Source organism: Paenibacillus sp. Pae15 (assembly GCF_024519685.1).
GTDB lineage: Bacteria > Bacillota > Bacilli > Paenibacillales > NBRC-103111 > Paenibacillus_G > Paenibacillus_G naphthalenovorans.
Genome location: NZ_JALJRM010000014.1, coordinates 1 through 115,343 on the forward strand (window position 1 = coordinate 1; position 115,343 = coordinate 115,343).

100 protein-coding genes and 1 other annotated feature (1 of these 101 running past the window's edge) are annotated in these 115,343 nt (G+C 50.0%); of the genes, 13 read left to right on the plus strand and 87 right to left on the minus strand.

Translation table 11 applies throughout. The annotated features are described in order from the left end of the window. Positions 1–62: 62 nt before the first annotated feature. Genes NR121_RS13235 through NR121_RS13250 form a run of 4 tightly spaced genes read left to right on the plus strand, consistent with a single transcriptional unit; the run spans position 63 to position 3,412 of the window. Entirely contained in the window at positions 63–923 is an 861-nt protein-coding gene (locus tag NR121_RS13235; protein ID WP_062409071.1) for an ABC transporter substrate-binding protein, read from the plus strand. A gap of 58 nt (positions 924–981) precedes the next feature. Beyond that, positions 982–1,611 carry an ABC transporter permease gene (locus tag NR121_RS13240; RefSeq protein ID WP_256831333.1) on the plus strand — a complete coding sequence of 210 codons (630 nt, stop codon included), beginning with the start codon at positions 982–984 and terminating at the stop codon, positions 1,609–1,611. Continuing rightward, on the plus strand, positions 1,608–2,348 hold the full coding sequence (locus tag NR121_RS13245; RefSeq protein ID WP_256831316.1) for an ATP-binding cassette domain-containing protein: 741 nt from the start codon (positions 1,608–1,610) through the stop codon (positions 2,346–2,348). The genes NR121_RS13240 and NR121_RS13245 overlap by 4 nt, the downstream gene beginning before the upstream one ends. A 26-nt stretch (positions 2,349–2,374) precedes the next feature. After that, positions 2,375–3,412 carry a ThiF family adenylyltransferase gene (locus tag NR121_RS13250; protein ID WP_062409074.1) on the plus strand — a complete coding sequence of 346 codons (1,038 nt, stop codon included), beginning with the start codon at positions 2,375–2,377 and terminating at the stop codon, positions 3,410–3,412. A gap of 57 nt (positions 3,413–3,469) precedes the next feature. On the opposite strand, the gene NR121_RS13255 is transcribed toward NR121_RS13250, so the two are convergent. The 19 genes from NR121_RS13255 to NR121_RS13345 form a co-directional block, all read right to left on the minus strand. Continuing rightward, positions 3,470–4,063: an MSMEG_1061 family FMN-dependent PPOX-type flavoprotein gene (locus NR121_RS13255; RefSeq protein ID WP_054817880.1), complete on the minus strand. Its 594-nt coding sequence runs from the start codon at positions 4,061–4,063 to the stop codon at positions 3,470–3,472. Positions 4,064–4,242: 179 nt separating this feature from the next. Beyond that, a complete protein-coding gene (locus NR121_RS13260) occupies positions 4,243–5,043 on the minus strand; it encodes a creatininase family protein (RefSeq protein ID WP_054817879.1) in 801 nt (266 codons plus the stop codon). Beyond that, positions 5,040–7,034: a hydantoinase B/oxoprolinase family protein gene (locus tag NR121_RS13265; RefSeq protein ID WP_256831317.1), complete on the minus strand. Its 1,995-nt coding sequence runs from the start codon at positions 7,032–7,034 to the stop codon at positions 5,040–5,042. The genes NR121_RS13260 and NR121_RS13265 overlap by 4 nt, the downstream gene beginning before the upstream one ends. A 1-nt stretch (position 7,035) precedes the next feature. Further along, a complete protein-coding gene (locus NR121_RS13270; protein WP_074727519.1) occupies positions 7,036–9,117 on the minus strand; it encodes a hydantoinase/oxoprolinase family protein in 2,082 nt (693 codons plus the stop codon). Between the two features lie 171 nt (positions 9,118–9,288). After that, entirely contained in the window at positions 9,289–9,963 is a 675-nt protein-coding gene (locus NR121_RS13275) for a Crp/Fnr family transcriptional regulator (protein WP_062409077.1), read from the minus strand. A 598-nt stretch (positions 9,964–10,561) separates the two neighbouring features. Beyond that, the gene (locus tag NR121_RS13280; RefSeq protein ID WP_062409078.1) at positions 10,562–11,566 is read right to left on the minus strand and encodes an AI-2E family transporter; all 1,005 of its coding nucleotides are present in this window, start codon (positions 11,564–11,566) and stop codon (positions 10,562–10,564) included. Between the two features lie 187 nt (positions 11,567–11,753). Further along, complete coding sequence (locus NR121_RS13285; RefSeq protein WP_054817872.1) at positions 11,754–12,629, minus strand: SMP-30/gluconolactonase/LRE family protein; 876 nt, start codon at positions 12,627–12,629, stop codon at positions 11,754–11,756. Between the two features lie 75 nt (positions 12,630–12,704). Further along, the gene (locus tag NR121_RS13290) at positions 12,705–13,937 is read right to left on the minus strand and encodes an ROK family transcriptional regulator (protein ID WP_062409080.1); all 1,233 of its coding nucleotides are present in this window, start codon (positions 13,935–13,937) and stop codon (positions 12,705–12,707) included. A gap of 36 nt (positions 13,938–13,973) precedes the next feature. Beyond that, a complete protein-coding gene (locus NR121_RS13295) occupies positions 13,974–14,636 on the minus strand; it encodes an RraA family protein (RefSeq protein ID WP_256831318.1) in 663 nt (220 codons plus the stop codon). 77 nt (positions 14,637–14,713) lie between these two features. Then, on the minus strand, positions 14,714–16,012 hold the full coding sequence (locus NR121_RS13300) for an ABC transporter substrate-binding protein (protein WP_062409082.1): 1,299 nt from the start codon (positions 16,010–16,012) through the stop codon (positions 14,714–14,716). Positions 16,013–16,074: 62 nt separating this feature from the next. Continuing rightward, positions 16,075–17,415 (minus strand): hypothetical protein, encoded by a 1,341-nt coding sequence (locus NR121_RS13305; RefSeq protein ID WP_062409083.1) that lies wholly within the window; start codon positions 17,413–17,415, stop codon positions 16,075–16,077. Beyond that, positions 17,412–18,488: a DUF4432 family protein gene (locus NR121_RS13310; protein WP_062409084.1), complete on the minus strand. Its 1,077-nt coding sequence runs from the start codon at positions 18,486–18,488 to the stop codon at positions 17,412–17,414. The genes NR121_RS13305 and NR121_RS13310 overlap by 4 nt, the downstream gene beginning before the upstream one ends. Next, entirely contained in the window at positions 18,485–19,597 is a 1,113-nt protein-coding gene (locus NR121_RS13315; RefSeq protein ID WP_074727518.1) for a D-TA family PLP-dependent enzyme, read from the minus strand. The genes NR121_RS13310 and NR121_RS13315 overlap by 4 nt, the downstream gene beginning before the upstream one ends. Next, positions 19,597–20,430 (minus strand): carbohydrate ABC transporter permease, encoded by an 834-nt coding sequence (locus NR121_RS13320; protein WP_235594315.1) that lies wholly within the window; start codon positions 20,428–20,430, stop codon positions 19,597–19,599. Before NR121_RS13320 ends, NR121_RS13315 begins: the two co-directional genes overlap by 1 nt. Positions 20,431–20,432: 2 nt before the next feature. Beyond that, entirely contained in the window at positions 20,433–21,368 is a 936-nt protein-coding gene (locus tag NR121_RS13325) for a carbohydrate ABC transporter permease (RefSeq protein WP_082660795.1), read from the minus strand. A gap of 75 nt (positions 21,369–21,443) precedes the next feature. Continuing rightward, positions 21,444–21,818: a RidA family protein gene (locus NR121_RS13330; protein WP_256831319.1), complete on the minus strand. Its 375-nt coding sequence runs from the start codon at positions 21,816–21,818 to the stop codon at positions 21,444–21,446. A gap of 38 nt (positions 21,819–21,856) precedes the next feature. Then, positions 21,857–23,146 (minus strand): M20/M25/M40 family metallo-hydrolase, encoded by a 1,290-nt coding sequence (locus NR121_RS13335; RefSeq protein ID WP_256831320.1) that lies wholly within the window; start codon positions 23,144–23,146, stop codon positions 21,857–21,859. A gap of 22 nt (positions 23,147–23,168) precedes the next feature. Next, positions 23,169–23,918: an SDR family NAD(P)-dependent oxidoreductase gene (locus NR121_RS13340; protein WP_062409088.1), complete on the minus strand. Its 750-nt coding sequence runs from the start codon at positions 23,916–23,918 to the stop codon at positions 23,169–23,171. Between the two features lie 303 nt (positions 23,919–24,221). Continuing rightward, a complete protein-coding gene (locus NR121_RS13345; protein WP_137670243.1) occupies positions 24,222–24,932 on the minus strand; it encodes a TerC family protein in 711 nt (236 codons plus the stop codon). A 430-nt stretch (positions 24,933–25,362) separates the two neighbouring features. Between NR121_RS13345 and NR121_RS13350 the strand changes: the two genes are divergently transcribed. The 6 genes from NR121_RS13350 to NR121_RS13375 all read left to right on the plus strand — a co-directional run bounded on the left by NR121_RS13350 (position 25,363) and on the right by NR121_RS13375 (position 33,243). Next, on the plus strand, positions 25,363–26,358 hold the full coding sequence (locus NR121_RS13350) for a thiamine pyrophosphate-dependent dehydrogenase E1 component subunit alpha (RefSeq protein ID WP_074727568.1): 996 nt from the start codon (positions 25,363–25,365) through the stop codon (positions 26,356–26,358). A 15-nt stretch (positions 26,359–26,373) separates the two neighbouring features. Beyond that, positions 26,374–27,408 carry an alpha-ketoacid dehydrogenase subunit beta gene (locus NR121_RS13355; RefSeq protein WP_054819504.1) on the plus strand — a complete coding sequence of 345 codons (1,035 nt, stop codon included), beginning with the start codon at positions 26,374–26,376 and terminating at the stop codon, positions 27,406–27,408. A gap of 26 nt (positions 27,409–27,434) precedes the next feature. Next, entirely contained in the window at positions 27,435–28,667 is a 1,233-nt protein-coding gene (locus NR121_RS13360) for a dihydrolipoamide acetyltransferase family protein (RefSeq protein ID WP_137670242.1), read from the plus strand. A 16-nt stretch (positions 28,668–28,683) separates the two neighbouring features. Beyond that, complete coding sequence (lpdA, locus tag NR121_RS13365; RefSeq protein ID WP_137670241.1) at positions 28,684–30,063, plus strand: dihydrolipoyl dehydrogenase; 1,380 nt, start codon at positions 28,684–28,686, stop codon at positions 30,061–30,063. Positions 30,064–30,100: 37 nt separating this feature from the next. Continuing rightward, positions 30,101–31,156 (plus strand): 2,3-butanediol dehydrogenase, encoded by a 1,056-nt coding sequence (locus tag NR121_RS13370; protein WP_054819503.1) that lies wholly within the window; start codon positions 30,101–30,103, stop codon positions 31,154–31,156. A 197-nt stretch (positions 31,157–31,353) separates the two neighbouring features. Next, positions 31,354–33,243, plus strand: coding sequence for a sigma-54-dependent Fis family transcriptional regulator (locus tag NR121_RS13375; protein ID WP_256831321.1), 1,890 nt, complete (start codon positions 31,354–31,356; stop codon positions 33,241–33,243). A 67-nt stretch (positions 33,244–33,310) separates the two neighbouring features. On the opposite strand, the gene NR121_RS13380 is transcribed toward NR121_RS13375, so the two are convergent. From NR121_RS13380 to NR121_RS13565, 38 genes are all read right to left on the minus strand, one after another. Continuing rightward, positions 33,311–34,186: an SMP-30/gluconolactonase/LRE family protein gene (locus NR121_RS13380; RefSeq protein WP_054819502.1), complete on the minus strand. Its 876-nt coding sequence runs from the start codon at positions 34,184–34,186 to the stop codon at positions 33,311–33,313. Positions 34,187–34,244: 58 nt separating this feature from the next. Continuing rightward, a complete protein-coding gene (locus tag NR121_RS13385) occupies positions 34,245–35,279 on the minus strand; it encodes a zinc-dependent alcohol dehydrogenase (RefSeq protein ID WP_062409094.1) in 1,035 nt (344 codons plus the stop codon). Positions 35,280–35,325: 46 nt separating this feature from the next. Next, positions 35,326–36,291: a Gfo/Idh/MocA family protein gene (locus NR121_RS13390; protein WP_074727512.1), complete on the minus strand. Its 966-nt coding sequence runs from the start codon at positions 36,289–36,291 to the stop codon at positions 35,326–35,328. Positions 36,292–36,304: 13 nt separating this feature from the next. Further along, on the minus strand, positions 36,305–37,336 hold the full coding sequence (locus NR121_RS13395) for an ABC transporter permease (RefSeq protein ID WP_062409096.1): 1,032 nt from the start codon (positions 37,334–37,336) through the stop codon (positions 36,305–36,307). A 20-nt stretch (positions 37,337–37,356) separates the two neighbouring features. Continuing rightward, on the minus strand, positions 37,357–38,877 hold the full coding sequence (locus tag NR121_RS13400; protein ID WP_256831322.1) for a sugar ABC transporter ATP-binding protein: 1,521 nt from the start codon (positions 38,875–38,877) through the stop codon (positions 37,357–37,359). 77 nt (positions 38,878–38,954) lie between these two features. Continuing rightward, complete coding sequence (locus tag NR121_RS13405; RefSeq protein ID WP_054819494.1) at positions 38,955–39,974, minus strand: D-ribose ABC transporter substrate-binding protein; 1,020 nt, start codon at positions 39,972–39,974, stop codon at positions 38,955–38,957. A gap of 171 nt (positions 39,975–40,145) precedes the next feature. Then, positions 40,146–41,534 (minus strand): sensor histidine kinase, encoded by a 1,389-nt coding sequence (locus NR121_RS13410; RefSeq protein ID WP_054819493.1) that lies wholly within the window; start codon positions 41,532–41,534, stop codon positions 40,146–40,148. Between the two features lie 36 nt (positions 41,535–41,570). Then, complete coding sequence (locus NR121_RS13415; RefSeq protein WP_256831323.1) at positions 41,571–42,566, minus strand: sugar-binding protein; 996 nt, start codon at positions 42,564–42,566, stop codon at positions 41,571–41,573. 11 nt (positions 42,567–42,577) lie between these two features. Continuing rightward, positions 42,578–43,717: a response regulator transcription factor gene (locus NR121_RS13420; RefSeq protein WP_062409101.1), complete on the minus strand. Its 1,140-nt coding sequence runs from the start codon at positions 43,715–43,717 to the stop codon at positions 42,578–42,580. 165 nt (positions 43,718–43,882) lie between these two features. Beyond that, positions 43,883–45,136 (minus strand): enolase C-terminal domain-like protein, encoded by a 1,254-nt coding sequence (locus NR121_RS13425; protein ID WP_256831324.1) that lies wholly within the window; start codon positions 45,134–45,136, stop codon positions 43,883–43,885. Positions 45,137–45,214: 78 nt separating this feature from the next. Further along, positions 45,215–45,976, minus strand: coding sequence for an SDR family oxidoreductase (locus NR121_RS13430; RefSeq protein ID WP_062409103.1), 762 nt, complete (start codon positions 45,974–45,976; stop codon positions 45,215–45,217). Positions 45,977–45,995: 19 nt separating this feature from the next. Then, on the minus strand, positions 45,996–47,006 hold the full coding sequence (locus tag NR121_RS13435) for a zinc-dependent alcohol dehydrogenase (RefSeq protein ID WP_062409104.1): 1,011 nt from the start codon (positions 47,004–47,006) through the stop codon (positions 45,996–45,998). A gap of 58 nt (positions 47,007–47,064) precedes the next feature. After that, positions 47,065–48,345 carry a TRAP transporter large permease gene (locus NR121_RS13440; protein ID WP_062409105.1) on the minus strand — a complete coding sequence of 427 codons (1,281 nt, stop codon included), beginning with the start codon at positions 48,343–48,345 and terminating at the stop codon, positions 47,065–47,067. Beyond that, a complete protein-coding gene (locus tag NR121_RS13445) occupies positions 48,342–48,857 on the minus strand; it encodes a TRAP transporter small permease (protein WP_256831334.1) in 516 nt (171 codons plus the stop codon). The genes NR121_RS13440 and NR121_RS13445 overlap by 4 nt, the downstream gene beginning before the upstream one ends. Positions 48,858–49,067: 210 nt before the next feature. Then, positions 49,068–50,135: a TRAP transporter substrate-binding protein gene (locus tag NR121_RS13450; protein WP_235594316.1), complete on the minus strand. Its 1,068-nt coding sequence runs from the start codon at positions 50,133–50,135 to the stop codon at positions 49,068–49,070. A gap of 446 nt (positions 50,136–50,581) precedes the next feature. Then, positions 50,582–51,235 carry a GntR family transcriptional regulator gene (locus NR121_RS13455; protein ID WP_062409108.1) on the minus strand — a complete coding sequence of 218 codons (654 nt, stop codon included), beginning with the start codon at positions 51,233–51,235 and terminating at the stop codon, positions 50,582–50,584. Positions 51,236–51,409: 174 nt separating this feature from the next. Continuing rightward, positions 51,410–52,168 carry an SDR family NAD(P)-dependent oxidoreductase gene (locus tag NR121_RS13460; RefSeq protein WP_062409109.1) on the minus strand — a complete coding sequence of 253 codons (759 nt, stop codon included), beginning with the start codon at positions 52,166–52,168 and terminating at the stop codon, positions 51,410–51,412. Between the two features lie 34 nt (positions 52,169–52,202). Further along, the gene (locus tag NR121_RS13465) at positions 52,203–53,486 is read right to left on the minus strand and encodes a TRAP transporter large permease (RefSeq protein ID WP_062409110.1); all 1,284 of its coding nucleotides are present in this window, start codon (positions 53,484–53,486) and stop codon (positions 52,203–52,205) included. A 28-nt stretch (positions 53,487–53,514) separates the two neighbouring features. Further along, on the minus strand, positions 53,515–54,021 hold the full coding sequence (locus NR121_RS13470) for a TRAP transporter small permease (RefSeq protein ID WP_074727508.1): 507 nt from the start codon (positions 54,019–54,021) through the stop codon (positions 53,515–53,517). Positions 54,022–54,109: 88 nt separating this feature from the next. Then, on the minus strand, positions 54,110–55,117 hold the full coding sequence (locus tag NR121_RS13475) for a C4-dicarboxylate TRAP transporter substrate-binding protein (RefSeq protein ID WP_137670237.1): 1,008 nt from the start codon (positions 55,115–55,117) through the stop codon (positions 54,110–54,112). Between the two features lie 107 nt (positions 55,118–55,224). Beyond that, a complete protein-coding gene (locus tag NR121_RS13480) occupies positions 55,225–56,160 on the minus strand; it encodes a phosphoglycerate dehydrogenase (RefSeq protein ID WP_249929586.1) in 936 nt (311 codons plus the stop codon). Between the two features lie 20 nt (positions 56,161–56,180). Beyond that, positions 56,181–57,617: a gluconokinase gene (locus NR121_RS13485; protein WP_256831325.1), complete on the minus strand. Its 1,437-nt coding sequence runs from the start codon at positions 57,615–57,617 to the stop codon at positions 56,181–56,183. A 52-nt stretch (positions 57,618–57,669) separates the two neighbouring features. Beyond that, positions 57,670–58,347, minus strand: coding sequence for a GntR family transcriptional regulator (locus tag NR121_RS13490; protein ID WP_256831335.1), 678 nt, complete (start codon positions 58,345–58,347; stop codon positions 57,670–57,672). Positions 58,348–58,579: 232 nt separating this feature from the next. Continuing rightward, positions 58,580–59,704: a HupE/UreJ family protein gene (locus NR121_RS13495; protein ID WP_054819868.1), complete on the minus strand. Its 1,125-nt coding sequence runs from the start codon at positions 59,702–59,704 to the stop codon at positions 58,580–58,582. After that, positions 59,701–65,298, minus strand: a complete 5,598-nt coding sequence (locus NR121_RS13500; protein WP_256831326.1) for an S-layer homology domain-containing protein — start codon at positions 65,296–65,298, stop codon at positions 59,701–59,703. The genes NR121_RS13495 and NR121_RS13500 overlap by 4 nt, the downstream gene beginning before the upstream one ends. A 285-nt stretch (positions 65,299–65,583) precedes the next feature. Continuing rightward, a complete protein-coding gene (locus NR121_RS13505) occupies positions 65,584–66,258 on the minus strand; it encodes a GntR family transcriptional regulator (protein ID WP_062409118.1) in 675 nt (224 codons plus the stop codon). Positions 66,259–66,407: 149 nt separating this feature from the next. Beyond that, positions 66,408–67,913, minus strand: coding sequence for a tripartite tricarboxylate transporter permease (locus NR121_RS13510; RefSeq protein WP_062409119.1), 1,506 nt, complete (start codon positions 67,911–67,913; stop codon positions 66,408–66,410). A 21-nt stretch (positions 67,914–67,934) separates the two neighbouring features. Next, complete coding sequence (locus NR121_RS13515) at positions 67,935–68,378, minus strand: tripartite tricarboxylate transporter TctB family protein (protein WP_249929589.1); 444 nt, start codon at positions 68,376–68,378, stop codon at positions 67,935–67,937. Between the two features lie 5 nt (positions 68,379–68,383). Then, positions 68,384–69,412 (minus strand): tripartite tricarboxylate transporter substrate binding protein, encoded by a 1,029-nt coding sequence (locus NR121_RS13520; protein ID WP_074727505.1) that lies wholly within the window; start codon positions 69,410–69,412, stop codon positions 68,384–68,386. 15 nt (positions 69,413–69,427) lie between these two features. Continuing rightward, positions 69,428–69,838 carry a PaaI family thioesterase gene (locus NR121_RS13525; protein ID WP_062409122.1) on the minus strand — a complete coding sequence of 137 codons (411 nt, stop codon included), beginning with the start codon at positions 69,836–69,838 and terminating at the stop codon, positions 69,428–69,430. A 16-nt stretch (positions 69,839–69,854) separates the two neighbouring features. Further along, positions 69,855–70,640 carry an enoyl-CoA hydratase-related protein gene (locus NR121_RS13530; RefSeq protein ID WP_256831327.1) on the minus strand — a complete coding sequence of 262 codons (786 nt, stop codon included), beginning with the start codon at positions 70,638–70,640 and terminating at the stop codon, positions 69,855–69,857. After that, positions 70,640–71,854, minus strand: a complete 1,215-nt coding sequence (locus NR121_RS13535; RefSeq protein ID WP_062409124.1) for a CaiB/BaiF CoA transferase family protein — start codon at positions 71,852–71,854, stop codon at positions 70,640–70,642. The genes NR121_RS13530 and NR121_RS13535 overlap by 1 nt, the downstream gene beginning before the upstream one ends. A gap of 273 nt (positions 71,855–72,127) precedes the next feature. Continuing rightward, positions 72,128–73,408 (minus strand): nickel pincer cofactor-dependent isomerase, group 22, encoded by a 1,281-nt coding sequence (locus tag NR121_RS13540; protein WP_256831328.1) that lies wholly within the window; start codon positions 73,406–73,408, stop codon positions 72,128–72,130. A gap of 26 nt (positions 73,409–73,434) precedes the next feature. Then, complete coding sequence (locus NR121_RS13545; protein ID WP_256831329.1) at positions 73,435–74,931, minus strand: tripartite tricarboxylate transporter permease; 1,497 nt, start codon at positions 74,929–74,931, stop codon at positions 73,435–73,437. 14 nt (positions 74,932–74,945) lie between these two features. Further along, complete coding sequence (locus NR121_RS13550; RefSeq protein ID WP_062409127.1) at positions 74,946–75,404, minus strand: tripartite tricarboxylate transporter TctB family protein; 459 nt, start codon at positions 75,402–75,404, stop codon at positions 74,946–74,948. Positions 75,405–75,477: 73 nt separating this feature from the next. After that, entirely contained in the window at positions 75,478–76,497 is a 1,020-nt protein-coding gene (locus NR121_RS13555) for a tripartite tricarboxylate transporter substrate binding protein (protein WP_062409128.1), read from the minus strand. 25 nt (positions 76,498–76,522) lie between these two features. Next, entirely contained in the window at positions 76,523–77,692 is a 1,170-nt protein-coding gene (locus NR121_RS13560; RefSeq protein ID WP_256831330.1) for a UxaA family hydrolase, read from the minus strand. Further along, the gene (locus NR121_RS13565) at positions 77,682–78,002 is read right to left on the minus strand and encodes a UxaA family hydrolase (protein WP_054818812.1); all 321 of its coding nucleotides are present in this window, start codon (positions 78,000–78,002) and stop codon (positions 77,682–77,684) included. The genes NR121_RS13560 and NR121_RS13565 overlap by 11 nt, the downstream gene beginning before the upstream one ends. A 124-nt stretch (positions 78,003–78,126) precedes the next feature. On the opposite strand from NR121_RS13565, the gene NR121_RS13570 reads away from it, so the two are divergent. After that, complete coding sequence (locus NR121_RS13570) at positions 78,127–78,750, plus strand: FadR/GntR family transcriptional regulator (RefSeq protein WP_074727500.1); 624 nt, start codon at positions 78,127–78,129, stop codon at positions 78,748–78,750. Positions 78,751–78,758: 8 nt separating this feature from the next. Here the strand turns inward: NR121_RS13570 and NR121_RS13575 are convergent, their stop codons facing one another. The 4 genes from NR121_RS13575 to NR121_RS13590 form a co-directional block, all read right to left on the minus strand. Then, the gene (locus NR121_RS13575) at positions 78,759–79,544 is read right to left on the minus strand and encodes an SDR family oxidoreductase (RefSeq protein ID WP_054818810.1); all 786 of its coding nucleotides are present in this window, start codon (positions 79,542–79,544) and stop codon (positions 78,759–78,761) included. Positions 79,545–79,560: 16 nt separating this feature from the next. After that, positions 79,561–80,439: a fumarylacetoacetate hydrolase family protein gene (locus NR121_RS13580; RefSeq protein WP_054818809.1), complete on the minus strand. Its 879-nt coding sequence runs from the start codon at positions 80,437–80,439 to the stop codon at positions 79,561–79,563. Positions 80,440–80,473: 34 nt separating this feature from the next. Continuing rightward, the gene (locus tag NR121_RS13585) at positions 80,474–81,457 is read right to left on the minus strand and encodes a 2-hydroxyacid dehydrogenase (RefSeq protein ID WP_171005894.1); all 984 of its coding nucleotides are present in this window, start codon (positions 81,455–81,457) and stop codon (positions 80,474–80,476) included. Positions 81,458–81,521: 64 nt separating this feature from the next. Then, on the minus strand, positions 81,522–82,256 hold the full coding sequence (locus tag NR121_RS13590; protein WP_062409132.1) for a FadR/GntR family transcriptional regulator: 735 nt from the start codon (positions 82,254–82,256) through the stop codon (positions 81,522–81,524). A 549-nt stretch (positions 82,257–82,805) separates the two neighbouring features. After that, positions 82,806–83,053: a binding site (T-box leader), on the plus strand. Between the two features lie 54 nt (positions 83,054–83,107). Between NR121_RS13590 and NR121_RS13595 the strand changes: the two genes are divergently transcribed. Further along, positions 83,108–84,178: a bifunctional 3-deoxy-7-phosphoheptulonate synthase/chorismate mutase gene (locus NR121_RS13595; protein ID WP_256831331.1), complete on the plus strand. Its 1,071-nt coding sequence runs from the start codon at positions 83,108–83,110 to the stop codon at positions 84,176–84,178. 208 nt (positions 84,179–84,386) lie between these two features. On the opposite strand, the gene NR121_RS13600 is transcribed toward NR121_RS13595, so the two are convergent. The 23 genes from NR121_RS13600 to NR121_RS25185 form a co-directional block, all read right to left on the minus strand. Next, positions 84,387–85,574: an acetyl-CoA C-acetyltransferase gene (locus NR121_RS13600; protein WP_062409134.1), complete on the minus strand. Its 1,188-nt coding sequence runs from the start codon at positions 85,572–85,574 to the stop codon at positions 84,387–84,389. A 72-nt stretch (positions 85,575–85,646) separates the two neighbouring features. Continuing rightward, entirely contained in the window at positions 85,647–87,677 is a 2,031-nt protein-coding gene (locus NR121_RS13605; RefSeq protein WP_054818818.1) for a heterodisulfide reductase-related iron-sulfur binding cluster, read from the minus strand. A gap of 72 nt (positions 87,678–87,749) precedes the next feature. After that, positions 87,750–88,724, minus strand: coding sequence for an electron transfer flavoprotein subunit alpha/FixB family protein (locus tag NR121_RS13610; protein ID WP_054818806.1), 975 nt, complete (start codon positions 88,722–88,724; stop codon positions 87,750–87,752). Positions 88,725–88,737: 13 nt separating this feature from the next. Beyond that, positions 88,738–89,505, minus strand: a complete 768-nt coding sequence (locus NR121_RS13615) for an electron transfer flavoprotein subunit beta/FixA family protein (protein ID WP_054818805.1) — start codon at positions 89,503–89,505, stop codon at positions 88,738–88,740. Positions 89,506–89,544: 39 nt separating this feature from the next. Beyond that, positions 89,545–90,717, minus strand: coding sequence for an acyl-CoA dehydrogenase family protein (locus NR121_RS13620; protein ID WP_062409137.1), 1,173 nt, complete (start codon positions 90,715–90,717; stop codon positions 89,545–89,547). Positions 90,718–90,734: 17 nt separating this feature from the next. Then, on the minus strand, positions 90,735–92,264 hold the full coding sequence (locus NR121_RS13625; RefSeq protein ID WP_062409138.1) for an acyl-CoA synthetase: 1,530 nt from the start codon (positions 92,262–92,264) through the stop codon (positions 90,735–90,737). Positions 92,265–92,284: 20 nt separating this feature from the next. After that, positions 92,285–93,070: an enoyl-CoA hydratase/isomerase family protein gene (locus NR121_RS13630; RefSeq protein ID WP_062409139.1), complete on the minus strand. Its 786-nt coding sequence runs from the start codon at positions 93,068–93,070 to the stop codon at positions 92,285–92,287. Positions 93,071–93,089: 19 nt separating this feature from the next. Next, on the minus strand, positions 93,090–94,766 hold the full coding sequence (gene lpdA / locus NR121_RS13635) for a dihydrolipoyl dehydrogenase (RefSeq protein WP_054818817.1): 1,677 nt from the start codon (positions 94,764–94,766) through the stop codon (positions 93,090–93,092). A gap of 11 nt (positions 94,767–94,777) precedes the next feature. Next, positions 94,778–95,815, minus strand: coding sequence for a 2-oxo acid dehydrogenase subunit E2 (locus tag NR121_RS13640; protein ID WP_062409140.1), 1,038 nt, complete (start codon positions 95,813–95,815; stop codon positions 94,778–94,780). 13 nt (positions 95,816–95,828) lie between these two features. Further along, the gene (locus NR121_RS13645; RefSeq protein ID WP_054818804.1) at positions 95,829–96,827 is read right to left on the minus strand and encodes an alpha-ketoacid dehydrogenase subunit beta; all 999 of its coding nucleotides are present in this window, start codon (positions 96,825–96,827) and stop codon (positions 95,829–95,831) included. Positions 96,828–96,844: 17 nt separating this feature from the next. Continuing rightward, positions 96,845–97,807 (minus strand): thiamine pyrophosphate-dependent dehydrogenase E1 component subunit alpha, encoded by a 963-nt coding sequence (locus NR121_RS13650; protein WP_054818803.1) that lies wholly within the window; start codon positions 97,805–97,807, stop codon positions 96,845–96,847. 21 nt (positions 97,808–97,828) lie between these two features. Beyond that, entirely contained in the window at positions 97,829–98,431 is a 603-nt protein-coding gene (locus NR121_RS13655) for a TetR/AcrR family transcriptional regulator (protein ID WP_054818802.1), read from the minus strand. 23 nt (positions 98,432–98,454) lie between these two features. Beyond that, positions 98,455–98,862 carry an acyl-CoA thioesterase gene (locus NR121_RS13660; protein ID WP_054818801.1) on the minus strand — a complete coding sequence of 136 codons (408 nt, stop codon included), beginning with the start codon at positions 98,860–98,862 and terminating at the stop codon, positions 98,455–98,457. Between the two features lie 149 nt (positions 98,863–99,011). Further along, on the minus strand, positions 99,012–99,812 hold the full coding sequence (locus NR121_RS13665) for an SDR family NAD(P)-dependent oxidoreductase (protein ID WP_062409141.1): 801 nt from the start codon (positions 99,810–99,812) through the stop codon (positions 99,012–99,014). 34 nt (positions 99,813–99,846) lie between these two features. After that, entirely contained in the window at positions 99,847–101,034 is a 1,188-nt protein-coding gene (locus NR121_RS13670) for an iron-containing alcohol dehydrogenase (protein ID WP_062409142.1), read from the minus strand. A gap of 13 nt (positions 101,035–101,047) precedes the next feature. Further along, entirely contained in the window at positions 101,048–101,779 is a 732-nt protein-coding gene (locus NR121_RS13675; RefSeq protein ID WP_062409143.1) for an ABC transporter ATP-binding protein, read from the minus strand. Further along, positions 101,772–103,601 carry a branched-chain amino acid ABC transporter ATP-binding protein/permease gene (locus tag NR121_RS13680; protein WP_062409144.1) on the minus strand — a complete coding sequence of 610 codons (1,830 nt, stop codon included), beginning with the start codon at positions 103,599–103,601 and terminating at the stop codon, positions 101,772–101,774. Before NR121_RS13680 ends, NR121_RS13675 begins: the two co-directional genes overlap by 8 nt. Further along, positions 103,598–104,491 (minus strand): branched-chain amino acid ABC transporter permease, encoded by an 894-nt coding sequence (locus NR121_RS13685; RefSeq protein ID WP_201023556.1) that lies wholly within the window; start codon positions 104,489–104,491, stop codon positions 103,598–103,600. The genes NR121_RS13680 and NR121_RS13685 overlap by 4 nt, the downstream gene beginning before the upstream one ends. A 62-nt stretch (positions 104,492–104,553) precedes the next feature. Further along, entirely contained in the window at positions 104,554–105,825 is a 1,272-nt protein-coding gene (locus NR121_RS13690) for an ABC transporter substrate-binding protein (RefSeq protein WP_201023558.1), read from the minus strand. 171 nt (positions 105,826–105,996) lie between these two features. Further along, the gene (locus NR121_RS13695; RefSeq protein ID WP_062409145.1) at positions 105,997–108,309 is read right to left on the minus strand and encodes a hydantoinase B/oxoprolinase family protein; all 2,313 of its coding nucleotides are present in this window, start codon (positions 108,307–108,309) and stop codon (positions 105,997–105,999) included. Positions 108,310–108,311: 2 nt separating this feature from the next. After that, on the minus strand, positions 108,312–110,456 hold the full coding sequence (locus NR121_RS13700; protein WP_062409146.1) for a hydantoinase/oxoprolinase family protein: 2,145 nt from the start codon (positions 110,454–110,456) through the stop codon (positions 108,312–108,314). Between the two features lie 124 nt (positions 110,457–110,580). Beyond that, positions 110,581–111,933 carry an MmgE/PrpD family protein gene (locus NR121_RS13705; RefSeq protein ID WP_062409147.1) on the minus strand — a complete coding sequence of 451 codons (1,353 nt, stop codon included), beginning with the start codon at positions 111,931–111,933 and terminating at the stop codon, positions 110,581–110,583. Positions 111,934–111,997: 64 nt separating this feature from the next. Continuing rightward, positions 111,998–112,171 (minus strand): hypothetical protein, encoded by a 174-nt coding sequence (locus NR121_RS25185; protein ID WP_160327381.1) that lies wholly within the window; start codon positions 112,169–112,171, stop codon positions 111,998–112,000. A 150-nt stretch (positions 112,172–112,321) separates the two neighbouring features. Between NR121_RS25185 and NR121_RS13715 the strand changes: the two genes are divergently transcribed. Next, positions 112,322–113,488 carry an iron-containing alcohol dehydrogenase gene (locus tag NR121_RS13715; protein ID WP_054818789.1) on the plus strand — a complete coding sequence of 389 codons (1,167 nt, stop codon included), beginning with the start codon at positions 112,322–112,324 and terminating at the stop codon, positions 113,486–113,488. A 152-nt stretch (positions 113,489–113,640) separates the two neighbouring features. On the opposite strand, the gene NR121_RS13720 is transcribed toward NR121_RS13715, so the two are convergent. The 3 genes from NR121_RS13720 to NR121_RS13730 all read right to left on the minus strand — a co-directional run. Next, entirely contained in the window at positions 113,641–113,859 is a 219-nt protein-coding gene (locus tag NR121_RS13720) for a tautomerase family protein (RefSeq protein ID WP_062409148.1), read from the minus strand. Between the two features lie 90 nt (positions 113,860–113,949). Next, positions 113,950–114,450, minus strand: a complete 501-nt coding sequence (locus tag NR121_RS13725; protein ID WP_062409149.1) for a (2Fe-2S)-binding protein — start codon at positions 114,448–114,450, stop codon at positions 113,950–113,952. Continuing rightward, positions 114,451–115,343, minus strand: partial view of an FAD binding domain-containing protein gene (locus NR121_RS13730; RefSeq protein WP_062409150.1) — the 3' portion only. 46 nt of this gene lie beyond the right edge of the window; only the last 893 of its 939 coding nucleotides appear in the window; the start codon falls outside the window, past its right edge; the stop codon is at positions 114,451–114,453.

The window sequence follows — 115,343 nt, forward strand, 5'->3', positions numbered from 1 at the left end:
TTTTTTTGCGCCTGCAGGTCACAAATTCTGGTTACACAAACTATTGTACATCATCGGGTAGCATGCTATCTAACAGAAAAATTCCGGCGTTTTCTTATTTCTTTATTTCCCTGCTCCTGTTGGGCGTAATTACAGGCTGCGGCAGCCCTGTACAAGAAGCAGCTACCACGACCGCATCCGAAGAAAAAAGATCCATTACACTGGCCACAACGACCAGCACTCAAGACTCAGGTCTATTGGATTCCCTTCTTCCGGCATTCGAGCAAAAATCCGGTATTCAGGTCAAGGTCGTCGCCGTAGGTACAGGACAAGCGATTCAATTAGGGAAGGACGGCAACGCCGACGTTCTCCTCGTTCATGCCAGACCTTCGGAGGATGAATTTGTAGCCTCGGGCTTCGGCATCAATGCTTATGATGTAATGGTGAACCAGTTTCTGATTGTCGGACCCCAAGACGACCCTGCGGGCATTAAAGGAATGGCGACGGCGCCCGAGGCGTTTAAAACGATAGCCGAGAAAAAAGCGGCCTTCATCTCTCGCGGAGATGATTCGGGAACCCACAAAAAGGAGCTGTCCATCTGGGAAGCCGCAGGTCTCAAGCCTGAAGGACCATGGTATTTATCGGCCGGCCAAGGCATGGGGGCGACGCTCCAAATGGCGGATGAAAAGAATGCTTATACACTGACGGATGAAGCGACTTACTTGTCCCGCAAAGGAGATCTTGATCTTGTCGTTTTGAAGGAAGGAGATGCTTCCCTTCTCAATCCTTATGGCGTGATCCAGGTCAAATCTACCGAAAAAGCCAAAGAGGCGGAACAGTTCATTCAATTTTTGACAGGCGATGAAGGCCAAAAGATGATTGAAGAGTTCGGGAAGGCCGAGTATGGGAAAGGATTGTTTGTCCCCGGCGCCAAAAAAAGATAAGAAAAAGGGAGTGTAGGGAATCTTTAGCTTACATGTTCTTGAAATTATAGGATTATCCATCCGGGTTTCCACCCTGGCCATCCTCATCGGGATGCTCATCGGCATCCCTTGCGGCGCTTTTCTGGGACTTTATTCCTTTCCCGGAAAACGCTTGATTGTCATTCTGGTTTTTACGTTCATGGGACTTCCTCCTGTTCTTACCGGCGTGATTGTGTATTTCTTGCTGTCCAAATACGGCCTGCTCGGTTTTCTTCAGCTGCTGTTCACTCCGGAGGCGATGGTCATCGCACAGAGCATCCTGGTTGCTCCGATCATTACGGGGTTGACCATGTCTGCCGTTCAGGCGCGGGAAAGAACGTATTGGGAAACGGCCAAAAGCCTCGGAGCCTCCCCTTTCCAGCTGGTATGGACGATCCTCAGGGAAGCCCGAAGCGGAATAGGGTCGGGAATATCCACGGCCTACGGCCGTGCGATATCGGAAGTCGGCGCGGTCATGCTTGTCGGCGGGAACATCGAGCATGAGACCCGGGTGATGACCACGGCCATTATTCTGGAGACCCGTAAGGGGAATTACGATGCCGCCTTGCAAATCGGTATGGTCCTTCTGCTGATCAGCTTTATTTTTAACAGCTTTCTCGTTGCAGGCGCGCTGCGGAACTTAAACGACAGGAGGGACCGGTCCCGATGAAGCCCATTGAAGTCGAGCATCTTACCGTTGCTGCCGGCGATCGGATGCTGTTGTCCATCCCCCATGCCGCCTTTGATGAAGGCGCCGTTTATGGCATTGTAGGTCCCAGCGGCGCAGGCAAGAGCACCTTTTTGCGCGTATTGAACTTTCTGGAGAAGCCTCAATCGGGCAGCTTATTTTTTTCCGGGCACCGGGTGGATTTAACTTCCCTTTCCCATTCGGGAGGGCTTCATTTGCAAAGGCAAATGGCGTTTGTCGCGCAAAAGCCCGTCATGTTTCAGACCACGGTTTTTGAGAATGTAGCGTTGGGGTTAAGCTATAGAGGCATTCCCCGCAGCGAGAAAGCGCGGCTGGTCATGGAAGCCTTGAGGCTGGTCGGTCTCGAAGCCGCGGAGGGACGTAAAGCGGCATCCCTGTCGGGAGGCGAAGCCCAGAGAATTGCACTGGCGCGGGCGCTTGTCCTGCAGCCCAAGCTCCTGCTTTTGGATGAGCCTACCTCCAATCTCGACCCGCCGAACGTATTGATCATTGAACAGATCATTACCCGGATTCGCCGGGAAAGCCCGATGACGATCCTCATGGTTACCCACCATTTGCAGCAGGCCAGACGCCTGTCCGACCGGTGCCTGTTCCTTTATCAGGGACGGATCGTGGAACAAAACGATACGCAAGCCTTTTTTGAATCCCCCCAAAGCGAAGCCCTTCAGGATTTTATCAGCGGCAAAATGATCTATTAACCCTTGCAGGGGTAGAGGAGGTACCTATGGAACCAAATCAGAACGCCCGCTACTCGCGGCAAATGCTTTTTCCCCCCATCGGCCCGTCGGGACAAGAGAAGCTGTCGGGCAGCAGGGTGGCGATCGTCGGGCTGGGGGCGCTCGGCACGGTGTTGGCCAACCATATGGTTCGCGGCGGGGTCGGGTATTTGCGCTGCATCGACCGCGATTTCGTAGAGACCAGCAATCTTCAAAGACAAATGCTCTATGACGAAGAGGATGCCAGGAATCATATGCCGAAAGCCGTTGCCGCCGCGGACAAATTAAAAAAAGTGAATTCGTCGGTTACCATTGAGCCCATCGTAGGGGACGTCCATGCCTATAATGCGGAAGAACTGCTCAGCGACGTGGACATCATCCTGGACGGAACCGATAACTTTCAGATACGGTACCTGCTGAATGATGTCGCCGTCAAGCACCGCATTCCATGGGTTTATGGCGGTGCGGTAAGCTCCAGAGGCATGTTTGCGGCGATCCGGCCCTACGTCACTCCATGCTACCGCTGCCTGTTCCCCGATCCCCCTGCCGGCCGAGGGGAAACCTGCGATACGGTAGGCGTGATCGGACCTATCGTTCATATTGTTGCCTCTTATCAAGCGGCGGAAGCTTTAAAGCTTATGGTTGGCGCAGAGCATCACCTTAACCCTTACCTGGAGCAATTCGAGCTGTGGACGAACCGGCATATGCAGATGGATATTCGTCAGGGAAAGCACCCGGATTGCCCGGCCTGCGGCAAAGGGGAATTCGAGTTTCTCTATCCGGCTGCGGACAGCCTGGAGGTGTTTACGGCCTTATGCGGCAGAGATACGGTCCAGATCACCCCGAGAGGCGGACGATCGGTTAACCTGGAAGAAGAGGAGAACGTATTTCGCAGGATCGGGAAGGTCGAGCGGAATCCCTTCCTTCTGCGCTTTCACGTCGGCGATTATGCGCTGGTGCTGTTCAAAGACGGCCGGGTGCTGGTGCAGGGAACGCAGGACATTGACATCGCCAAATCGTTGTACGCCAAGTATATTAGCCATTAAAACAACAAGCCGGTGCGGGGATCCTTTTCCTTTCACCAGCTTGTTCATTTCCGTATATTACTTTTGGATCGTGAACCCATTCATTTGCAGATGAGCATGGAACATGTCGTTGACCGAAGGCAAATCTTTCTTTGCAGGCCGGGACTCCGCTTCCCAGACCTTTGATTTCTTCAGTGCTCTCGGACAGTGAATAAAGCACTCCTCCACCTCTACAATGACACCCAATTGAGGCACTTCACTCCATTGCATCGCTGTTAAAATGTCCTCATTGCGCGTGATCCTTGTCCGGCCATTAATCCTTAACACTTCCTCCAGGCCCGGTATGATGAAAAGCATACCTGCATATGGGTTCTCAAGCATATTCAACAAGGAGTCGACACGCCGGTTTCCCGGCCGTTCGGGATAGATCAGATGCCGGTCGTCTATGACTTTGACGAAGCCCGGTTCATCTCCGCGGGGCGATACATCGCACCTCCCCTCTTGATTGGCTGTGGACAGAAAGAAAAGCGGCGACATCGACACATAATTTCGAACATGTGAATCGATTTGTGCAATGCTTTTTTTAAGTACGGCTTCGTGAGGAGAGCCTACCAAATCCCTCAGCTCATCCGCACGGGTAACGATCCCTTGCGACCATAATTCATGAATCATCCGTATAAAACCTCCTTATCCGAAGAATCCCATGCTGCTTTTCTCTTACTATCCATGTTTTCTCTCGATTTGTCCATACTGATTCTTAACGTGAACAGGGATTCCCCCAAAAAACGAACGACTTCACTCCCGGGATACAGGAATGAAGTCGTTTTTTGGAATGGAGGCTTCGCCGGGAATCAGCTGCGTTCGTGCAGCGGGGCGGATGAATTGAATTCTCTGAGCTTAAAGGCATCCTTCAGCCAAACCGCGACCTCTTCAGACAAAGCATTCAGGATCACTTTGCCGGCGGCAGCATTGGCGCCGCCCGGTGTCCCGAAAACGCCGCTGGGGCTAATGGCCTGCACACCCTTGGTCTCGATGGCTTCCAACCATCCTGCTTCTCCTGCCGTATAGCCTGTGACGGCTTCAAACGCGCGTACACGGTGCTCTCCCATGACATGAAGCGCCAGACTCGTCTCAATCGCGCCGGCATGACTGTCCGTAGACGCAAGCTTGAGCCCTGCCTTCACCCCGGCTTGAAACATGACATGCAGGAAACGCCTGAAATCGGTATAAGCGGCTACCTGCATTCCGGGCCATATACTGCTGCAACCGGCCGCATATTTGCCGAGAAACCGGAAATTCCCGCCATGGAAACTGAACAGACCGATACGGGTCAGCCCCATACGCCTCAATGCCGTGATGTATGCCTGAATTACGGCTCCGAGCGTTACGGGACCAAGGGTCACTGTGCCGGGAAAATCCGCGTGATGCTCCGATAGGCCGGCCATGATCGTGGGTGTTACAACGATGGGTTCTCTGCACCGTGCCGCAACCTCGGCCGCCAACACTTCAGCCAATGCCGAATCCGTCACCAGGGGCAAATGCGGCCCATGCTGCTCGAGCGCACCGATGGGGATCAGACCGACCGCGCCGCGGTCCTGCCCAACCGCCCTGGCCTCGGACGACGTCAAATATTTCAGCTCGACAAAACTCATAACAGCTGCGCTTCACCGGAGACTTCCTGATCCGCCATGCCAGAAGGGGGAAGAAACACATCATTGAACGTGATTTTGCCGGCTTTACGTTTCTCTTCAGCGTATGGACCGCGGTCGATCAGCTTCAGAGGAGCCCTCTTTTGATGAATTTCCCGCCTTTTCAGCCGAGTGGCTTCCTCGTCAACGACATACTCGGCGGTGAGTCCCTGCATGCGCTTATGAACCACCACACCGTAATCGCGCTCGGCGCTTTCGATGGAAACCAGCTGCCGCAGCACATCCATGCGTACGGCCTCCACATCCCGCTCCAGCGGGTCCCCCCAACCTCCGCCGCCAGGAGTTGTAACCCGGATGATATCGCCCGCTTTCACCGGGATTCCTTCCTGACAGAACTGGATCAGCCGTTCGTCAGCAGTACCGGGATTAATCCATGTTCCCCCGGGCTTGCCCGGCCCGCCGCCGTTAACGCCGTAACAACCGAACGCCGTGCGGTCGACATACGTAACGTAATACCCGTCGGCCAGCATACGAATGTCCTTCACGTAGCCCATCCCTCCGCGATATTTGCCGCATCCGCCTGAATCGGGATTGAGAGCAACCCGCTCGACAATAACAGGATAGCGCTGCTCGATAAATTCCGCCGGAAGGTTCTTGGCATCGTTCACCATGTCTACTGCATCGGTTCCATCCGCATAGGTCCGCGCTCCGGAGCCGCCGCCGAATACTTCGCGGTACAGCCAAGGCTTTCCTTCCTCGTCGTAACCGTAAACGCCATATACCTGAACGCAGTGCATATCCACCGACACGTTTCCTCCAAAAGCCTGGGCAAGGGCCGCTCCATAAACGCCGAAGCCGCGGAACCAGCACTGCATACGGTTGATCACAGGCGCCGGATACTCCGACGTGAGCACGGTTCCAGGCGGCAGCTCGCAGCGGAATACTCTGGTCACGCCTTCGTTGATCACCGTCCCCGGTGCAAATCCGGCCAGGAACGAGCCTACCCATTTGGACAAAAAGCGTCCGTCGTTGGGCGAGTTCAGAGGACCTTCGGTTTGCGGATTCGTCCCCGTCCAATCCAGAATGATCTTCTCGGGGTCCTTGCGCAGGGTGACCATGAGCTTGACAGGATCGTCCAGGTTGATTCCATCGTTATCGAGGAAATCCTCCCCCGTAAACTCTCCATTGGGGAACATAGGCAGGATCACATCCCGTACCGCCTCCGCGCAGCGATCCATCAGCTTGTACATGGCGGCCTCGACGATATCGGCTCCAAGACGGTCGCAAAGCTGCTTTACTTGACGCTCAATGAGACGGCAGGCGCCGATGAAAGCATCCAGATCTCCGCGCATCGTATCCGGGAAGCGGGTATTGCGGAGCACAATCTTATAGATATCGTCCTGTAACCTGCCTTGGTTGTACAGTTTGACCGGAGGGATCTGGATCCCCTCTTCAAATATACTTGTGGAAGTGGTCGGCCAACTGCCTACCGACCGGCCGCCCACATCCTCAGTGTGACCAAAGATCAAGGAGAAAGCAATAAGACGACCGCTGTGAAAAATAGGGACGCACACACAGTAGTCGGGCAAATGCGTAATCGTACCATGGGAGTCGTAAGGATCATTGTAGAGAAATACGTCCCCCTCGTGAATCTCCTCAAGAGGAAAGTGGGCGCGTATAGGGTCCGCACTGGCTCCCCAGGAAACCGATGTTACATTATTGCAGTCTACGGTACAAATCGAAGCCCGATAATCGTGCTGCTCACGAATGATGGTTGAGCGCCCGGCAAGCTCAACAGCCGCTTCACCCTCATCTACCGCAGCCTCCAAACCGCCCTCAACGACGTCCAGAGTAATAGGATCCACTTGGGCCTTGAAGCGTTCAATGCGCGCCCATTCCTCTTCCGAACGGGGCCACTCCTGCTGCCGGAACGGCTTATACAATGGCGGCTGGTAAATGGACGCGTCGAAAATCAAAGGTTTGTCGTTTGACATATTAAGATCCTCCTTTAGCGTATCGTGTGAGGAGCAAGTGCCCGAACTCGTTTACCGTAACGTACCACCCGGGTTCCACAACGGTAGTGGTATCGTACTGCTCAATGACCGCCGGCCCGGCAAGCGGCTCCGGGATGGGTTCTGTGGGGCGTGCGTACACCGGACAATCCACGAAATCTGACGCCTCGTTTACATACATCGGCTGTATAGACTTCAGCAAGTCGCTCCACCGGAGCTCCGAGCTTTGCTTTGCATACTGGCGAGGTGGTGCGAGCAGCCCGAAGCCGGTTACTCCGATATTTACGATTTCGACCAGCGTCTTGTTCTCGTAGGAGTACCCGTACTGGTCTTCATGAGCAGCATGGAAGCTTTTGATGGTACCGGCAAGCGATCCGGCAATGGAACCGTCAGGAACAGGCAGGGGTACACGAATTTCAAACGCCTGTCCGACATATCGCATGTCGAGAAACGCCTGCAGACGAATGCCGCTGCTGCTGTCAAACCCTTGACGGGCGAGATCCGCCGAGACCCGGTCGCGCAGCTGCAGGAACTCGTCGTTCAGCCGGTCCACATCGAGCGCGTCTTCGCGCTGCACATCGGTAATCACGTGATCCACACGCACATCCGAATAAAGCAGCCCGGCCGCAGCGGTGGCTCCAGGCGCCGTAGGGATCAGAATCCTGCTCATGTCCAGCGCATTCGCAACAGGGGAAGCCATGAGACCGCCTGCGCCGCCAAAGGCGAACAACGCATAATTGCGGGGATCGCGTCCACGGCGGACAGAGACGACGCGTATTCCTGCAGCAATGTTTTGCGTAGCGATCTCGAGAATGCCTGCGGCCGCTTTCTCGACGGAAAGCCCCAAGGGTTCGGCAATTTTGGCTTGTATGGCGTCATAGGCAGCCTGCCGATCCAATGGAATCGAGCCGCCAAGCAGGTAAGGCGGAATCCGGCCCAGCACCAGGTTCGCATCGGTAATTGTGGGCTCTTGGCCGCCCCTTCCATAGCACACAGGGCCCGGAAACGACCCCGCGCTCTGCGGTCCTACCCGCAGGGCTTTGCTGCCGCTCAGCCAGGCGATGGATCCGCCGCCCGCTCCCACGGTCGTCATATCGATCATTGGAGATTTGATGTCGTAGATATCGATCCTGCCTTCAGATAACAGACGGGGGATTCCGCCTTCAATCAAAGCCATATCCGTGCTGGTCCCACCCATATCCAGGGTCAGCACATCATGGATCCCGGCCGCGCCGGAAATGGCTGCGGCGGCGATGACGCCAGCCGCGGGCCCCGAGAGAGAAGCGGCAATAGGCCGTTTGATTAATTCATTGGCGGTGGCGACACCGCCGCTGGATTTCATCACATATAGCGGGGCTTCTATTCCCGCCCCTTGTGCCCGATCGCCCAGCCGGTCAAGATAAGTGGAAAGAAGAGGCATTAAGCCGGTATTCAAGCACGTGGTCAGTGTCCGTTCATACTCGCGATATTCCCGGATGACATCAGCGGAAATGGATACAAAGCATTCGGGATATTCCTCTTGAATGATCTCCCGGGCACGTTCTTCATGAACAGGATTCTGATAGGAATGAAGGAAGGATACGGCAATCGCTTGAACGCCCAGATCACGGTATTCGCGTGCAGCCAATCGAATCTGCAGCTCGTCCAGCGGACGCAGCTCCTCGCCTCGATAATTGAGCCGTCCCTCAACCTCGCGAACCAATTCCAACGGTACAACCCGGGGCGGTTTGATCCACCAGGTGATGGCGCCAAATTCTCCGGGCACGTTCTGGCGTGCAACCTCGAGCATATGACGGTACCCGTTCGTAACAATAAGTCCGAGGCGTGAATACTTTGCCTCCAATACGGCATTCGTGGCTACGGTGGTTCCGTGAAGCAGCATGGCAACGTCGGAAGCGGATGCGCCGATCTCTGCCAGAACACCTTCGATGCCGGCAAGGAAGGCGCGGGACGGATCATCGGGAATACTCGATGTCTTGAACACCTTCTCCTCACCAGTCACATCATTGAGAGCTACCACATCTGTAAACGTGCCGCCTGTGTCGATACCAATGCGCCAACTCATTCGGTCCTCCCCTTTCTGAATCTTCCTGATTGTGCATAACGCCACAAGGTTGAGATTCTACCTCATCTGCGTTTGCCTGAACCCAGTATAACAGGGAGGTGACCTGCCGATCTGTTCATTAGTTACATATCCATCATTTTGCCGGTACGGCCCGATTGCGCCGCGTCCCGCTCACCCAATCTCGAAGGCCGCCAACCGCTCCAGCTCCGGCATATTCGTGATGAACAGAACGCCCTTCCGGAGATCGACCAATCCACGCGCGCGCAATCCGTTGAGCACCCGGGTCACCATCACTCTGGAGGTACCCGCCAAAGCGGAAAGCTCCTGATGGGTCATGGACAGCGCCCGCGTACCCTCGGGTTTGCGGGCAAGGATCTCCACCAAAATCCGGGCCAGCCGAACCTCGGAGGGATCGAAGGTCAGGGTCATCATCTGGTTGCTCAGCATCCATACCTTATGGGCTATCGATTGCATCAATGTGAAGGCGAAGTCCGGACGGATGCGAATAATTTTCTCCATGGTTTCCCTGGAAAATGCACTGACCTTGGTAGATTCTACGGCTTCTCCCGTGTACCAGTGATTAGCGTGCTGAAAGAACGGAACATCCGCAAAAAACTGCCCGGGCTCCGCAAAGGCCAGCACTTTCTCCGTACCGTCCGGACGAACGATGGTAGCCCTTACATGGCCGGCATGCACATAGAAAAAATACTGTGCGGGTTCGCCTTGCCGGATGATAATGCTCCCTCGCGGGAAATACCGGGGAGTTGCAAGTTCACTGACCTCGGACGGCAGCGATCCAAACGCGCGGGGATGAAACGCTTCTTGAACGACGTGCTGCATTTGCATTAGGTTACTCCTTTCCTATAGGGCATGATTAAGCTGTGAGAAATACGTTAATATCTGAATAATCAAAAAATTTTATCAAATAAAAGTCTATGATGCCCGGCATGATAATCTTATTAACGCGCTGATCATGAAATGTTGAATTTTGGACAATGCTTCACGGATCTTAAGCCTTGTCAGGAAAGGGTATTTGCAAGAGTGATGGAGAAGGAAATTGCGGTGCTTTTGCTTTTGAGGTGAGACTGCACGTCGTACTGAAAATAGAATGATTCCTATAAAACGCTATGTATAGATAATAGCTTAATATTTGGGGAGGAACAAGAAAATTCTGTTACAACATATGCGGCTTTACTTTCATCCTGAATTGAACCATTTCAAAAAAAGTGATGGAAAATAAAAAGTATTTCCAACTTTGAGAAAGTCAGAAATACTTGTCCCAGATCATGAACCGCCTGCATAAAAGAATCTTCCGTTCTCTAACACTCCCTACTTCCACGTGGGGCTGCCCAAAATCCTCCCCCGTCCTTGAATCGCGCCGCCGCGGCTAACGTTTTGTCTGTAGACTGCAATGACTGCACCAGCAGCTTTCATAAATTTCGTGTTACGCCGACGTATCGACATCAAGCATGTCCAATAAAAAGATAAAGATCGGAATTCCCACGATCAGGCCCCATGTGCCCAGGTAATGCTCCGAAAAAATGAGAATAATAAACGTATAGAACATAGGAAGGTTCACTTTGGAAGACATCAGCTTCGGGTTCAGGAAATACCCTTCAAGAAAGTGAAGCACAGCAATCATAGATAACACATAGATGACCATCAGATAACCGCCTATCGCATATCCGATAATACTTAAAGGAATTAATGAAACCAAGAAACCTACTACGGGAACCAGACTAAGCAGGAAGATCATGATGGTTAGCGCAAAAAGGTAAGGATAGCCGAGAATCCATAGGCCGGTAACCGTAAAGATGGTATTGCATGTAGCAATAAGAAGTTGAGCCTCCAGCACTTTGCCAAAAGATAAAACGAATTTCTTCCCGAAATACTCAAGTTCTTCATATAACCAGGAAATTTTGCTGTTTTTCAATCTGGATGTAAAGGCGGCAATTCTGTTTTTTTCGAGGATAAAGACAAAGCTCAGCACGATTGCCAGTACGAACGTCGTCCCCCAATTGCTGATTTTAAGAATATATTCGAAGCCTTGTCTTACGTAGGATTGCAAATCCAGGTCTTTTATGGTTTTGTACACATATTGAGACAGCTCATCCTGAGGAACCGGCAAATGCGACAGCCCGATCAGAGTAGCTTTTAATTGTTTGATTTGAACATAAAGCTTCGGCAAATAATTAATGATACCGATGACGATGGTCGTAACTAAAATAAGATACAGCAATATGATAATGACCTTGCTGTTGACCGGGATGTATTTATTGATTTGCTTCGTTAAAAAATGCTGAAGACTGTTCATAATGTAGATGAATAAAAAGGTTAACAGAATGAGGTTCAGCATGTCCCTTATGCTAAACAACAGCAAACATATTACTAAGATGATCAGAAATCGTCTTACCGTCAGATTTAAAAAGAATCGCTTAATATTCTCCATCCATTCGTCTCCATTCACTAACCCTCGAGTTTGTCCTATTCCTCAGTCTACAACAATGAAAATAGTTAGGGCAATAAAATATACAATATTAACTTCATTTCCTTCCGGAAAAGAAAACAGGAAGCCGCAGCTTCCTGTCCATAATTTGTTCTATTCTATTACAAGACTGATGCCCGCAACCTTTTCATTACCCCTTGAACGAAAATGCCGGAAGCCCTTTAACCTGCGCGGCTACGCTGAATATTCCACCGGCCAACGGCTGTTTATCCAACTCCCGTTCATGGAGTCTATGGCGGGCCGTCGTAATATACAGGACATCGAGATCCTTTCCACCGAAAGCGCATGACGTCACCTGAGAGGCTGGAACCCTTATTTCGTCAAGCTGCTTCCCGTTATCCGGATTCCAGCGGGTAACCCGATATCCGCCCCAATGGGCGATCCAAATCATGCCTTCCGCATCGATGGTCATTCCGTCGGGGAGCGCATGATCTAAGGTCAAATCAATCATCACCCTTTGACGGCTCAGCGTTCCTGAGCTCATTTCGTAATCGAAGGCGACCACCTGCTTTGTCGGTGAATCGATGTAATACATGGTACGGCAATCCAGGCTCCAGACAATACCGTTGGAGATACCGATTCCCGTCAGCATCTTGCGGACGTTCAGATCCGTATCCAAACAATACAAGGCACCCGACCGCCCTGTTTCGTTCAAGTTCATGGTTCCTGCCCAGAATCTTCCGGCGGGGTCGCACTTACCGTCATTAAATCGATTCTCCGGCTGATTTTGTTCCGGATCCATGACAGGGGTCAGCACCTCCGTTTCCAAATCAAGCGAGTAAAACCCATTCTGCAGGGCCAGCATAACACCGCCCGCTTCTCTGGGCACAACGGTTCCAACGAATTGGCCAATGGGAATCGAACGGTCGGTATGGTGCTCCGGGTCGAACACATGCAGCGTTTTTCCCGTAATATCCACCCAGTAAAGCACCTGCTTTTCAGCATCCCATATCGCACCTTCACCAAGATCGGCTTTGGCATCCAATACAAGGCTGCATTCTGTCATGATAGTCCCTCCCCATACCCTTTTTTAACCATTCATCCGGCAGGCGGCATCGCGGCCTGCCGGATCAAGCCTTCCTTACAAATTAACCTGAAATAAAAGCTCCGGATTATCGAACAATTCTTTCAACACAAGAGCGCACGATCCGATAAGGTTGGCCTTCGGCCCCAGTTTGGAAAAAATGACCCGCACCCTTTCCTTCGGTACCGGCAGAGCTCTCTGCTGAATCTGCTTCTCAATTTCGGTGATCAGGCGTTCTCCCAAGTGAATCATTTCGCCATGGATAATGATCAGCTCCGGATTGATTGAATTGACAAGATTGGCGATACCGATCCCGAGATATTTGCCCAAATCCTCAATGGCCAGTTGGTATACGACGTCATCTCCCCGGCGGATCGCTTCCCCGATCAGTTCGAAGGTCAACTCGTCCCGCGTTTGCACCATGTCTTTCAGCAGTAACGTGCGCGATAAGTTTTCGTGAATTCTTGACATGAGGGAATTCGACGAAGCGTACATCTCCCAGCAGCCGTCATTTCCGCATCGGCACTTCAAGCCGTCCATTTGAATGGTCGTATGCCCAATTTCTCCAAAGCTGTCGTCTTTGCCCCTCATAATCCGGTTATCGATAATGATCCCCGCCCCGATGCCAACGTCCGTCATGAGGCTGACAAAGGTATCCACGTCTTGGCCTTCGCCAAACATTTTTTCGGCCAGCACCTGGTTGCGGCATTCGTTATCCACCCAAACCGGCAGATGAAAGGCCGAAGACAGGCTTTCTCCCAGTGAACAACCGTTTAACACTTCTAAATGGGTTGATGTCAGAATCGTTCCGGTGCTTGTCTCGACCAGTCCCGGGCAGCCTACTCCGATTCCTTTGACGGGAATCCCCAACTCCTTCGCCTTTAGAAGCAAAGCACCCGCCAAATCCTTCACCTTGGCAAGCATCGTTTCCGTCGTATCCTTCGGGGTGATCGATACGCGAAGCTCGTGCAGAAGGTTTGCCGAAAGATCCATGAGCGCCGCCTTTATGGTATTCACGGTAAAATACAAGGCAAGAATGCCTCCGCCCCTGGCATGAAAGGCGATTAATTTGGGGCGCTTGCCTCCCTGGTCCGTGGAACTGCCCATTCCGCTCACTTTGATATATCCTTCCAAAATTAATTCTTCCACCAAAGCGGAAACCGTAGGGCGGCTCAGCCCCAATTCCTTGCTGATTTCCGGCTGGGTCGTTTCGCCCGAATTACGGACCCACTGCAAAATACTGAGTTTATTCGATTGTTTGATATCTGTTTTTCTTGAAATGATAAGCAAATTTCACGCAGCTCCTATCCAAATCTATATATAGTTTCACAAAATGCCGTACTTATTAAACGCCTCCACGATCCCCATCCCGTTTTCAAGGGCTTTTCTCATTTGGTTCTCTCCGCTCACTTTGTCCAAAGCCTTTGTTACCGTCTCATGGATGATCTCCTTGGGAACGACGACGACGCCGTCATGATCGCCGAAAATCAAATCCCCCGTACGGATGAGCACACCGCCGCATTGAACAGGTACGTTGCAGGCGATCACGTCGGTCCTGCCCTTGGAATCATACGGACTATAGCCACGGGCAAACACAGGAAACCCCATTTGTTTGATTTGCATACTGTCGCGGATCAACCCGTCAATCACCGCTCCCCTCGATCCTTTGATTTTGGCAGCCGTACTGAGCAGCTCCCCCCAAAATCCGCTGCGGGTCGAACCATTGGTCGCAGCAACAAGGACGTCCCCTTCCTGCAGCGCATCGATCGCTTCAAGCTCCTTTTGATAAGGTGCGGACGGAATTTCGTAAACATCCGCAGCGAGCACGGTTAAAGCCCTGCCTGCAAATTTGGAAAAAGGAATCACCGGTCGTATATCATGAGTCATGCACTGCTGCCTGTAACCCATTTCGTCCAGAATATCCGCCAGGACCGCACTGGTTAAAGTTTTTTCCATTTGAGCATAGTTCAAAAAAATCCCGTTGTCCATTCGTATCCCCCATTTGTTCCGTTCATGGAAAAGGAGCGGATAGAACGTAAATATGCTTTCCAGCCGCTCTTCATTGATTATTGTTCCGCTATTTTTTGCAGATCGTCCAATGCCTGTTTGGGCGATTTTTGGCCGAGCAGCGACTGCTGCACCGCCTTGATGGTTTCCAAACGTATTTGAGTAAATTTAGGATCGTTTAACGGATAAAATTTAGCGATCGGCAGTTGGCTGATGAACTGTGCCGCCAACGGATCCTGCTTGGATAGACTTTCCCCGACACTCTTTGTCGCAGGCAGCATACCTTCATTTTTCATGAACTCTTCGTAACGTTGATCCTCATAGAGGAATTCGAGGAATTTGCCGACGGCCTCCTTGTTTTTGGTCGACTTGAACACCATCAGGAAATCCTGTACCCCCAGGTTGAAAGGCTGCTTGCCTGCATTGACCGGAATCGGCGCCACTCCGTATTTCAGGTTCGGCGCATCCGCCTTCAGAATGGTCGGCAGGAAGTTGGCCGTAATCATCATCCCGACCTTCCCGGCTCCGAACACCTTTTGCAGCTCATCCCGGTTGATGGCGGTCGGCTCGGGGTTGGTCACTTTGTCATTACGTACAAGGTTGGTCAAATACTGCAGTCCCTCCACGTTTTCCGGAGAGTTCAGCACCCATTGATCGCCCTTTTTCCAATCTCCTCCATTCCCCCAAATGAAATAGGAGAAGTAGGCTTGCCCTTCGAAGGTCGTCATCGGTACGCCGAAGCCGTCGACTCCCGTTTGTTCTTTAATGGCTTTGGCCGTTTGCCTCAGTTCATCCCATGTTGCCGGGGGCTCTTTAATGCCTGCTTGTTCAAAGAGATCTTTGTTATAGTACAGACCGCGGATCGATGCGAGAAGCGGAAGGCCGTAGCTTTTGCCGTCCAGCTCACCCGCTTTGTAAAACGACTCGTAAAATTTGCTTTTCAGGTTTGGAGAAATCACTTCGTCCAACGGAAGAAGAAGATCATCAGCGGCAAATGCGGCATAATGGTTCAAGTTCAAAATGTCCGGCGTCTGTTGGGTGCTCACCATCGTATTTATTTTTTGCTCCAGAACGTCCCAACCGACAACCTGCAGGTTCACTTTGATATCCTGATTCGCTTGTTCAAATGCACTGACAACCTTTCTGAGAAAAGGCTCGGTCGCATTGCTGTATTGAGCGGCGATGAAGGTGATTTCTTTTTTCTCCCCGCTGCCGCCACCGGAAGAAGATGGGCCCGGAGAGGGTGGCGGGCTTCCGTCTGTCGAATTGCCCCCGGTACATGCTCCCAATAGAGAGGACATCAGTAATAACAACGTTAAGAATACCGGCGCCCGTTTTAATGAATTCCTGTTGTTCACTTTGAATCCCTCCAAAAGTTACTTTTTGTGAAGCAAGCGTCTGCAAGAGCACGATGGGTCCGTTACGGGATGCTCTCACCCCCTTTAAGTCCGTTTAACAGGCCGATGGACTCCCGAACGATCAGCTCTCCGGCCTGCGGCGTGAGCTGACTGGTTCTTGCGGTTTTGATTTCATATCCTCCTTCTTCAAAAGCGCGTTCCGTAGGCACATATCCTATATAATCGTTCGCCATCCCCACAATCAGGGTATAGAGATAAGGGGACCGTTCTTTTATAGCCAGACCCAGTTCTGCAAAAAGCTCGCACGGCAGGCTCAGCAGCGCATGGTCTCCGATTTGAACCGCTTGAAGCTCCGTTTGCAGAAACTCGGCTTTATGTTGACTGAGGATCAATATTTCTTTGGCATAAGCTTCATCCGGCACGCCGTCAAGCAGAGAGGGAATGCTCCATCCTGCATTTTCCAGAAGCTGCAGGGCGTGCCGGACCTGTTCCTCCGTAATCCTTCTTCTCGGGAGTAAAACCGGTTTCGAAACGCTTTTCAACCGGAGCGCAGCCGAATACTTCAATGTCGGCAGAACATCGAGCACCCGACCCGCCAACCGGCTTCCGATGCGCTCCGCCTCCCCAAAATCGCGCGCCTGCCCCGGATTGGATATATCGATATGATTGATATCCCCTTCGGCGCCGTTCGCAAAGAGCACAACCGTATCCCGGCCGAACCGGTGCTCCAAGCGTTCGGTCAAGCTGTGCACATAGTCCCTCGATATCAACCCATCCTTACCGACCAGTACAGCGGTATGAAGCGTAAAATGAACCAAGATCGAGCGGATGGCCCGCCGTTCGTCCGCAACCGAAATCACGAATACATCCGGGTCGATCGGCCCGGCCGCAGATTTCACCTGGGAGGGATCCAGCCCTTCCCAGTTCATGCGCAGCGTTCCGTCCTGCATCATGATGCGCCGGTTAAAGCTAAGCGCGTCTTCATATCCTTTGCCGATACCGACCGCCGCTTCCCAGACGTTGTCCGTGCATAGGACGGCCCCTTCGATCACTTTGCGGGTCAGTTCTTCAATATACGAGATGACGAGCGGATCGTATTCGTCCTTGAAGGCTTCCATCACATCAGGCCCGGAATGGGTATGTGTGGCGAACAGGATGATGCTCTCGGGCAGGATTCCCGTTCTTTCGCGGATGCCTTCCTTAATAAGCCTTCCGAACGATGCGAAAATGCCGATCAAATCCAGTCCGATGAACAACAAAGCATGCCTTCCGTCGTTCAAATACAGGAAATTGGCATATAAAGGATCATGTACGCCCTTGGACCGGTTATCCTGACGAATGTTTCCGCCGATAGGAGTACCGGTTTGCGGCGTGATATCGATCTTGCAGCAGCCCGCTTTCACCGTTCGATCACCTCGCCTGTCGGTAAGATTTTCTCCACGCCTCTGTCGGTTTCATAGATAACAACCTTTAATTCCTTGCTGATCTTATCCCCTGCGCGTATTTTCTTCGCCGTTCCGTTGCGGATCGCTTCATTAAGGCCGTCTTCCCCGATCGACGGACGGCTGGTGAAAGGTTCGATGACGACCGTATAAGCGTTACCGTACCACGGATAGCCCTTCGTTCCGCCAAACTCCTGCCAAATCCACAGATGGGGAAAATCGTCCACAGGCCACGCCATCCCTATGCCCAGATTCATGCGGCGGTTGGTCAGGGCATACCAGCCCTCCTTATAGGCCGTCGCATAAAACATATCCGTAGTTTCGGCGCCGATGCCTCCAATTTTACGCAAATCCGCCGGTTTTCCATGTACATCGACAGCGTACGGCCAGTCAAAGCGGTTGCCGTGCGGCAGGCGGTTTGATGGCTCCGCTTTGTCCGAGGTAATAATCGTGCAATCCGGAAGCTCGAGAATGCAGTCCTCGCTTAAGAAAGGAGCTCCATAGCTGGGATGATGACCCCACATGAAGTCAAGCTCCGTCCTGCCGTAATTATGGATCGTCTCACGAAATTGGATGACCGGCCGGCCCGCTTCCAGGCGGATTCTTTTCTCCAGAATAAAGGGCGTTCTTAATGTTTTGGTCGTGAGAAGCACCTCTACTGCCTCCGGCTCGTCGACGAGAACGGCAAACTCCCACGGACATGTCGCCACCTCGCCATGAAAGCCAAGATGGGCGCCCTGGTAATAGGAAGGTCCGCTGGCCGAAGGAAACAGCTCCTGCCAGCCTCCGTGATAATAATCCGTAAAAATGCCCTGGGGATTCTGCATGGAAGCGGGGATAGGCGGATGCCTCAGCCCGATCGGGGATCGCCACATGAAATCGACATCCTTGGGCTTATACAATAATTCGAAAATGTCCGATCCCTTATCGAGCAATATCGACATCCGGATCAATTCGTTCTGCAGCACCAGCGTTCTCATGCCTTTGTAGGTCCCGTAAGGATCGATGCGGCATCCGTAATGGGCTTCCCTCATTTGTTTTTTCCCCTTGCTTCAACCGGAATCACGGTTTCCACCTTTCCGTTTCGGATACCGATCAATTCATCCGCCAGGTTTACCGTCGGGCAAACATGGTTGGGAATGATCTCCAGACGGCCGCCAATGGAGACAGGAAAATCATGTGCAGTAAGCATGACCCCATGTTCCTCGGAAAGCCGGTCAATCCGGACTTGCGGAGCCGAACGAATGCATCCGTATCCCTCCGTATAAGCCCCTTTATCCGAGGAGAGGGTTTTGGAGCCCGCATCGATGACCGCACGGTCTTCCGAAGGTCTGCTGACTACCGTTGTATGGATCGTCAAGGCGCAATCGACAATCCCGGCGAGCCCTAGCGAGACCATCGTCGCGTCGTTGAAAACGTAGGTGCCCGGCCTGATTTCTGTAATGCCTTCAACCTCCTTGCAGTGAAACGATGTCGGCGTCGAACCCACGCTGATCTCCGGAATATCCAGCCCGAGCTTTTCCTCAATTAGCCGTTTGGTTTCCGCCAGCAGCGCTCCTTCCAGTCGGCTGATGCGAATCCGTTCTTCCTGAGAATCCGCCTTGTAGGAGTGGCCCGCATGGGTCATTAGCCCGGTTATGCGAACAAACGGCAGCTTGGCGATATCCCCGGCGAGCTGAAGCGTTTCTTCCCCCGGCTGTCTTCCGCAGCGCTGCAGCCCCGTATCCACATCAATGTATAAGGACATGGTTTTGCCGAGCCGGCGGCCAACCTCGGAAATCCCGCGCGCCGCTTCCACGCTGTCCAAAGCTACGGTTACCTCGGCATGAGCGGCCAGCTTCTCCAGCCGCCGAAGCTTCTGCTCTCCGACGATCGGATAGGCGATCAGAATGTCGGTAATCCCGTGCTTTCGCATCACTTCGGCCTCCCCGATTTTGGCCACGGTAATGCCGAACGCTCCATACTGCAGCTGCTTCAAGGCGATCCAGGGGCTTTTATGGGTTTTTACATGCGGCCGAAGACGCACTCCCGCTTCCTCCGCTCTTAAAGCCATCCGCTTCATATTTCTTTCCATGATGTCCAAATCCACGACCAGCGCCGGGGTGTCTATGGATTCGATTCCTAAAGCTGCTTCACTTTCCATCAATGCTTCACTCCTCCTGCCGTAAGTCCGCTAATTAAATACTTCTCGATGCTGAGAAAAAGAATAACGACCGGCACGATCGCTACCAGCGAGGTGGCGAACACATACTGCCATTGGACGTCATACATGCCGAAGAAAGCGTAAATTCCGACGGTCAGCGGCTTCGACGTTTCCGTCGAAATGAAGGTCAACGCGACGGCGAACTCATTCCATGCGGCAATGAAAACAAAAATGACGGTGGTCATGATCCCCGGAACGGCCAAGGGCAGCGTAATCCTGCGCAGGGCCTGCCATTTCGTACAACCGTCCAGCCAGGCGGCCTGTTCAAGCTCATACGGGATCGTCGAGAAATAACCGCTGAGTATCCACACCGCAAACGCCTGATTGAAGGCGGCATTGGTGAGAACAAGTCCCCAGACCGAATCCATCAGACCTAGCCAATGCATTTCGCGGAACAAGCCGACAAGCAGCACGATCGGCGAGAACATCTGCGTTATCATAATCAGATACAAATACATTTGTTTCCCTTTAAATTTCATCCGTGCCAGCACGTAAGCGGCCGGAATTGCACAGATCAACGCCAAAGCCGTGGCGCCGCCCGCAATCACGACGGTGTTCAGCAAATAATCGGCCAACGGCACCATATGCCAAATATCCGCAAAGTTGGAAAATGTCCAGTTGACCGGAAAGAAGGTCGGGGGGATCGAATAGACCTCGGCCTTGCTTTTTAATGAAACGATCAGCATGATCAGGTAAGGAAAAACCATGACAGCAAAGAGAACATAAGCGAACATGGAAAGGAATGCATTTTGAATTCTCATTGACCTTGGCACGGCTATTCCCTCCTCAAGGCAATGGTCGTGTAAATAATGGAAAACAACAATAGAAGAAGAAAACTGATCACGGATACGGCGGCGGCTTCACCCATCTTATGAGCGGCAAAGGCCAGCTTGTACAGATAGGTAATGATGGTATCCGTCTGATGGACAGGATCCCCTTTGGTCATCGACCAGATGATAGGGAACGAATTGAAAACATAGATGGTGTTGAGCACCGTACTGATGGTCAGAGGCTGTCTTAAAAGCGGCAGGGTGACATGATAAAACTGGCTCCAGGCGTTTGCGCCGTCCACACTGGCGGATTCGTACAATTCGGCGGAGATCGACTGCAGGCCGGAGAGGAGCACAAAGCTCGTAAAAGGAATCGTCACGAATATCCCCACTCCGATCATCGCAGGAAAAGAAGTCGACGGCGAAGCCAGCCAGAAGATATTTTCATTAATCAGGTTGAGCTTAAGCAGAATCAAATTCAAGGCACCGTAGTTGTAATCGAGAATCCATTTCCAAATCACGGAGGTAATAATCAAGGATACCGCCCATGGGATAATCAGGGCGGCACGCACCCATCGCCGCCCGGGAAAATCCCTGTTCAGCAGCTGTGCGATTCCCAGTGACAGCACGGTGCTGATGCCGACTACGCTAACCGTCCAGATCAGCGTGTTTTTTAAAACCGTCAAAAATACGGCGTCGCTCAGGACGTTGGAGAAATTGCGAAATCCGATATATCCTTTCTTCACTCCGGATAAGCTGATTTGGGACACGGAAGCGGAAAATAGCTCGTAAATCGGGAAAACGGTAATGAATACGATGAGGCTGATACTCGGAAGCAGCCAGAGATACGGCGTTGTTTTCCCGATGATCCGGCTGCTGCGGCGAATTTTTTGTTCTTTCTTCTTTATTCCTGATCCGACCGTACCTTTTTCAATTTCCATGGCTCACCCCAATTCCATATGACCTTTGTATCCACTATTCCAACGGTATAACGATTTGCCCGGATGCATCAGATTTTATTTGAGAATGGCCACGGCGTCGATTTCCACTTTGATGCCCAGCAGTTGGCTGCCTACGGTTGTACGAACAGGATAAGGCTCCTTAAAGTAGCGTTTATACACTTCGTTAAAGGCCTGAAAATCCCCCAGGTCGCTTAGATGGACCGTCACTTTCACCACATCGTCAAACGTAGCGCCGGCTTGCTCCAATATGTACTTGAGGTTATCCAGCGTTTTAGCCGTTTGTTCTTCGATCGTATCACCTTGAACCGTTCCCGTTTCGGCATCGATCGGTCCTTGTCCCGCCGTATAGATCGTATTGCCGAATTGGATCCCTTGCGAGTAAGGACCCGCAGGAGCCGGCGCCAGACGGGTCAGCAGTTGTTTTTTCATTGTCTATTCCTCCCTTTTTATCAATGGTCATCGGTTGGTCATTCCGTACTGCCGTCAACTCCGCACCATTCCGTCATGGCCAGCGCATACAGCTTCACCAGCAGGAAAAAGTCCTCCACCTCGATATACTCATCGGGAGCATGGGCATTTCCGCCTTTGGGTCCCCAGATGACCGCCGGTGTCCGGCTGTAAAGATTAAATACGAAGGAGTCGCAGGCAAAGGGCGCTCCTTGTACGGGAAGACCGCCGGGATATACGGTTTGGGCCACCTTGGACAGCACCTCTAAAGAAGGATGATCCTCAGGAATGCCTGTCCCCGGCAGAAAACGGATCAATTTCTCAATGACAGGCGGCATATCGCGGAGAATGTCATCATGGGCAGCCTTTTCCCTGTAATAATTTTCGAAGTCGCGGCGCAGCTCCTCTTCCGTTGTCTCCGGATAACACTGAATCCATACATCGATCGTACAGTGGCTTGGCACCCTGTCGCTTAGAGGCGAGTTAACGGGACCCGCTTTCACGCTTTGTACGTACGCGGGCAGGCCGTGGTCATTCACGAACCAACGGGATTGGGATCTCTTTCTGCGGTGATCGGTTTCAAACTGATGGAAGATCTTAAGGAATCTTGCTGCGGCAAAGACGGGATTGATCAAAGGCTCTCCGCTGAAGGAACGGCCCGGACGCCCCCGGAAGGTGATTCGGAACATACTGCCGCCCTGATTGGCCGGGCAAATGGCGAGATTGGACGGTTCCGGCACGATGGCCAAGTCCGCTTCGTAGCCTTTTAACACGCAGGCCAGCGTGGCGTTTGCGCCTCCATACTCTTCATCGACGACGGTCTCGATGATGACGTCTCCCTTTAAGGCAATCTTCAGATCTTCGAGCAGCTGGAGAGCCATCATAGCCGCCGCCATCCCGCCCTTCATGTCGAACAGGCCCAACCCGTACTGCTTGCCGTCTTTTACTGTTCCGGAGAAGGGATCGACCGACCAGGGGTCTTCTCCTCTGGGTACCGTATCTACATGCCCGGTGAAGATCAGCGACCTTCCGCCGCCCTTTCCCCGCTTTCTTGCCACAACATTAGGACGGTTCTCATACTTCCGATTGCCCAGATAGGCTTGATGTTCCGTCAGGCCCGGGACATCGGTCGGCAGAAACATATCCATGTCACAATTCAACGTGCTTAAAAAATGATAGATAAATTCCTGAATCTGTTTTTCGTCGCCCACAGGATAATGATTTTCGCTCGGGATCGAAACCAGGGACCTGTTAAAATCCAAAATATACTGGCGATGTTCATCTACCCACCGGCTGATGTTAGCGAGCATGAATAGCCCCCTTCCCATTCGCTTATTCTTGACAGATCTGTCCGCCGTCTACGACCAATTCCGTTCCTGTTATAAATGACGCTTCCTCTGAAGCGAGAAAAGCAAATGCGTTGGCGACATCCTCCACCTTGCCGTAACGGTTCAAGGGAATTTTGGAAGTGTAGTTTTGGACTTCCTCCTTGGACATGCCGCCTTCCAGCGCCAATTCGGTCAGTATGAATCCCGGGCAGACCGAATTGACCCGAATGTTAAACGGCGCAAGCTCGATCGCCATCGATTTGCCAAGCAGGATAACCCCTGCTTTCGTTGCATTATAATGAGCAAGACCTTTTTCGCCCAATATTCCATTCGTCGAAGCCATGTTCACGATGACCCCTGCATGTTGTTGTTTCATTTCGTGTGCAACCAATTGGGAGCACAGAAAGACACCTGTCAAATTCACATTCAGTGTATCCTGCCAATTTTGATCCGTGATGTCCAAGAACGGTTCGAAACGGGCAATTCCCGCATTATTGGCCAGAATATCAATGGATCCGAATGTCGTTTTCGTAAATTTCACCAGCTCCAAAACCTGCTCCCGCTTCGTCACGTCAACCGTAATACGGTGCACAGTTCCATATTCACTCAATTCTTTGGCCGCGTTATGTAATCTTGTTTCTCCCAGATCGCAAATGACCACCTGTGCGCCTTCCTGAAGAAACTTCTTGGCGATAGCCTTTCCGATCCCCCGGCCGGCCCCTGTTACAATGGCCGTTTTGTTCTGTAATTTCACACCATCAACTCCTTTAGCCTTATGTTAGTTAGTTAATGTTCTTTTCTAACTAAATAGTACTTCACACACGCTAATAATTCAATAACAATTTTCTAAATTTTTTAAATATTCTGTTGTTTAATGAGGTTAAATATATTTTGTTTTCCGGGGCATGGTGCGGCACATCAATGCGGCAATGCCTAAAAAGCTTAGTAAAGAAGTTTCAGCTTCTTCACTAAGCTTTTTGGTGTTTTCCATATGCATGATTGTTCCGACACGATACCTTGGAGTCAAATCTCTATCCGGCCGTCCATGCCGGATGATTTATGACACTGTGGAATGAACATCTTCGGCGATGACGGCGTCGCTGCTTTCTTTCCCTTTTTTCTTTGAAGCCAATTTTCCAAGAACGATAACAAGCACAGCCAGTCCGATCGGAAGCACATAGTGGCCCGCCGGGAACACCGATTCCAAATAACTTCCCACGGCCTTGTCGCTTAATACCATTTCTCCCGCTGTATATCCAAGCAGTCCGGCACCCAGCCACACAATGATGGGGAACCGGTTCATGAGGCGCATGAGCAATTGGCTGCCCCAAATAATCAGAGGTATACTGATCGCCAGACCCAGGCCGATCAGAACAAGATTCCCGCCGGCTGCTCCGGCTACTGCAAGCACATTGTCCAAGCTCATGACAAAATCGGCAATGATAATGGTTTTAATCGCCTCGGTTATCGTAGATCCGGACTTCAAGTGTTCTTCATCTTCCCCGCCTTTTAACAGCTTAACGGCAATGTACAACAGCAGCAATCCGCCGGCTACTTGTACAAAAGGAATTTGCAGAAGCCAAACGGCGACGAACGTCAAAATGACTCTTAATGCGATGGCGCCAAAACTCCCCCAAACTACGGCCTTTTTCTGCTGGTTCTGAGGCAAATTACGGCACGCTAAAGCGATTACAACCGCATTATCACCACTTAATACAATATTAATCAAAATAATCTTCAGCAGTCCAACCAGAAATGCCCCTTCCATCCACCTGTCGCTCCTTTTATAAATGAAGAATAGAATCATTACCGTAAGGGCTTACATTCAAGATCTACAAGCCTGTGATGCATTTTTTCATTGCAATCCTCCCAGAAGTCAATATGTGTAGCATATATATTACACAATACTATATTTTCTCCTTTTTCAAAAGAAAAAAATTTCCTTCATGGCACAATATGCATCCATGCCAGTTCTATACCGGTAAAATCGGGAACAAAAGTAGACAAAACGAGACTCCATTCTCATTTTGTCTACTTTTTATGGGACATGGGCACAAAACGGCCATTGCTGCGGGAGATTTGGTTTGGCACAGTTTTTGCTTAGTTATTTGGTGTGAAGGCGGCGAAACGGATTGCCGCTGCCGCTTATTCACAAACTGCAGGCCATGTCATTTCAAATTCAAGAGGAGGTTGAACGTATGGTAGACGTTGTGCAGGACAAGAAGATCACGTTAAGCAGAGAAAAAGCCGGCTGGATCTTTCAAAAAATGCTGGAAATTCGTAAGTTCGAGGATAAGGTTCATGAGTTGTTTGCCCAGGGAAAGCTGCCCGGATTCGTTCATTTGTATGCCGGTGAGGAAGCGGTCGCTGTTGGCGTGTGCGCACACCTTGACGATAAGGACAGTATTACCAGCACACACCGCGGACATGGCCATTGTATTGCCAAAGGCTGCGATTTGGATGGCATGATGGCCGAACTGTTCGGAAAAGCAACCGGGCTCTGCAAAGGAAAAGGCGGGTCCATGCACATCGCCGACTTTAATAAAGGCATGCTGGGCGCAAACGGGATCGTAGGCGGCGGATATCCGCTGGCATGCGGTTCTGCATTAACCGCCAAATATAAGAAAACCAATGCGGTAAGCGTATGCTTTTTCGGCGACGGCGCGAATAATCAGGGAACCTTTCATGAGGGAATCAATTTGGCCTCCATTTGGAAGCTGCCTGTTGTGTTCATAGCGGAAAATAACGGCTATGGGGAAGCAACCCCGTTTCATATGGCCTCTAGCTGCAAAACGATCGCCGAACGTGCAATCGCTTACAACATTCCGGGCATCCGGGTCGACGGAAAGGACGTGCTTGCCGTCTATCAAGCTGCGGAGGAAGCCGTACAAAGAGCGCGCAGAGGCGAGGGCCCGACACTAATTGAATGTGTCACCTACCGCAACTACGGACACTTTGAAGGAGATGCCCAAAAATATAAAAAAGAAGAGGAGAAAAAAGAGCATCTAAATGAAAAGGATGCCATTCAGCAATTCAGAGCTTATTTGCTGAATCAGCAGCTGTTTACAGAAGCGGATCTGGCTGAAATCGAAACATCCATAGATCAAGCGGTCGAGGCGGCTATCGAATATTCGGAACAAAGCCCCTTCCCTGACGAATCCGAGCTGCTAACCGATGTTTATGTATCTTATTAAAAGGGGGATACCAAGATGGCCAGAAAATTGAGTATGTCATCGGCAATTAATGAAGCGATGAAGCTTGCCATGCGTAAAGACGAAAATGTCATTTTGCTTGGCGAAGACGTGGCGGGCGGAGGCGGCGTTGACCATTTGCAAAATGATGAAGCCTGGGGCGGTGTATTGGGGGTTACGAAGGGCCTGGTCCAGGAATTCGGCCGCGAACGGGTTCTCGATACGCCCATTACCGAGGCAGGATTCATCGGAGCCGCGATGACGGCAGCCGCTACAGGATTAAGACCGATCGCCGAGCTCATGTTTAATGATTTCATTGGCAGCTGTTTGGATCAAGTCCTTAATCAAGGCGCTAAATTCCGCTATATGTTCGGGGGCAAAACGCAGGTGCCCGTCACGATACGTACGACGTATGGCGCCGGCTTCCGGGCGGCAGCACAGCACTCTCAAAGCCTGTACGCGCTTTTTACGAGCATTCCGGGGCTTAAGGTTGTCGTTCCCTCTACCCCTTACGATGCGAAAGGCCTGCTGCTGGCCGCTATTGAAGATAACGATCCCGTGGTCTTTTTTGAGGATAAGACGCTGTATAATGCGACCGGCGAGGTTCCCGAAGGGTATTATACGATTCCGTTAGGCCAAGCGGACATTAAACGGGCAGGCTCCGACCTGACCATTGTGGCGATCGGCAAACAAGTGCACACGGCATTAAAGGCCGCAGAACAGCTTGCGGGCAAAGGGATCGAGGCGGAAGTCGTCGATCCGCGAAGCTTGTCCCCGCTTGATGAAGATACGATACTGGCCTCGGTAAGCAAAACCAACCGGCTTATTGTCATTGACGAAGCCAATCCCCGATGCAGTATAGCGACGGATATCGCCGCATTGGTCGCGGATAAAGGATTCGATAGTCTGGACGCGCCGATTAAACGGATTACGGCACCCCATACCCCTGTCCCCTTCTCTCCTCCGCTGGAGGATATTTACTTGCCGACACCGCAAAAGGTACTGGCCGTTGTGGCTGAGCTTTTGGGGGACAAATCGCTGCAAAGCGTCTAATTTCAACATGATCGGTGGGAAAACCAATGGCTGTAGACATTGTAATGCCTAAATTAGGAATGGCAATGAAAGAAGGAACGGTTTCCATTTGGCATAAACAAGCCGGAGATACGGTTGCCAAAGGAGAAATCATTGCCGATATCAGTTCGGAGAAAATCGAGATGGAACTGGAGTGCCCTGCAGACGGAGTTCTTTTGGAGATCGTTGTACCCGAAGGGCAGGGTGTTCCTCCGGGAGCAGTCATCGGCTATATCGGCCATCCGGATGAAAAAGTGAACAGACCTGCTGCAGCTACGGCCCAACCCGCAGCCCAAAATCAAAACTCTCCCGCTGCAAGTGTAGAAACGGCCGCTTCAGCGGAGGCCGCCGGATCTCAAAAGAAAGGGGAGATCAGGATCTCCCCTATCGCTCGAAAAATGGCGGAGGCCGCCGGATTGGATATCGCTTCTATTTCAGGAACCGGCCCGCAGGGAAGGATTACGAAAGAGGATATCGAACGTGAAATTTCGAACAAATCCTCCGCCACACCGGCCCGGCAGTCCGAACCCGATATATCCGAAGACGAAGAGCAAACCGTGCAATCGCCGGTCACCGGCATCCGCAAGGTCATAGCGACCCGGATGCTTGACAGCTTGCGCCATAGCGCCCAACTCACGCTCAACTTAAAAGCCGATGTCACTGAGCTTTTGGCGCTCCAAAAACAGATCAGCGAATTTATCCGGCAGCAATATGAGGTCAAGCTGACAATAACCGATTTTATCGCCCGCGCAGCCGTCCTTTCTCTGCTGCAGCACAAACAAATGAACAGCGCTTATATCGACGATCGAATTCTTACGTACAGCCACGTTCACCTCGGCATCGCTGTCGCCCTGGATAAAGGCCTGGTCGTCCCTGTCATACGCCATGCCGAAAAACGCTCTTTGCCAGATTTGTCCCGACTCATCAAATCCTTGGCTCAGCAATCGCGCGACGGCCAGTTAGGCAGCGAGCATATGCAGGGTTCAACCTTTACCATTACGAATCTCGGCGCTTACGGCATCGAGCATTTCACTCCTGTATTGAACCCGCCTGAAGCCGGAATCCTCGGGATTGGAGCCGTTCAGGATACGCCTGTCTACCTGGGTGAAGCTTTGCAGCGCAGAAGTCTCCTCCCGCTCAGCCTTACCTTCGACCATCGGGTATTGGATGGGGCGCCGGCTGCTGAGTTTCTTCGAACGCTTAAGAGCTTTTTAGAAAATCCTTTGCGTTTGGTTCTGTAGAAAGAAGGGAAATTTCATGAAAACAATAGCTGTTATTGGAGGGGGACCTGCAGGATATGTGGCGGCGATCGTCGCCGCCAGGCAGGGTAAAGAAGTCACCCTTATCGAGCAAAAGGATTTGGGAGGCACTTGTTTAAACGAGGGATGCATGCCGACAAAGTCTTTGTTAGAGAGCGCGGAAACGGCCGAAAAAATCAAACATGCCGCACAGTTTGGCGTACGCCTCCCCTCCCATGAAGCGGAAATCGATTGGGACGGTGTTCAAGGCTACAAAAACGATATTGTAAAAAAGCTTGTCATGGGGATCGGATATTTGATGAAAAAAAATAAAATCAAGGTCCTCAAAGGAAAAGCAAGCTTTGAAACGGATCGCCGTTTATGTGTAGAGCAGGAAGGCAAACAAGTATTCGTTGAAGCGGATAAAATCATTATTGCCGCCGGCTCAGAGCCCGTTAGCCTGCCGTTTGCGCCATTTGACGGCGAATGGGTGGTTCATAGCGGCCAAGCCATGGCTCTCCCTGCAATCCCCTCTTCCCTGCTCATTGTCGGCGGCGGCGTTATCGGCTGCGAATTTGCAAGCATTTACAGCCGGATGGGCACCAAAGTAACGATGGTTGAGATGGCGGATCAGCTTATTCCGGGCGAAGATGCGGATATTGCCGCTATCCTGCGGCAGCAATTGGAAAACTCGGGTGTGACGATCCATACTTCAACGGTCCTGCATCATTTGGATTCCCATGACAAAAAGGCCAGGCTCGAAAACAGCAGCGGCGTCTATGAGCTAAGCGCCGATTATGTGCTGGTCTCCATTGGAAGAAGGCCTCGGACTTCAGGGCTGGGCCTGGAAAATACCCTGGTTGAATTTTCCAAGCAGGGCATCAAGGTCAATGAACATATGCAAACCAACATTCCTCATATCTATGCATGCGGGGATGTCATCGGCGGCATTCAGCTCGCTCACGTCGCATTTCATGAAGGGACCGTAGCTGCGATGCATGCTTGCGGAGGCGATGCAAAAGTGAATTATCGGGCGGTTCCCCGCTGCATTTATACAGCGCCTGAAATTGCCGGCGTAGGAATGACCGAAAATCAGGCAAGACAGCAATACGGAGATATTCGAATCGGGGAATTCCCTTTCACTGCGAATGGAAAGGCGCTCATTCTAAATGAGCCTGTCGGCAAGGTCAAAGTGCTGGTCGAGCCTGAATTTAACGAAATTATCGGCATGTCTATCGTGGGACCCCGGGCCACGGAACTGATCGGGCAAGGCGCGGTCATGCTGCACGCGGAATTGACTGCGGATGTCATGGAGCATTGGATTGCCGCCCATCCGACATTATCCGAAGCCGTTCACGAGGCTCTGCTCAGCGCCATCGGCCCAGCTTTACATGCTTGAATGCCTTCGACAAATTCATTGCAAGGGCGGGGTTCAAATGAAAGCTGCTTTTTGGTACGGTATCCGTGATGTACGTATCGATGAAATTCCTGCCCCGGTCGTTCAACCGGGAATGGTTAACATCAAGGTGGCGTGGTGCGGCATATGCGGCACGGATTTACACGAATATATGGCGGGCCCCATCTTTATCCCCGATCAACCGCATGCCCTTACCCATCAACAGGCTCCTGTTATTTTGGGCCATGAATTTGCCGGCGAAGTCGTTGAAGTCGGCCAAGGGGTAACCAGGGTCAAGGTTGGGGACCGTGTCACGGTTGAACCGATATTGGCTTGCGGCTCCTGCATTCCTTGTCAAAAAGGATTATACAACGTTTGCGACACATTAGGGTTTCATGGTTTAAGCGGAGGCGGAGGCGGCTTTTCGGAATTTACCATGGTGAAAGAGAGCATGGTTCACCGGCTGCCCGATCCTATGTCTTATGAGCAGGGAGCCCTGGTCGAACCGGCTGCCGTTGCCCTGCATGCCATCCGCACAAGCAAATTAAAAGCCGGCGACAGCTGTGTTGTTTATGGGGCGGGTCCCATCGGACTTCTGGTGATCCAAGCGGCCCGCACGGCAGGAGCCAGCCGTATTATTGCTGTAGAGGTTTCAGAAGAACGCCAACAGATGGCCAAGGCCCTGGGAGCCCATCATATCATCCATCCGTTAAAAGAAAATGCGATCCAGGCCGTTCACCGGCTCACCAACGGCGGTGCCGATATTTGTTTTGAGGTCACAGGGGTTGACCGCTGCTTGAATGATGCCATAGATTGCGCTAAAACCGACGGTCAAATCATCATTGTTAGCATTTGGGAAAAGCAGGCGTCCATTTTTCCAAACAACCTCGTACTAAAGGAACGGGAGATCAAAGGCGTGCTGGCTTACCGCAATATTTTCCCGGCTGTCATCGACCTCATATCGGAAGGAAGATTACAGGTCGATCAATTGATTACAAGGAAGATCTCCCTCAATGATTTAACGCAAAAAGGATTTGAAGAACTGATCCGAAGTAAGGAGCACATCAAAATTCTGGTTTCACCATCATTGGTTTAGTGAATGCCTGACAGCGATTCGCCTGCCTGAGGCTTCCTTCCGGGAGGCGAATCGTTGTCGGGCGCAGACAGAGGATAAATTTGTAATTCCGGCGTTGTAAGCGAAACCATTTTAAGGTTATAATAGGAGAATACCAACCATGCCTACGTAAACTTTGAAGTTATATGCTGCGACATAATTTCAGAGGAGCGGGTAAAATGTTTGAAAGCGCATTCAACCTTGATATTTGGAATCGCTTCGTTCGGGAAGGTGTGCTTGATTCATCGCGCCTCAATCAAAGGATCGTTGAATCTTGGTACCGTTCCAGGAACGCGCATGTGAATCCTCATCTGGATAAGGGCAGATCGATTTTAAACAATGATCTGCTTCGCTGCCAAATGGCCAAAAATGCACTGCTTCAGGATATCGCTCTGCCTCATCTGCAGCGAATGAATTCCTTTGCGAATGATTTGGGCATGATCGCATTATTGATTGATCCGGAAGGTTATGTTCTATCCATTTCGGGCAATAAAGATGTTCAAATGGCCGCATCCAAAATGAATTTTGTCGAAGGAGTTCGATGGACGGAGGGCGAAGTCGGCACGAATGCCATCGGTACAGCTTTATCGACGGAAGAACCCATCATGGTAACGGGTACGGAACACTATTCGGTGGCTTCCCATCGCTGGAGTTGTTCTGCCGCTCCCATTCGCCACGATGACGGAAAGCTCATCGGCATCCTCGATGTTTCGTGTCCGGTCGACCGTGCCCATCCTTATATGCTCGGGATGGTGACTTCCGTTGCTTATTCGATTGAACGTGAAATCAGTATACGCCATCATAAGGATGAGATGGAGCTCATCCAGCGTTCCATGGATATCATTGAAACGGATCGGCCTGTCGTCATTTGCAACAATAAGCAAGTCGTGGTATGCGCCAGCAAACCGATTCGTCATAACATGCCGGGATGGATAGGGTCAAAACCTCATGACTTCATGGAATATGGATACGCGCTTCAAATGGAGATCCCCTTCTATTCCAATGTTCATAACGGAATCATCGGAAGTGCCGTCCATTTCATAGAGGCGAAAATAAAGCCGGCCCCCCTGTGTTTCATCTCTCAGGTTCCCTCTACCCCCTTTGAATTTAAAGGAGAAAAAGGTATAAGCCAAGCTTTTCAACGCACACTGGACGAAATGAAACGGGTGGCCCCCTCCGACACCAGTGTTTATATTTCAGGAGAAACAGGAACTGGAAAAGAAGTCATTGCCCGAACCATCCATGAGAACAGTTCTCGGAAAAACGGACCCTTTGTGGCTGTAAATTGCGGAGCGATTCCAAAGGATCTGATGGAAAGCGAATTGTTTGGCTATGCGGAAGGAGCTTTTACAGGCGCACGGCGCCATGGGTATAAGGGGAAATTTGAACAAGCGAATCAGGGGACCTTATTTCTCGATGAGATTGGAGAAATTCCCCATTCGATGCAAGTTGCGCTTTTGCGCGTTCTCCAGGAACGAAAAGTCGTTCCTCTTGGAAGCGCCAAAGAGATTCCTGTCGATATCAGAATCATTACAGCTACGCATCGCGACCTTGGCCAGCTTGTTAAGGATGGGAAATTTCGTGAAGACTTGTATTATCGTCTCCATGTTTATCCGATCGATGTCCCGCCTTTGCGTGAAAGGAAAGAAGACATACCTTACCTGGTCCGATATTTTTGCGGCAAGCATCAATGGAATATCCCCTTGCATCCGGCATTATTCGATCGGCTATTGGAATACCATTGGCCCGGCAATATACGGGAACTGATCAATGTGCTTGAACGTTTGCACATTGTATCCCAGGGTGAAGGGATCGCCCCTTTGGAAACAATGCATGTTCTGGACAGATTAAATATCCGCGGAGCTCTATCTTCAAATCCTTCACTGGAACAAAACAACACCCATATCCCGGCAAATGAACCGGCACCCTGCAGCTTGCGTGATCAAATCCAAAAGGAGCAGATGACGGAAGCTTTACAAAAAACGAAAGGCAATGTAACGATGGCCGCTCAATTATTAGGTATACCCCGGAGCACTTTTTATAAAAGACTTCGGAAGTTTAATATATGATTGGCGCCAAAAACAGATTCGCAGCCGCCTCCGTTTCCACAACGGGGGCGGCTGCTTTGCTTCCCGCCTACCCCTCGAAACGATAGGTCGGCGAGCCTTTGATGCCCAGCTTGACGCGGAAAAGTCCCCCCGCATGCGGCTGCTTCTCCAATTCTTCTTCACTTAAACCTACTCTTGCCGTTGTAATATACAGCTCATCCAGATGCTTTCCCCCGAATACAACGGAAGTGACCTTGGAAGCAGGCAATGCAATCGAGTCCAATCTCTGCCCGGTAGCCGGATTCCAACGCGAAACTCGAGCGCCTTCCCATTGCGCCACCCACAGCATCCCTTCGTCGTCAATCGTCATTCCGTCAGGTATGCCTTCTCCCTCCGGTATGGTGACGACCGTCCGCTTGTTACGAATGGAGCCGCTCTCCAGATCATAATCGAAGGCGGCCACCTGCTTCGTTACCGAATCAATATAAAACATCGTTTTATTTTCTTTATCCCAGGCCAAGCCATTGGAGATCCCCACGCCATCAAGTACTTTTCTTACCTGGAGATTCTGATCCAGACAATAAAGCGCTCCGCTAATTTCTTCCTGGTTATGATCCATCGTGCCGGCCCAAAAACGTCCCTTTGCATCACATTTGCCGTCATTGAAGCGGTTGTTGGGCCGACCGGTTTCCGGCTCGGCGATCGGGATCAATGAGTCCGAAGCCGGGTTCAGCCTGTAGAAGCCATGCTGTGCAGCCACAATGAATCCCCCCGAAGCTTTCGGAACTGCGGCGCCAACCATTCGGTCTACTTCAATGAAACGGCTTTGGTTCGTTTCCGGATCAAAGCTCCAAATCTTGCCTTCAATGATATCTACCCAATACAGAAGTTGTCTGTCATGATCCCAGGCCGGACCTTCTCCCAGCGTATTCTTCACATCAAGCACCAGTTCTGCTGCATGCATCGTATCCTCTCCTCTCCAGAATGAACATCGGCGATCCCTATCCGAGCCTCCATTCATTTCAGCGTGCCACGTTGAGCACGATTTTTAATATATCCGGGTCCTTATTCTCCATGAGCTGGAATGCTTTTTCCAATTCGTGAAGTTCAAACCGGTGGCTGATGAGCGGCGCCGTATTTATTTTACCGGACTGCAGCAGTTCGATCACGGTTTTCCATACGCCGGGACTGCCTAATGACCCATGCATTTCAAGATCGTAGGTTACGAACTGATCCACGTCAAAAGCAGCCCGTTTACCTCCGCACAATCCAAGCAAACTAATCCGCCCTCCCGGCACGATATAGTCCAATAGCGATTCCACAACGGAAGCATTTCCGGTCGCTTCCACCACCGCCGTAAATAAATCCGTCCTTGTCCCGTCTTTTACATTCATCGTTTCGTCCGCACCGAGGCGTAACCCCATTTCCAAACGGCGGTGGCGGATATCGAAGAGAACCACTTTTTTCGCACCGAACGCCTTCGCCATCTGTACGGCAAGCAGCCCGACAGGGCCCGCCCCGATCACCGCCACCGTATCCTCGGGAGTAATCGATATTTTGCTTACTCCACGGAAGGCCACGGCCGCAGGCTCGATCAGGCAAGCTTCCTCATACGAAAGAGAAGCATCAAAACGGTGAAGCGCATGGGCGGGATAAACCATGTACTCCGCAGCCGCTCCGTCTTTGCCCAGCACTCCGTTTTCCAATCGTTTGGGGCACAGATTATACCTCCCCTTTTGACAATAAGAGCAATGCCCGCACGCTATCGTTGTCTCCCCAACGACCCGGTCACCTACATTAAAATCCTGTACCTCGCTGCCTAAGGCGATGATTTCCCCCGACCACTCATGACCCGGAATGACGGGAAAGGAGGATTGATTCGTTTGAAAATAGACCATCGTCCCTTGATAGATTTCCAAATCTGTAGCGCAGACGCCTAAACAATGGACTTTGACCAGAACTTCATCCTCCCTGCAGACAGGCACTTCCAGTTCGCCGCAGCGAATGATTCTCGGACCTGTGATTTGCACCGCTTGCATCGTTTTCGCCAATCTCATGCCAAGCTCCTCTCTACCTGTTTCCATGCCGCTTATTATCCGTTCATCAGCAGGAGATCATATGTTTGCCCAAATTGGCTTCGGCCAGCTCAACCATGTACTGAACCACCGCCGCATCCTGCAAAGTAGATAACGGAGCCTTCCCCTTGTCGATGCATTCATTAATAAAGTATTCAGACTCATAGAAAAACAATTCCTCATATTTGGGATAGGCTTTGCCAAGCGTACCGATCGCCCGGTTGTACAGCACATCTCTCCAGGAATAATTCATTCCTCCCTGGGTACCCAACACCTTGACCAGGTACGTCCACGGACTGCTCGTATCGTCGTCACAAGCAAAACTTGAAAAGAGAACCGCTTGTGCGCCGCCCGGCATTTCCAGCAGCATAACCGATTGATCCTCGCGTTCCAGTGTTTGATAGTGCAGTTTCGTCGCGGAACAGCTCATCGCCTCAGGCTTCCCCAGCAAATAGAGGGTCGTATACAGGTGATGGGTCATGATTTGCCGGATCACGCCCGGATAGTGTGAAGCCAGCTCCTCGCTATGATGAATGATAAATGTGAACCAGGCGCTGCATATTTGCCCGAGCGCCCCTTCTTCGATGTAGCGCTTCATCTTGATCATTTCCGGATGGTAGATATAATTGTGAGCGGGAAAGCATATACGGTTCATTTCCTGCGCCACCCGACCGATCTCGCGGATCTGCTCTACGGTCATGGCAACGGGCTTTTCGATCAGTACGTGCTTGCCGGCTTTCAAAGCCTGAACAGCCTGTTCATAATGGGCCTCCACCGGAGACAGGATATAGATGATGTCTATTTCATCGGATTCAATCAGCGCACGGGCATCGGGATAAGCCTTGGCCTGCCATTCCTTTTCCCTTCTGCTCAGCCGCTCTTGATTCAAATCCGTTATTCCGGCCAATTCCGCATGCTCCAGCTTATCAACGGACAGCTGATGCAATTCGGCCACCGCCCCTGTCCCAATGAAACCTATCCGATGCTTGCTCATTCGTATCCCTTCCCTATCCTTTAGTTTTGGAGGAGCCCATCACATTGGCCGCCACCGCGACAAACAAGACGATGCCCGTAGCCAGGTTTTGCCCGGCGGACCCAACCCCTAGCAGATTTAATCCGTTGACCAGAACGCCCATTAACAATACGCCGACCAGCGTCCTCCACATGCTGCCCACTCCGCCGAACAGCGAGGTTCCGCCCAGGATGACCGCGGCAATCGGAGGAAGCTGCAAACCGACCCCGGCTGTCACCTGAGCACTCCCGATCCGCCCGAGCATGAGAATGCCGGCGAGAGCAGCCAATATGCCGCTGATGGTTAGCACCAGTACTTTATATTTGGCGACGTTGATCCCCGACATTTTCGCCGCTTCTTCATTGCCCCCGATCGCGTAAACATTTCTTCCGAACACCGTCCTGCTTAAGATGATGTGGCTGATCACAAAGATCACTGCAAAAACAAGGACAATGGACGGAATGCCGAATACTTTGCCCGAACCGAACCATTGGAGACGGTCGGGAATGCCGTACAACGGTTGAGCGCCCGAAAACCATAAGCTGATCCCGTCCACGATAAACATCATCGACAGCGTTGCCATAAAGGTAGGTATTTTTAATTTGGCGTTGGCAAATCCGGAAACCGCCCCGACCATAGCCCCGATGAACAATGTGCAGATGATCGCAAGCCAAACCGGCAGCGCAACGCCTAATCCAAAGCCTCCGGTGCTAAGAGCGCCCGCAACTAAACCGCTGAATGTCATAATGCTCGCGATGCTTAAATCAATTTCAGCCGTAATAATGACAAAGGTTACCCCAATGGCCATAATGCCGATAATCGCCGACTGTCTTAAAATGTTAAGGATATTCGCTACAGAAAGAAAGCTTTCGGCAAGGATGGAAAAGACGATGATAATAAGGAACAAGCCGATTAACGGACCTATCGTTGTCATATCCAGCTGCCGAAGTCCTCTGCTCCCGAGAGGGACTTCCGAAGACCGTTGGAGATGTTGGTTCAGCTTACTTTCTTTGTTCGATACAGCCATCTGTTATCCCCCTTTCCCAGCTAGACCACATCCTTGAAGACATGATTCATTATATTTTCCTTCGTGATCTGTTCATTCCTTAGCTCATGGACGATCTTTCCGTGATTCATGACCAATACGCGATCCGCCATGCCGATCAGCTCCGTAAATTCCGATGAAATAAATATAATGGCGATCCCCTGCTCGGCCAGCTCCCTCATCAGTTGATAGATCTCCGATTTCGCTTTGACATCAATTCCTTTGGTGGGCTCATCCAAAATCATCAGCTTGCAATCCAGCGCCAGCCATTTGGCCAAAATGACCTTTTGCTGGTTGCCTCCGCTCAAATTGCGGACCGGAACATGCTCGGAAAAGGTTTTAATATTGAGCTTGCTTATATACTTTTTGGCCTTTTGTATTTCCAGACGGCGATGAAGCAGCAGATGCCTGACCGTATCGCGGATCGTCGTTAAATTAATATTTTCCTTGACCCCCAGGCAGCCGATGAAGCCTTCTTTTTTACGATCCTCCGTAATCATGGCAATTCCCTGTTTAATCGCATCCATAGGGCTTTTAATGACAATGGGCCGGCCGTTGAGATACGTATTTCCCGAGTCCTTCCTGTCTGCTCCGAAAATCGCACGCGCCAGCTCCGTACGGCCTGCCCCGTTCAAGCCGGCAATCCCCAGGATTTCCCCTTTGCGAACCTCCAGTGAAATATGATGAAAGTTTCGTCCGGTATACTGCTCAATTCGAAAAACAATCTCTTCTTGCACGTTTCCCTTCCCGGGATATATCGTTTCTGCATGATGCTCCGTACCCGTCATTAAAGAAATCAGGTTCTTTTCGAGATCCGGACTTTTAACGGATAAATCCAAGGTTTCGATTTGTTGTCCGTCACGCATAATGGTCACCTTGTCAGATATGGCATAAATTTCTTCCAGCTTATGCGTGATGAATATGATCGCTTTGCCGCTTGCCTTCAGCTGACGGAGCGTTTCAAACAATCGGGTCACTTCTTTGTCGCTTAAAGCGGAGGTCGGTTCGTCCAGCAGCAGGATTTCCGCATTCATGGAAAGCATCTTGGCGATCTCGACCATTTGCCGGTCAGCAATACTTAGCCGGCCGACCAAATCATTGGTAGAGATCGTTAAATTCAGCAGAGCAAGAAGCTGCTGCGCATTTTCGTGCAGCTTTTTGTAATGGACCAAGCCGATCGAATTTCGCGGCAAGCGCCCAAGATAGATGTTCTCAGCCACATTCAGCTGCGGGATCAGGCTTAGCTCCTGATGAACCATGCCGATGCCCAGCAGCCTCGCATCCTCGCTGTTTTTCATCTGGGCCCGCCGGTTGTTGACATAGATTTCCCCTTCGTAATCCGTATAAATCCCGTCGATAATTTTAATCAAAGTGCTTTTCCCGGCGCCATTGGCACCCAATAGTGTATGAATCTCGCCTTTGTATATGGATAAATTGATATCCTGGAGCACCGTTATCCCGTTGAACTGCTTGCCAATATGCTTTGTAAACAGCGCGCATTCCTTTTCTACCCGTCGGGACATTCCCGCTCCCCTTTCCATGATCGTTTTCAATGAAAGCGGAAGCTCTACCATGCCCCCGATAGAGCTCCCCGCATGGATTACCAAGCCTTTGTTTTCAGCATGTCATCCGCATTGGCTTGATCGATAAGATCTGTAGGAACCCATACCTGCTCCTCCACCTTCTCCTGATTCAAATGCTTCACTGCTGTCTTTAACCCGTCCCCGAGCATGCTTGGATATTGCAGTGCCGAACCGTATATTTCTCCCGACTTGATTTTTTCTACGGTCGATTTCTGGCCATCCATCCCTACCATAATGAGCTGCGTATCGCGGTTTGCCGCCTTGGCCGCCTGCCATGCCCCTTCAATCATCATGTCGTTATGAGCAATGAAACCGTGCAAAGTTTTATTGGCGGTCAGGATATTCTCTGCAGCCCGCATTGCAGTGGTGGATTGAAATTCTCCGTTTAAGCTGGCTACAATCTTCACCTTGGGATTGTTTTCGAGTATATTGTGAATCCCTTTCCCGCGCTCGATCGCCGCAGACGAACCGGGTGTACCTTGAAGCTCAGCCACATTCCATACCGGCTCGTTCGGATATTTTTCTTCCAATCCCTTGAGGAACAGCTTGGCGGCATTTTCCCCCATATCCTCATGGTTGGTCCCGATATGCGCGACAACCTTGGCATCCTTGGAGGTGACGCTGCGGTCTACCGTAAAGACGGGGATGCCCGCTTCATTGGCCGCTTTGATCGCCGGGGTTACGCCTTCGGTTGTAATCGGAATGAGAACGATGGCATTTACCTTTTTGACAATCATATCCTCCACATCTCTGTTCTGCTTCGCCTGATTATTCTCTGCATTGTAGAAGGGCGCTTCCACGCCTAATTCCTTGGCTGTCTCCTGCCATGACTTCTGGGCGGCTACAAAGAACGTAAATTCGAGCGACGGCACCGACGTTCCGATGACGAGCTTCTTATCCGCAGTACCGCCGCCTTGAGGCGCAGGCGTTGGAGGTTGGTTGGTTGCGCTTCCATTGGACCCGGAAGGAGCGGAACCAGAACAAGCCGTTAGAAATACGAGCAATAAAATGAGCATAGCGGTAAATCCGTTTTTCATGATGGCACACCCCTCATATCATGTTTTCATTGCTGAATTCAATGTATCAAAGCCCGGTCAAAATGACTCTACACGATTGTTCCAATATTCTGACTATTCCAACCCTTTTATAGCATTTATTTGCCACGCTCTGGATTTTTGTTCCAATAGGAAAAAGCCGCTTACGCGGCTTTAAACGATCTGATAATGCCGATGACGAGGCAAATTCAGCCTGATGCAGGTTCCCGATCCCATTTCACTATGAATGGAGATGACGTCAGACGTTTGGTAAAAGATACGCAAACGCCGGATGACATTTTGAATACCAAGTCCCAAGCCATAGGATTCGGAATTTACATTCAGCAAACGTTCAATGGTTTCGCGGGACATTCCCGCTCCATTGTCATGGATCTCGATCTTTTCGCAGCCCTCGTCCCGATAAATGTGAATTCGGATTCGGGTGATCGTTTCCGCAGATTGAATACCGTGAACAAAAATATTTTCGACAATGGGCTGAAGGGTCAACGACGGCATTTCAATATCCAGACAGGCTTCATCCACTTCGAATTGAATGTCAATCTGATCCTGAAATCTGACTTTTTGAATATAAAGGTACTTATGGATAATATCCAGTTCTTCCCGCAGCGTTACCCGGCTCTCTACTTTTTTCAGATGATATCTCAGCAGCTTGGACAGGTTCATCATCAAATCTTCCGTTTTATAGGCTTTTTCCATGAAGGCCAGCCGGGATATAATATTTAACGTATTGAACAGAAAGTGAGGATTCATTTGACTTTGCAGCGCTTTTAACTCCATCTCCTGCAGCAGCCTTTTATATTCCTCCTGGCTTTTGACTTCTCTTAGCAGCCGCTCGATATTGTGGCCCATGACCACATAGGCCGCCATCAATTCGCCGATCTCATCCTTTCGTTCCAGAGATATGTCGCTTACATTAAAATCGCCCGACGATATTTTGCGGGAGCGCGCCGCCAATTTTCTCAACGGCAAAGAAACACCGTGAAAAATAAACAGGGAATACAGAATACTAATCACAATGGAAACGAAAAACATGGTTCTTCCCATGATCTGAAACAAATGCTTGCTTTCTGTAATTTTAACAAACTGCTCCCGATAGGAGGTCAATTCAGAGCTTGTAATATTTCTCGTGTTGTCCATAATAAATCCGGCCAGCTTGAACGATTCATCATAATGCGCCGTATAGGCATCAATCTCCTGCCGATCATAGTATGTGACGCTCACTTCCACCTCCTGTTGAAAACGATTTAGCAAATGGGTCAATTGAAGTAGCTGGAATTGGCTGTTGTGCAAAAACGTTTCTTGCTCCATGGTTGCTGCGTAATCGTTCAGCAAACGGAGCCCGGCTGTGAGATCATCACGATCTTTCTCGTAGCCCCTGCTTAAATATTGATTCAAAGAGCTTTGCGTGGCTTCCACCGTATTGGCAATGTCGTTCATTCGGACAAAGCTTCTTAAGATCATTTCATAATTATCGAGATGCTGTGTGAAATTATAATAAATGATAAACATCAGCCCGTTAAAAAAAGCGCTGAAAATAATCACATAAATAAATACCTTTTTGTAAATCCGGATAGGCCTTCACTCCTCTCTTGTCTGCAAATAGGCATCCATGGACGAGCGGTCGATAATGAACGATTCCGTATAGTTCATCGGGGATACCGGCTTCCGATGTATAATTCTTCTCATCAATTCCACGCTTTTAAAGCCCATCAAATATGACTTCTGCTGGACTGCCGCTTGAATCACGCCCTGCTTAATCAGCTCTATGGTTTCCGGCAAATCATCAAAAGCAATGATATCGATCTGGCGTGCCGGAAAGTACTTGTTCACCGCTTGCGCAATTCCCGGACCGTCTAAAGCGCTTACACCGAACATCACATTAATGTCCGGGTGCTCCTTCAACATCTCGTATGCCTTTTTTACCGCTTCCAGCTTGCTGATTTGCGAACCCTCCAAAGCGACAATCGTAAAATCCCTGCGGTCCTTGATGGCCTCCTTGAACCCTTCGATCCGCAGCTTCATATGCTGCCCTTCGGGATTTCCCGAAATGATGCCGATATGAGCAGGATCATGCCGGTGCGCTTTCAGGTAGTTTCCGATTTGCACGCCCGCCCGATAATTGTCCGTGCCGACAAATGCCAATCGCTTGCTCTGAGGGGCGTCCGTGTCAATCGTAATCAAAGGAATGCCGGCTTCCACCGCTTTATTGATGACGGGAACAAACACGTCATCCAGCCCCTGAGTGATGATGCCATCCACTTTAGAAGCGATCGCTCTCTCAATGAGAAGACGATGCTCTTCGATGCTTGCCCGGTAGGGCCCCTGCAGATCAATCCGCAGATCCTCTCCCGCGGCCGCCTGCGCCCCTTTAAGAACCACATCCCAGTAGGGGTGCTTGGCTTCCTCGGATACCAGTAAAATTTGCTTTTGCTTGACCGGATTCGCATTCTCCGTAAAGTGCCGCCTTGCATCCTTCGCCAATTCCCACGATTGATAAAAGGATATCCCTAACCAGAATGAGCCTGACAACAGCGCCGCGAACAAAACGAAATACAGAAACCAGATCTGTTTCACTTTAATCTCCATCAGACCTCGCTTGGGTTCTTCCCCTTGATTTTTTTAAACACGCGGCTAAAATAATTCGGATCATGAAAGCCTACCTGAAAGCTTACCTCTTTAATACTGGCTCCGTTTTTTAGTCTCAATAAAGCGGCCGCCTGCTCGACCCGGTATGCCGTAAGATATTCGGAAAACGTCTCTCCGAAGCTTTTTTTAAACCACTTGCTGAAATAATTTACGGAGAACCGGGCATACGCCGCCATCTCTTCCACCCTTAAGTCCCGGTGATAGTTTTTCCGGATATAATCCTCCACTTTCAGCTTCAATTGATTGTCTCCCCGCAGCTGAAGCAGCACCCTGCGAAAAGCTTCTCTTACTGCCGACAGCTCAGTTCCGACAGGCTGGATTTCCCATACCAGACCTGGCTGCTTTTGGTTTTGGAAGCGCTTTATATTTTTGTCAAGCTCAGCCGTTACCTGCAAAGGAAGTTCGGATGAGAAGATCAGCGCCAGCTTCATTTCCCCCAAAGCCAATTCCAGCACAACAGGAAACAGCACTTTCCACTTTCGAATGAGCTCTTGGGCCGCCTCCATCCCGCTGTTGCCCATTGGCTTGAACGTTACCAGGTATCCGGGCATTTCATCGATGCCGAGCAGCTGTCTCATTTCCTGAAAATTGGCATCATTTAAGGTTCCTTGGATCAGTCCATTGAATAATTCCTTCTGCAAAAAATGGTTCGTTAACTGGAACCGTTCCCGGTTCAAGATGTGTTCCGTTCGTACTTTCCGTTCCCTTCTGCATTCATCCAATGTGCTTCGAACCGTCCTCACGATTTCTTCCCTGCCGGCCGGCTTGACCAAATAATGTTTGACCTCCAGTTGGATCGCACGCTGGGCATATTCGAATTCTTCGTACGCCGAAATCAGGATCACTTTCAATTTAGGAAACGAATCCTTTAATTCGTAAATCAAGTCCAGGCCATTAATCCCGGGCATCTGGATATCTGCAATCAGCAAGTCCGGTTTACAGGCTTCCGCCAATTCCAGTATCCTTCTTCCGCTTGTTTCCCGATACACTGTAAGCTCAGGAAAGGCATCCTTTAAAATCCATTCGAGTGCCTTTGCTTCGATGGGCTCATCGTCCACAATAAAGCAAGTTTCAGCCATTGCAACCTCCTTAACATACAAGAGTTTTAGGAAATATTTTACTATTCACACTTTGATTATACACCATTTTCTGCAAGCGAAAATAAGAAAAACCTGGCCGCTGGCCAGGTCCTTATCTAAACATATACTACGTGCACAGGGAGGCATGGGTATGAACAGTTAGACTCAAGGCTTGACCGCTGTGCCGTCCGGCGTACGTGCTAACGTCCACATTGGAATCGTCCCTTGACAAGGGTAATTGATCGCCTCTTCCTCAATGATATCTATACCAAGCCCAGGCCGGTCGCTCAAGTAAGCATATCCATTTTTAACAATCGGACAGCCTGGAAAAACGGTTTGCAGTTGCTCATTAAGCGGCGTCCACTCCTGAATACCGAAGTTGGGGGTGCTTATAGACAAGTGCAAGTTTGCCGCTGCGCCAACAGGGGAAATATCTCCTGGTCCGTGCCAAGCTGTTCTAACACCGTAAAACTCCCCAAAAACAGCCAATTTTTTGGCGGGCGTAATTCCCCCTATCGCGCTTACATGGGCACGAATAAAATCAATCTGACGCTTGGCTATTAATGGCTTCCATTCGTTCACGTTTGTAAAAAGCTCCCCGATAGCGATCGGTGTACTGGTCTGCTGACGAATCAGTTCGATCCAATCCAAATTCTCAGGAGATGTCGGATCTTCTAAATAGAACAGATGGTAAGGCTCCAGCTTCTTGGCCAATCGAACCGCTTCAATCGGTGCGATTCTTTCATGAACGTCATGGATCAGTTCAATGTTGTATCCAAGGGTTGCACGCAGATGCGCAAATAAATGTTCAATACTTTTCGCGTAGGCTTCCGGGTCGAAATAAACCCCGGGTTGAACATGTTCCGGCGAATGCTTAGACTGAATATTCGATGCCCGTGAAATGACTTTGGCAATCAAACGTGTGTCTTCCGTCCCGCTTCCGCCGTACATCCCCATCTGAACGCGGAGATATTGATATCCCTCATCCATGAGCTGTCTGGCATTTCGCTCCACTTCCATTTCATTGCTGCCATCAACATGGCGGTACAACGCAACCCCGTCACGGCATTTGCCGCCTAACAATTCATAGACCGGCATATCGGCTATTTTCCCTTTAAGGTCCCATAAAGCCATATCGATTCCAGAAAGAGCATTGTTCATAATCGGTCCATTTCTCCAATAGCCGCTTACGTTTGCACTCTGCCATATATCCTCTATTCTAGATGGGTCTTTACCGATTAAGAAAGGCTTCAAATAATTCTCTATCGCAGATTGAACAGCGTAAATCCGTTGGGTAAACGTAGCGCAGCCGAGCCCATACAAGCCCTTCTTATTCGTTTCGACCTTCACTACTACCAAATCAATGCCGCCGGGAGCGGTTAATATGACTTTTACATCTTCAATTTTCAAATTGAGCATCTTGATGGACCTCCTTTTAACGGGTGTAGTTATCCTGCAGCTCTTCTGAAAAGCAGAGGCGTATTTTTTTCTGCGCAGCTAGCGCCCAAGCCAGCCGCCGTCAACAGCAAGCAAGTGTCCATGAACATATCTGGCCCCCTCTGAAGCAAGGAAAACGGCAGGAGCTTTAAAATCGTCTGGATTTCCCCACCTTCCAGCAGGGATACGTTCGAGAATTTGCCTGCTCCGGACAGGGTCATTCATCAAAGCCTCATTCATGTCCGTGGCAATATAACCCGGCACGATCGCATTCACATTAACCCCGTGCGGGGACCATTCGTTAGCTAACGCTTTTGTTAATTGAGCCACAGCCCCCTTTGCGGAAGCATAAGCCGGAACAAGAATACCTCCTTGGAACGATACGAGGGAAGCGATATTGATGATTTTTCCGCTTTTTTGAGGAACCATATATTTACCCGCTTGTTGACAAAGCAGCCATACCACTTTTAAATTGACTTGTATAACGTCATCCCAATCTTCTTCTGAAAAATCAACGGCAGGCGAGCGCCGTTGAATACCTGCATTGTTAACCAGGATATCGATCTTGCCAAAGGTATTGACTACCGCAGGAATAGCTTCTTTCACTTGACGCAGATCAAATAAATCACATGGAACAATAGAACATTTCACGCCCAACTGTTCAATCTCTTGTTTGACGGAAACCTGATCAGGCGAGCGCTGCAGTAATGCAATATCCGCTCCCGCTTCTGCCATCCCTATAGCAATGGACCGGCCAATGCCGCGGGTTCCACCAGTGATTGCAGCTACTTTTCCTTTTAGACTAAATTCATTCATGGTCATGGGGTTCTCGCTCCTATTTTTACGGGTGAAATAATACTTTCAAAGAAATATCCGTATTTTCCATAGTTGAAAAACCTTGCTGAATATCATCCAGCGGAAGCTTATGGGAAATCAGAGAAGCAACATCAATAATTTTTTTCTCCATAAGTCTAATTGCTATAGCAAAATCGTTTGAATTTGCACATCTTGTCGTTGTCAAAGATATTTCTCTGAAGTGCATGGCGGCTAAATCAATGGTTGGCGCTTGCTTATACACACTTACGACCACGATTTTGCCCTGGTATTTGATACATTGAATCATCTGATTGGCTGTAGCCTGAGTTCCCGCAACCTCAAATACGATATCGGCACCAACACCTTTAGTAAAAGAAAGCACCGCTTCTTTAATGTCCTCTTCTTTCGCATGAACTGCCGTAAAGCCCATTTGTTTTGCGACCTGCAGACGGTAAGGACTGATATCCGAAATAAAGATCTCGCTTGCGCCCGCCTGTTTGGCCACCTGGCCAATAAGCAGCCCGATCGGGCCTGCTCCCAAAATAACTACGCTGTCCCCAACCTTCAGGTCCGATCGCCTAACCGTATGTACGGCAATAGCAAGCGGCTCTGTCAGCGCACCCTCTTCATCAGACACGTTGTTAGGCAGATGATGAAGACGGTGAATGGGTACGGCAACGTATTCGGCGAATCCCCCGTCCTTATCAATACCGATGCATCTTAATGTTGCACATACATGATACTGTCCAGCAAGACAAGCAGCGCATGTTCCACAAGTTAAATAAGGCTCGACGGTTACGCGATCCCCCCGGTGGAAGTGATCATTGTCTGCAATGGACTCAATCGTTCCGCTAAACTCATGACCCAAAACTACCGGAGCCTTAGCCCGTGGATGTTTCCCTGCAAAAATCATCATATCCGTACCGCAAATCCCTGCATAGGCAACTTTAATCAGTGCTTCGCCTTCCCCTGCAACGGGTTTTTCGATGGATTCCGTTTGAACTTTTTTCTCGGCAATGTACATTCCTGCTTTCATTGCATGCGCCTCCAAATGTGTTTTTACAATAAGAATTTCATTTATTTTAGGTTCTTGGTTACTGATGCAACCACCCTAAAGGAGCCAAAACGATTTGAGGAAAAATGGTTAACAAGAGCAGAACCAACACTTCCGCAATTAAAAAGGGCACTACGCCTTTTATGATATCGTCCATTCCAATTTTCCCTACACCTGCTGCTACGTTGAGCACTGTTCCAACTGGCGGGGTTAGTAGTCCGATACAGTTATTCAGCACAAAGAGCAATCCGAAAAAGACAGGATCTATACCTGCATGTTCAATGATCGGCATCAGCACGGGGGTAAGAATCAAGATCGTAGGCGTTAAATCCATGGCCGTACCGACCAAAAATACTAATGCATTTATAGCGAGCAAAAGAAGTACCTTGTTATCCAGAAAAGGTTCGAGAAGTGCGGTCACTTGCCCCGGTATGTTCGCTATTGTAATTAACCAAGCGGACACCATAGCGGCAGCCGCTAAAAGCATAACCACGCTTGTTGTTTTGGCAGCAGCCAACACTACTTTGTATAGCTGGTCAAACTTTAACTCACGGTAAACCACCATACCAACAAACAAGGCGTACACCGCAGCCACTGCTGCCGCTTCCGTAGGTGTAAAGATTCCCCCGCGCAAACCTCCAATAATAATTGCAGGAAGCATCAAGGCCCAGATGGCAGACCGGGTTGCGAGCCACATTTCTTTGGCTGATTTTCGCGGCTGTGTTTCCACTTTTTCTTTTCGCACAATCCATGCCCAGGTAATGGTCAAAGCCACTGCAAGAAGAATACCGGGCACGATCCCTGCCATGAACAATTTGGAAATGGAAACACCACTCGTTACCCCGAATATAATCATAGGAATACTTGGCGGAATAACAGGTGCGATAATGCCCCCTGCGGCAATTAAGCCAGCCGATCGGTTCCGGTCATACCCCGCCTTTGCCATCATTGGGATTAATATAGCTCCCAGAGCCGCCGTATCGGCCACTGCCGAACCGGACAAACCTGCAAACAAAAGGCTGGCGATAATGGCAACGTATCCAAGCCCACCGCGGACATGGCCAACGAGAGCCATCGCTAACGCGATGATCCGTTTGGAAATGCCTCCTGCGTTCATAACCTCTCCTGCCAGAATAAAAAAGGGGATCGCCATAAGAGCAAAATTGTCGGCACCATCAATCAGGTTGGATGCTAAAATTTGCGTATCGAAATTATCCATAACTAGCATGAGCGTTAAACCGCTAATTAACAGAGCGAACGCAATTGGGGTACCCAATGCCATTATTCCTAGCAGTGAAGCTACAAATACAACCAGAGTCACGATGTTCCGCCTCCTATTCTGTCCCCGGTGTTTCGCCGCTCATTCATATGCCCGAATCCAGCTTGCCCTACCAGTTCTTCCGAGTCTGTCGTCATAATCAAATCTTTCTCGCTATATTTATTGAACAAAATACGATATAGATTCGCGAAAACAATAACCATCATTCCAATGCTTGTAATAAGTCCGATGCCGTAGATGAAAAAATAGGGCAGGCCTGAAGCTGGAGCCGTTTGATTTAAATTAATGATGGTCAGCTTCCAGCTTCCGTCAAACAGGAACACAAGTGTAATTAATATTAATAGATTACTGACCACGAAACATATCTTCTTACCCTTATACGAAAGCTTCTTCACCATCATGTCGACACCCAAATGCTCATTATCCTTAAGGCCAAGAATCGATCCTAAAAAAATCATCCAAATAAACAAAAACCTTGATAGTTCCTCTGACCAAGTGAGCCCTGTATTAAAAACGTACCGTAAAACAACGTTCCCGAACACAAATATGGTCATCAATGATAAAGAACAAACGATAAAAAAATTGAGCAGGCCACTGATTCTGTCGATCAACTTTACCACGGTGATCACTCCTTTCCAGTTGTATAATCAAGTTGTTAATCAATCGCAGCCGTGACGAAATGGGGAGGACTAATGAAAGATGCTCACGACACCCGCTTCACATCTACCCTAATCCTCCCTTCTAAAAAGCTAGGGCTTTCTTGTTTACTTCTCTCCTCTTACTTTTTGAATCTCATCGAACATTTTCTTTACAAGCTCTTCTCCAAGCTCTTTAGAGTACTTGTCAATCACTGGTTTAACGGCTTCTTGAATCTTTTTTGTTTCCTCATTTGAAAATTCACTTACCTGCATGCCTTTGTTTTTCAAATACTCCAGTGACTTTTTCGTTTCTTCCCGGTTTAGCTCACGCTGAAACTTTCCCGCCTCAATGACCGCATCTTGTAAAATTTTCTTTTCTTGATCATTGAGCTTGTCCCAGAACTTCTTACTGGCCATGAAAATAAATGGTGTATACAAATGCTTGGATAGGCTCAAATGGGATTGGACTTCATAGAATTTACTTGATTGAATAGCAGTCAAGGGATTTTCCTGTCCGTCGATGGTTTTCGACTCCATTGCTGTAAACAACTCCGAGAAAGGCATCGGTGTTGGATTGGCACCTAAAGCTTTAAATACATCGAGATGGACTTGGTTTGGAATCGTCCTAATTTTTAATCCCTTGAAATCCTCTAGAGTAGCTACCGGCTTCTTACTATTCGTCAGGTTACGGAACCCGTTTTCCCAATATCCGAGCCCGATTAAGTTATGGGCCGGCAATTTATCCAGCAAAGTTTTTCCTACCGTACCATCTAACACGGCATCGGCTTCTTTTTCATTGTTGAATATAAACGGCAGGTCGAAAATACCGAATTCTTTCACACTTGCTGTTAGTGGCGAGGTCGAAATGATCCCCAACTCTACGGTTCCTGACTGAAGGGAATCGGAAACCTTTTTGTCATCACCTAATTGGTTGTTAAAGTATACGTTTACTTGAAATTTTCCTCCGCTGTTTTTCTCAACGATTTCTTTGAACTTTTTTCCGCCAACTCCTTCAGGATGATCCTCGGTTAAACCGACAGAAAGTTTAAATTTACGTTCACTGATTCCCTTGTTTTCAGAGGTTCCGGATTGAACTGTAGTATTGTTATTTTGACCTCCCCCGCAGCCAATTACCGAAATAAGAAGACCAAAGACGACCAGACCGGAAATCGCTTTTTTCCATAAACTTTTCACTTGTAATGCTCCTCTCACAAAATTGATCTTGTTAAGATATTGAAATACAAATCATCATGATGGCGGTTACATATTATTGTTTAGACATACACATTTACATGTTTTCTGTTTAGCGGCCGCTTATTCTTACTCTTCTTCCAAGCCATCTCCCATGAAATGGCAGAGGTTAATATAGCGCTTTCAATCGATTGAAGTGCAGTTTAAATGAAGCATCTCCCCCAAATCATAACTATAGTCAGCCTAACGTCTGTCTCCCCCGTTTCTTATTCTCAATCCATCTCCTATTTATTATATATATTAATACGGATTATATATAATATAACAAAAATCGTCAAGATATTTATATATAAAATTAAACATTATATATAATGTTTTTTCTTCTAAATAAAAAAATGGCCTTCTCCTTGTGAATTTCAATTTCCTAAAGGAAAAGCCATTTATATCACTCATTTTATTCTTGTTTCATTACAAAAGGACATGATATGTTCTCTAAATGCTGCCTTTGATTTTTCTACATCGCCTTGTTCCAATACTTCAACGAGCTCTAAATGGTATTTATAGACTTCTTCAGGTTTTATTTGTATAGTTGGATGGAGGTATGCAATATACCTTCGAATATGAGTGTTCAAAATTCCCCATACCCTGTTATAAATTTCAATTTGAGACCATTCAATAATTTTAGAATGAAAATCCATATCGAAGCCTGATTGTGTTAAATAGTCCGGAGTTCCGCTTTTCATCTTTTCAACTATATCGTACAGTTCCCCTGTATCCCGTCTTGTTAATTTGGGGACAACAATTTCAAGTACGCTGGTTTCTATTTCGGTACGTAAAGAGAAAATATGATAAAGTTCGACTTGATTGATCTCAGTAACAAAGGCTCCTTTGTATTTAACTGTTTTCACTAATCCTTCCTCTTCCAATCCCCTTAACGCTTCACGGACAGGAACCTGACTAATACCATGATTTTTTGCAATTTCTGTTTCTACTATACGCTGTCCAGGTTTTAATGTATTCGAGATAATGTCCTCTCTCAGTTTCTGTTTGATCTCATCTTTTAGAGAAACCAATCGAGTTGACTGGTTATTAATCGGATTCATCTTCTCACTCCTGTTCAATCATTTTTTATAAAAAATCTGTTATTATATATAATTAATTTTATTATATATAAATACCCGAATGAATTTCAATGTTTATATTTTTTCGGGGTATAAAAAAGCCGTACCCGTTGTAGACGAACTACAATCAGGTACAGCTTCTATGCGTTCAAGCGTTTACATGGTCATTCCGCCATCTATCGTAATCAGACTGCCGGTCATGAAGGCGGACTCATCGCAGCAGGCGAATAAAATCGCATGCGCGATTTCTTCCACCCTGCCGAGACGTCCCATCGGCTGTCTTGCGGTAAACATCGCTTCCATTGCCGCCGGATCGGCGGCATTTCTGATCTTTTCCTCAATAGCCTGCGTATATGTCGTGCCGGGGCAGACACAGTTCACCCGGATGTTGTCATTGATATAATCGGCCGCCATGGCTTTCGTCAACGATACCACGGCTCCTTTCGATGCGGAATAGGCACTTCTGTCGGTGTGGCCTTTCAATGCCGCGACAGAACCGTTATTGACAATCACTCCGCCGCCTTGCTTCTTCATTTGCAGTACGGCATATTTCGAAACCAGAAATGTCCCCTTTACATTGACCTGCATGGTTTTATCGAAATCTTCCTCCGACATGTTGTCTACTCTGCCGGGCAGTACAATCCCCGCATTGTTGACCAGGATGTCGATTCTGCCGAAGGCTTGGACGGTTTCCTTTACAATACGTTCGGCATCGGCCGGATTGGAGACATCGCCTTGGACGAATATCCCTTCAGCCCCCGCCTTTTTCAATAGCTCTACAGCTGCTTCCCCATGGCTGGCCGTACGGGAATTCACTGCCACTTTAGCGCCATATTTGCCAAACTGTACGGCAGCGGCAAGTCCGATCCCCGATCCTGCTCCGGTCACCAGCACCACTTTTTTCGAAAAATCCAATGTTAGAATCCTCCTAATCACGGAAAGACAATATTTACTTGCCGAAGATTAAATTTGGAATGAACAACGTTAAATCCGGAATGAAAATAACCGCAATGACGACCAGCAATACGCTTAGCAGCAGCAGCCAGGATTCTTTTATGAATCTCCAGAAGGAGGTTTCAAAGATGGAGCAAACGATATACATGACCACTCCGACCGGCGGCGTTAAAAGCCCGATCGTCAGCGTCAAAACCATCACAATGCCAAAATGAACGAGGTCGATGTTCAGCTGTACGGCGACCGGAATGAGAATGGAGGTCAACAACAGGATCAAGACCGTCGAGTCCATGAACATGCCCACGATCAGCAGGAACACGATGAGAATAAGCATGATGATCCATGGCGTTTCGGAAATGTTCAGCAGCAAGGCCGCCATTTTTTGCGGGATCTGTTCCCAGGTTAAGCCGTAACTGAAGATCGCCGACAGCGCGATTAACAGCATGATCATGCCGATGTCGAGCGCAGTATCTTCCAACGTCCTCACAAATTTTTTCCAGGTAAATTCTTTGTAAACAAGCAGACCGATCACGATCGCATAAATGGCGGCAAAAGCGCCGGCCTCGGAAGGCGTGAATATGCCCGTTCGCAAGCCCGCCAGCAGCAGGATCGGAAAGAGAAACGCCCATATGCAATCGATGAAAGTCGTCCAGATTTCTTTGGGAGGAGCCACTTTTGCCCGTTCCGGCTGATAACCTTTACTCCGTGCGGTAACGGAGACCGCGACCATTAACAATACCATCATGAGGAGACCGGGAAGAATGCCTGCGGCAAACAGCCGGCCGATGGAAACTTCGCCTATGCTTCCGTAAAGAACAAGACCGATTCCCGGCGGTATCATTGTCGTAATCATCGAGCTGGTACCGATAACTCCCGCCGCAAATCCTCTGGAATACCCTTTCTCGATCATGCCCGGTCCCAGAACGCGTCCAAGCATGGTGGCGTCGCCGATCGCCGAGCTCGTAATTCCGCCCAGCATCGTGGCCAGCACCATGTTCACTTGTGCCAACCCCGCACGCATATGTCCCGCCAACACGGACGCCAGCTTCATCAGCCGATGCGTAATGCCGGTTTCGTTCAGCAGGTTGCCCGCGAATACAAATAAAGGAATCGCAAGCAGAACAAAGCTTTGTGTCTGAGTTAGCACAAGCTGGACCGGCATCGTGAACGACAGTGTCGGCTGCTGCAAGAAGAAAACGAACCCCGAAATCCCTATCGCAAAGGCTACCGGCATGCCCAGAATCATCAGTAATAAGAACACGATAGTGACCAATAACACGTTTTATGCCTCCTTTCCATTAAAGTGATTACAGAAATTCTTTATTGCTTTCCGTCGTTTGAACACTCTGATAGCCTCTGGCGATTTGCTCTTTGATTTTCACGATCGTGGTGCTTAACATCAACATGCACCCGACGGGCACGCTCAGCGTAACCCAGGTATAGCTGAAGCCCGGAATTCCCTGATACGTTCTGAGCCGTGTCGTATAGGAGAGCCATAAGCCAAAGCCGATAAGTACCGCCAAAAATAAGATAATCAAGAATTGGTTCATGATTTTAAGGTAAAACTGCGCCTTTACCGGCAGGCGGCTTACAACCAGCTCGATGCTCACTAGCTTGTCGTTTCTCATCGCCATATCGGCGCTTAGAAAGACGCACCACGCAAACAGAAAGGTTGCTACATCCACAGCCCATGAGATAGGGTGACCAATGGTTCTTGCGATGGCTGTGGCAAAAACCAATGCCGTTATGATCGCCAACGCCGTTTTGACGATAAAAACCTCTGCTTTGCCGATGTAATCATACAGTTTTTTCATGGTTCCACACCTCCGCATCACGTTCTTATTTTCCAGCCCTGCCCTTGCGGGCAGGCCGGAAAATAAGAATTACGATTTCAGCTCCTGGTTACTTGCCCATTTCTTTAAAAACGGTATCTCTGGCTTGAACCAGATTTAATTTCGTGTAAGCTGCCTCGCCGGCTTTTTTGAACGCTGCAATGTCGATCTCGTTGGCCGGAATGATCGTTACGCCGTGGGCGGCAATTTCTTTCTTGAGCTGTTCCGTTTCCTGCTCCATCTTTTTGGAAATTTCAAGCCCGGCTTTGTTGCATTCCTCGATGAGAATATCCTGATACTCTTTAGGAAGGCTATCGAAAAATTTCTTGCCGACGACCTGGAAATTGATCAGCATGATGTGTGAAGTCTCGCTTACATATTTGGCGGCCTCATACAGCTTTCCTCCCGTCACATTCCGATACACGAGTTCGGCGCCGTCGATCGCGCCCTGCTGTATGCCGATATAGACTTCACCGAACGGAAGCGCTACCGGAGCCGCGCCAAGCGAGCGTACGGACTCCTGCCAAACCGGTACGCCCGGGGTCCGGATACGGAGACCCTGCAGATCCGCAGGCGATTTGACCGGCTTGTTCGTGACCATGTGCCGCAAGCCTTGAATCCAGTTAAACGACAGCACTTTAATATCGTGCTGGTCTTCCAGATCCTTCAGCCATTGCTTGACTGTTGGAGAATCGTTTAGCTTCTCCACATCTTCAATCGTTTCGGCAAAGTAGGGCGCGTTCATCACCGCGATGTCGGGAACATACATGCCCAGACGCGCGGAGTCGGTATTCTGACCTACATTGACGCCCTGCTTCAACTGCTCGATGATGTCCTCTTCCACACCCAACTGGGCGCTCGGGAACACTTGAATCTCCAGGTTGCCGTTCGTTCTCTCCTTCACCGCCTGCGCCCAATTTAAAAATCCTTGGTGAAAGGGCTCGGACTCCGCCAGCACGTGGTTAAATTTTAAAACAAACTTCTGATTGGAACCTTCTTCCGATTTGCCGCAAGCCGAAGCCAGGAAAACCAACACCATCACCATCATGAGACTGACCCATCTTTTTGCCTTTTTCAAAGAACTTCTCCTCCCTTTTTCACACGAATTGTTTTAATTCATCCATACCGGCAACCATTCCGTAAACCGACTGAGCGACTCACCTCCCGTCTATAGTGATAGCAATTTCAATGCTTCAGCATACGAATCAGATTTTGCGTTGAATACAGCGCCATTCTCTCTACCGCTTCCGCCGTATAAGCGCCCGCATGAGGGGTCAGGATGAAATTGTCCAGTTTCAGGAGCTTTTCATCCGGGGACGGCGGTTCTTTGGAAAAAACATCCTGCGCTGCAACGGCAATCCTTTTCTCCTTCAAGGCGGTGTAGAGACTCTCTTCATCGACCAATTCCCCTCTCGAGGTATTGATTAATATCGATGACGGCTTCATCAGTTTCAGCGTATCGCTGTTGATTATGTATTTGGTCTCCGGCGTAAGCGGAAGGTGAAGAGAGATCAGGTCCGACATGGCCAATACAGCCTTCAAAGAATCGCACAGCACGATCCCATACTGCCTGAGAAATTCCGAATCGTTAAAATAGGGATCATACAGCACGACAAACATGCCGAGTCCTTTGGCGCGTTTGGCCACCTCCCTGCCGATCTGTCCGCCGCCGATAACGCCGATGGTTTTCCCGGTCAGTTCGATCCCCTGAACTCTGTCCCAACCCCCGTTTTTTACATTGGCGCTCAAGACGGAAACTTTGCGGGCGGCTTCAAACATCAGCGCAATGGCCAGCTCCGCGACGGATATATTATTGCTTCCGATAGCACTCTCAACTGAAATCCCCAGCTTCTCGGCAGCTTTTAAGTCGATGTTATCCACGCCGACGCCATACTTCGATACCGCTTTCAAATCCCGGCAGCGGCTCAGCACTTTTTCCGTCAATGGATCCACGCCGACGATTATACCGACCACTTGCTCTCCGGCCAGCCCGATGATCTCCTCTTCGGTAAATGTCTTTCCCGTATCGTTTGCGATGATTTCATAGCCCAACTCTTCCAATAGAGGGAAGGTTTGCGCTTTGTAGTTTTTAAACGACTTTGGCGTAATTAATATTTTCATCGCGAGACCCATCCTTTACTTTATATCGAATACTGATGGTAATATTTCAAGTATTTGTCAAACCGTCTTGCAAAGAACTCCCGGCTGCTGCCGTCCGGCAGCCAGCTTCTTTTCAGCTGCGGCTTGATCTCCTTGACTGTAGCGATTTCGCCTGCCGCCTTCAGAGCCATATAGGCCGTTCCGAGAAGCGAGGCATGCGAAAGACGGTCTGCATAAACCGGCAATTCGAATATGGAAGCGGCCATCTGCAGCCAAAACGGCGACTGCTCGATCCCGCCCGAGATGCTGATCAGCTTGGGCGCTTGTCCTACGATGGGCAGCGTAATCTCATAGCATTGCTTCAAATTGAACAGCACGCCTTCTAACGTCGAGTAGTACAAATCGTAGCTGTCATGGTTGATCTTAATATCGAACATCATGGCACTCTTCGTATCGTCCCAGCCCGGGCAGCGCTCCCCTGCCAGAAATGGAAGGAAAATGGGTGCATCACCTTTTTTTAGCGATTTCACAGCTCCCTGATCCAATTGCTTCAAACTGAGGCCGCCATGGGCTCCAAGAATTTTCTTGCCCATCCAATCGACGGTGTTGCCTGCACCGGCGGTGGCGCATCCGGCGATCCACATGTCTTCAACGCCGACATAGCACCAGGTTGACGGGGAATCGGCAAGCACCGGTTTTTCCGTCGATATGCGTATGGCAGCGCTCGTACCTACGGAGATAGACATAATGTTATCTCCAAAACCGCCGACAGCCACCTGGTTCATGCAGCCGTCCGCGCCTGTGATCAGGACCGGCGTGCCTTCTTTAATTCCCAGCATAGAAGCCGCTCCTTCGGATAAAGGAGACGTATATTCGGAACCGACCAATGTCGGCAGCATGCCCTCGTCGATCCCTGCCAGTCTCAATGCTTCCTCGTCCCACTCCAGCGTATGAAGGTTCAGGAACCCTCCGGCCGATGCGGTGCTCCTGGATACGGCAAACTCCCCGGTAAGCTTCAAATACAGATATTCCGGCATGGAAGCGATATAAGAAACGCGGGCCGCATTGCCCGTTTCTTTCTCGTGCATATATTTCCAAAACGTATAAGTCGTGTGAATCGGACACCCCGTACGCCGGTAAAGAGAGGCGAATAGTTCCGAATCCTTCCTGTATTTGTCCGTCGTTGCGGATGCCGCCGTATCGGCCCAGGTGCTGAGCCGGGAGACGGGTCGTTTGTCTTTATCCAGAAGAACGAGACTGTGGCTCCAAATGCTGCAGGCAGCCACCATATCCACATGATGGATCCCGTTTTGCGCAAGCAGCCGCTTACCCGCCAGCATCGTTTCTTCCATGATTTTGTCCGCATCGAATGTGACCGTATCTCCCGCATCGGCGGAATAGTTGATCGGCAATATATCGACTACGCCTTCACCGTTTCGATAAAGCATAGCTTTGGCCGACGCAGTCGATGCTTCCAAGACTAGAATAAGTATGGTCTTTCACCTCTCACCATCGTTAGCTCTGCTCCGGTCAGCTGTTTTGATCCTTCTGGAACATCTCGTAAATGTTTTTCTTTGCATTCATGATATGCAATTCAATGCACCTTCGAAGCTCCGCCTGATCTCCGGCTGCCAAAGCACGATAAATGGCCTCGTGCTCCCGGACTCCCTCGATCATGCTTTCTCTCGGCTGGCGGCCGTAAACGTAATAGGCATAAGCGTGCGTACCCAAATTATTATATATTTGCAGCAATCGATTATTGCCCGAGCACTTCATGAACAATTGATGAAACTCCTGGTCCAACGAATAGTTTTTAAAATATTCGTTTACGTTGGAGACGTTTTCAATCAGACGCTTATGCTCCGACAGGTTTTCGATAAATTTCTGCCGGATTTTCTCGTCCCGGTTAAAGTTTTCGATCGCTTTCTCGATATAGCGCGTTTCGAACATCAGCCTGATGTCGATCAGTTCCTCGATTTCCTCCAATTTGACTTTTCGTACGTTCACACCCCTTCTGGGTGTACTTTCCACCAAGCCTTCGCTGATCAAACGGTTCAAAGCTTGCTTGATGGGGGTTTCGCTGATTCCGTAGCGTTCGTACAGTTCTCTGATAATAATCTTTTGTCCGGGAACCAATACTCTTTGCGTAATATCTTTCTTTATTGCTTTATAGGCGACATCTACAAGCGTTTCGGTTTTATAATCCATCGTATCCAACCCGTAGTTCTCCTTCCAGGACATCCATGTGCGCAATACTTTATCGGATTAAAGTTTTAGATCTAAAATTTAAAATCTGTATATATTTACTATTGTACATAAAAATTCCTTGTAATCAATAAAAATTTTTACAGATTTTGGCATTAGAGGAAGCTGCAAACATAAAAATCCGCCATCCTTTTGCAGTAAAATGCAATTGGACGGCGGATTTTGCCGATATGTTTCAAATCCGATCCATAAACCAGACAGCTCCCATGAAAGCTATGATTCCGGAGATGCCGTACACCATTCGGGGATACCACGATATCCGTGCGGCATAGATCAGGGCGGGCAGCAGCACCGCCAGAACTGCCAATTGGCCGACTTCGACGCCGAGATTGAAGGAGAACAAGGCTAACAAATAATCTTCTCCAAGCGCTCCATGCAATATGTCTGCGAAGCCGAAGCCGTGAATGAATCCAAAAAGCAGCGCAACCAGCCACCGATAGCCGTGCCGTTTCAACCAAATGTTCTCGATGGCGACAAATACGATGCTGAGCGCAATGAGCGGCTCAATAACCGATAACGGCGCCCGTACAATATCCAATGCCGACAGTGCCAACGTTATACTGTGGCCGACCGTGAAGGCCGTTAAGATTTGAACATACGCCTTTGTTTTCTGCTTTACGACCAACAGTCCGAGCAGAAACAGAAGATGATCGTAGCCTGTCCAAATATGCAGCATGCCGGTAACGAGAAAATCTCTGAAGGTAAATAACCAGCCCGGAACCGCTATTTCCATCGTTCTCCTCCCGCTCCCATCGCTAATCTTCTCGCTGATGTCGCGCATTTGAGCGTTCAGCACCATTTGAACGGGCTGATTCCCCGTATGGACGGTCACGAAATTTTGGTGCTGCGGATCATCCAGGTCGAAAAAAAACGCATAGTGGATGCCGTACTCCTGAACCGGCCTATCAAAGGTGCTGGACAGCTCCATGCGGACAAAATCCATTCCGTTCTTCTTCTCTACCGTATGGCTCTTCAGCATAAACCGGCCCTTTTCACCGTTGCCGGTGACCTCAAGCGATTCGCCGATGAGCCGCTGCAGATCCTGCTCTGTCCAGATGGGTCCTGCCGGAGCGGAAGCTGCCGGATCGAGGACAATCACCTTCCTCGTTCGGATGGTCACCCATTGCTCTACTTCCCTGGCTTCCAAATACAGCGTATAGTTTATTGTTTTACCGGCGGCCCGGATATCCGAATAACCGATCGTGCCTATGTGCGCCTCGGCCATAAGCGGCATGCCCGCAGCCTGCACGGCTATAAGCAGGACAAAGGCTGCAATGATGCGAATAAGCCGCTTGCTCATTCCTTATTCACCAATGCCAATATGAGTTTGGCGCTTTCCGCCCGTGTTGCGCTGCCGCTCGGAACGAACTGCCCGCCGGAGCGGCCTTCAATGATATGAAGCGCGGCTGCTTTGCCTACAGCCGACTGGGCCCAAGCGCTGATTTGTCCCGCATCGATAAAGTCCGCTTTCCCTTCGGCCAGCGGTTTGCCGGATTTTTTCTCCATGGCTCTGACTATCATCACCGCCATTTCCTCACGGCTGATGGTCCGGTCCGGCTCGAAGCTAAGCTCGTTTGTCCCTTGAACGATTCCCGATTCATAGGCCGCATTAACGGCCTCCGTATACCAGGCATCGCCGTTCAGATCCTTGAAATGAGCAGCGCCCGGCGAAGCCTTCAAACCAAGAGCCCGTACCAGCAGCGCCGCAAACTCGGCGCGAGTCACAGGGTTCTCCGGAGCAAATAAGCTGTCGGATATGCCATCGGCAATGCCTTTGAACGAAAGCTCCTGAATCAGCGAGTAAGCCCAATGGCTGGAAGGCACATCCTGATAAGTTTTGACATATTCGAATACGCCATAAACACTGAAGTGATTCACATTCGCCGTATAGCTGCCCTGAGCATAAGTTCCCCCGATAAAATGGAATTTTCCATTATCATCGATATAGTAAATGCCCGCCAGCCTCGGATTGGTTACATGCCCGGCCGGAAGCGTAATCGTAACCGGTTTGGCAAACTCAGTCAAACGGGAAACCGTTCCGGTCGAATCCATAACTTCAATCGTCAAATCATACGTCCGGCCTCGGGATAGGAGATACTCGCCCCTCTTCTCTGCGGCAGGTTCGATCTTGACCATAATCTGACTGCCGCCTCGTTCCCCGGCGGGCAGCAAATTGGCTGCTTGTGCCAGTACATCGGACGGAATGGACAGGTGCACCTCGCTTGTCCGAATCGAAACGGAGCTGTTTTCGCCAATGTATTCAGCCGCATTGGCCGGCAAAGAAACGCCTGTCCGGCCGTCCGCAACAGAGATGCTGACGGGTCCGCTCTGACCCTTCAAGTCATCCGGCTTCACGGCTTGCAGACTGCCGTCCGTCCCCGAATTCCGCCCCGGTAACGCACCGCCTGCGCCACCCCCTGCACCGCCTCCGCTGCTGCCGCTTGAGGAATCACTCCCATTGCTTACAGGACCCGTTCCGGTTGTGAATTCATAAATGTCCGAGGTCGTAAATCCGCCGTACGCATCTTCCAGTGTCGTATACCAGTAATACATGCTTGAGCCCTTGTCCAGCCGCCAAGGAACTTCCGCACGGCCGCCGCTAGGCACATTTTTCCTTTCCCCGATTTTCTCTTTGGTATACACGTTGACGCCGATATAATCGGTCGCCACTTGCTTGGCAATCGGCTTTAGATGGATCGGCAAGCTGAATTCTTCCGTCTCCGGCTTGTCTTCAAAGTAAATGTAATCGTCGAGCAGCGGCGAATACGTATTGACCATCAGCTGATTATTTTTCATATCGAATTGCAGCAGGCGCATATACCCCAGGCCGCCCTGCGGCCCGGATTGATAATCCGCCAGCATCTCAATGACGGTATTGCCGTTATCCCCGTGCCTCACGTTGTAAGCCACCCCGTGTATATGACCGCACAGCACCATGAACACATTTTGATTTTTGGAAACGAGCTTTTTCCACAAATCTTCGCCTTGACCGGCATAGAAGCCGCCCGGCGCAATGTATTCGTGGGTCGCAATAATGGCATTGCGGTCAGGATACTTTTTCAGTACCTCATCAGCCCATTGAATCGTTTGGTCGTCAATCTGCCAACCCAGATAAAGAATGATGAAATCATTACCTTTTGCCGAAATAAGATCGTAGTGGTCGCGGTTGTTTTCCAGGTCTCCCCCGTACCACGGATTGTTCTCAAAGCGGTGGCGCCCGAAATATTTCCAATATTCGTTATATACCGCCTCATTATGATTAACGTCATGGTTACCCGCTACCACCCCATACGGAATTTGAGCGTCATCCAGCGTTTTCATGCTGGCGTCTGCCGCCGCCCATTGATCCGGCTGGTCAAAGTCGTCCACAATGTCCCCGGTATGGACGACATATTGGATTTTCTTCTCCTGCGCGTGGTCCGCAATCCATTTGGTCATCGTTTTGTAGGTGTCCGGCCAGCTTTCCGAGTAATATTGGGTGTCACTCATCCAAGCAAACGAGAAATCGTACTGATCCGGAGAAGGGATCAAATCCTGCACAAGAACATGAATTTTTTGATCCTTCACCATATCGGCGACGCTTACGTTCGCTTTCAAGGTGAAATCCTCCGTACCCATGCCCGAAGCTGCGGCCTGCCACTTTCCGGTGGTGTGGTTCCACGTATACAGCGTCACCTGCCGTTCCGGCTTGGAATGTCCTCGCCATTGCACCTCTACTTGCTCAATACCCGTCAAATCGTCCGCAATCGTAAATTCAAAACGCTGATAAGGCAATTTCTCGTCATATTCGGTTGAAAAATATTGTCCGTCGATCGCTTTTACCGCTTCGACGGCCTCGCCGGAGAACGGAGTTTCCCCCGCAGGTTCCAGCTCCAGCGGAGGTTCGCGGTCCGCTCCGTTCGAAAAGGCTTGCTTCGGTGTTTTGTCAGTAAAATCATACTGATAGGCTTTGTAGAATGTCACGTCCAGCGGATCGCCGGTCGGATCATTCACGGTAACGGCCAATGAGGCGTTTAAGTCTACTCCCGCTGCACCCTGCGCCGGAGACGGATTGACCGGCTTGTACGGGTGCTCCTCAACCACGGAGAAAGGAACCTTTTTGACGAGCTCGTTGCCGGCTTTATCCGTTACAATCGCTTCAAACTCATGAGTGCCCGGCGTCAAATTCAAAGCATTCACGACGGCAGGCAAAGACAAATCGTTGCCGTCCAGCTTGCCCTCCACGGCTGCAATACCGGAAAGCGCATCGTCCGCACTGATCGAAAATGAAATGCTGCCTTTATACGTTTTGTTTTCCTCGATGGACAAGGCTGTGATGAAAGGCTTGGTGTTATCTACAATTACTTCCGCGGAAACTTTCTTCAGCGGTTCCGAGCCATCCACCTGGATCGAAACCGTATGCGGACCCTCCGCGACTTGGGTCGTATCCCAGGCATACGTGCGGCCGGTCAGCTTGTCATCCGGAATGGTAAATGTCATGTCTGCGCGTTCTTTGGCCGTTACATCGTTGAACGAGCCGTCGCCGAGTGCGATTTTACCGGTTGGTCCCGCTGCATACGAACCGTCTCCCATCTTGATTTGGGTCGATTCGACCGGAATAATTGTTCCGTCAGGAAGAACAAGGCGTACATTTTGAATGGTGAAATCGTCATTGTTATCGGTCGTATCGAGCGGGTCCACGCGATTACCCGAAGAAACGGAAATGACGTTCGCGCCGGCTTTCAAATCGTCAGCCGGAATTTCTACGGTTACGATTTGATTGCCTGCAATATTGGCGTCAAAAATTTTCAATACTTTATTGCCGACCAGCAATCCGTTTTTGTATCCGGCATTAAAGCCGTCCACTTCCATGACGAACGTAGCCGGGCGCACCATCTTGTTGACGGTCGGCACCTTTACGCCGTCGACAAACAGAGAGGTTGCTTCATTCTCGTCACTGCTTGCTCCCAGCAGCATTTGCGTGCCCGACAAGAAATCGCCTGTTTTGACATTCAGGATCAACGGCTCGACAGCCTCATGCTGAATGGTAATGGCATACGGCTTTCCTCCGTTTTGAGCCATAGACGTAACTACATTGTTACCGTCAGACGCTTCAAAATAATATTCCAGCGCTTCCGTTTTCTGAAGGTCATATAAAGAAATGGTCTTGGCTTCGTAAAATCCTTCACTGTTTTTCTCCAGATTCTCGGCTTTAAAAGTATCCTCTTCCTTGTTCTTACGGTAAAAAGTCACGCGTTTGACTAGGTTGTCGTCTGTAATGCCTGCTTTCAAAGTCAGATCAATCGGCGGTGTCGCCAGCAGCGGCATCGTATGGTCAATGACCGGCACCGTTGTATCGTTCACTGCGGATTTCGCCTGCGGCGGCACTTGACCGGCAATGACAGCGGCAGGAGTAGCCGTTTGTCCATACGCTCTCTTCATCATGACTTTGCTGCCGTCTTTCGGATATTCGTACACAATCCCTTTTTTGCTGACGGCTTCATTAGCCTGCTCGCCATCGTTATAGGAAGCGCGGGAAATTTCCACACCGGTGTCCGTCATAAGCGCAAGCGTTCTTTTCTCCGAATTGATCATGCCGTCGTTCGGGGCGGTTCGGACCATTTGGTCATCGGTAATACTGGAGCCGAAGTTTGCGTTAAAGTCCGCCGTCGTTTTCCCTTGGCTTGCCGTATTGTTAATCCACAGCACCATAGCGCTTTGAGGCTGTACCAGCTTGTTTTCATCCAAATCCCAATCTTTAAACGTATTGTTCGGATAAATATATTTCAGCTTGTAATCTTTCAAGTTGATCGGGCGGTCTGTTGTATTATACACTTCCACATACTCATAGGTTTGTGGAGAATCGGGATTCGGCACAATTTCGGTAATGAGCAGATCCGGAACGACGTTATAATTTACCTCCGGGTAAACCGACAAGCTGAAGGTTTGATCGGTTTGCTCCGGAAGACGCGTTACATTCGTCCCGTCCGACGCCTCGAAATAGTAATGTAACGAGGAAGCGTCAATCAGCTCCGTCTTAGGAATCGTGGCTGAATAGGTCATTCCGGCGACGGTCATGGGCAGAGATGTAAAGCTGCTCTGCTTGTCCGTTTGATACAACAGCTTTATATATACTAGCTGCGTCTCTTCATAGACGGAAGCAGATACGGTGAAGTTCTGCGCTTCAATTCCTGAAGCGGTTGGCGTATGCTCGATGTACGGAGCCCAATAGTCCGCCGGCAAATGGACAGGCGCTGCCGGAGTTTGCCCGGCTGCTAATGTCCCGGGGGTTGGCGCTACCTTCGAGCCAAGCTTGATCATCGTATGGGTTCCGGCCGCAGGCGGCTGATACGTAACTGTCTTGCCATCTGCGGAATCCGAAGTGTCGGTAGAATTCGGAGCGTTGTAGCTTGCCGTTACGATCCGGTTCAGGCCATGATCCAGCGCAAGGGACAGACTGCGCCCTCCCGTATTGGCCATTCCTCCCGAATGAAACCGGGCCACCTGCGATTCGGTCAAGCTCGTTCCATATGCCGTATTAAAGTTGCTCAGGTCATCGGTAATCCCGCCATTATTAGCCGGGTCCGTCACATTCCACAGCACCATCACTGCACCCGGGGCCAGCGGCTTGTCCTCCGTGATATCCCATTCCAGCGGAGCCCGGTTATCATAATAATCATAAATAATCTTGTAATCCTTCAAATTGATCGTCTTGTTGCTGTTATTATAAATCTCTATGTACTCATATGGCTCCGCAGACACCCCGGAAGGCTGTTTGGAGTTAAACATAATTTCCGTAATCAGCACATACGGAGGTGCGGCCGCCGCTTCAACCTTCGGAACCGTACCTGCCATTGGAAGGCCGGATACGGCGACGGCGAAAGCTAAAAACAATTTGATCCATTTCCGTTTCAACACATTCTCCCCATCCTTATCATGATTTACCGCACAACCAGAACATACGATCCCGCATTCAAACGTGTGCGTATTTATGGATTATAGTGAAGGTTTGTAAGCGGAATATCATCTCAATTTTAAGAAAAAGTAAACAGATTCTGAAATATTTCAGCCCGCAAAAAAGCCACAATGCGAGGGTTGTCGCATTGTGGCTCAGGACAAGTCGTAGCGAAGCCGTAACGATTTCGGCCAAAGTAATCGGTTTCATTTTTTGCGCGTCATCCAACTCTTCCCGGCCTATTTTTACCCGGATGCGTTCTCGTCTTCCAACGCCTGGTCGGCCGCTTTCCACGCATTGAAAATATGCTCTTCCGCTTTTTTCTGGGCCGTTGTTCCATCCCGCTGCAGAATGGCCGAGGCGATGAGCCGATGCTCGTTCAACGTGCTGTACTTGCGTGTGCTGTTTTTGGTCCAAGCCGTCGACCTGATCAAAGTAATCGGATTTTGTAAGCTCTCCAGCATTTTTCTCAGCACTTCGTTTTTGGATATGTAATAAATTTTAGAATGGAATTCGTTGTTGATTTCGGCAATCACTTTATAATTGGTCAGCTCTTTTTCCTTTTCAAAAACAACCTCCATTTCATTTAAAAACGAGTGAAAGTCCGCCAGCTCCTCCTCGGTTGCATTCTCGGCGGCAAGTTTGGCGGCTAAGCCCTCCATAACCGCTCTCGTTTGATAGAAATCGAGTATATTTTTCCTGGACAGTTTGGTTACGAAAATTCTCCGATGAGGCAGCGTTTCCACTAATCCTTCCGATTCCAGCTTGTTCAGGGCATCGCGAATCGGGGTGCGGCTCACCTCCAAATCCTGCGCAAGATTGGTTTCGATCAATCGTTCTCCCGGCCGGTACACCCCGGCTAAAATGTTATTTTTCAGCTGCTCGTATACAACTTCCCTGATCGTTTTAGGCCGAATCATATCTTTTTGTTCTCTCCCTTTTATCTAAACAAGCTTATTAATGGAATCATAACAATAAGTAGAACGACAATCAATAACGTCAGGGAAAATCTTACATTTCGCTTCTGCTTCATCGCCGCCCTGTTCCTTGATCGGTTTTAGGGCAAATTTCATCCTCTCCAAGCTTTTTTAATCATTCTCATGACGAACGGCATGGCCAGTATGCATAAAATCAGAATGAACAACGTCAGTGAAACAGGACGTGTAACGAAAACATCCAGGCTTCCATGCGAAGAAAGCAGGGACTGCCGCAAGGTATTCTCCGCCATGGGCCCCAGGACTAAAGCCAGGACGGCTGCTGCGGGGGAAAATCCGTTCCGCTTCATAAAGTATCCAATGATTCCGCAGATCAACATAATCCAGGTTTCCACGATACTTGCATGAAGAGTGTAGGTTCCCAGCACGCAAAGGACAACGACCATAGGAAGCAGCAAACGGTAAGGAACCTGCATGACCTTTACAAATAGCGGGATGGCGACAATATTCACCAACAGCAGTACGACATTGCCCAAATACATGCTGGATACCAGGCCCCAGACAAAATCGGGATTGCTGTCCATCAGCAGCGGCCCGGGCTGCAGCCCCCACATCATGAACGCGCCAAGGAGAACCGCAGTGGAACCCGAACCGGGAATCCCAAGGGTCAGCAAAGGCACCATCGCTCCCGCCGAGGCCGCATTGTTGGCCGCTTCCGGACCGACCAGGCCCGGCATGGCGCCCTTCCCGAATTTTTCCGGGGTCCTGGAAAGTTTCTTTTCCATAGAGTAAGACATCAGAGATGCAATCGTAGCCCCCGCACCCGGCAGCACTCCGACAAAAAATCCTAACAGCGACCCGCGGATAAAGGTATATTTGCTTTCCAGATAATCTTTCGCATTGGGCCAGAAGTTTTTCTTAAAGGAAAAAACAATCATTTCTTTCTTTCCTTCCCGATGGGCTCCTTCATGGACGGAACTTAGAAGTTCCCCGATACCGAAAAGGCCGATGGCCACGGGAATAAAGTCGATGCCATTGATCAGTTCGGCCGATCCGAAGGTAAATCTTTGTTGGCCCGATACGACGTCAACGCCTACCATGGAAATGGCGAAACCGAACAAAGCCGAAATGATGCCGTTAATCTTGTTGTCTCCCATCATAAAAGTCAACATCAGCAGACCCATCAACATCAGCATGAAATATTCCGACGGGCCGAATGATACGGCAACATCGGCCAGAAAAGGGGCCATGGAGGAAATCAGGATGACCCCGAGTGTACCGCCTATAAACGAAGCCACCGCCTGCATGACAAGCGCGGGGCCCGCCCGACCTTGTTTGGCGAGCGGATACCCATCTAATGTACTTGCGACGGTTGCCGATTCCCCGGGCGTATTAATCAGAATAGAAGTAATCGTGCCTCCATACATGGAACCGTAGTATATCCCGGCAAGCATAATGATTGCCGTTGTGGGATTCAATGAAAATGTCAGCGGCAAAAGGATGGCGATTCCGGCTGATGGACCGAATCCGGGGATGATCCCTACAATCATGCCGATAAACGCCCCTATGGTTACAAATAATAAATTGGTAGGAGTGACTGCTATTGAAAAACCCAATAGCAAATGATCCCAAAATTCCATACTGCTCGCCTCCCACAGCTTTTACATAAATCCCAGTATTCCCTTTGGCAGCCCCGCATTCAGCCAAAGCTCAAACATAGCAAAGACTAACGCCGGAATCGTGATGCTGATGACCGCATTCTGCACATATCGTTTGCGGTTGAAACGAAACAGAATGAAATAAATGTACAATGCCATTGCGGGTACGGCCCCGATATAAGTCATGAGCAGAACAAGCAGAAATGTAAGAAGAATCACCCACCCTATATCGCCGGCATACCCCTCGCTGCCTTCGTCCGATCGTCTGTTCCGCCAATCGTTCATCACCCGAATGCCTGTAAATATGAGAAGCAAAAGACCAATCGTGATGGGAAACAGACCGGGACCCGGCTTGCCGGAGCTTGTGAAAAATTCGAATTCAAGGCTTAACAGAAAAAATACCCAAGTGAACAAAAAGAGAAATGCGGAAAATCCCAGTTTCATCATGCCCACTATTTTATCGCTCCCGTCTCTTTAAGAAGTGTCTTAAAGGTGTTGGTTGTCTCTTCAAGATATTGGGCAAAATCGTCCCCAAATCGTATATCTTCCGTCAAGCTGTTATCACTGATGTACTTTTTCCATTCCGGTGTTTCCGCGACTTTTTTCATCGTCTCAATCCACCAGTTCTGAACGTCATCTGAAACGCCGCCTGCCAAAACAATTCCGCGCGGCATAGGCAGGTTCACGTTGTAGCCGAGTTCCTTGAAGGTGGGGACGTCCGATAAGGACTGTATCCTGCTATTACCAGAAAATGCAAGCGGTTTCATTTTTTCGGCTTTAATTTGCCCCAATACTTCCGATGGATTTGCCATCATGGCATCGATGCTTTTTGAAAGCAGGCCCGAAGTACTTTCTCCTGCAGATTGGAACGGCACATACTCAAAATCGAATCCGGCTTCTTTCGCCAGCATGCGGGGGATAATGTAATCCACATTCACCGCTCCCAACCCTCCGATACTCATTTTTTTGCCGCTTTTTGCGGTTTGGATGAAATCGTCCAGCGTATTGTACGGAGAGTCGCCGTTTACAATAAACACCATGTCGTCCGTTGCCATCAATGCGACCGGGGTAAAAGATTTGTAGTCAAAGCCCGTATTGGAAAGCAGCGGTGTTGTGATAAAGCTTCCGCTGGTGGAACTGATTTGATAAGGATCCCCTTTGTGGCTGTTCAGATACCCCCAACCCGTGGCCCCGCTGCCGCCCTGACGATTTTCAGCCACAATCGGCGGTGTATACAGTTTGTTTTTTTTCAAAATATCGATAATGGTTCTGGACATGATATCGTTTCCTCCGCCGGGTCCGAAGGCGATCGTCCAGTCAAGCGGCTTTTCCGGATATTTGAATTCCGTTTTCGATTGCGTTTGTGTATTCTCTGAAGCGCCGTTGGCGGGTTGGCCGTTCCCTCCGCCCGCTCCCCCGCAGGCGCTTAATGAAAAAGCCGTCAGAGCAGCCAACATCATTTTCCATACTCCACTTTTCATAATAAACTCTCCCTTTCAAAGCAGATAAAAGGTGGCGGTCGCCATGGCGACCGGTTTTCCGTCCTGATTCGTCATTCTCGATTCCATCTGGACGATTTTCTTCCCTTTCTTCAAAAAAGCGGCTGTGCATGTAACGATTCCACCATGGACACCGCTCAGATACTGGGTTTTCATTTCGAGAGTAACCGCCGAACCAAGAAATTTTTTGCACAAATGTCCCATAGACACGTCGAGGATGAAGGAAATAACCCCGCCATGCAAAGTCCCCTGCGGATTGAACATGTAATTTTCGACAGGGGCTTCCACGATGCAAACTTCATCCCCGTACTTGAATTTCAAATCAAAAAAACGCGCCAGAAAAAACGTTTCAAAATCATTTGCCTGGGTGGCCATGGCTTCTTCAAATTTGATCCTAGCCTGTTCCATATTTATACCTTCTTCTCTAGGAATACTTGAAGTCCGGTTTACGTTTCTCCAAAAAAGCCCTGACTCCTTCTTGATAGTCTTCCGTGCTGAAGGAATCCTGCCGGAGTCTTTTCGTCTCCTCCGTATCTTCCGCCACGCCTCTCATAATTTCCGAAATGATATATTTCATGCTGCGTACCGTAAATTGCGCATTTTGGCACAATAGTTCCGCAAATTCGTAAGTTTTGCTTACGATTTCTTCCGGGGAATAGACTTCGTCGATCAGGCCGATTCGGAATGCGCGCTGCACATCGATGATTTTGCCGGATAAAAGAATATACTTTGCGTTGGCCGGACCGACCAGATCAACCAATTGTTTGGTCGCGTTAAGGCTGTATACCAGTCCCAATTTGGCGGGGGTGATCCCAAAACGGCCGGTCGTATCGGAAAAACGGAAATCGCATGCCAACGCCAACTCGCACCCTCCTCCGATACAAGGTCCCTGAATCATCGCAATCGTCGGCTTTTTAAAGTGGGCTAATCTTCTTTCCGCTTTATGACAAGCATCGTTGTAAGTTTTCGCCCCTTCCGGAGTCGATCTTAATGTTTTGAATTCGCTGATATCAGCCCCGGCGGCAAACGCCATTTCATCCGCCCCGCGCAAAACGAGCACCTTGATCCCCCTGTCCTGCTCGGCATCTTCCAACAGGGAAGGAATCGTTTTCCACATTTCGTGGGTCAAAGCATTCCTTTTTTCCGGCTGATTAAAATAAATCGTGGCAATTTCACCTTTTTTCTCAAGATAAACATGATTCGTAGACATCAGATGATCATCCTTTCCGGATATTTATTGTATACCACATTTTCATTATACAGCTCCTTGATTTCCTCTTCCTGCAATCCCAGCTCATTCAATACCTCGTTCGTATGCTGCCCAAGCCACGGCGCAGGCGTTCGGATCGAAAGCGGCGTCCCGGAGTATTTGACGGGGAACCCTATGGTTTTCATATCCCCCAGGATGGGATGATGAATTTCCAGAACCATGTCCCTGGCCAAAATGTGCGGATCGTTTAACGCTTGTTCGTAAGTGTAGACCGGTCCTCCCGGTACGCCGGATTCATCCAATTTTTCCACCCAATGCGAGGTCGGTTGCTCTTTCAATATTTCTTCTATCATGCTCTCCAGCAAGTCGATATTTTTCATTCTTGTCTGCAAATCGATGAACCGCGGATCGCCGACCCACTCCGGTTTTCCTAAAACCTTATTGCATAAGTTGGTCCAAAGCTTATCGTTTCCGGCTCCAATCGTGACATACCCGTCTTTCGTTTTGTAGGCTTGATAAGGAGTGGACCGTCTATGACGCGCTCCGGTTGCAGCCGGAATTTCCCCGGCCCCAAAGTAAGCCGCTGATTCCCAGAACGTCCATGCCAACGCGGCATCGACCAGGGACGTTTCCAGATACTGCCCTTCCCCGGTTTTAAGCTTATGGATATAGGCGCCCAAAATTCCATAGGCCGCCGTTATGCCGGCAGAGATATCATTAATGGCAATCCCGACTTTCACGGGACGTCCGCCGGGCTCGCCGGTCATTCTCATCAGCCCCGTAACGCCTTGGGCAACGATATCAAAACCTCCTTTCTGGCTGTATGGCCCCGTTTGCCCATACCCGGATATGGAGCAATAGATCACCCCCGGATTAACCGCTTTCACCGCATTGTAATCAATGCCCATTTTCGTTTTGACGTCAGGACGAAAATTTTCGATTACCACATCCGCCTTTTCAGCCAGCTGCATAAAAATGTGTTTCCCTTTTTCATTTTTCAAATCGAGCGCGATGCTTCTTTTGTTTCGGTTAGGCATAGCAAAGCAGTAGCCTTCGCCATTTTTAAAAGGCCCGACTCTCCTCGAATCGTCGCCGCCCGGGAATCGTTCCACTTTGGTCACTTCCGCCCCAAGATCGGCCAAAATCAACGTACAGTAAGGACCTGCCAAAAATTGGGTCAAATCCAACACTTTCATTCCATGCAAAGGCAGCATCAAAATCACCTCTCCTCAAAATGTTAAAAAATTCGTTTTGTATACAGTATTCCGTATCCAAAAAAAATATACTTCTGACTCACAGGTCAGAAGTATATTTTGCAATAAAATAAATTGATTAAATTGATAAAAAAGGCTGCATCCAACAATTAATACTGTATTCAGTTTTCATTATGATGGTAAGACCAATAAAACGAGGCTTGGATAAGGCATCCCGTTAACCGTCCCACTTCCTCCAGTTCCCTATTTGTACGGTTAACGGGATGCCCGTTCCTATTCCCAAATCCAATTGCCCAGTTCATCGAATTGAAGAAACTTGGGCTCATGATTTAACTCGATATGTGGCTGATTTTTGATCTCCTCATAAATGGCTTCGGTTACCCACAGATGTTCGATATGAAGGGTATTCCGGATTACCATCATACGCAGCTTGGCCGCATCATCGACCCGCAGCATTTGTAATGCCCCGTCAACAAGCGCCCGGTCATCGGCAAATGTCATCGGAACAGCCGCCCGAATCACGAAACCGCTTGTTGCGCAATTCAAATAAGTAGCCGTTTTATCCATTTCCTTCACCAGCGCTTCCGTTGTCAAATCGGCAAGCCCAATCCCCGTGGCATTGCCGTGGGACGGTTCGGATAAACGGAGTACTCCGATATAGGTGAAGTAAGGTTTTTGCGGTTCCAGTACGCCCTGAATACGAAGCCGGCCGATGATGTTCGTATCCATCCCGGTACCGCTGAAATTTTTTCCCATTTCTCCGACAATAAGCAAATCTGCCTGATCGGCAGGGAGGCTTGGCATAAAGCTTTTCGCTTGTGCCAAAAGAACCTTCTCCCTTTCAAAGATCCGGTCATAAGGTATGCCTTCCACGATTGCCGTTTGCTCTTTCGCATTCTCTACGACGCCAATCCCGCCGATGATCGGGGCATGCTCCAATATGCGTCCGCCGATCAAAGGAATCATATCGGCCAGGTAACCGGCGCCAAGGCTGTGGAACATGTCGGCTCCCTTCGCCCGTCCCATGCCAACCGTCATCATCTTTAACAAACCGCTTTCGTAGTCACCCCGAAACGAAGTATGCGGTTTGATCCGATTCACGACCACAACCCCGTCCGCCTCGAACGCTTCTTTCGCACAATAAACCGGAATTTGCCGTCCAAACGCTTCAAACTCGTCGATCAACTGCACATCCCTGGAGCAGGAAACCCGACAGCCCAGAGCCTCTTCTTTAATTCCCATGCTGTCCAATACTTCTTTTTGCCCCTCGGCTTCCCCGCGCCCGTGGCTGCCCATGGCCGAAAAGACAAATGGGAGATATCCTTTGGACTGAAGTACGCTCACTACCTTCCGCAAAATGTCTGCATAATTGGCAATCCCGCGGCTTCCGGCCGTTACCGCGATCGACGCTCCCGGCTTCAAACGCCGGGAACGGTCGTTTTGCAGTATGTTTTCTACGGCCTGCTCTATCGATTGTGAAATATCGCCGACAACCGGGGTCTGGGAATGAACCTGAATCGGATAAAGTTTAATTGAAGCTGCTTTAATCGACATGCTTTTCTCCTCCTAATATCGTTAGCCTACATTTCAATATCCGACGATAGTACTTCTTTTTTCTTCTTGAACCCGGCCAGAATACTAAGGATCATAATCACGATGGAAAGAATCAGCAGGGTGCCGGAAAGAGGTCTCGTAAACAAGGCGAAAAAGTCTCCTTTATAGATCGTCAGCGACTGCATCAATGAATCTTCCATAAGTTTCCCCAAAACGAACGTCAGTACGATAGGCGCCAACGGGATATCGACTTTTTTGAAGATGTAGCCTACGATGCCAAAGGCCACCATGACACCCACATCAAACAAACTGTTGCTGACGCTGTATGCCCCTACGGCCGCCACCGCCAAAATGATCGGGAACAGCAGCTTGAACGGTATCATCGTAATTTTGGCCCAAAATCCGGCCATCGGCAGGTTCATGATCAAAAGTATGAAATTTCCGATAAACATGCTGGCAATAACCGCCCATACGAAGTCCGGATTTTTCTGGAAAAGCTGCGGTCCCGGTGTCAGACCATGCATGATAAACGCTCCAAGGAGTACGGCAATCACCGGGGAACTCGGAATCCCCAAGGTAAAGAGGGGAATCAGGGCCCCTCCGCAATACGAGTTGTTCGCCGTTTCCGGACCGGCCACACCTTCGATCGCCCCTTTCCCGAAGCGGCTCGGATCTTTTGCCAGCTTCTGTTCAAGGGAATACGACAAGATCGCCGGAATCACCGAATTCGTCCCCGGGAGCAAACCGATGATGAAGCCAAGTCCGCTTCCACGCAAAATGGCGGCTATCGTCGGCTTCCATTCTTCCCGCCTCGGCAGAAGCCCTTTGACCTTCGGCGGTTTTTCCGCCTTCAAATTTTTTTCCGCGCTGATCAAAATTTCAGAGATCCCAAACAGCCCCATGGCTAAAGGCACAAAATCAAAGCCGTTCATCAATTCCATTCGATCAAAGGAAAAGCGAACGACACCCGTTACCGGATCCAATCCGATCAGGGCAAGATTTAACCCGATGACTGCGGCAATCATGCCGCGGATGACCGATTTGCCCATCAGGCCGATGACCATGGTCATTCCGAGTATCATTAAGGCGAAAAATTCCGGCGGACCGAACTGCAGCGCCAGCCGGGCAATGGGCGGTCCAATGAGCGCGAGACCGATGATGGACAGCGTCCCCCCGATGAAGGAGCCGATTCCGGCCACACCCAAGGCGGTTCCCGCCCTGCCTTGCTTGGCCAACGGATGGCCGTCAAGGCATGTAATGACGGAGGCGGCTTCCCCCGGCGTGTTGATCAATACGGATGTAATCGTCCCGCCATACATCGCCCCGTAATAAATCCCGGACAACATAATAATCGCGGAAATCGGCTCCATGCCAAACGTCAGCGGCAAAAGGACAGCGGTCCCGGTGGTCGGGCCCAGGCCCGGCAGGACACCGACAAGCATCCCGATCGTAACGCCGATGAAACAATACAATAAATTCCACCAACTGAAAGCTGTTTCAAATCCCGAAAGCAAATATTCCATCGCGGCTTCCCCCTTTATAACCCGAATACATTTTCAGGCAGGGGAACGTTTAATAACGATTGGAAGACATAAAAGATCGCCAATGTTACCGCCACCGAAATGCCTAATCCCCAATACCACTTATATTCCCTGAAAAACAATATGAACAGCATGACAATGCTCGCGATGGTATAGCCTGTGTAGGGTATTATAATCAGAAACACGATGAAGGCCGCAAATATCGAAGCCACTTTCCTTAATCCGGCACCTTTAGGAAAAATGTCACTTAATTTGATCCTTTCTTTTCGAATCGATTCCACAATATACAACAAGGAAAGAAGGATTAAAAATCCGCTCAGCCAAAGGGGCAATAATCCGGGACCCGGTCCATAATTGCTGTAATAGTCATAGGATAATGACTGCCAAAAGAGGGTGCCGGCAATAATGAGAATGACCAAACCGACCCAAACGCCTGCATTTTTCAATTCTCTCACGTCCTTTGTCTCCTTTGATTTGGCCAGCGAGGATTGACCTGACAGTGACACTATCGTTCCAACTGAAGGGGGATTACCATCCAAGTAAATCTCTTAATGCAAGCACATCCTGCTCATCTTTTTCCAACAGATCCATATAATCTTTTCCGTCTTTATAGTCCACTTGAAGGCCGGATTGGCCTTGCTTATCGATCTGTTCCTGATTTTTGATGCCTTTTTCCAATGCCGCACGTAAAATTTCCAGCTTATGCGGATCGATGTCCTTCGGAGCGGCAATTCCCCGGGCGGAACCGGAAATAATCCCGCTGAATCCGCTTTCCTCCAATGTCGGAATATCGGACAAGAAGGGGGAACGTTTTTCGGCCATCACGGCCACGACCTTGATCTCGCCGCTGTTATGAAGCGACGTGACTTCCCCGACATTCGCGAATAAAACATCCACATGACCGCCGATCACTCCGGTCTGGCTTTCTGCGGCTCCTTTGGTATGCACGGCCGTGAATTTGGTGCCCAAGGCCTTATTCATTTTCAATATGGCATAATGATCATCGCTACCCACTCCGGTAGAAGTGGCGGTTAATTCATTATTCCTGGCGTATTCAATTAAACCTTTGATATCCGTAAAACGGTTCTCATCTCTGCGGATGGCGATGGCCCCAGGATCCGTAACATGGTTAGCGATCGGGGCGAAGCTTTTCAGATTCTCCTTGCGTTTTTGCTTTGGATCCAGGTAACCCGTCATCAGGTTTGGGGTATTAATATACCCGATGGTATAGCCGTCCGGCTTGGCATTCGCCAGCTCCGTCCAACCGATCCAACCGCCGCCGCCGGGCTTATTTATGATATTGATCGGCACGCCGAGCTCTTTTTCCACGTAAGGCATAAGCATGCGCGCTCCGACGTCCGTACCGCCGCCAGCCGCATAAGCAATGATCAGATTGATCGGCTTATCCGGCCATTTTTCCTTTTGCGGTTCCGGATCCGGGGATGAACCTTGGACGGAAGATGATTGGCTTCCGCCTCCGCCACAAGATGTAAGCGCTAACGTTAAAATGACCGCCAAAGACAGGTTAATCCATTTTTTCACAGCCATTCACCCTGCTTTCCTAATTTTAAAATTAAGTCATTCTGGTAATGCAAAACTGCTCATCATGCCCCAAAATTTCCGCCTTGACCATTTTTCCGGAGGCCACCTCGAGAATTTCGCGGTAAATTTCTTCTCCCATTTGCTGCAGCGTCTTTTTGCCAAGCAATACTTCACCCGCGTTGATATCTATATTTTCTTTCATCTTTTCATAGGTTTTGGGGTTGCCTGTAATTTTCAGTACGGGAACGCCCGGAAATCCCGTCGGCGTCCCTCTGCCGGTCGGGAATACAATCATCTGCGCTCCCGCCGCTACCTGCCCGGTGCTGACCTCCCCGTCGTGCCCGGGAGAATCCATCAGCAAAAGCCCCTTCACTTTCGGCGTTTCGGCATACTGAATCGTACCGCTAAACGGGGCATTCCCGGACTTTTTCATACTGCCCAATGATTTTTCCACGACACTGGACAATCCTCCGTCATAATTTCCTGTCGAAATAAGATGAGTCCTCTTCACATTGCTGGACTCGCGAGTCTGCCGCTCAAGCTTTTTTTCCGTACGGGAGACGATCTCCTTGATCTCCTGCGCTACTTGCTCATTCACGGCTCTTCTCGCCAAAATATGCTCTGTACCGAGAAGCTCGGTAATTTCAGCAAGAATAGAGGAGCCTCCTTGGGATACCAGCATATCGGAGGCAATGCCTAATGCAGGATTTGCGACCAATCCCGATGTCATATCAGACCCCCCGCAATTCAGACCGATCATCAAATGACTGACATCCGCTTCCTCCCTCTGCTGTCTGGAGGCCATTTGTTGCAATTTCCTGGCGTATTTAACGCCCTTCTGGATCGCTGCCAGAGAGTCTCCTTCCTTTTGGATGACCACGGTCTCCAACATCTTTTGTGCCGGGGCTATCCCCTCCGCCAACTCGTAGGGACTAAAACGTTCGCAACCCAAACCCACTACAACGACGCCGGAAAAATTAGGATTTCTTCCAATTTGAATCAATGTTCTTGCGGTAATCTCCAAATCCTCGCCAACCTGGCTGCAGCCGACGGGATGACGAAAGTAAACGCTTCCAGGCACCTGATAGGCAATCCTTTCAGCCACTTTCGCGGAGCAGAAGACAGATGGGATGATCGCAATCAAGTTGCGAACCCCTACGGACCCGTCTTTTCTCCAATACCCCATAAACTTATCGGCCATGCTTCATTCCCCTTTCGCAATACATATTGTGGCTGTGTATCCAACCGCCTTTTGGAACCGGAACTTTCATTTTCCCGATTTCCTCGCCGTACTTATAAACGCTTTCGTCCCGGCCAATGGGCTGCAAAGCGATTTTGTGACCAAAGGGGATATCCTCAAGAACAACAATCGATTCCTCCCGGTTCTCTTTTCTGACTATGCAAAGATCTCCTTTGCTCAAATCCGTCAAAGCAACAGCTGTGTTGTCTTTCGGGTCTATGACAAGCGCTGCTTTCTCTTCATGGCTTGCGGCAAGCTTTACATCGTCCATACGCCTACTCCTATCTGAATAATTTATGATGGTCCGACCTATGAATGAACAAAAGAATGACATGTGGGATTAAATCCAATTCAATGGTATTATATTTACATTAATATGACGGGGTAATGTCGATATGAAAAAAAGTTACAATGTCAAAGCTTCACCGCGGATGTTCGAGCAAGTTGCCAGGCAAATAGCCGATTATATTCAGGCAGAGCAGTTGGAGCCGGGATCCAAGCTGCCCACCGAAAGGCAGTTAAGCGAGCTGCTTCAAGTCAGCCGTTCCTCTGTGCGCGAAGGCATACGGGTGCTGGAGCTGCTCCGTTTTCTGGATTCGAAGCAAGGGGAAGGAACTTTTGTATCCGATCCTCCTCCCTTTCTCATCCCTGACCGGGTGATCGGGCAAAAACTTGAACCACAAGCTTTGCGCCATTATTATGAGATCGCCCTCATGTGCGCGGAAACCGTTCTTATGCTGTCGATTCAACATCACGTCCGCTATAGTAACGTTTTAAGCGGGAAAACATTCTGGGAAAACCTGCTGTTTTTCATTACCGGTTTAGGGGAATCATTGGAAAATCCTTACTTTTTTGTTCTGTTTTCCGAAACCTTCGGGCTCGTCCTGCAATCCGGAGATTTGCCCGAAACAAGCGCGCCTTTTGAAATGCAGGAAATCATCGATGCTTACCATGCTTCCGATATCCATAAACTCAAAAAACTAATAAATTTATTATCTGAACATATATCCTTTCTGTAAACAGCTTCCTAGATCGATTTAATCATTCCGCCGTCAATGAGGATGGAGCTGCCCGTCATGTAGGTGCTGGCGTCAGATACCAGAAAAACAACCACCTTCGCAAATTCTTCCGGGGTACCGTAACGGCCTAATGGAATTTGCTTCTTGGACTGTTCTTCTACCTGCTCCCGAGTTTGTCCGGTCTTTTTCGCCTTCAATTCATCGAGAAAAGCGACGCGATCCGTTGCAATACGCCCAGGCGCAACCGTATTGACGAGAATATGGTAGGGTGCCAGTTCTTCGGCCAGGGTCTTGGTTAATCCGACGATTCCCGTACGGAAAGTATTGGAGAGAATTAATCCCGGAATCGGTATCTTAATGGAAGAGGATGCCAAATTGACAATACGCCCGCCTGCCTGCTTCAAATCGGGCAGCACTTCCCGAATGATCCGGATATAGCTTAGAAGATTGAGTTCAAAGGCTTTCTGCCAGTCTTCATCAGAAAACTGTTCAAACGATCCTCCGGGAGGCCCGCCTGCATTATTGATCAGAATGTCGATTTTTCCGAATGTTTCACGAGTGGCTTGGACAAGATTTTTGATCGATTCGGCACTGGTAATATCGGCAGGTTGCCAGGCCACCTTTCCTTTTCCCAGCTGCTCGAGTTCTTTATGAACCGCCTGCAATTTTTCCGGATTACGGCTTGTCAGCATGACGTGTGCGCCTTCTTTCACCAGTTCGGCGGCGACCGCCTTTCCCAAGCCCTGGCTCGAGGCGACGACCAAAGCGGCTTTTCCTTGTAAATTTAAATCCATGATGCTCTTCCCCTTCCTATTTGACCTTCAAATCCGTTACCGGATTAACCAATTTTTCAAAACCGTCAATATGGCACTCTACGACATCGCCGTCCCGAATAACGACAGCTCCCGGGGTTCCGGTGGAAATAATGTCTCCAGGCAGCAGCTTCATGACTTTGGAATGGAAGGATACGAGGTACCAGGGACGGAAAGTCATATTGGAAACTACGTTTTTCCGGTGAATTCTGCCATTGATGACAGTCGATACATTCAAATCGAGCACTTCATCCACTTCATCCGGAGTCACCAAATGCGGACCGAAGCTGAAGAAGGTGTCAAAGCTCTTCGAACGAGTAAGATAGCGGGGATTTTGCGCCAATATATCTTCAGCTGTCATATCGATAATGGTCGTAAAACCTGCAATGACGCTTTGCGCTTCCTCCTCGGATACATTCTTACATGCTTTGCCGATAATAATTCCCAATTCCGACTCCGCTGTTGTACGGTCGGATTGGAATGGAATTTCGATGGTATCGCCAGGGCCAATAATCGCAGTATCCGGCTTCATAAAGCTGGCAGGTTCCGTATTTGGCGCTTTTTCATGAAGATCGGCGGCGTGTTCGACATAGTTGAGTCCAATGCCCCAAATTTTTCGCGGGTGGCGATAAAGCGGCCCGTATTCCACCTGATCCGCAGGAATCGCATCGCTTTCTATCCTTTCCAACTGCTGCTTGCCTCCGTTTTGATACCAATGTTTCATTTCGTCCAATTGATTGGTTTGAATGATTTCAAAAAGACTGGTGGACCAATGTTGGTTGAACCTTTGATTTACGGTTTCCACCGGTACAACCCCTGCTTTTGTAACAACCGCAGCCACTTCAGCTCCATTTTTCTTCACTGTTGCAAGACGCATTGCTTATCCTCTCCTTTTTCATCATGCTATTCTGCTAATCTACGATTCTTGCCGTTTCTATGTTATTCACAACAAACCGGGGGGCATCCCCCTCTTCCACCCGCTTTATATTTTGAAACGCGAGATGAAGCACTTTATTCAGCGTATCTCTTGTTCCTGCGCCAAGATGAGGGCTGGCAATCACATTGTCCAACGTTAATAAAGGATTACCGGGATCGGTCGGCTCGAATTCCCACGCATCGATCCCTGCTCCGGCTATGATTCCTTCTTTCAAGGCATGGTATAATTCGTCTTCCTTGACGATTCCCCCGCGTGCTACATTGATCAATACCGCCGACGGCTTCATTAATTGCAATTCCTTTAGACCGATCATCCCCCTGGTTTCGGGCAACAATGGAAGATGCAAACTCAGGATATCCGCCTTTTTCAATACTTCTTCCAGCGGAAGATAGGTTGCCCCCAGCTGCCGTTCGAACTCCTCGGAAACCCGGTATTTATCATAGTATATGATTTCGGTTCCGAAAGCTTTGGAACGCTTGGCCGTCTCTCTGCCGATATTGCCCAGGCCGATAAAACCATGCGTCTTTCCTTCCATCTCGTAAGAGGATGGACGAAGTTCCCACATCAACCATTGCCCGTTTTTGGTGGCTTGATTGACTTGCGGAAGCTTTCGGTATAATGCAAGCGTTAACAAAATGGTTAATTCTGCAACTCCGGTCGAATTGCCGCCCGGCGTATTGGATACAGGCAAGTGGAATTGCGTTGCCGCTTCGATGTCGATATTGTCCACCCCGACCCCCGTTTTCTGAATAAAGCGGGCATTCCTGGCCCCGGATAGAATGGTTTTATCCAATGGGCGGGTAGCGACCAGCAAATAGTCTGCTATAGCCAGCTTATTCTGCTGCTCCTGCGGATTCATTTCCTCCCAGTACCATAATTCAAAGCCTGCCGGCTTGTGTTCCTCCAGGAGCTGCTTGAATTCATCAAACACCTGGTCAAAATAAATAATTTTTTTCATCGACATCTCTTATCCCCAATCTCAAAGGTATGATAATCATTATTAAAATAATGATTTATTATGGTCAGACCATTTTATGAGGAAAAGAAATATTCGCTCTCAAGTTAGCCCATATTTTTTCCTCATTGCGGATCAGATGATGGCGCATCGCTCTGGAGGCCCCTTCCGAATCCCGCTTAAACAAGGCTTCCATAATATCCTCATGCTCCTGATAAGCCTGCAGGAACAATCCCGGCGTTTTCATCGATTGCATTTTACTGATGCGCATCGCTTCTTTCAATTTTGGCGATACGGCTTTAAAGATATCCCTGTAGATCGAATTATGGGAAGCAAGGATGATCTCCTCATGGAAATTATAGTCTTCATCCACCCCGATTATGCCCGCTCCGTTTGCTTCGACCATATCTTCATGCGCCTTCCTGATTTTCGCAAATTGCTCTTCCGTACCACGAGTGGCGGCCAACCCGGCGGCTTCCACCTCCAACCCTCTGCGAAAATCAAGGATCTCCTGCAGCTCCCCTTTTTCCATCAAATTGGAGGTTACCCTCACAACGATGGATTCACCATGAATATCCTTCAAATAAATGCCGGAACCCGGTCTGGTTTCGAGAATTCCGTTCGCGTTCAAGACACTCATCGCTTCTCTGACCGCCGTTTTGCTGACGTTAAAAATGGAAGCCAACTCATTCTCAGATGGAAGCTTTTCACCCGGCTGGATATTTTCTTCCTGTACATATTGTTCAATCGCAACAATAATCTCTTCAAAGAGCCGCTTCTTCTTAATCGGCTTTAAAGCCATAGAATCACCTTTACATTTATGATGGTCTGACCTGTGGATCATATTTATTAAACCCCGAATTCCAAAATGTGTCAACCATTATTTCATCGGACATAGCTTCAGAGATGACCATATCAATAAAACTAGAATAACGAACAAACGTCCATTATAGACTAAACAGGATGTATGTTCGTGTCGACGCGCAAGCGCTTTATTTCGTTAAAATCAAAAAGACCTCGATCAAGCTAAAAATAAGACGATAAGCCAAACCGCTTATCGTCAGGAATAACTTCATGATTCCAACACATGCATTAACTGCTCCGACAAATTTTCATTGTCCCTAATAGCTATAATTATATCCTCCACTTTAACGAAACGTTCCAAGTAACATAGTCCGCAATTGCCCAAGCAATCCTTAACGATAGCGAAGTCATTCAATGGATTGCAAACCGATATTTCGATGCGATAACACGTTAACACCAGAAAGCAATCTCGCGTTAATTCACATATTTGCAAATGTTTCCCAGCGTATTATATAATACTGCTTAATCAAACATTAACTGAATCTCAGTACAAGCGATGAAGGAAAGAGTAAGCAGATTATCGTTTACAGGGAAGGCGTGCCGCTGACTGGAAGCACCCGAACGAACGTCTGCCGAAGTTCACTCCCGAGCTGGTTCCTGAACGGCTGCCTGTCCTTTGGCATCCCTTAGGGATACCCGTATTCCCTGCGTTATAGGGCTGAAAGTGAGAAATGTACTCCGTTACAGGCGAGAACATTTCTAATAAGGGTGGTACCACGGCTCCTCGTCCCTTGCGATGGGGGGCTATTTTGTATTTTCATACTCAATTTTGTAAAGGAGTGAATGAAAATGAGCATGGGAAAATTAGAACAGTTACGAGGACAATTGGATTCTATAAATATTCAGCTTTTAGAACTGCTGTCGAAAAGGGCGCACATAGTTCAAGAGATCGGGCAGGAGAAAGAAAAGCAAGGGGTGCCCAAATTTGATCCCGTTCGTGAAAAAAATATGCTGGAGGAGCTTGTTTCCCGCAATAACGGACCTTTCGATCATGAGACGGTTCGTCACCTGTTCAAACAAATTTTTCAAGCGTCATTAAAGCTGCAGCAAACGGAAAACAAAAAGCAGCTGCTGGTCAGCCGCAAAAAGCAAAAGGAAAATACGGTTGTACCCTTAGGAGATATTACCATTGGAGGCGGCAAGCCGTTGATCATTGCGGGCCCATGCTCTGTCGAAAGCTACGAGCAAGTGCGCCAAGTAGCTGCCGCTCTAAAAGCTTCCGGCATCACCGTCTTGCGCGGAGGCTCATTTAAGCCCAGAACATCGCCTTATGATTTCCAAGGCCTGGGGATTGAAGGTCTAAAAATTTTAAAAGAAGTAGCAAGCGAATTCAGCCTTAAAACGATCAGTGAAATCGTAGATCCTGCCCATATCGAGCTAGCCGGCAGCTATATTGACGTCATTCAGATCGGGGCCAGAAATATGCAAAACTTCGAATTGCTGAAAGCGGCGGGCGATGTACGCACACCGATCCTGTTAAAACGCGGAATGGCCGCCACAATCGATGAGTTCCTTCATGCAGCGGAGTACATCGTATCTCGAGGCAACACACAAGTTATGCTGATCGAACGAGGCATCCGCACTTATGAAAAAGCGACCCGCAATACACTCGACATTTCTGCCGTACCGATTCTCAAACAGGAAAGCCATCTACCGGTTCTTGTCGATGTGACCCATTCTACAGGACGAAAAGACATCCTGGCTCCATGCGCAAAAGCGGCGCTGGCCGCAGGAGCCGACGGCGTTATGGTCGAGGTTCATCCGGATCCCGCCACCGCTTTGTCCGACGCGGCACAGCAGCTTAACATCGACGAATTTAACCGCTTCTACGCAGAGGTCAAGCAATCCGGCTTGCTCTAGGCAGCACTAATACAAAGGGCGATGCCCTATATCGAACGATGTCCCCCGTCCCAATTTGACGAGCGGGGATCTTCATACGCATATGCTGCTTATGCTGCTGTCGCCGGACACCTGCGAAATTCACTTCGCTGCTCGCTCTCTTCTGCATCGGTCTTCGCCAGGGCATTCCGGGCTAATGTTTACTCATCACAGGGGAACAAGGATCGGTTTATTCCCTTTCAATAATCGTTGCTATGCCCTGGCCTCCGCCGATGCACAGCGTAGCAAGACCATACCGGGAGGACCGGCGTTTCATTTCATAAAGCAGGGTAACCAGAATCCGGGCGCCGCTCGCGCCAATGGGATGTCCCAGCGAAATCGCACCTCCGTTTACATTTAGCTTGTTTCTATTGAATTTGAGCTCCCGGTCAACGGCAAGGGCCTGCACGGCAAAAGCTTCATTCGCTTCGACCAAGTCTATGTCTTCGAGGGTGAGACTTACTTTTCGCAGCGCTTTCCGTGTGGCCGGCACGGGACCGAGCCCCATGACACTTGGCTCAACCCCTGCGGAAGCGTTGGCTTTTATCACTCCCAGTGGAGGTATTCCGAGCTTTTGCGCCTTTTCCCTGCTCATTATAAGCAGGCATGCGGCTCCGTCATTGATGCCCGAGGCGTTGCCCGCGGTCACGGTTCCATTCTTCAAAAATGACGGTTTTAATTTGCCGAGCTCCTCAGCCGTTACGCCTTTACGGGGAAATTCATCCGTTTCAAAGACAAGGGAGTCGCCTTTTCTTTGCGGAATCAGAACAGGAGCGATTTCATCCCTGAATTTCCCTTGTGCTGCTGCCGTTTCCGCTTTTTGCTGGCTCCAGGCTGCGAATTCATCCTGCTCTTCCCGGGAAATGGCGTACTTCTCGCGCAGGTTCTCTGCCGTGATACCCATGTGATAGTCATGAAAAGCGCACCATAATCCGTCGCGAATGAGGCTGTCGACCACCTGCTGATCCCCCATCCGGAAGCCGCTTCTAGCGTTTTCCAACAAATACGGCGCTCTGCTCATATTTTCCATTCCACCCGCCATAACGGCCTCGGCTTCTCCAGCCCAAATGGCCTGTGCCGCCAAATGCACGGCTTTCAGACCTGAACCGCATACCTTATTGATGGTCATCGCCGGAATGGTTTCAGGCAGGCCGGCTTTGACCGCAGCCTGACGGACGGGATTTTGTCCCAGTCCGGCCTGGTATACATTTCCCATGATAATTTCGTCCACTTCATGGGCAGCGATTCCTGAACGGTCAAGCGCGCTTTTGATCACAACCGATCCAAGCTCCGTAGCCGGTACAGCGGCTAAGCTCCCGTTAAAACTGCCGATGGCCGTACGAACGGCGCTCACAATAACGGCGTCCCTTCCCGTCATTGCGTACCCTCCTCTCCATTACTCCAACATAAAAAGTCCGCCGTTTCCATTCAGCGCTTGAACCGGAATCGTTTATGCGAGAGCACGCTCCACGATTTCCGAAATATCCAGTGTCGCGACCCGCTCTTCCGCTTCTTTGGCTTTGACGCCATCGCTCATCATCGTCAAGCAGTACGGACAGCTGCTTCCGATCGCTGTCGGGCTCATGCGCAGCGCCTGCTCGGTCCGAGCGAGGTTGACGCGTGTACCCTGCGTTTCCTCCATCCACATCATGCCGCCGCCGGCCCCGCAGCACATCGAATCCTGCCGGTTCCGCTCCATCTCCAGCAGCTTCACACCCGAAATGGACTGAAGTATTTTTCGCGGAATCTCATACATGCCATTGTACCGGCCGAGGTAACAGGAATCGTGATAAGCGACGGCTTCATTGACCCGTTGAGACGGTTTGATTCTCCCTTCTTCCATCCAGGTCCAGATCAGCTCCGTATGGTGATAAACTTCCGCTTCCAGCCCAAATTCCGGATACTCATGCTTGAACGTATTATATGTATGCGGGCAGATCGTTACGATTTTCTTCACCCCATACTTTTTAAAATTGGCGATATTTTTCTCGCACAACTGCTGGAATAGAAATTCATTGCCCATCCGGCGGGCCGTATCCCCCGAATTGTGCTCCTCATTTCCCAGAATAGCAAATGGAATTCCAGCCGCATTCATGATTTTGGCGAACGACTGCGCCACCTTCTGCGTTCGCTGATCGTAAGAGCCCATCGAGCCGACAAAGAATAAATACTCGAATTCATCCACTTCCTTCACCGTCGGGACGACGATATCCTCACGCCCCTCACGCCATAGGATCCGCTCTGTCCGGCTGATTCCCCACGGATTGCTCTGCCGCTCGACGTTCTGGAAATAACGGACCGCTTCTGACGGCATGCGGCCTTCCGTTAATACGAGATGACGGCGCATATCGATAATCATTTCGACATGTTCATTGGCCACCGGGCACTGATCTTCGCAGTTCCGGCAGGTCGTACAGGCCCATAGTTCCTCCTCGGTGATCACCTCTCCGACCAGATTCGCCGTCTCCGCCTTCTTGACCTGCGTATCCGCTCCGGTGTCTTTGAAGACGAAACCAGGCATCCACGCTGTCCGGGAGGTGATCGCCGCTCCCTTTTCCGTTAAATGATCCCTCATCTTGGTGATGACGTCCATCGGCGACAGCGTTTTTCCCGTACCCGCAGCCGGACACATCTGGGTGCAGCGCCCACACTCGACACAGGCATACAGATCCATCAACTGGTTTTGGCGGAACTCTTCTATTTTGCCAACCCCGTAGGTTTCCTGCGTTTCATCCTCAAAATGGATAGAAGTCAGCTTTCCAGCCGGTTTCGTATCCCGCAGATAGACGTTCACAGGCGCAAAAATGATATGCGCGTGCTTGGACTGCGGGACATAGACAGCAAACGCCAGCAGGGTGAGCAGATGAATCCACCAGAACACATAGAACCATACGCCCGCCGCAGCCGGACTGACACCGGCAAACCAACCCGCGATAATCGAAGAAACCGGAGCATGGGGGCTTCCCGTATTCCCGAGCCAAAGATGCTCAAAAGCCAGGCTCATCAAGACCGAGAACATCAAAATCGTGAGGAAAAGGATGACAAGGCCCGCCTTGAACCCCCTTTTCAACCGCGTCAGTCTTTCGATATAACGGCGGTAAAAGGCATAAAACGCAGCAAGTAGGACGAGCAGCGCAGTGACTTCTTGGAGAACGCTGTAATAGGGATGAAATTCCCCGATCGGATATTCAAAGCCTTTGATCAATCCTTTTAGGATGAGCTCGACAGCCCCGAACTGAAGGATGATAAAGCCGTAAAACAGAATAAAATGCATGATGCCGCTTTTGGCGTCCTTGAAAAGTTTTCGCTGCCCGAATACCTGAACGAGAAACTCATTGAGCCGGACCGCGGTATCTTTTCGCAGGTTCGATTTTTTACCTAGTTGAATGAACATGATGCGGCTGTATATGACATGAGCGGCAAGGTACAGCGCATATCCGGTTACAGCGAGAAAGGCTATGAAATTTAAAAGTGACAGCATGATCATTCCCCCATCCTCTGCGGGTACCTACTTGTCGCCGATTGTTTTTACATCCGGTTCTTCCGTCAGCGGTCAACCCGCCGCATCGATCAGGGTTTGCTTAAAGGCCTCCGTCAGCATAGGGACAACTTCAAACAGATCGCCCACGATGCTGTAATCCGCAATCTTGAATATCGGGGCCTCGCGATCTTTATTGATGGCGACAATCACCTTCGAATTGGACATGCCGGCCAGGTGCTGAATCGCACCGGAGATGCCGCAGGCAATGTACAAATCCGGGGTTACCACTTTACCCGTCTGACCGATTTGCAGCGCATAGTTGCAGAATCCCGAATCACATGCCGCCCGGGAGGCGCCCACAGCAGCTCCCAGCACATCTGCAAGCTCACGGAGCGGTTCGAAGCCTTCTGCACTCTTCACTCCCCGGCCTCCGGCAACAATGATTTTGGCTTCGCTCAAATCCACGCCGCTCGACGTTTTGCGAACGATGTCTTTGACCAGCACTTTCAGATCTTTGACGTCCGGGTAGAAAACCGCCGCAGCGGTCTGGGCGGGAGCTTCGGAGACGTCAACGTTATTCGGACGCAGAGTGGCACAGATCGTTCCGCTGCGGAATGTCTTTACTTGGAACGCTTTACCGGAATAGACCGCCCTTGTAAAGAAAATGTCTTCTCCCGCCACTTCCAATCCAATGCAATCGGAGATCAATCCGACACCCATCCGCTCCGCGAGTCTGGGAGCGATATCCCTGCCTGAGGACGTATGTCCCATCAGCACGGCATCGGGATGTATCTCCTGAATGAGTTGAGAAAGTGCTTCGGTGCAGTATTCGTTAGTCGGATTGGCGCCTGCACCGGAAATCGCATAAAGCTGTTCTGCGCCGTACTTGCTTAATTCCTCAGCATACGATTCAGCGTCTGACCCAAAGAGTGCGGCTATCAACGGTCCGCCGTCCGCTATTCTTCTTCCGGCCGTCAAAGCTTCGAAGGTTACATTTCGCAAATGCCCGTCTTTTATTTCCCCGACTACCAGCACTTTTCTGCCCATCATCAATCTCTCCCTATACGATCTTTTCTTTGCTGCGCAGCGAATGTACCAGTTCCTTCACCTGATCCTTCAACTCTCCCTGGAGCATGCGACCTTCCTGCTTGGGGGAAGGCAAATATTGATCGACAACCTCGGTATACGGCTGCAATTCTTCCGGCTGCATATTCAGACCGGCGACGGTCAGCTGTTGAAGCGGCTTCTTCTTCGCCTTCATGATGCCGGGAAGAGACGGATAACGAGGTTCATTTAATCCTTGCTGGGCTGTCGCCAGAAAAGGAAGGTCGACCTCCACTACCTCTACGTCACCCTCTACATCACGCTCAATGGCGGCACGATTGCCGTTGAAGGTTAGTTTCGTAATCGTCGACACGTGGGGAATCCCGAGCCGTTCGGCGACACGTACGGCAACCTGGCCGGCTCCCGAATCAATGGCCATATTTCCGGCAAGAATCAAATCGTAGGCTTTCCCGTCGATGGCTTTGGCGATGATGCCGGCAATCACCGCTTCATCATCCTGGCTTTCCTCGGATATCACATGTATCGCTTGGTCCGCCCCCATAGCCAGCGCAGTCCTCAGCGCGCTTTCGGCTCTGGACGGTCCCACGGTAAGCAAGGTCACTTCACCGCCGAATTCGTCTCTCCAGCGGATCGCTTCCTCCACCGCATATTCGTCATAAGGATTGATCACAAATTCCGCGTCGTCCTCTTTGATCTTCCTGTTCTCGATGAAAATTTTTTCTTCCGTGCCAAATGTCTGTTTCAGCAAAACCAAGATGTCCATCCTTCACCCCTCCTCCGCAATCAATCAGGAAAACGAAAGTCAATAAGACCGTGGCAGACCGAGATCATGCTGCGAGATATAATTCAAAATCATTTCTTCAGATACGGGGGCGATTTTGAAAAGTCGGACGTCGCGCCACAACCGTTCAATGTGGTATTCTTTCGCATAGCCATACCCTCCCATGACTTGCATGGCCTGGTCGCAGGCATGGAAGGCGGCTTCGGCCGCGATTAATTTGGCCATGTTCGCTTCGGTGCCGTTCGGCTTCTTCTGATCATAGAGCCATGCGGCTTTATAATTCATCAGCTGCGCCAGCTCCAGTTCAGCCCGAATTTTCGCAAGCGGGAATTGGATGCCCTGATAAGCGCCGATCGGCGTATCGTTAAACACCACCCGTTCTTTCGCGTAATTCACCGCAAGCTGCAAAGCGAGCTGTCCCGTCCCAATAAGCCCGGCTGTCGTCACAATCCGTTCCGCGTTAAGCGTATCCAGAAGGTAAGACCAGCCTTTGCCTTCTTCTCCGATCAGGTTGTCTTTATGCACTCTCAAATTTTCTATAAATACCGTATCGGACCGTACACAGTGGGTTCCCACTTTTTCAATCGGCTGGAGCGTAATGGCGGGGTCCCGGGTATCCACCAGGAAGAGGCTGATTCCATCGGTTTTTTTCTGCACTTCGCTGCGCTTTGTCGTCCGGGCGACGATAAGCATTTTATCGGCCACATCGGTGCCGGAGATCCAAATTTTTTGACCGTTGATCACGTAATGATCTTCTTCTTTCCTGGCAGTCGTCGTGATTTCAAGCGAGTTGCTGCCTGCGTTCGGCTCCGTCAGCGCCATGCAGAAATTAAGCTGACCGGCGGACATCTTCGTCAGATACTGTTCCTTTTGCGCTTCGCTGCCATGAAGATCGATCGTCACCCCGCCGAAAACGGGAGTGAGCATAAATAGCTGTGCTACCGTGGACCCAGCCCCTCCTTTAGCCAGCTCCTCGATCACCATGGTCATTTCCATCATTCCAAGTCCGACGCCGCCGAATTTTTCCGGAACGGCCACACCGATATAACCGTTTTTGCCGAGTTCGCTCCACAATTCATGGACGAATTCGTGCTTGTCATCCTTTTCCCGCCAATAGTCCAAACCGAAATCCTCGGCGATTTGTCGAACGCCGTCGCGCATCATCTTTTGTTCGTCGGTTATTTCAAAATTCATTCGGTTTCAGCCTCCTTCTATTCCCTCAATAGTCTTTTAAGAACTTTACCGGACGGATTCCGCGGAAGTTTATCTATGAATTCTACTTCTTTCGGCACTTTGAATTTGGCCAGTCTGGACATACAATGCACTCGAATTTCTTCTGCGGTCAGGGTTTCACCCGGCTTCACGACTACAAACGCCTTAGGCACTTCCCCCCATCTTTCGTTCGGTATCCCGATGACAGAAGCTTCAAGTACGGTAGGAAGTTCATAGAGAACGCGCTCCACCTCCAGCGATGAGATATTTTCTCCGCCGCTGATGATCATATCTTTCTTGCGGTCTACGATAAACAGGAAGCCGTCCGCGTCCAATCTGCCCATGTCTCCTGTAAAAAACCAGCCGTCTTTGAACGTTTTTCCGGTAGCCTCCGGGTTTTTCCAATATCCTTTTGAGATTTTCGGTCCGCGCAAAACGATTTCGCCTACCTCGCCCGGCGGAACTTCCTTCCCCTGCTCATCTACGATTTTCAGATCGAGATGCAGGCAGGGACGTCCGACCGATCCGAGCTTCTCAATCGTCATGCTCCTCGGCATGAAGGTGTCCCCCGACACCGTTTCGGTTAAGCCGTACGCGTCGCAAAACCAAGCGTTTCTAAACAACTGCTGGATTTTTTGGATGAGCGGCTCCGGCATTCGTTCCCCGCCCGCGATAATGTAGCGGATCGAATCCAGTATATACTGATCCGTGGTCGGTTCCTGCAGGATCATGTTGACCATGGCGGGAGCCAGCCAGAGGTTCGTCGGCTTTTCTCTTTGGATCGTTTCCAGCACTTCGACCGTGTTGAACTTGTTGATAATGACGATGCTGCCGCCGCGATAGAGGGTGCCGGTCGCCGTCAAGTCGAGCGCTCCGACGTGATACAGCGGACCGGAGATTAACGTTTTGTCGTCGGGTGTAATATTGAATTCCCAAATATGGCCGATATTTTTCCAGTACAGATTCCCATAGGTAATCATGACGCCTTTAGGCCGGGAAGTCGTGCCGGACGTATACATCAAGCGGTGCAGGTCGTCCAGTTCGACGTGCGCATCCGGAACGTCGGCTCCCCGGTTCGTTTCTATTATTTGCTCGTATCGGATCCAACCGGACAGTTCATCGGCGGACAGCGTAATATAATGCTGAAGCTGCTGCACATTCCCCCGAATGGAATCCAACGTTTCATGGAAGGAATCTTCTGAAAAAATAACTTTGGCATCGGCATTGTCTGCAATGTATGCGATTTCATCAGCGGCTAGGCGGAAGTTTAGCGGCAAAAAGATCGCCCCGATCCGGTTAGCGGCAAAAATAATTTCAAAATATTCGGTGTGGTTAAATAAGAGAATCGCCACCACATCGCCCTTCTTTACTCCGAGGTCCAGCAGCCCTTGCGCTAAGGCGCTGACTCGCTCCTGAAGCTTTCGGTATGTCATTCTTTGCTGCTTGAAGGTGATGACTTCTTTGTTCGGGTTGTTTAAAGCGCCTCGGGTTACAATAGATGAAAAATTGTTATTTCCGATATATTTCATAAATCAACCCTGCCTTCTGCTTATTTGCCTTGATAATGGGGCTTGCGTTTTTCAAGAAAAGAAGTTAAACCCTCTACTCTGTCCTCGGTGCTGAAGTTGACAAGCCATGCTTCCGCTTCCAGAACCAGGGCCTGGTCCAGAGAAATTTCGCTTCCTTGATTAATCGCTTTTTTCGCCTGCATGACGGCAATCGGACTGTTTTCCATTATTTTTTGGGCCAGCGTCCGGCAGTAGGTCATCAATTCTTCATGCTTCACTACTTTGTTCACAATTCCGAGTTCCCTGGCTTCTTCGGCGGAAATGCGCTCTCCGGTAAAGACCAGTGTTTTGGCAATTCCTTTACCGGCGAGCCTTACCAACCGCTGGGTGCCGCCCCATCCGGGATAAAGGCCGATGCATACTTCCGGCAGCCCTAATTTGGCTTTCTCCGAGGCAATTCGGATGTCGCAGGCCAGAGCGAGCTCCAGCCCTCCCCCGAGCGTATAGCCGTTAAGCGCCGCAATGACGACTTTTCGCGAGTCTTCTATTTTCTTCAATACTTCCTGTCCGCGGTACACAAATTTCTCGCCTTCCAGAACACTCATCTGCCGCATCGCAGCAATATCCCCGCCGGCAACAAACGCTTTATCCCCGCCGCCGGTAATCATCACCACCCTTGTCTGATCGTCCCGCTCCAGCATCGTGAACGCTTGATCCAGCTCATCCAGAACCGCGTCGTTTATGGCGTTCAAGGTTTCCGGGCGGTCCAGGACAATCGTGGCGAGCCCGGAGCTGTTTTCCAACCTGAGATATTGAAAAGACTGCATACAAATCTCTCCTTCACGGTTAAGAATGGATGCCGCGTCCCATGCTCGCAAGAATCGCCTCGAGCAGCACTTCCGACAGCGCAGGATGCGGGTGAATGGCTAATGCAAATTCCTCTGCGGTTGCCTCCAGATGGACGGCCATGATCGCCTCTCCGATAAGTTCGGATGCGTTCGGGCCGATGATATGGATACCGAGAATTTCACCGTACCGGGTATCGCGCAGTACTTTTACAAAGCCTGCGGTTTCCCCGTAAGTCATTGCCCTTCCGTTGGCTTCAAAAGCATATTTGCCGATCCGGTATTCCCGTCCCTGCTCTTTGGCCTGCCGTTCGTTCAAGCCTACAGATGCGATCTCGGGAGACGTGTATATACAGCGGGCAACCGTGCGGTAGTCCATTGTGGAAGGCCTCCCCATGGCGGCTTCGGCTGCGACGATTCCTTGAGCGGAGGCTGCATGGGCCAAGAACTCGATTCCCGTGACGTCCCCTACGGCGTAGATAGAAGGGATGCTCGTTCTCATCTGATCGTCTACGGCAATTTTTCCGCCCTCCAGCCGGACCCCGAGCTCCCGCATCTGCTCCACATCCGGTCTCCTTCCTGTCGCGACAAGAATGGCATCGGCCTCAATGGTCTGTGAACCCTGACCGGTTTCTACATGTACGATCTTTCGGCCGCCATGGATACCGATTCGTGTAACGGTTGCAGAGGTCAGAATACGCACCTGCTCTTGATGCAGGGATTGCGCGAGAACGCGGGCCAGATCCCGGTCCATCCCGGGCAGGATTTGATCGGCGCTTTCAATCAGGGTAACTTCTGTACCCAAAGGGGCATACATGCCGGCAAATTCGCACCCGATCGCTCCGGCACCTATAATGGCCACGCTTCTCGGCCGTTCTTTTCCGGCAAGCGCTTCGGTGCTGGTCATCGGGCCAGCCTCCTTCAGCCCCGGAATCTCCGGAATGTGCGGCCGGGAACCGCTCGCCACGATAATATGTCTCGCTTCGATCCTATGGCTCTTCCGGTCTTCCGTCCGCACTTCTATGGTGTGCGGATCGACCAGCGTGCCTAGCCCCTTGAGCAGCTCGATTTTATTTTTGTGCAGCAGTCCGGCGACACCGTTCTGCAGCTTTCGGACGACCCGATCCTTGTAATCGATCAAACGCGAGTAATCGACTTGGGGCTTTTCGAAGAAAACGCCGTATTCCGCTGCGATTTTCGGCATTTTGGCGAATTCCGCAGCCCGCAGCAGCGTCTTCGTCGGAATGCAGCCCGTGTTCAGGCAGGTGCCTCCCAAATCGTTCCGTTCGATCAAAACGACCCTGCCGCCAAGCTGAGCAGCACGTATAGCGGCGACGTACCCGCCGGGACCCGCTCCAATCACCGCTACATCGTACACCTTTTCTTCTCCGGTTGCGCCGGATGCCGCTTGTGAGGCTGAAGGCCGTTCCGCCTCCGCAGCTTCCGTCTCCATCATGGCAAGACACTCCCCGGTCGCAACGGTTTCCCCTTCCTGGTGCAGAATAGAGACCATGATTCCGTCGCAAGGGGCGGTGACTTCAACCGTAATTTTGTCCGTGGCGAGTTCCAAAACGACTTGGTCCTTCTCAACCGCATCCCCTTCGGAGACCAGCCAGAGTCCGACGGTCGCTTCCGTCATGGTGAGTCCCGCTTTTGGAACGATAATCTCCTTTTTCATCTTCACTGCTCCTACAAAGAGTCCCGAAGAGCTTCCGGATTCTCCAGCAACTCTTTTATATTTTTTAAAAACAAAGCCGCAGGTGCGCCATCCATCACCCGATGGTCAAAGGAGAGCGACAGAACCATGGTTTTCCCGATGTGCATTTGCCCGTTATGTACAATCAAATCCTCGATCACTCTTCCTACCCCAAGGATAGCGCTTTCAGGAAGATTGATAATCGGAGTGAATGCATCCACCTCATACATGCCCAAGTTGCTGATCGTGAACCGTCCGCCCTGCACTTCATCCCGCCGAAGCTTGCCTTCTTTGGAGCGTTTGATCTTATCCGCCAGGTCCCTGGAAATGTCCTGCAGGCTCCTTCGATCGGCATCGCGAATGACCGGGACGATTAAGCCTTCCTCTAAAGCGACGGCCACGCCGATATCGCATTGTGGATGCCTGACGATCCCGTCCTGCTCCATGGAGACATTGACACGCGGATGCGCACGCAAACTCTTTGCTGCGATTTTTACCAAAAGATCCGTATAGCTCACCTTCATGCCGTCCTGCATCCATTGGTTTCGAAGCTCCACAAGCCGGGTCACCTCCGCTTTCACTGTAAGCGTGACATGGGGAGCCGTCTGCTTGCTGTAGGCCATCCGTTCCGCGATGATTTTACGCATTCCCGTCATCGGAACGGCTTTCATAGGGGGGACGCGCTCTGCAGAAAGACCGGCTGAAGCTGATTCCCCTTTCCGCGGCCTTACATCGGAGCTCCTGATCTTGCCGCTCACACCGGATCCCGCTACCGTGGACAGGTCGATGTTTTCCAACTGAGCGATCGCTCTGGCGAGCGGAGTGGCCTGAATCTTCTTATCCGGCCGAATGCCTGGATCTCCGGCGGGCCCGCTGGACATGTTTGTACGCTGCCAACGATAAACCTGCACATCCTGTTCAATGATTCGGCCGGAAGGCCCGCTTCCCGCCACTTCAGCTATCGGGATGTTCCGCTGTGCCGCCAGAGCTCTTGCACGCGGAGAAGCGAATATCCGCCTGACGCTTGTCATTCCGTCCCCCTCCCTACTTCGCAGCTGCGAACTGTCTGCCCACACAGATTCGCTGAACCGCTTCGATCATTTTATTCTCATTCGGCATATAGTAATGTTCGAGCGGCTTGCTGTAGGGTACAGGCGAGAACGGGGCAGCGACCCTTTGAATGGGGGCATCCAGGTAGTCGAACGCCTCCTCCTGCACCATTGCGGCCAGTTCGGCCCCGATGCCGCCGATTTTCACTGCTTCGTGAACGATAACAAGCCTTCCCGTTTTCTTCACCGATTCGAGAATCGTTTCCTTGTCGAGCGGAGTAACCGTCCGCAGGTCAATCACCTCCACGCTGATGCCCGACTCCTCCAGCACCTGTGCCGCCTGCACCGCTTTGTTGACCATCTGGCCAAGCGCAATGATGGTCACATCGCGGCCTTCCTTAACCACCTTCGCCTGACCGAGCGGGACGGTGTACTCTTCATCGGGGAGTTCTCCCTTCAAGCCGTACAGCATCTTGTGCTCAATGAAAATAACGGGATCATCGTCGCGTATCGCTGCTTTGAGCAGGCCCTTCGCATCGTATGGGTTCGAGGGCATCACTACTTTCAGTCCGGGAATATGCATTAGCAGCGCCTCGAGGCTTTGCGAATGCTGCGGCCCCGCGTTTGATCCCGCCCCGGCCTGCGTACGAATGACGAGCGGCATTTTCATTTGTCCGCCGGACATAAACCGCATTTTCGCCGTTTGGTTGATAATCATGTCAAAGCAGACACCGATGAAGTCCATAAACATGATTTCGACGACCGGCCTGAGACCACTGGCGGCGGAACCGATGGCCATGCCGACAATAGCGCCTTCACTGATGGGCGTGTCGACAACCCGACCTTCGCCGAACTCCTCCAGCAAGCCGCGCGTAACGCCGAACGATCCGCCGGAGGCCGCAATATCTTCTCCGGCCAAAATGACGCTTTCGTCCCTTTGCATTTCCTCTTTCAGTGCTAAATTAATGGCCTGGTTGTAACGCAGTACCGCCAAAACTTCCACCTCCCAAGTTAAGAAGCATAAACGTCCTGCAGAGTTTCTTCGCCTTCGGGCAGCGGGCTTTCCATCGAAAACCGCTCCGCTTCATCGATTTCGCGCTCGACCCGGTCCTTAATCCCCGCAAGTTCCGTTATGTCGGCGTCATACTGCTCACGGAGCACTTGTTCCGCATGGAGGATCGGATCCTTCTTCCTCCACTCCTCGGCCTCGCCGGCCGGACGGTATTTTTGCGGATCTCCCTCATAGTGACCGCTCCAACGATGGGTGAAACATTCCACAATGACAGGTCCTCCTCCCTCACGAACCTTTGCCGCAATGGCCGACAGCGCTTCAAATATTTCCACCACATTATTTCCATTCAGATCATAGCCTTCGATCCCGTACGCTTTGCTTCGTTCCGCCACGGTTTTCACCGGCAAATGTTTTTCCCGCGGAGTGAATTCGGCATATTGATTGCTCTCGCATACAAAGATGGCGGGCAGCTTCAGAACGGCAGCCAGATTCAACGATTCGTGAAAATAGCCCGTTCCTGTCGCACCTTCTCCAAAGAAGGCTACGGCAACCTGGCCGGTGCCCTTGGCTTTGGCGGAAAAAGCCGCCCCCACCGCGATCGGCATGCCCGCACCGACGATTCCGTTGGCGCCAAGGATCCCCAGGTTGACGTCGACAACGTGCATGGAACCGCCTTTTCCTTTGCAGTAACCGGTCCGTTTGCCGAACAATTCGGCCATCATCCGTTTGACGTCGGCGCCTTTTGCAATGCAGTGTCCGTGTCCCCGGTGGGTGCTGGTAATGTAGTCGTCCCTGTGAAGATTGGCGCAAACACCGGCCGCCACCGCTTCCTGCCCGACATAGAGATGGAGGAATCCGGGAATGTGCCCGCCGGCAAACAGCCCGGAGACTCTCTCTTCGAATTTTCGTATCTTCATCATCGTTTCATAAAGTTCGAGCAGCCGCTCTTTGCTTATCTTCACGTTACCGTCCCCTTTTCGGTTTTACTGAAATAAGCCTTTGGTGATGAGAGTAATAAAGATATCCGACAGCTCCTCGATCGACTTTCCTTTGCCTGGCTTATACCAGGTATGCATAAAGTTGCAGGCTCCCAGAACATACAGCACGACGATATGGCTGTCCTCGACTTTAAAGACGCCTTTTTTCTTGCCTTCTTCCAAGACGCGCACGAAGATGTCTTCATATTCATCCCGCTTCACCTGCACGGCCTGCTTTTTGTCGTCGCTTAAATACTTCATACAGTTAAAGAACAGGGTAATGTCGTCCTTAAATTGGTCAATGATCTGCAGGTGCATTTTCAGCAGTTCGATCAACTTATGCTCAGGCTCTAGCGCTTCGGCCTCTACCAGACGCAACCGTCTTAACCCTTCGACAATAAAGCGGTCGTGAAGCAAAAACAGCACGTCATCCTTGCTCTTAATGTAGTAATATAATCCGCCTTTGGTTAGACCGGCTGTGTCGGCTATATCCTGCATGGAGGTTTCATGGTACCCTTTCTTAACAAACAGAGACAACGCGATATCCAATATTTCCGTTTTTGTGTCGCTTCCCTGCCTGCGGTTCACTGAAGATCCGTCAAACGTCACTTGATTTCACACCTTTACTGTTATTAATTTTTGATTCGAACGTAATTTTCCAGCTTCAAACGCAGCTCATCGGTTAGCCGGGTCGTTTGCTGTACAATTAAATCATAACTCACCAGGACGGCTTCGCCTACCGCCAACAGCTCGTTCGAATCTTTATCATGGATTTCATGTCCCAGTTTGAAGCTGGATCTGCCGATTTCCATGACATAGGTGTGGATTGTCAAGGTCTGATGGATGTAGATCTGCTTCTTATATTCACAATGCAGTGAAGCAACGAGGAACGGGAACTTCCCGGATGGAAGCACCATGCCGGTGTCCAGCATAAAATCGACGCGCGCCTGCTCGAAATAAATAAAATAGCTGACATTGTTAATATGACCGAGTGCATCCGATTCACAATACCGGGTGCGTATTTCTGTAAGATGGACCAACCGCTTCACCTTCCCCCAAGAAACATACCGATCAGTCGGTATTTATTAACCTTATGATAATTATACCGACCGGATGGTATTTTGGCAATACCTGGTTCATTTCTTTGCTGCTTGGAAGGAAGACGCTGAACGTTCAGCGGCAGGACGGATTACTCATCACGATAAATGCCGAGTTCCTTGGCGATCAGCCGGATTTCGCCGCCTGCCGTCATTCCCCCGTCGAGCGTTATTTCCCCTCCGGTCATGTAGGAGGATTCGTCGGAAGCGAGAAAAATAACGGCCTGGGCGACTTCCTCCGGCTCACCCGCCCGTTCGAGGGCGTTCACTTTGTTAAAAGCCTCTACCATTGGCTTGGCCGGTAACGTAAGCGGCGTCCAGATGAAGCCGGGATTAACTGAATTCACCCTGATTCCCCAACCGCCAAATTCCTGCGCAGCGGCCTTGGTCATTCCTCTCACCGCCCATTTACTCGCGGTATAGGGAGCTGCAAAATAACCGGTCACTCCGGCGATCGACGACATATTAATAATCGACCCGCGGCCTGACTTTCGGAGCAGCGGCGCACTATATTTCATCCCAAGAAATACGCCGGTCTGGTTAACGGCAATCACCTGATTCCAATCGGCCAAAGAGCAGTCGACAAACCGTTCCCTTTTGGTAATTCCCGCGTTGTTGACTAAAATGTCCAGTTTCCCAAACTGTTTCTCGATCGAGATTGCAGCCTGAATCCAATCTTCTTCAAGGGTGACATTCAGTTCAAGCGGAATAACAGCCGCCGCTCCGCCCAATTCTTCCACCGCCTTCACCGTTTCCTGCAAAGCCGGCCTGCTGACATCGGACATGATAACGGCCTGCGCTCCTTCTTTGGCGAACATAACGGCTTCCAGCGCTCCAAGACCTCTCGAGGCACCGGTAATAAGCGCCACTTTCCCCTCCAGTCTTCCCCGCATTCGTCTCTCACCTCTTATCATGAATTACGCTTCCTTACCATGCGGCTTCGAGAAGAGCTACAATCTCGCCGGTTCCTTGTACAGGTCGGGGGCTGCTTGCCACGACCAGATCTCTCATGGCGTCCTCCGCAATCGGTTGAAACTGCTCTTTGCGCACCTGGACATCGCGAAGCCTTAGCGGCAGCTGCAAATCAGCCACCAGTTTGACCACCAGCTGCGAAGCCATTGCGGCGGCTTCCTCCACACTCCTGCCGCTTACTTCGCCACCCATGGCGGCACTGATCAGGGCTTGCTGTTCCAAGGTAAAGGGCAGCGAAAAGCGCATGACATGCGGAAGCATAATGCAGGAAGTGACGCCGTGGGCAACGTTGGCATGGGCTCCTATTTGGTGTCCGATGCCGTGGCTGAGTCCCATCATCACGTTGCTCACGCCAAAGAACGACATCCAGGCAGCCATTTGACATTGCAGCTTCGCTTGCAAATTCGCTGGATCTTTTTTACATTTCGGAAGATATTCGCTCAGCAGCCGGATCGATTGGAGCGCGAGCGCCGTGGTGATGGGGTGAGTTTGCTTGGAATAAACGGTTTCAATGGCATGATCCAGCGCTCTCATCCCGGTGGCCGACCACAGCCAGGCCGGCGTGTCCGTGCAGAGCTCCGGATCCATATATACGACTTTCGGCGTCAATTGGTCATCGATGTACAGTTCCTTTACCTTCCTGTGCTCATCTGTAATGCCGATAATGTTGGAAAACTCGGCTGCGGACAACGTCGTTGGAACGGCGATGTGCGGTATTAATTTTTGCTTGACTTGAGGAATTTCGATTTTATCTGGATACTCGAATTTGACCGAATACGATTGTAATTGCTGCGGCTCATCGAGGCCCTCTCCCAATACTAAAGCGATGGCCTTTGCAGAGTCGATGACCGTGCCGCCACCTAAACTGATTAACAGGTCGATACCCCGGTTCCTCAGCCTGGAAGCGATTTCGAAAATCGACTGGCTTGGCGCGTGCTGTACGGTACCCGAGAGGACAACCTCCAAACGGCTTCCCAACAGCTGTTCCAAGCGTTTGATAACCGGAGAAGCGAACAGGCTGTTACTGGTAAGCAATGCCGCTTTCCTGGCGCCTAAACGATCGATTTCCGCAGGCAAATTTTCAATGACGCCAGCACCATGGAACACTTTCTCAACCGGAATAAACCGGTAGCAGCTTGACATGAACATCACTCCTCTAATGGTTCCCTTTGCCTAAATAGATGGACGAAAGATCGTCGGAAGCGAGCAAAGCTTTCAAATAAGCGCTGTCCCCGCTTTTCACGATTGCGCCGCGATCCAGCACATAGCCATAGTCGGCGATGCGCAGCGCGAGTGCCGCCATCTGTTCCGAAATAAATATAGTCATTCCCGCCTGTTTAAGCTCTTGCAAAAAGGAATATACCTCGTCGATAATTACCGGAGCCAAACCCAGAGATGGCTCGTCGAGCAGAAGCAATTTAGGAGCCGAAAGCAAAGCCGCCGATATAATCAACAGCTGCTGCTGTCCTCCGCTGAGCGTGCCGGCCGGCTGGTGCTTTTTGCTTTCGAGGATCGGAAACCGCTGAAACACCTGCTCCATCTTGTTTGTTATCGTTTTCTTCTCAAGCCTGGGTGTACGAAAATGTGCGGCCAGCAGCAAATTATCGTACACCGTTTGGTCCTTGAATAAACGGCGGCCTTCCATTACGTGAGCGATGCCATGTTTGACACGTGCTTCCGTAGGCCATGCTGCAATGGAGATTCCTTCGTACAGCAGGTCCCCCTCCTCGGGCGTTACCAACCCGCTGATGAAATGAAGCAGGGTCGTTTTCCCCGAACCGTTCGCGCCAATGATGGCGGTAATCCCGTTGCTTCGAATGTCAAGGGAAACCCCTTTCAAGGCCTTGATTGGACCATAATTGACATGTACATTCCGCACGCTAAGCATGATTCGCAACCCCCAAATAGGCTTCAATCACCTGTTGATTCGTTTGCATGCCCTGCGCATCGCCCGAATAGATCATTTTACCGGAATCCAATACGATCACCTCATCGATAAGACCCATTAGAAATTCCATATGATGATCAATGAGGATGACCGAGATCCCCCGCGACTTGATATACCGGATAAGCTTGCTTAATTCCTGCATTTCATGCTCGGACAATCCCGCTGCCGGTTCATCCAGAAGCAGCAGTTCAGGTTCAGCCAGAATCGCTCTGGCTACTTCTACCATTCGCTGCACGCCGTACGGTAAATTTTCAACCAATTCTTCCGAGTACTGCGCCAATGAACAGAGCTCCATCATTTCATGAACTTTGACCAGCATTTCCTGTTCTTCAAGCAGAGAGCTTTTCAAATTGAGAACGCAGGACACAATGCCGGATCGGTATTTTTGATGTCTGCCTAACAGCAGATTTTCCTTGACCGTCATATTGCCGACATTGTGCGGGTCCTGAAAGGTTCGAATAATGCCCTGACCGGCAATGGCATGCGTAGGCATATTGGTGATTTCTGCCTTGCCGAAACTGATTTTGCCTTCAGTCACCGGGTAAACGCCGCTGATCACGTTGACCAATGTGCTTTTCCCCGAACCGTTAGGACCTACCAAGCCCAGAATGGTACCTTGCCCCAGCTCCAGGCTCACATGCTGCAGCGCGCGAAGTCCGCCAAAATCCTTGATCACGCCTTCCACCTTTAACTTTTTGTGATGAGGGCTGTAGGAAAGCGTGCGTGCCTCCCTCCCGGGAATGCGCACAGGCTTAACCTCAGAAATCTCAGAAATCGGCTTTACCTTTTGGAGACGTTTCTCCTTGCTAAGTGCCGTACGGATCCCCAATAAGCCGGCAAAGCCTCTGGGGATAAATAGAAAGGAAATGACGAGAAGAAGCGAATAAATCATCAGCTGATAATCTTTAATAAACTGCAGCTTGTTTGCAATAAAAGTCAAAAATCCGGCGCCGAGTATGGGACCGATAATGGTTCCGAATCCGCCAAGTATGCCCATAACCAGAATTTCAATCGATTGCATCATGCCGAAAGAATTCGCCCCGATGTAAGCCATCAGATGCGCATACAGCGCACCGGCAACACCCGCCAGGCAAGCGCTCATCGTATAGGCGAGCTGCTTTACCCTGCCCGGGGAGATGCCGATGCTGGCTGCGGAAAGCTCGCTCCGGTGAATAGCCAGAAAGGAACGGCCGTAGTACGACTGGACGAAATTTCGCAGCATCCACACCATCAACACGACAACCAGAAATACGATCCAATAATAGTGGATAAGATTCAATTGTATGCCGAACAAATGCATGGTGCCCAGCTTGGGTGAAGGGATTCCGCTTAATCCCATAACCCCGCCGGTGACGCTGGACCATTCTTTGATGATCTCCTCGATCACGAAACCGAAGCCCAAGGTCATCATCGCCAAGTAAAATTCTCTGACTCTTCCGGCCGGAAATGAAACAAGAAAGCCTACCAATGCGTTGACAGCAGCCGACAGTAAAATCGTAATATACAGAGGAAAACCGAAACGTACCATAAATATGGCGGAAACATAAGCGCCTATCGCATAAAACGCCGCATGGCCGAGAGAGATTTGACCGCCGAGACCGCTCAGCAGGTTAATACTTTGTGCTAACAAAATATTGATTCCCCAAAAAATAAACAGCTGCACATTAGAAGGTGACATCAACAATGGAGCTACGGCAGCCAGCAGAACAAGGATGATCGTCAATACAGGCTGAACGCCTTTTTGCATGCTCATTGTCGTCATACTTTCAACACCGCCCTGGACCCGAACAAGCCTTCGGGCTTTATCGCGAGAATGAGGATCAAAATAGCAAAGGCAACCCCGTGCTCCGCGGAACTGGACAGATACCCGCCAACCAGCTTTTCAATAACGCCGACCAGAATGCCGCCTGTTAAAGCGCCTTTCGAGCTTCCCACCCCGCCAAGTACGGTCGCGACAAAGCCAAGCACCATAATGTTCATCCCGAAGTCAGGGCTGACCGTCCCGTAGATCGGTGCGATCAGGAAGCCGGCGATACCAGCCAAAATCGCACTCAAAATAAAGGAATACGTAATGACGAGCTTGGATTTTATTCCCATAATGCGGGCTAATGTCGGATCGTAAGAGACTGCTTTCATTGCTTTCCCCCATATCGTCTTGTGCATGACCATTTCCATGAACAGCATGATAAACAGCGCAGCGAACAAGACGAGCAAGTATTGGGATGACAACTTGACGCTGAACAGCGAAACGTAATCCGTGCTTGTGAACAGAAATGCAGGATACGCTATCGCCTGTGATCCCCAGATTTTCGATGCCAGAGCCTGCAAAAACAGTCCGATCCCCAGGGTGGACACGATCCATCCCATACTGGAAGGATATTTGATTAAGGGACGAATCGATACTCTCTCCAGTATCATTCCCAGCAATGAAATGCAAATGAGTCCAAGCACAATGGCGACTGCCCAGGAAATTCCCATATTAAGAAATGATAGAATGAGCATGGAACAGAACATAATAAACGGCCCATGACCGAAATTGAGAACCTTGCTGGACCAAAATGTCATGTTGAACCCGTGAGCTACGAGGGAATAAACGGAGCCTACACAGACGCCGGCAAAAATTAATTCAAGCAAAAATTGAATATTCCCCATCCTGTTTCCTCCTCAAAGATAGATGCGGAGGGTAAACCGCCAAATGTCGACCCTCCCGCATTTTATTGCTGATAAGGGACCATTTGGATGTCGTCTCCATTTTTTACATACTGGAATAATCCAAGACCGTCAGTGCCAATAGCGTGATGCTTCTTGTCGCTAAACGTATAAATGGCATTTACCCCTTGGTAGTCTTTCATGGATTCCAAAGCCGCAATAATATCGGGTGTCTTCGTGCTGTCGGCTTTTTTCATCGCTTCAAACAGCACAATGGCTCCATCGTAGGCATTGGTGACGTTCAAAGACATGAACAACTGGGGCGTATCTCCATCTCCCCAATACCGGTCTTTCCCGTATTTTTTCATATAGGCGTCGGCAAATTCCTTGGCCGGAGCGGACAATGGGTTTTCACCGAACGCTTTGATCATCGTACCTATCGTGCCGACGACCAGATCGCCCGCGCCTTCTTTATAAGGGTTGGAAAGGGCGCCATTCGTCGCAACGAGAGGTACATTCATGTCCAGACGGCTCATTCCCTTACGAATGTTGGCGAGATCGGCGCCTAAACCGACGCAGACGATGACCTCCGCTCCCTCCTTTTTCAGTTTGGCCAATTGGGCCGTCATATCCGGCGCTTTCTGGTTGTATTGTTCACGTCCGACCGGAACGATGTTGTATTTCTCCTTCAATATGTTCTCTACCAATTCCATACCGGATTTGCCGTATGCCGTACTTTCGTGAATGAGACCGATCTTTTTCCACTGCTCTCCCGCGAATGTAGCGAGCACTTCCGTTTCCACATCGTTTTGCAGCGCGAAGGAAAAAACCGTTTTTCTCGGCGGGTTATTTACACCGTTAGGATACGTAACGTCGGTCGTCTGGGCCACGGGGTTAATTTGAATGATTCCGTAAACTTCCGTTAAAGGTACGGTAGCTAATGCCGGACCGCTCCCGGCAGGGCCGATGATCGCGACAATGCTTTTATCGTCAAGAAGCTGCTGCATGTTGTTTGCCGCCTTATCGGGAACAAGCTGGTCGTCCAAAGCGATAAGTTCGATCTTTTTTCCATGAATCCCGCCTTCCCGGTTCCACTTTTCAATGGCCAATTCGACCCCCCGTTTATTCCCCTCCCCATATTCGTTATAAGGTCCGGTCAATGCAGAAGTCATACCGATTTTGATTGTATCTCCGCTTGCTCCGCCGGATATTATCCCGTCGGATGTGCTTTTTTGCGGTTCAACGGCGGTTGAATTGGCACATGCGGCAGCAACCAACATAGCGAACGCAAGCAACAGACTCAACCATGTTCTCCATGTGTTCATGCTCTTCTTCATTTCACGATTCCCCCCCATTTTACAAAAAAATGAATAAGACAGGATCAGGCTGTATGGTGCGCACAACACTGCACACAATCAATATCGTTCAGATGGCATGTCGATTGATCTGCTTGCAACTATATCCTTCCCGGCAAGTATCCCCCTGCCGGGAAGACGGAATCAGGCACATTAACTTAGTAAAAATTCGTGTAGAGGTTCATCTCCCTCTCGAACGACTTCTGTTGAGAGAAGCGTGGCACAAGTCGGGCAGAAGTATTCATGATACCAAACTTGCGCATCGACGAAGCGCTTTACATCGACGCTTTTTAGACCAACCTTCCCTACATCGCTTTTGCGAACCGGGACACGGGACTTGTAATTCTGATCGCCGGCTGCGAGCACTTCCCCGCAATGGGAGCAACAAATTTCCGTGGCGCCATTTTTTTTGTTGAACCAAAAGTTATCGCCTAATGTCAACATGCCTTGTGGAACATGAAATTCCTGAAGCTTGAACTCCAAATGGGCGGAGACTGGAGCTCCGGCGTCTTCAAGGCGCTTCCTCCGGTTTTGCAGCCGACGCCGCTCCGTGCTTATCTCATCGACCGTTATGTCCTCGGTGAAAATAACGCCATATACCGTTTCGGCAAAAGAGATGGATGTAGTACCAGCCAGCACATCCTGCCGCACACGCTCAGGATCGCGAAGTAAAGGGTCACCATAACCGGCGCAAGAGCCCCAGTTCCATTCCAGAACATCCGAGTCGCCGAGTGCCAGAGCAGGTCCTTTTCCCGTTAACGAAGGCCGCTCGCCAGTGAGTTCATCCACCTTGTCGATGAGACGGCCCGATTGAAGAATTTCCTTAATGTTTGACGATTTTATTAATACCGTCTCACCGCGAGTCCCCGGAGATCCTCCCAAAATACCGGAGGTTTTGGGAATGCCTTCGGCAGTGTACACGCCCAGACCGACCTGGCCTTTGTGCGGCATATAAGCGAGGATACCGCCATTGCCACCGCGAAATTTTCCTGCTCCGGCCGAATCCTGATGTTCCTTGCGGTAGAGATATAAAATCGGCCAATCGCGTTCATAGCCTTCAACATTGGGCCCTTGGCCTTCAGGAATCCACCATTGTCCGTCCGCGAATGAACCGTCACGGTATGGAGTGGCTCCACTGCTGCCGATCATCGTATCCAGCATCGGTCCGACATAATACTCTCCGCGCTGGTTTGTTCCTGCATGTATTTGGATTTGCCATTGGCCGTTTGTGGTACTCAAAGCCAGTTTATGAAGCTCCGGATCGCTGGACGACAGCAGCATTTTGGTTACAACCGAGTTCGCCATCGCTATCCCAAGCTCCGTTGCGTAAATGCCCGCCGGGCTTACCGCGACTCCATAGTCAGGACAAGTCATGGTGCCGGTGGTAGGTATAAACTCGCAGTGTCGGGCCGCTCCTCCGCCGCCGGCCCCCATTTGGTCGGCCAATAAAATCACGTTGAAAGCCGAGAGAATGGCACCTCGCCAGGCGGCAAACGGCAGATTAATCGCACCCGCTTGCCCGTCGGTTCCTTCATTTTTAACGGTCAATGTGTTACCTTTCTTCGAAATCGACAGTTCGATCCGGTACACACCGCGATCCCCTGTAACCGCCACTTCCTGATAGGCACGCTCTCTCCACGTTCCATCCGGTATGGTCGAAAGACGATCGAGCAGCGCCTTTTCACTTGTATTCAGCACCTTTTTCATGACGCCCTTCACTGTCTTGGGTCCATACTTTTTAATCAGACCCAGGATTCTTGCACGTGACGCATGGCAGGCGGCGATTGCTGCCCGCAAGTCCAATGCTACGTTTGCCGGAGTGCGGGATTGCCGTCTGAAGGCCGCTTCAATTTCAGTATCCAGCTTGCCTTCTTTCACAATTCTGACTGGCGGAAATACCGGCGGGTCAAAGTAAATGTCTTGAGCGTTTGGACAAAAACTTCCCGGAGTCGTTCCTCCCACGTCATTTTGGTGCAGGCAGTTGGCAACCCAGCAGAAGATCTGACCTTCCCAGAATACAGGAGCAAATATACCTACATCCGGTTGATGCGCTGTGCCGACCCATGGATCGTTTTGCAAAAACACATCCCCGTCATGAATGCCCGGTTCTTCCCCCCGTTTCTCTATGACATACTTGATCATGATATCCAGCATACCACCGAAATATTGAAGATAAGGGCCGAAAAAAAGAATTTCTGCATCCTCGGTAAAAATGGCGGTTTGGAAGTCCCTAGTTTCCAAAGTGATCGGAGATACCGCCAAATTTTCCACAATCTTGCCTTGTTCCAAATTGACATTCCAAAGATTATGACGAACCACTTCATACGTAATCGGATCAATCTCTTCATCATATTCGTTGTGAAGGCTTACTGAAGGGGGGACTTGCAAGGGGTCGATCGGGATGTACGCCCGCTGGACGCCGTCCCAAAAATTACGATGCCGCTCCTGCTCCTGCAGTGATTTCATGGCTATTCCTCCTCCGAATTGGAATTGATCCGAATCATGTAGTCGCCATGATCCGTTTTGGTCACGGTTTGATTTTCGTACACCACGATAGAAGTCCCTTGCAAATCAATGACGGCCGGTCCTGCCACCACATTCCCGCTTGTCAGTAAACTCCCATTGTAAATATCGGCATCCACAGGCGGACGATGACGGCTAAAGTATACTTTCCGGCTGGGCTTCCTGGCTTGATCGCTTGGAGATTTGCTGCTATGTAAATCCGCTTTTCTGTCAAACTTACGTACTTCTACCATCGGTTCGCAGCGAACAGAAACAATTTCAATCCTTGCTTCGGGCAGAAGTGCGGCCGAGCCGTACCGCTCCTCATACTGACGCGAAAATTCAGTAAGTAGATCCGTCAGCACGGCTTCATCCAATTTTCCTGTCGGAACCTTGATTTCCAACTCATGCCGCTGCCATTGATAGCGTATTTTCGCATAGCGTGAAAAGTGGACGGGTATATCTTCGCCGACTTCCGTTGCGACAATCTCCGCTCCTTTCTTTTCCAGTTCGAGGAATGGCTTTTCGAGACTTTCCGGAGAAAAGGGCGAAAGAAGCCCAACTTCTCCTTCAAGTTCATAGCGGATATCGCTTGTGGATATACCAAACGCCGACCAAACAGAGGAAGTTTCACCAGGAACAATAATCATTTGGATTCCCAAATCACGCGCATAAGCCGCAGCATGGATAGGGCCGGCTCCCCCGTATGCGACGACTGCAAAATCCCGTGGGTCAAAGCCTCTTCCGATAACCTCGTTTTCAATCAGATTCGCCATTTTCGCATTGACAATCTCCACCGTCCCCAATGCGGCCTCAATGGTGGAAATGCCAAGCTGCTCGGCAATGTTACCCATGGCTTTTTCCGCCAACTCCACGCTTGGTTTAAGTCCGCGACCCTTTCCGAATCCAAACACCGCTTCCGGATCAATATACCCTAACAGAAGGTCCGCATCGGTTACAGTAGGTTCTGTGCCGCCCATTCTGTAGCACGCGGGACCGGGATTTGCTTTTGCGCTTTTCGGCCCTACCCGCATGGCCTTGCTGTAGGGATCAATCCACGCGATGCTTCCGCCGCCGGCACCAATAGAAATGATTTCAACATTGGGCACGTTATATTGATACTTCTCTAAAACGGTTTTTTCGGCGGAAAGCGGCTGTCCGTCCCGAATAATCCCGATATCAAAACTGGTGCCGCCCATATCGGTGCCGATCAGATTATGAATATCTAATTCCTTCATGATCTTCACGCAGCCCATGATACCGCCGACAGGACCCGAACCGATCGTTTGAACAGGCAGCTGCTTGCTTCGTTCGAGCGGGATCATTCCCCCGTGACACTGCATGATCAGCAAAGGAGCTTTAACGCCTTTCGTTTGAAGACTGCCGCTGATTTCCTCCAAATACCTGGAAGTAACCGGCCCGACATAAGCATTGATGACCGCCGCCACCGTCCGTTCGTATTCTCCTAACGTTTTTGTCACCTCATGTCCACAAGTAACGAAGACGGAATCGTCCATTTCGTGAATTATTTCTTTGGCCCGCTGTTCATGTTCCGGATTTTTAAACGACCAAAGGAATGAAATCGCGACGGCATCCACGTTTTGCTCCAATAACTTACGGGCGGCTTCCCTTACATGACTTTCATTTAGCGGTACAATCACTTCGCCCTGCGAATCGATTCGCTCGGTCACCCCAATGATGAGCTCCTTGGGTACCAGAGGTTTTGGCTTGACCGTCTCGGTCACCTTCAGTATATTTTCCGACGGCTCTCCCGTTACACGTCCCAATCCGCGCATCATGTTGATGGTATCCTCAAAACCATAGGTTGTCAGCAATCCTACGCGCGATCCATTATTCTCCACTACCGTATTGGTTGCCACGGTAGAGCCGTGTGAAATCATGCTTATATTTCGATAAAGTTCCGCCGGGCTTAAACCGAGCTTCTCGCCTGCGGATTCAATGCTGTTAAAAAAACCGGAGTTGAATTTATCATGGTAGGTGGTCAGGGCTTTTCCTTCAACAACCGTCCCATCACTTGCAACAAGCACGGAATCCGTAAATGTTCCGCCAATGTCGACAGAACAGATCAAGTCAAGCTTCGAGCTCTCCATACATACCTTCATCCTTTCAAGTGTTGTTATTTTGTAATAACATACTGACCAGATGGTATTTTTATTCGCCAAAGAATGGCCATCAAAAAAACCGACTAGACGGTATTTTAATGGCATACATATTTTAGCCCGCTGCTGTCGTATTGGGTATAAGGGCCGAAAGATTGGGCTTGTTCTCGAGAGAAAGCAGCTCATGGATTAACTGCTCCAATTGTTCCGATGAAATCTGCATCTCTTTTCTAAGATCGCGAATGATTTCAATATCTCTTTCGGTCTCCAAATTATAATAGTCCTGTGTAATATTCATTTCTCTGACCAATTTTTGGCCGTTTTTGAGTTCTACAGAGATTTTGTTGCATAGAGGATTCATGTTTTTTTCAGGGATTATGGTCGTTTTGCCGATTAACTGATTTAACGTTTCATGCTCGAATCTTTTGAGGTTTGCTAGCGTCATTTCACCATCCATCAAAGAGGACGAGACGCAAAAAGGGGCACTCATCAACGTCTGACTGATATTTTGAAAAGGACCTTTGGAACTCATTCCCGGATAATTGGCTTCATAATCGTTCATTTCGATTACGATGCTTTGAATCTGTTCCACCTGGATATCAAATTCCTTTTTCATCTCAAGAGCGTTGATCACAGGAGATTGATTGAAGGCACAAACCGGATACAACTTGAAGGTCACATTTAAGATTTCATACACCTTGCCTAAATGCTGTACACACTTTAACGGATCTTTATGATTTCCGGCAAAAGCATGTAAAAAACCCGCATTTCCTTCGAAAGCCAATGTGGTAGCAACAGCACCGCGTTGAGCTAATAAAGCGCATAATATTCCGTTTTTGGCCGCCAGCCCGTTCTCAAACCTCCATTCCATAGTTCCGGCCGCAAACGCTTCCAAAGTTCCGAAAGCAAAGCTTGCTGCAAAGCCTAAAGCATGGGCGGTCTGTTCTTCCGTTAAATGAAGAAGCTTGGCCGCTGCGGCGGACGCTCCCAAAATGCCATAAACCGAGCTCGCCCTGAATCCTCGCGGCGTGGACTGGGAAGTGTAGTGCCTGCTAAGGGCACCTCCAACTTCATAGCCCGCTATGAGCGCTGTCAGGATTTCTTTTCCGCTGGCCCCCCTTGATTCTCCCAACGCCAATACAACCGGAATGACGATTGTACCCAAGTGTGCCGTATTATGCGTGTCCTCCTGAACGCGGCTGTGAAGCATGACAGCGTTTGCAAAAGCGGCTTCCATAACCGTACATTTGGAGCCGTTGTACAATAAAGTCGCTTCATGTGCTCCTCTGCCGTTCACGCCGGCGATTTCCGCAGCAATTCGCGGGAAATCCGTGTCGTAACCAGCGAGACCAACACCGATTCCGTGGATAAGGCAGGTTTTGGCTTTTTGCACAACTTCAACCGGAATTTCCTCAAAACGCAGACGATGGACGAACGAAGCCAGTGTTTCACTAACGGTTTGAGACATTTCTCCTCTCCTTTCAAAATGAAAAATCAATCGTTAGTTGTTGGAATAGTCTGTATGTTCTGAATTATATCACCGCTTCATTTCCACAGTCAACGTTAATTCGTTTGGGGAGCTGAAAAAGTTTTTCGGTATAAAAAAGTACGATCAACTTCCACTTGCCGCCTGTGACTGCAAGCGTTAATTCCTTCTTGCCACTCATCTCCCTTATATTAATTCGGTCTTTTACCTCACTCGCCATGATTATCAGCCTCCTTTCAATAGTATGCTATAAGTCACTACATAACATTAAAGTGCGTACTTCCTTTCTAAAAACTTTGGGTTTAATATAACTCCTGTGGCCGACGGACACATATACAACCTAAGACAGAAAAAGGAGTGAACACTTAGTATGAATCGATTTACAATTCCACGTGATATATATTATGGGCATGGCGCTTTGGAAATCCTCAAAACATTAGAGGGAAAAAGAGCCGTGCTTGTCATCGGAGGAGGTTCAGTCAAAGCGAGTGGCAAACTCGCCCAAATTGAAAGCATGCTTGCGGAAGCCGGCATAGAAACACGGGTCATCGAAGGGATAATCTCGGAACCGACCGTCGCGATGGTCATGGAAGGGGTCAAAGCCCTCAACGAGTTCCAGCCGGACTGGGTGATCGGCATTGGCGGAGGCTCACCGATGGATGCTGCGAAAGCCATGTGGGTATTCTATGAACATCCGCAGCTTACCTTCGAAGAGGCAAGCCGTCCGTTTACCATGCCTAAATTGCGGACCAAAGCCAAATTCATCGGTATTCCGACGACAAGCGGCAGCGCCTCGGAAATTTCAAATCTGTCGGTCGTCATTGACGAGAAAACGGGTATCAAATACCCCCTCGCCGATTTCGAGCTGACACCGGATCTGGCGATCATCGATCCTTCGATGGTAGAATCTATGCCTAAACAAATAACGGCCTATACCGGCATGGACGCGCTGACTCACGGGATTGAATCATATGTAGCCAAGCCCCGCACTCTACTAACCGATGCGCTGGCGATTGAATCGGTCGAGTTGGTGAAACAGCATCTTCTTCACTCGTACGAAGGCAATCCGCAATCGCGCGAAGCGATGCATATCGCCCAAGGTATGGCCGGTATGGCTTTCGCCAACGCAGTGCTGGGTAATGTTCACAGCCTTTCCCACAAAAGCGGCCCGACCTTCGATATTCCGCACGGCTGTGCCAATGCGATTTATTTGCCTTACGTCATCCAGTTTAACCGTACGGTTGTCGCCGACCGCTATGCGGCCATTGCCAAACGGATCGGTCTTAACGGCCAATCGACGGATGAGCTGGTAGATGCGCTGGTAGCTTGGGTCCGTGAGTTGAACCGTAATATGGGTATCCCCAGCACGCTGAAAGAGTACGGTGTGTCCGAAGAACTCTTCAACGCGCATATGGACAGCATGGCGGCAAACGCCGTGAAAGATCCATGCACAGGTACGAACCCGCGTGAAACGTCGGTAGAAGAAATGAAAAAACTGTACATCGCCGCGTTTAAAGGCGAAGACGTAACGTTCTAATTTCTTCATAGGCTACACCAAAAAGGCAATCCAAAAACTTCGGTTGATCTAAGGGGCTGCCTTCCGATTGGAAGGACAGCTCCTTTAATCTATATTCCGTTACAGCGTAGAGGCTTTAACTTTAGCGATGCCGTTATAGCTGCTGCCAAGCTTCATCGATCGTTACCTCCGCTATCGTTTTTTCTCCTCGTATCGTAAACCAATTCCCCAGCTATGCTGAACAAGTCTGCTTTAAGCTCGATCAATTCGACCCGCACATCACCCGGCGTGACGGATAAGGCCTCGCAGCAAGCCTTCGTGATTCCGGCAACCAGCTTTCTTTTCGTTTCCAAATCCCGGCCTTCCACCAATTTCAGTTCAATATAGGGCATGTGAAATCTCCTCCGATCCCTAATGTACAACTACGCCGCCTGCTTCCACTTGCACCTTTCCCAGGAGGCCCCAAGCTTTCCGGTATCAATTTAAGTCGCCGGTTCGATTGCTTTCATTTTTTGCGCTGCCTCGATGACGGATTCGATGATGTTTTGGTACCCGGTGCAGCGGCATATATTGCCGGATAACGCTTCACGGATCTCGTGTTCCGACGGGTCAGGATTCTCGGCAAGATAGGCGGAGACAGTGATTATAAATCCGGGTGTACAGAACCCGCACTGCAATCCGTGCTTCTCCCGGAAGGCCTCTTGAATGGGATGAAGCTGTTCAGGCGAGCCCAACCCTTCGATCGTAGTCACCGACCGGCCGTTTGCCTGTACGGCCAAAGTCAGGCAGGACCGGACGGCGTCGCCATCCAGCAATATCGTGCAAGCGCCGCAAACCCCTTGTTCACATCCTACATGGGTGCCTGTCAGCCCCAATTCCCGGCGAATAAAATCGGTCAGCAGCGTGCGGACATTTACTTCCCGCTCGTACTTTACTCCATTAACCGTCACGGATATTTTTTGTGTGCCCACCGCCTCAGCCATTTACTTTACTCCCTTCCATTGTTCGTAAGCCATCTTTAATGCTCTGCCGCTTAAAACGGCCGCCGCTTCCTTCCTGTATTCAGCACTGGCAATCTCCGATACTCTCCGGCCCTTGATATCGGAAAATTGCTTGACAAATGCCGCCTGTTTATCCGCTTCCTCATCCGGATTGACTTCCGCTTGAATGTCTTTTTGGAGCTGCTCAACCCATTCATGACCGAACGTTAAGCCGCGCCATTTCTCTACCGCCCGGACACGGTAAGGCACGCCTTCGCCGCTCACATTCCCCAGAGCTACCCGCACATCGATAATGGTGCCCTTATCATCCAGGTCAAGCGTGGCAGCTGCAGACACGATAGGGACATGGCCGTGACGCCGGGTCACTTCCAGGAAGGCATAGCCGGTCGTTTTTGAAAGCAGCGGAAACCGGATTTCGGTCAACATTTCATTCGGATTGAGTACGGTGGTGAAATGGCTTTGAAAAAAGCCTGCTGCCGGGACGGTTCGCTCGCCTTGCGGTCCTGCAATGACCATCTCGGCGTCAAGCAAACGGGCAACGACTCCAAATTCAGCCCCCGGCGCATTTTGAACCAGACTTCCGCCGATCGTCCCGCGATTGCGAATCTGAAAATGCGCTATATGCTCAGCCGCTTTCCGTAAAATAGGGCAATGAGACTCTACCAGGTCCGAACGTTCAATCGTACGATGGCGGGTCAACGCTCCAATGGCCAAACTGTCCGAGGTTAGCCGAACATAGTCCAAATCGGTAATGCCATTGATATCTACAATATAGGAGGGTCTGGTTTGACGCATATTCATTTCTTGAAGAAGGCTTTGACCTCCGGCAATAATGCGGGAATCTGCTCCGTATTTTTGTAAGGCATGAATGGCTT

Coding starts and splice junctions, on each gene's coding strand:
- NR121_RS13245 (WP_256831316.1), top strand. CDS start 1,608: ATGAAGCCCATTGAAGTCGAGCATCTTACCGTTGCTGCCGGCGATCGG.
- NR121_RS13490 (WP_256831335.1), bottom strand. CDS start 58,347: ATGGATTATAAAACCGAAACGCTTGTAGATGTCGCCTATAAAGCAATA.
- NR121_RS13325 (WP_082660795.1), bottom strand. CDS start 21,368: ATGGAAATTGAAAAAGGTACGGTCGGATCAGGAATAAAGAAGAAAGAA.
- NR121_RS13590 (WP_062409132.1), bottom strand. CDS start 82,256: ATGGCTTTAAAGCCGATTAAGAAGAAGCGGCTCTTTGAAGAGATTATT.
- NR121_RS13570 (WP_074727500.1), top strand. CDS start 78,127: ATGAAAAAAAGTTACAATGTCAAAGCTTCACCGCGGATGTTCGAGCAA.
- NR121_RS13630 (WP_062409139.1), bottom strand. CDS start 93,070: ATGCAGTCTTTTCAATATCTCAGGTTGGAAAACAGCTCCGGGCTCGCC.
- NR121_RS13560 (WP_256831330.1), bottom strand. CDS start 77,692: ATGGCCGATAAGTTTATGGGGTATTGGAGAAAAGACGGGTCCGTAGGG.
- NR121_RS25185 (WP_160327381.1), bottom strand. CDS start 112,171: ATGGCGAGTGAGGTAAAAGACCGAATTAATATAAGGGAGATGAGTGGC.
- NR121_RS13295 (WP_256831318.1), bottom strand. CDS start 14,636: ATGGACAACGGGATTTTTTTGAACTATGCTCAAATGGAAAAAACTTTA.
- NR121_RS13555 (WP_062409128.1), bottom strand. CDS start 76,497: ATGGCTGTGAAAAAATGGATTAACCTGTCTTTGGCGGTCATTTTAACG.
- NR121_RS13345 (WP_137670243.1), bottom strand. CDS start 24,932: ATGGAAGGGGCATTTCTGGTTGGACTGCTGAAGATTATTTTGATTAAT.
- NR121_RS13435 (WP_062409104.1), bottom strand. CDS start 47,006: ATGAAAGCAGGAATGTACATTGCCGAGAAAAAAGTTCAAACGGAATCC.
- NR121_RS13505 (WP_062409118.1), bottom strand. CDS start 66,258: ATGATTCGGCCTAAAACGATCAGGGAAGTTGTATACGAGCAGCTGAAA.
- NR121_RS13335 (WP_256831320.1), bottom strand. CDS start 23,146: ATGCTCGCTAACATCAGCCGGTGGGTAGATGAACATCGCCAGTATATT.
- NR121_RS13470 (WP_074727508.1), bottom strand. CDS start 54,021: ATGAAAAAACTGTATGATTACATCGGCAAAGCAGAGGTTTTTATCGTC.
- NR121_RS13480 (WP_249929586.1), bottom strand. CDS start 56,160: ATGAAAATATTAATTACGCCAAAGTCGTTTAAAAACTACAAAGCGCAA.
- NR121_RS13280 (WP_062409078.1), bottom strand. CDS start 11,566: ATGGAGAATATTAAGCGATTCTTTTTAAATCTGACGGTAAGACGATTT.
- NR121_RS13375 (WP_256831321.1), top strand. CDS start 31,354: ATGTTTGAAAGCGCATTCAACCTTGATATTTGGAATCGCTTCGTTCGG.
- NR121_RS13310 (WP_062409084.1), bottom strand. CDS start 18,488: ATGAGGGAAGCCCATTACGGATGCCGCATCGATCCTTACGGGACCTAC.
- NR121_RS13690 (WP_201023558.1), bottom strand. CDS start 105,825: ATGAAGAAGAGCATGAACACATGGAGAACATGGTTGAGTCTGTTGCTT.
- NR121_RS13720 (WP_062409148.1), bottom strand. CDS start 113,859: ATGCCCTATATTGAACTGAAATTGGTGGAAGGCCGGGATTTGGAAACG.
- NR121_RS13705 (WP_062409147.1), bottom strand. CDS start 111,933: ATGTCTCAAACCGTTAGTGAAACACTGGCTTCGTTCGTCCATCGTCTG.
- NR121_RS13235 (WP_062409071.1), top strand. CDS start 63: ATGCTATCTAACAGAAAAATTCCGGCGTTTTCTTATTTCTTTATTTCC.
- NR121_RS13670 (WP_062409142.1), bottom strand. CDS start 101,034: ATGTCAAGCTGCTACCGGTTTATTCCGGTTGAGAAAGTGTTCCATGGT.
- NR121_RS13700 (WP_062409146.1), bottom strand. CDS start 110,456: ATGGAGAGCTCGAAGCTTGACTTGATCTGTTCTGTCGACATTGGCGGA.
- NR121_RS13430 (WP_062409103.1), bottom strand. CDS start 45,976: ATGACCATGAATGAATTTAGTCTAAAAGGAAAAGTAGCTGCAATCACT.
- lpdA (WP_054818817.1), bottom strand. CDS start 94,766: ATGAAAAAGGAGATTATCGTTCCAAAAGCGGGACTCACCATGACGGAA.
- NR121_RS13665 (WP_062409141.1), bottom strand. CDS start 99,812: ATGCGGGGAAGACTGGAGGGGAAAGTGGCGCTTATTACCGGTGCCTCG.
- NR121_RS13685 (WP_201023556.1), bottom strand. CDS start 104,491: ATGGGGAATATTCAATTTTTGCTTGAATTAATTTTTGCCGGCGTCTGT.
- NR121_RS13605 (WP_054818818.1), bottom strand. CDS start 87,677: ATGCTGTCACTTTTAAATTTCATAGCCTTTCTCGCTGTAACCGGATAT.
- NR121_RS13405 (WP_054819494.1), bottom strand. CDS start 39,974: ATGAAAAACGGATTTACCGCTATGCTCATTTTATTGCTCGTATTTCTA.
- NR121_RS13615 (WP_054818805.1), bottom strand. CDS start 89,505: ATGGACATCTTGGTTTTGCTGAAACAGACATTTGGCACGGAAGAAAAA.
- NR121_RS13625 (WP_062409138.1), bottom strand. CDS start 92,264: ATGAAATATATCGGAAATAACAATTTTTCATCTATTGTAACCCGAGGC.
- NR121_RS13390 (WP_074727512.1), bottom strand. CDS start 36,291: ATGAGCAAGCATCGGATAGGTTTCATTGGGACAGGGGCGGTGGCCGAA.
- NR121_RS13270 (WP_074727519.1), bottom strand. CDS start 9,117: ATGAGTTGGCGCATTGGTATCGACACAGGCGGCACGTTTACAGATGTG.
- NR121_RS13535 (WP_062409124.1), bottom strand. CDS start 71,854: ATGCTGCCTTTGCATGGAATGAAAGTGTTGGATTTGACCCAATTTTTG.
- NR121_RS13575 (WP_054818810.1), bottom strand. CDS start 79,544: ATGGATTTAAATTTACAAGGAAAAGCCGCTTTGGTCGTCGCCTCGAGC.
- NR121_RS13315 (WP_074727518.1), bottom strand. CDS start 19,597: ATGGAAAGTGAAGCAGCTTTAGGAATCGAATCCATAGACACCCCGGCG.
- NR121_RS13425 (WP_256831324.1), bottom strand. CDS start 45,136: ATGCTCAATTTGAAAATTGAAGATGTAAAAGTCATATTAACCGCTCCC.
- NR121_RS13530 (WP_256831327.1), bottom strand. CDS start 70,640: ATGTCTACGAATCATGTTTATCTTGAGAAAAAAGGTGAAATTGCCACG.
- NR121_RS13370 (WP_054819503.1), top strand. CDS start 30,101: ATGAAAGCTGCTTTTTGGTACGGTATCCGTGATGTACGTATCGATGAA.
- NR121_RS13455 (WP_062409108.1), bottom strand. CDS start 51,235: ATGAATCCGATTAATAACCAGTCAACTCGATTGGTTTCTCTAAAAGAT.
- NR121_RS13580 (WP_054818809.1), bottom strand. CDS start 80,439: ATGCGTCTTGCAACAGTGAAGAAAAATGGAGCTGAAGTGGCTGCGGTT.
- NR121_RS13420 (WP_062409101.1), bottom strand. CDS start 43,717: ATGGCTGAAACTTGCTTTATTGTGGACGATGAGCCCATCGAAGCAAAG.
- NR121_RS13600 (WP_062409134.1), bottom strand. CDS start 85,574: ATGACGGGAAGGGACGCCGTTATTGTGAGCGCCGTTCGTACGGCCATC.
- NR121_RS13565 (WP_054818812.1), bottom strand. CDS start 78,002: ATGGACGATGTAAAGCTTGCCGCAAGCCATGAAGAGAAAGCAGCGCTT.
- NR121_RS13380 (WP_054819502.1), bottom strand. CDS start 34,186: ATGCATGCAGCAGAACTGGTGCTTGATGTGAAGAATACGCTGGGAGAA.
- NR121_RS13275 (WP_062409077.1), bottom strand. CDS start 9,963: ATGCAAATGCAGCACGTCGTTCAAGAAGCGTTTCATCCCCGCGCGTTT.
- NR121_RS13595 (WP_256831331.1), top strand. CDS start 83,108: ATGAGCATGGGAAAATTAGAACAGTTACGAGGACAATTGGATTCTATA.
- NR121_RS13610 (WP_054818806.1), bottom strand. CDS start 88,724: ATGGGCAGAAAAGTGCTGGTAGTCGGGGAAATAAAAGACGGGCATTTG.
- NR121_RS13385 (WP_062409094.1), bottom strand. CDS start 35,279: ATGAGATTGGCGAAAACGATGCAAGCGGTGCAAATCACAGGTCCGAGA.
- NR121_RS13640 (WP_062409140.1), bottom strand. CDS start 95,815: ATGACAAGCGTCAGGCGGATATTCGCTTCTCCGCGTGCAAGAGCTCTG.
- NR121_RS13515 (WP_249929589.1), bottom strand. CDS start 68,378: ATGATGAAACTGGGATTTTCCGCATTTCTCTTTTTGTTCACTTGGGTA.
- NR121_RS13285 (WP_054817872.1), bottom strand. CDS start 12,629: ATGACAGAATGCAGCCTTGTATTGGATGCCAAAGCCGATCTTGGTGAA.
- NR121_RS13265 (WP_256831317.1), bottom strand. CDS start 7,034: ATGTCAAACGACAAACCTTTGATTTTCGACGCGTCCATTTACCAGCCG.
- NR121_RS13525 (WP_062409122.1), bottom strand. CDS start 69,838: ATGGAACAGGCTAGGATCAAATTTGAAGAAGCCATGGCCACCCAGGCA.
- NR121_RS13545 (WP_256831329.1), bottom strand. CDS start 74,931: ATGGAATATTTGCTTTCGGGATTTGAAACAGCTTTCAGTTGGTGGAAT.
- NR121_RS13350 (WP_074727568.1), top strand. CDS start 25,363: ATGGTAGACGTTGTGCAGGACAAGAAGATCACGTTAAGCAGAGAAAAA.
- NR121_RS13520 (WP_074727505.1), bottom strand. CDS start 69,412: ATGAAAAGTGGAGTATGGAAAATGATGTTGGCTGCTCTGACGGCTTTT.
- NR121_RS13620 (WP_062409137.1), bottom strand. CDS start 90,717: ATGAATTTTGAAATAACCGACGAACAAAAGATGATGCGCGACGGCGTT.
- NR121_RS13495 (WP_054819868.1), bottom strand. CDS start 59,704: ATGAGCAAGCGGCTTATTCGCATCATTGCAGCCTTTGTCCTGCTTATA.
- NR121_RS13585 (WP_171005894.1), bottom strand. CDS start 81,457: ATGAAAAAAATTATTTATTTTGACCAGGTGTTTGATGAATTCAAGCAG.
- NR121_RS13510 (WP_062409119.1), bottom strand. CDS start 67,913: ATGGAATTTTGGGATCATTTGCTATTGGGTTTTTCAATAGCAGTCACT.
- NR121_RS13725 (WP_062409149.1), bottom strand. CDS start 114,450: ATGGCTGAGGCGGTGGGCACACAAAAAATATCCGTGACGGTTAATGGA.
- NR121_RS13695 (WP_062409145.1), bottom strand. CDS start 108,309: ATGAAATCACTGCAGGAGCAGGAGCGGCATCGTAATTTTTGGGACGGC.
- NR121_RS13360 (WP_137670242.1), top strand. CDS start 27,435: ATGGCTGTAGACATTGTAATGCCTAAATTAGGAATGGCAATGAAAGAA.
- NR121_RS13395 (WP_062409096.1), bottom strand. CDS start 37,336: ATGGCTGTATCGAACAAAGAAAGTAAGCTGAACCAACATCTCCAACGG.
- NR121_RS13355 (WP_054819504.1), top strand. CDS start 26,374: ATGGCCAGAAAATTGAGTATGTCATCGGCAATTAATGAAGCGATGAAG.
- NR121_RS13400 (WP_256831322.1), bottom strand. CDS start 38,877: ATGTCCCGACGGGTAGAAAAGGAATGCGCGCTGTTTACAAAGCATATT.
- lpdA (WP_137670241.1), top strand. CDS start 28,684: ATGAAAACAATAGCTGTTATTGGAGGGGGACCTGCAGGATATGTGGCG.
- NR121_RS13540 (WP_256831328.1), bottom strand. CDS start 73,408: ATGTCGATTAAAGCAGCTTCAATTAAACTTTATCCGATTCAGGTTCAT.
- NR121_RS13675 (WP_062409143.1), bottom strand. CDS start 101,779: ATGCTTAGCGTGCGGAATGTACATGTCAATTATGGTCCAATCAAGGCC.
- NR121_RS13445 (WP_256831334.1), bottom strand. CDS start 48,857: ATGACCATATTTGTGTTCGGGAACGTTGTTTTACGGTACGTTTTTAAT.
- NR121_RS13715 (WP_054818789.1), top strand. CDS start 112,322: ATGAATCGATTTACAATTCCACGTGATATATATTATGGGCATGGCGCT.
- NR121_RS13260 (WP_054817879.1), bottom strand. CDS start 5,043: ATGAGTTTTGTCGAGCTGAAATATTTGACGTCGTCCGAGGCCAGGGCG.
- NR121_RS13250 (WP_062409074.1), top strand. CDS start 2,375: ATGGAACCAAATCAGAACGCCCGCTACTCGCGGCAAATGCTTTTTCCC.
- NR121_RS13680 (WP_062409144.1), bottom strand. CDS start 103,601: ATGACGACAATGAGCATGCAAAAAGGCGTTCAGCCTGTATTGACGATC.
- NR121_RS13255 (WP_054817880.1), bottom strand. CDS start 4,063: ATGATTCATGAATTATGGTCGCAAGGGATCGTTACCCGTGCGGATGAG.
- NR121_RS13330 (WP_256831319.1), bottom strand. CDS start 21,818: ATGAAAAAACAACTGCTGACCCGTCTGGCGCCGGCTCCTGCGGGTCCT.